At 73.2% G+C, this 114,168-nt stretch carries 102 protein-coding genes, 3 pseudogenes and 1 riboswitch (1 of these 106 only partly in view); of the genes and pseudogenes, 71 read left to right on the top strand and 34 right to left on the bottom strand.

The window, feature by feature from the left end; all coding sequences use genetic code 11:
- The 5 genes from SNR22_RS00530 to SNR22_RS00510 all read left to right on the top strand — a co-directional run.
- Positions 1-538, top strand: the final stretch of a protein-coding gene (locus SNR22_RS00530; RefSeq protein ID WP_320064200.1) for an ABC transporter ATP-binding protein. 1,265 nt of this gene lie to the left of the window's left edge; only the last 538 of its 1,803 coding nucleotides appear in the window; its start codon lies beyond the left edge, outside the window; its stop codon occupies positions 536-538.
- Between the two features lie 427 nt (positions 539-965).
- Positions 966-1,580 carry an SHOCT domain-containing protein gene (locus SNR22_RS00525; RefSeq protein WP_320064198.1) on the top strand — a complete coding sequence of 205 codons (615 nt, stop codon included), beginning with the start codon at positions 966-968 and terminating at the stop codon, positions 1,578-1,580.
- A gap of 208 nt (positions 1,581-1,788) precedes the next feature.
- Entirely contained in the window at positions 1,789-2,658 is an 870-nt protein-coding gene (locus SNR22_RS00520) for a hypothetical protein (protein WP_320064196.1), read from the top strand.
- Positions 2,659-3,101: 443 nt separating this feature from the next.
- Positions 3,102-4,775 carry a DUF262 domain-containing HNH endonuclease family protein gene (locus SNR22_RS00515; protein WP_320064195.1) on the top strand — a complete coding sequence of 558 codons (1,674 nt, stop codon included), beginning with the start codon at positions 3,102-3,104 and terminating at the stop codon, positions 4,773-4,775.
- 253 nt (positions 4,776-5,028) lie between these two features.
- On the top strand, positions 5,029-5,757 hold the full coding sequence (locus SNR22_RS00510) for a hypothetical protein (RefSeq protein ID WP_320064194.1): 729 nt from the start codon (positions 5,029-5,031) through the stop codon (positions 5,755-5,757).
- Between the two features lie 7 nt (positions 5,758-5,764).
- On the opposite strand, the pseudogene SNR22_RS00505 reads toward SNR22_RS00510, so the two are convergent.
- Both SNR22_RS00505 and SNR22_RS00500 read right to left on the bottom strand, forming a co-directional pair.
- Positions 5,765-5,977, bottom strand: a pseudogene (locus SNR22_RS00505) (hypothetical protein); the annotation flags it as partial.
- 2 nt (positions 5,978-5,979) lie between these two features.
- The gene (locus tag SNR22_RS00500; RefSeq protein WP_320064193.1) at positions 5,980-6,273 is read right to left on the bottom strand and encodes a DivIVA domain-containing protein; all 294 of its coding nucleotides are present in this window, start codon (positions 6,271-6,273) and stop codon (positions 5,980-5,982) included.
- A gap of 712 nt (positions 6,274-6,985) precedes the next feature.
- Between SNR22_RS00500 and SNR22_RS00495 the strand changes: the two genes are divergently transcribed.
- Positions 6,986-7,768: an AfsR/SARP family transcriptional regulator gene (locus SNR22_RS00495; RefSeq protein ID WP_320064191.1), complete on the top strand. Its 783-nt coding sequence runs from the start codon at positions 6,986-6,988 to the stop codon at positions 7,766-7,768.
- A gap of 13 nt (positions 7,769-7,781) precedes the next feature.
- On the opposite strand, the gene SNR22_RS00490 is transcribed toward SNR22_RS00495, so the two are convergent.
- Together SNR22_RS00490 and SNR22_RS00485 are read right to left on the bottom strand one after the other, a co-directional pair.
- Entirely contained in the window at positions 7,782-9,863 is a 2,082-nt protein-coding gene (locus SNR22_RS00490) for a tetratricopeptide repeat protein (protein ID WP_320064190.1), read from the bottom strand.
- A 14-nt stretch (positions 9,864-9,877) separates the two neighbouring features.
- Complete coding sequence (locus SNR22_RS00485) at positions 9,878-11,089, bottom strand: hypothetical protein (RefSeq protein WP_320064189.1); 1,212 nt, start codon at positions 11,087-11,089, stop codon at positions 9,878-9,880.
- A 476-nt stretch (positions 11,090-11,565) separates the two neighbouring features.
- Between SNR22_RS00485 and SNR22_RS00480 the strand changes: the two genes are divergently transcribed.
- From SNR22_RS00480 to SNR22_RS00460, 5 genes are all read left to right on the top strand, one after another.
- Entirely contained in the window at positions 11,566-13,755 is a 2,190-nt protein-coding gene (locus SNR22_RS00480; RefSeq protein WP_320064187.1) for an EAL domain-containing protein, read from the top strand.
- The gene (locus SNR22_RS00475; protein ID WP_320064186.1) at positions 13,752-13,883 is read left to right on the top strand and encodes a hypothetical protein; all 132 of its coding nucleotides are present in this window, start codon (positions 13,752-13,754) and stop codon (positions 13,881-13,883) included. Before SNR22_RS00480 ends, SNR22_RS00475 begins: the two co-directional genes overlap by 4 nt.
- 96 nt (positions 13,884-13,979) lie before the next feature.
- Positions 13,980-14,588 carry a hypothetical protein gene (locus tag SNR22_RS00470; protein WP_320064184.1) on the top strand — a complete coding sequence of 203 codons (609 nt, stop codon included), beginning with the start codon at positions 13,980-13,982 and terminating at the stop codon, positions 14,586-14,588.
- A 226-nt stretch (positions 14,589-14,814) separates the two neighbouring features.
- Positions 14,815-15,051 (top strand): ribonuclease domain-containing protein, encoded by a 237-nt coding sequence (locus SNR22_RS00465; protein ID WP_320064183.1) that lies wholly within the window; start codon positions 14,815-14,817, stop codon positions 15,049-15,051.
- Positions 15,048-15,467 carry a barstar family protein gene (locus tag SNR22_RS00460; protein WP_320064182.1) on the top strand — a complete coding sequence of 140 codons (420 nt, stop codon included), beginning with the start codon at positions 15,048-15,050 and terminating at the stop codon, positions 15,465-15,467. Before SNR22_RS00465 ends, SNR22_RS00460 begins: the two co-directional genes overlap by 4 nt.
- 83 nt (positions 15,468-15,550) lie before the next feature.
- On the opposite strand, the gene SNR22_RS00455 is transcribed toward SNR22_RS00460, so the two are convergent.
- Positions 15,551-16,312: an HD domain-containing protein gene (locus tag SNR22_RS00455; RefSeq protein WP_320064180.1), complete on the bottom strand. Its 762-nt coding sequence runs from the start codon at positions 16,310-16,312 to the stop codon at positions 15,551-15,553.
- A 182-nt stretch (positions 16,313-16,494) separates the two neighbouring features.
- On the opposite strand from SNR22_RS00455, the gene SNR22_RS00450 reads away from it, so the two are divergent.
- Positions 16,495-17,112 (top strand): DedA family protein, encoded by a 618-nt coding sequence (locus tag SNR22_RS00450; protein WP_320064178.1) that lies wholly within the window; start codon positions 16,495-16,497, stop codon positions 17,110-17,112.
- A gap of 23 nt (positions 17,113-17,135) precedes the next feature.
- Here SNR22_RS00450 and SNR22_RS00445 read toward each other — a convergent pair whose 3' ends face one another.
- The 6 genes from SNR22_RS00445 to SNR22_RS00420 all read right to left on the bottom strand — a co-directional run bounded on the left by SNR22_RS00445 (position 17,136) and on the right by SNR22_RS00420 (position 25,442).
- Entirely contained in the window at positions 17,136-18,488 is a 1,353-nt protein-coding gene (locus SNR22_RS00445; RefSeq protein ID WP_320064177.1) for a pectate lyase, read from the bottom strand.
- Between the two features lie 70 nt (positions 18,489-18,558).
- Complete coding sequence (locus tag SNR22_RS00440) at positions 18,559-19,800, bottom strand: Gfo/Idh/MocA family protein (protein ID WP_320064175.1); 1,242 nt, start codon at positions 19,798-19,800, stop codon at positions 18,559-18,561.
- Positions 19,797-21,287: a mannitol dehydrogenase family protein gene (locus SNR22_RS00435; protein WP_320064174.1), complete on the bottom strand. Its 1,491-nt coding sequence runs from the start codon at positions 21,285-21,287 to the stop codon at positions 19,797-19,799. Before SNR22_RS00435 ends, SNR22_RS00440 begins: the two co-directional genes overlap by 4 nt.
- Entirely contained in the window at positions 21,278-22,582 is a 1,305-nt protein-coding gene (locus SNR22_RS00430; protein ID WP_320064173.1) for an enolase C-terminal domain-like protein, read from the bottom strand. Before SNR22_RS00430 ends, SNR22_RS00435 begins: the two co-directional genes overlap by 10 nt.
- Complete coding sequence (uxaC, locus tag SNR22_RS00425; protein WP_320064172.1) at positions 22,579-24,009, bottom strand: glucuronate isomerase; 1,431 nt, start codon at positions 24,007-24,009, stop codon at positions 22,579-22,581. The genes SNR22_RS00430 and uxaC overlap by 4 nt, the downstream gene beginning before the upstream one ends.
- 104 nt (positions 24,010-24,113) lie before the next feature.
- Positions 24,114-25,442 (bottom strand): Gfo/Idh/MocA family oxidoreductase, encoded by a 1,329-nt coding sequence (locus tag SNR22_RS00420; RefSeq protein ID WP_320064171.1) that lies wholly within the window; start codon positions 25,440-25,442, stop codon positions 24,114-24,116.
- Between the two features lie 238 nt (positions 25,443-25,680).
- On the opposite strand from SNR22_RS00420, the gene SNR22_RS00415 reads away from it, so the two are divergent.
- The 8 genes from SNR22_RS00415 to SNR22_RS00380 are packed head-to-tail and all read left to right on the top strand — an operon-like array spanning position 25,681 to position 33,447.
- Positions 25,681-26,805, top strand: a complete 1,125-nt coding sequence (locus SNR22_RS00415; protein ID WP_320064170.1) for a LacI family DNA-binding transcriptional regulator — start codon at positions 25,681-25,683, stop codon at positions 26,803-26,805.
- 19 nt (positions 26,806-26,824) lie between these two features.
- Positions 26,825-28,165 (top strand): extracellular solute-binding protein, encoded by a 1,341-nt coding sequence (locus SNR22_RS00410; protein WP_320064168.1) that lies wholly within the window; start codon positions 26,825-26,827, stop codon positions 28,163-28,165.
- 32 nt (positions 28,166-28,197) lie between these two features.
- Positions 28,198-29,181: a sugar ABC transporter permease gene (locus tag SNR22_RS00405; RefSeq protein WP_320064167.1), complete on the top strand. Its 984-nt coding sequence runs from the start codon at positions 28,198-28,200 to the stop codon at positions 29,179-29,181.
- Complete coding sequence (locus tag SNR22_RS00400; RefSeq protein ID WP_413775563.1) at positions 29,178-30,068, top strand: carbohydrate ABC transporter permease; 891 nt, start codon at positions 29,178-29,180, stop codon at positions 30,066-30,068. Before SNR22_RS00405 ends, SNR22_RS00400 begins: the two co-directional genes overlap by 4 nt.
- A 4-nt stretch (positions 30,069-30,072) precedes the next feature.
- Positions 30,073-30,684 (top strand): hypothetical protein, encoded by a 612-nt coding sequence (locus SNR22_RS00395; RefSeq protein WP_320064166.1) that lies wholly within the window; start codon positions 30,073-30,075, stop codon positions 30,682-30,684.
- The gene (locus tag SNR22_RS00390) at positions 30,681-31,754 is read left to right on the top strand and encodes a PmoA family protein (protein ID WP_320064164.1); all 1,074 of its coding nucleotides are present in this window, start codon (positions 30,681-30,683) and stop codon (positions 31,752-31,754) included. Before SNR22_RS00395 ends, SNR22_RS00390 begins: the two co-directional genes overlap by 4 nt.
- Positions 31,751-32,821, top strand: a complete 1,071-nt coding sequence (locus tag SNR22_RS00385; protein ID WP_320064162.1) for a sugar kinase — start codon at positions 31,751-31,753, stop codon at positions 32,819-32,821. The genes SNR22_RS00390 and SNR22_RS00385 overlap by 4 nt, the downstream gene beginning before the upstream one ends.
- On the top strand, positions 32,818-33,447 hold the full coding sequence (locus SNR22_RS00380) for a bifunctional 4-hydroxy-2-oxoglutarate aldolase/2-dehydro-3-deoxy-phosphogluconate aldolase (RefSeq protein ID WP_320064161.1): 630 nt from the start codon (positions 32,818-32,820) through the stop codon (positions 33,445-33,447). Before SNR22_RS00385 ends, SNR22_RS00380 begins: the two co-directional genes overlap by 4 nt.
- Before the next feature lie 72 nt (positions 33,448-33,519).
- Here SNR22_RS00380 and SNR22_RS00375 read toward each other — a convergent pair whose 3' ends face one another.
- Complete coding sequence (locus tag SNR22_RS00375) at positions 33,520-34,536, bottom strand: LacI family DNA-binding transcriptional regulator (protein WP_320064159.1); 1,017 nt, start codon at positions 34,534-34,536, stop codon at positions 33,520-33,522.
- A 191-nt stretch (positions 34,537-34,727) separates the two neighbouring features.
- Here SNR22_RS00375 and SNR22_RS00370 point away from each other — a divergent pair, with 191 nt between their 5' ends.
- The 5 genes from SNR22_RS00370 to SNR22_RS00350 all read left to right on the top strand — a co-directional run bounded on the left by SNR22_RS00370 (position 34,728) and on the right by SNR22_RS00350 (position 40,629).
- The gene (locus SNR22_RS00370) at positions 34,728-35,879 is read left to right on the top strand and encodes a Gfo/Idh/MocA family oxidoreductase (RefSeq protein ID WP_320064158.1); all 1,152 of its coding nucleotides are present in this window, start codon (positions 34,728-34,730) and stop codon (positions 35,877-35,879) included.
- The gene (locus SNR22_RS00365; protein ID WP_320064157.1) at positions 35,876-37,027 is read left to right on the top strand and encodes a dihydrodipicolinate synthase family protein; all 1,152 of its coding nucleotides are present in this window, start codon (positions 35,876-35,878) and stop codon (positions 37,025-37,027) included. The genes SNR22_RS00370 and SNR22_RS00365 overlap by 4 nt, the downstream gene beginning before the upstream one ends.
- Positions 37,024-37,860 carry a sugar phosphate isomerase/epimerase family protein gene (locus tag SNR22_RS00360; protein WP_320064156.1) on the top strand — a complete coding sequence of 279 codons (837 nt, stop codon included), beginning with the start codon at positions 37,024-37,026 and terminating at the stop codon, positions 37,858-37,860. Before SNR22_RS00365 ends, SNR22_RS00360 begins: the two co-directional genes overlap by 4 nt.
- Before the next feature lie 189 nt (positions 37,861-38,049).
- The gene (locus SNR22_RS00355) at positions 38,050-39,171 is read left to right on the top strand and encodes an FUSC family protein (RefSeq protein WP_320064155.1); all 1,122 of its coding nucleotides are present in this window, start codon (positions 38,050-38,052) and stop codon (positions 39,169-39,171) included.
- Between the two features lie 249 nt (positions 39,172-39,420).
- Positions 39,421-40,629: an MFS transporter gene (locus SNR22_RS00350; protein ID WP_320064931.1), complete on the top strand. Its 1,209-nt coding sequence runs from the start codon at positions 39,421-39,423 to the stop codon at positions 40,627-40,629.
- Positions 40,630-40,661: 32 nt separating this feature from the next.
- Here the strand turns inward: SNR22_RS00350 and SNR22_RS00345 are convergent, their stop codons facing one another.
- The 3 genes from SNR22_RS00345 to SNR22_RS00335 form a co-directional block, all read right to left on the bottom strand.
- Positions 40,662-40,796, bottom strand: coding sequence for a hypothetical protein (locus tag SNR22_RS00345; RefSeq protein ID WP_320064953.1), 135 nt, complete (start codon positions 40,794-40,796; stop codon positions 40,662-40,664).
- Between the two features lie 177 nt (positions 40,797-40,973).
- On the bottom strand, positions 40,974-41,336 hold the full coding sequence (gene crcB / locus SNR22_RS00340; RefSeq protein WP_320064154.1) for a fluoride efflux transporter CrcB: 363 nt from the start codon (positions 41,334-41,336) through the stop codon (positions 40,974-40,976).
- Positions 41,333-41,908, bottom strand: coding sequence for a FluC/FEX family fluoride channel (locus SNR22_RS00335; RefSeq protein ID WP_413775562.1), 576 nt, complete (start codon positions 41,906-41,908; stop codon positions 41,333-41,335). The genes crcB (SNR22_RS00340) and SNR22_RS00335 overlap by 4 nt, the downstream gene beginning before the upstream one ends.
- A 205-nt stretch (positions 41,909-42,113) precedes the next feature.
- On the opposite strand from SNR22_RS00335, the gene SNR22_RS00330 reads away from it, so the two are divergent.
- Positions 42,114-43,085 (top strand): zinc-binding dehydrogenase, encoded by a 972-nt coding sequence (locus tag SNR22_RS00330; RefSeq protein ID WP_320064153.1) that lies wholly within the window; start codon positions 42,114-42,116, stop codon positions 43,083-43,085.
- A gap of 49 nt (positions 43,086-43,134) precedes the next feature.
- Here the strand turns inward: SNR22_RS00330 and SNR22_RS00325 are convergent, their stop codons facing one another.
- Positions 43,135-44,283, bottom strand: coding sequence for a hypothetical protein (locus SNR22_RS00325; protein WP_320064151.1), 1,149 nt, complete (start codon positions 44,281-44,283; stop codon positions 43,135-43,137).
- Between the two features lie 143 nt (positions 44,284-44,426).
- On the opposite strand from SNR22_RS00325, the gene SNR22_RS00320 reads away from it, so the two are divergent.
- Complete coding sequence (locus SNR22_RS00320; protein ID WP_320064149.1) at positions 44,427-44,990, top strand: dienelactone hydrolase family protein; 564 nt, start codon at positions 44,427-44,429, stop codon at positions 44,988-44,990.
- Between the two features lie 44 nt (positions 44,991-45,034).
- On the opposite strand, the gene SNR22_RS00315 is transcribed toward SNR22_RS00320, so the two are convergent.
- On the bottom strand, positions 45,035-47,578 hold the full coding sequence (locus SNR22_RS00315; protein WP_320064148.1) for an AAA family ATPase: 2,544 nt from the start codon (positions 47,576-47,578) through the stop codon (positions 45,035-45,037).
- Positions 47,579-47,775: 197 nt separating this feature from the next.
- Between SNR22_RS00315 and SNR22_RS00310 the strand changes: the two genes are divergently transcribed.
- Together SNR22_RS00310 and SNR22_RS00305 are read left to right on the top strand one after the other, a co-directional pair.
- Positions 47,776-50,700 (top strand): helix-turn-helix transcriptional regulator, encoded by a 2,925-nt coding sequence (locus SNR22_RS00310; protein WP_320064147.1) that lies wholly within the window; start codon positions 47,776-47,778, stop codon positions 50,698-50,700.
- A gap of 123 nt (positions 50,701-50,823) precedes the next feature.
- A complete protein-coding gene (locus SNR22_RS00305; protein WP_320064145.1) occupies positions 50,824-51,594 on the top strand; it encodes a DUF5995 family protein in 771 nt (256 codons plus the stop codon).
- A 718-nt stretch (positions 51,595-52,312) separates the two neighbouring features.
- Here the strand turns inward: SNR22_RS00305 and SNR22_RS00300 are convergent.
- From SNR22_RS00300 to SNR22_RS00280, 5 genes and pseudogenes are all read right to left on the bottom strand, one after another.
- Complete coding sequence (locus SNR22_RS00300) at positions 52,313-52,522, bottom strand: hypothetical protein (protein WP_320064144.1); 210 nt, start codon at positions 52,520-52,522, stop codon at positions 52,313-52,315.
- A gap of 438 nt (positions 52,523-52,960) precedes the next feature.
- Positions 52,961-53,212, bottom strand: a pseudogene (locus tag SNR22_RS00295) (helix-hairpin-helix domain-containing protein); the annotation flags it as partial.
- A 1,292-nt stretch (positions 53,213-54,504) separates the two neighbouring features.
- The gene (locus SNR22_RS00290) at positions 54,505-55,854 is read right to left on the bottom strand and encodes an NAD(P)/FAD-dependent oxidoreductase (RefSeq protein WP_320064142.1); all 1,350 of its coding nucleotides are present in this window, start codon (positions 55,852-55,854) and stop codon (positions 54,505-54,507) included.
- Positions 55,855-55,871: 17 nt separating this feature from the next.
- Complete coding sequence (locus tag SNR22_RS00285) at positions 55,872-56,222, bottom strand: TcmI family type II polyketide cyclase (protein ID WP_320064141.1); 351 nt, start codon at positions 56,220-56,222, stop codon at positions 55,872-55,874.
- 154 nt (positions 56,223-56,376) lie between these two features.
- Complete coding sequence (locus tag SNR22_RS00280; protein ID WP_320064140.1) at positions 56,377-57,189, bottom strand: AfsR/SARP family transcriptional regulator; 813 nt, start codon at positions 57,187-57,189, stop codon at positions 56,377-56,379.
- Positions 57,190-57,615: 426 nt separating this feature from the next.
- Here SNR22_RS00280 and SNR22_RS00275 point away from each other — a divergent pair, with 426 nt between their 5' ends.
- Genes SNR22_RS00275 through SNR22_RS00235 form a run of 9 tightly spaced genes read left to right on the top strand, consistent with a single transcriptional unit; the run spans position 57,616 to position 65,647 of the window.
- Positions 57,616-57,831 carry a hypothetical protein gene (locus tag SNR22_RS00275; protein WP_320064138.1) on the top strand — a complete coding sequence of 72 codons (216 nt, stop codon included), beginning with the start codon at positions 57,616-57,618 and terminating at the stop codon, positions 57,829-57,831.
- Complete coding sequence (locus SNR22_RS00270) at positions 57,828-59,627, top strand: acetyl-CoA carboxylase carboxyltransferase subunit alpha (protein WP_320064137.1); 1,800 nt, start codon at positions 57,828-57,830, stop codon at positions 59,625-59,627. The genes SNR22_RS00275 and SNR22_RS00270 overlap by 4 nt, the downstream gene beginning before the upstream one ends.
- Entirely contained in the window at positions 59,624-60,100 is a 477-nt protein-coding gene (gene accB, locus SNR22_RS00265) for an acetyl-CoA carboxylase biotin carboxyl carrier protein (protein WP_320064136.1), read from the top strand. Before SNR22_RS00270 ends, accB begins: the two co-directional genes overlap by 4 nt.
- A 12-nt stretch (positions 60,101-60,112) precedes the next feature.
- Positions 60,113-61,615 (top strand): acetyl-CoA carboxylase biotin carboxylase subunit, encoded by a 1,503-nt coding sequence (locus SNR22_RS00260; protein ID WP_320064135.1) that lies wholly within the window; start codon positions 60,113-60,115, stop codon positions 61,613-61,615.
- Entirely contained in the window at positions 61,615-62,343 is a 729-nt protein-coding gene (locus SNR22_RS00255; RefSeq protein WP_320064134.1) for an SRPBCC family protein, read from the top strand. The genes SNR22_RS00260 and SNR22_RS00255 overlap by 1 nt, the downstream gene beginning before the upstream one ends.
- Positions 62,336-62,773: a cupin domain-containing protein gene (locus SNR22_RS00250; RefSeq protein ID WP_320064133.1), complete on the top strand. Its 438-nt coding sequence runs from the start codon at positions 62,336-62,338 to the stop codon at positions 62,771-62,773. The genes SNR22_RS00255 and SNR22_RS00250 overlap by 8 nt, the downstream gene beginning before the upstream one ends.
- Positions 62,770-64,044: a beta-ketoacyl-[acyl-carrier-protein] synthase family protein gene (locus SNR22_RS00245; RefSeq protein ID WP_320064132.1), complete on the top strand. Its 1,275-nt coding sequence runs from the start codon at positions 62,770-62,772 to the stop codon at positions 64,042-64,044. Before SNR22_RS00250 ends, SNR22_RS00245 begins: the two co-directional genes overlap by 4 nt.
- Entirely contained in the window at positions 64,041-65,330 is a 1,290-nt protein-coding gene (locus tag SNR22_RS00240; protein ID WP_320064131.1) for a beta-ketoacyl synthase N-terminal-like domain-containing protein, read from the top strand. Before SNR22_RS00245 ends, SNR22_RS00240 begins: the two co-directional genes overlap by 4 nt.
- Complete coding sequence (locus SNR22_RS00235) at positions 65,327-65,647, top strand: antibiotic biosynthesis monooxygenase family protein (RefSeq protein ID WP_320064130.1); 321 nt, start codon at positions 65,327-65,329, stop codon at positions 65,645-65,647. The genes SNR22_RS00240 and SNR22_RS00235 overlap by 4 nt, the downstream gene beginning before the upstream one ends.
- Before the next feature lie 36 nt (positions 65,648-65,683).
- Here SNR22_RS00235 and SNR22_RS00230 read toward each other — a convergent pair whose 3' ends face one another.
- Positions 65,684-69,229, bottom strand: a complete 3,546-nt coding sequence (locus tag SNR22_RS00230; protein WP_320064129.1) for a trypsin-like peptidase domain-containing protein — start codon at positions 69,227-69,229, stop codon at positions 65,684-65,686.
- 632 nt (positions 69,230-69,861) lie between these two features.
- Here SNR22_RS00230 and SNR22_RS00225 point away from each other — a divergent pair.
- Positions 69,862-71,211 carry a class I adenylate-forming enzyme family protein gene (locus SNR22_RS00225; RefSeq protein ID WP_413775561.1) on the top strand — a complete coding sequence of 450 codons (1,350 nt, stop codon included), beginning with the start codon at positions 69,862-69,864 and terminating at the stop codon, positions 71,209-71,211.
- Between the two features lie 50 nt (positions 71,212-71,261).
- On the opposite strand, the gene SNR22_RS00220 is transcribed toward SNR22_RS00225, so the two are convergent.
- Positions 71,262-71,942 carry a 4'-phosphopantetheinyl transferase family protein gene (locus SNR22_RS00220; protein ID WP_320064127.1) on the bottom strand — a complete coding sequence of 227 codons (681 nt, stop codon included), beginning with the start codon at positions 71,940-71,942 and terminating at the stop codon, positions 71,262-71,264.
- 15 nt (positions 71,943-71,957) lie between these two features.
- On the opposite strand from SNR22_RS00220, the gene SNR22_RS00215 reads away from it, so the two are divergent.
- The 12 genes from SNR22_RS00215 (at position 71,958) to SNR22_RS00160 (ending at position 83,216) form a co-directional block, all read left to right on the top strand.
- The gene (locus SNR22_RS00215) at positions 71,958-72,224 is read left to right on the top strand and encodes an acyl carrier protein (RefSeq protein WP_320064126.1); all 267 of its coding nucleotides are present in this window, start codon (positions 71,958-71,960) and stop codon (positions 72,222-72,224) included.
- Complete coding sequence (locus tag SNR22_RS00210) at positions 72,224-72,469, top strand: acyl carrier protein (protein WP_320064124.1); 246 nt, start codon at positions 72,224-72,226, stop codon at positions 72,467-72,469. The genes SNR22_RS00215 and SNR22_RS00210 overlap by 1 nt, the downstream gene beginning before the upstream one ends.
- On the top strand, positions 72,462-73,556 hold the full coding sequence (locus tag SNR22_RS00205) for a beta-ketoacyl-[acyl-carrier-protein] synthase family protein (RefSeq protein WP_320064122.1): 1,095 nt from the start codon (positions 72,462-72,464) through the stop codon (positions 73,554-73,556). The genes SNR22_RS00210 and SNR22_RS00205 overlap by 8 nt, the downstream gene beginning before the upstream one ends.
- On the top strand, positions 73,553-74,143 hold the full coding sequence (locus SNR22_RS00200; protein ID WP_413775560.1) for a hypothetical protein: 591 nt from the start codon (positions 73,553-73,555) through the stop codon (positions 74,141-74,143). Before SNR22_RS00205 ends, SNR22_RS00200 begins: the two co-directional genes overlap by 4 nt.
- Positions 74,140-75,756 carry a class I adenylate-forming enzyme family protein gene (locus tag SNR22_RS00195; RefSeq protein WP_320064120.1) on the top strand — a complete coding sequence of 539 codons (1,617 nt, stop codon included), beginning with the start codon at positions 74,140-74,142 and terminating at the stop codon, positions 75,754-75,756. Before SNR22_RS00200 ends, SNR22_RS00195 begins: the two co-directional genes overlap by 4 nt.
- The gene (locus SNR22_RS00190) at positions 75,753-77,012 is read left to right on the top strand and encodes a beta-ketoacyl-[acyl-carrier-protein] synthase family protein (RefSeq protein ID WP_320064118.1); all 1,260 of its coding nucleotides are present in this window, start codon (positions 75,753-75,755) and stop codon (positions 77,010-77,012) included. The genes SNR22_RS00195 and SNR22_RS00190 overlap by 4 nt, the downstream gene beginning before the upstream one ends.
- Positions 77,013-77,079: 67 nt before the next feature.
- Positions 77,080-78,192 carry a 4-hydroxyphenylpyruvate dioxygenase gene (gene hppD / locus SNR22_RS00185; protein ID WP_320064117.1) on the top strand — a complete coding sequence of 371 codons (1,113 nt, stop codon included), beginning with the start codon at positions 77,080-77,082 and terminating at the stop codon, positions 78,190-78,192.
- Entirely contained in the window at positions 78,189-79,118 is a 930-nt protein-coding gene (locus tag SNR22_RS00180) for a phytanoyl-CoA dioxygenase family protein (RefSeq protein WP_320064116.1), read from the top strand. The genes hppD and SNR22_RS00180 overlap by 4 nt, the downstream gene beginning before the upstream one ends.
- 3 nt (positions 79,119-79,121) lie before the next feature.
- Positions 79,122-79,919, top strand: a complete 798-nt coding sequence (locus SNR22_RS00175; RefSeq protein ID WP_320064115.1) for a DUF3050 domain-containing protein — start codon at positions 79,122-79,124, stop codon at positions 79,917-79,919.
- The gene (locus SNR22_RS00170; RefSeq protein WP_320064114.1) at positions 79,916-80,887 is read left to right on the top strand and encodes a thiamine pyrophosphate-dependent dehydrogenase E1 component subunit alpha; all 972 of its coding nucleotides are present in this window, start codon (positions 79,916-79,918) and stop codon (positions 80,885-80,887) included. The genes SNR22_RS00175 and SNR22_RS00170 overlap by 4 nt, the downstream gene beginning before the upstream one ends.
- The gene (locus tag SNR22_RS00165; protein ID WP_320064113.1) at positions 80,887-81,858 is read left to right on the top strand and encodes an alpha-ketoacid dehydrogenase subunit beta; all 972 of its coding nucleotides are present in this window, start codon (positions 80,887-80,889) and stop codon (positions 81,856-81,858) included. Before SNR22_RS00170 ends, SNR22_RS00165 begins: the two co-directional genes overlap by 1 nt.
- The gene (locus tag SNR22_RS00160; protein ID WP_320064111.1) at positions 81,858-83,216 is read left to right on the top strand and encodes a hypothetical protein; all 1,359 of its coding nucleotides are present in this window, start codon (positions 81,858-81,860) and stop codon (positions 83,214-83,216) included. Before SNR22_RS00165 ends, SNR22_RS00160 begins: the two co-directional genes overlap by 1 nt.
- Positions 83,217-83,297: 81 nt before the next feature.
- Here SNR22_RS00160 and SNR22_RS00155 read toward each other — a convergent pair whose 3' ends face one another.
- A complete protein-coding gene (locus SNR22_RS00155; protein ID WP_320064110.1) occupies positions 83,298-83,987 on the bottom strand; it encodes an SGNH/GDSL hydrolase family protein in 690 nt (229 codons plus the stop codon).
- 208 nt (positions 83,988-84,195) lie between these two features.
- Between SNR22_RS00155 and crcB (SNR22_RS00150) the strand changes: the two genes are divergently transcribed.
- The 3 genes from crcB (SNR22_RS00150) (at position 84,196) to SNR22_RS00140 (ending at position 86,224) form a co-directional block, all read left to right on the top strand.
- Positions 84,196-84,594, top strand: coding sequence for a fluoride efflux transporter CrcB (gene crcB, locus SNR22_RS00150; protein ID WP_320064109.1), 399 nt, complete (start codon positions 84,196-84,198; stop codon positions 84,592-84,594).
- Positions 84,594-84,992: a fluoride efflux transporter FluC gene (locus SNR22_RS00145; RefSeq protein WP_320064108.1), complete on the top strand. Its 399-nt coding sequence runs from the start codon at positions 84,594-84,596 to the stop codon at positions 84,990-84,992. Before crcB (SNR22_RS00150) ends, SNR22_RS00145 begins: the two co-directional genes overlap by 1 nt.
- Positions 84,993-85,639: 647 nt before the next feature.
- Positions 85,640-86,224, top strand: coding sequence for a hypothetical protein (locus tag SNR22_RS00140; protein WP_320064107.1), 585 nt, complete (start codon positions 85,640-85,642; stop codon positions 86,222-86,224).
- Between the two features lie 83 nt (positions 86,225-86,307).
- Here SNR22_RS00140 and SNR22_RS00135 read toward each other — a convergent pair whose 3' ends face one another.
- Together SNR22_RS00135 and SNR22_RS00130 are read right to left on the bottom strand one after the other, a co-directional pair.
- Positions 86,308-87,531, bottom strand: a complete 1,224-nt coding sequence (locus tag SNR22_RS00135; RefSeq protein WP_320064929.1) for an MFS transporter — start codon at positions 87,529-87,531, stop codon at positions 86,308-86,310.
- Positions 87,532-87,581: 50 nt separating this feature from the next.
- Entirely contained in the window at positions 87,582-89,156 is a 1,575-nt protein-coding gene (locus SNR22_RS00130) for a class I adenylate-forming enzyme family protein (protein WP_320064106.1), read from the bottom strand.
- A 405-nt stretch (positions 89,157-89,561) separates the two neighbouring features.
- Between SNR22_RS00130 and SNR22_RS00125 the strand changes: the two genes are divergently transcribed.
- The 7 genes from SNR22_RS00125 to araB all read left to right on the top strand — a co-directional run bounded on the left by SNR22_RS00125 (position 89,562) and on the right by araB (position 97,637).
- A complete protein-coding gene (locus tag SNR22_RS00125; protein WP_320064928.1) occupies positions 89,562-90,833 on the top strand; it encodes an SGNH/GDSL hydrolase family protein in 1,272 nt (423 codons plus the stop codon).
- A 66-nt stretch (positions 90,834-90,899) separates the two neighbouring features.
- A complete protein-coding gene (locus SNR22_RS00120) occupies positions 90,900-92,117 on the top strand; it encodes a cytochrome P450 (protein WP_320064104.1) in 1,218 nt (405 codons plus the stop codon).
- A gap of 10 nt (positions 92,118-92,127) precedes the next feature.
- Entirely contained in the window at positions 92,128-93,099 is a 972-nt protein-coding gene (locus tag SNR22_RS00115) for an alpha/beta hydrolase (protein WP_320064103.1), read from the top strand.
- Entirely contained in the window at positions 93,092-94,222 is a 1,131-nt protein-coding gene (locus SNR22_RS00110) for an alpha-hydroxy acid oxidase (RefSeq protein ID WP_413775559.1), read from the top strand. Before SNR22_RS00115 ends, SNR22_RS00110 begins: the two co-directional genes overlap by 8 nt.
- Positions 94,171-95,574 (top strand): PLP-dependent aminotransferase family protein, encoded by a 1,404-nt coding sequence (locus tag SNR22_RS00105; RefSeq protein WP_413775558.1) that lies wholly within the window; start codon positions 94,171-94,173, stop codon positions 95,572-95,574. Before SNR22_RS00110 ends, SNR22_RS00105 begins: the two co-directional genes overlap by 52 nt.
- 61 nt (positions 95,575-95,635) lie before the next feature.
- Positions 95,636-95,896: a hypothetical protein gene (locus tag SNR22_RS00100; protein WP_320064102.1), complete on the top strand. Its 261-nt coding sequence runs from the start codon at positions 95,636-95,638 to the stop codon at positions 95,894-95,896.
- An 88-nt stretch (positions 95,897-95,984) separates the two neighbouring features.
- Positions 95,985-97,637, top strand: a complete 1,653-nt coding sequence (gene araB, locus SNR22_RS00095; RefSeq protein ID WP_320064101.1) for a ribulokinase — start codon at positions 95,985-95,987, stop codon at positions 97,635-97,637.
- A gap of 97 nt (positions 97,638-97,734) precedes the next feature.
- Here the strand turns inward: araB and SNR22_RS00090 are convergent, their stop codons facing one another.
- The gene (locus SNR22_RS00090) at positions 97,735-99,174 is read right to left on the bottom strand and encodes a glycine hydroxymethyltransferase (protein ID WP_320064100.1); all 1,440 of its coding nucleotides are present in this window, start codon (positions 99,172-99,174) and stop codon (positions 97,735-97,737) included.
- Between the two features lie 18 nt (positions 99,175-99,192).
- Positions 99,193-99,284, bottom strand: a riboswitch (ZMP/ZTP riboswitch).
- Between the two features lie 74 nt (positions 99,285-99,358).
- On the opposite strand from SNR22_RS00090, the gene SNR22_RS00085 reads away from it, so the two are divergent.
- The gene (locus SNR22_RS00085; protein ID WP_320064098.1) at positions 99,359-100,207 is read left to right on the top strand and encodes a metallophosphoesterase; all 849 of its coding nucleotides are present in this window, start codon (positions 99,359-99,361) and stop codon (positions 100,205-100,207) included.
- Between the two features lie 177 nt (positions 100,208-100,384).
- Here the strand turns inward: SNR22_RS00085 and SNR22_RS00080 are convergent, their stop codons facing one another.
- The 3 genes from SNR22_RS00080 to SNR22_RS00070 form a co-directional block, all read right to left on the bottom strand.
- Positions 100,385-100,870: a GNAT family N-acetyltransferase gene (locus SNR22_RS00080; RefSeq protein WP_320064097.1), complete on the bottom strand. Its 486-nt coding sequence runs from the start codon at positions 100,868-100,870 to the stop codon at positions 100,385-100,387.
- A 150-nt stretch (positions 100,871-101,020) separates the two neighbouring features.
- Positions 101,021-101,269, bottom strand: coding sequence for a hypothetical protein (locus tag SNR22_RS00075; protein WP_320064095.1), 249 nt, complete (start codon positions 101,267-101,269; stop codon positions 101,021-101,023).
- Positions 101,270-101,313: 44 nt separating this feature from the next.
- The gene (locus SNR22_RS00070; RefSeq protein WP_320064094.1) at positions 101,314-102,522 is read right to left on the bottom strand and encodes a hypothetical protein; all 1,209 of its coding nucleotides are present in this window, start codon (positions 102,520-102,522) and stop codon (positions 101,314-101,316) included.
- Positions 102,523-102,799: 277 nt separating this feature from the next.
- Here SNR22_RS00070 and SNR22_RS00065 point away from each other — a divergent pair, with 277 nt between their 5' ends.
- Positions 102,800-102,970, top strand: coding sequence for a hypothetical protein (locus tag SNR22_RS00065; protein ID WP_320064092.1), 171 nt, complete (start codon positions 102,800-102,802; stop codon positions 102,968-102,970).
- A complete protein-coding gene (locus SNR22_RS00060; protein WP_320064091.1) occupies positions 102,957-103,109 on the top strand; it encodes a hypothetical protein in 153 nt (50 codons plus the stop codon). The genes SNR22_RS00065 and SNR22_RS00060 overlap by 14 nt, the downstream gene beginning before the upstream one ends.
- An 86-nt stretch (positions 103,110-103,195) precedes the next feature.
- Here the strand turns inward: SNR22_RS00060 and SNR22_RS00055 are convergent, their stop codons facing one another.
- Positions 103,196-103,663, bottom strand: a complete 468-nt coding sequence (locus tag SNR22_RS00055) for a S8 family serine peptidase (RefSeq protein WP_320064090.1) — start codon at positions 103,661-103,663, stop codon at positions 103,196-103,198.
- 50 nt (positions 103,664-103,713) lie between these two features.
- Between SNR22_RS00055 and SNR22_RS00050 the strand changes: the two genes are divergently transcribed.
- On the top strand, positions 103,714-104,535 hold the full coding sequence (locus tag SNR22_RS00050) for an SAM-dependent methyltransferase (RefSeq protein ID WP_320064089.1): 822 nt from the start codon (positions 103,714-103,716) through the stop codon (positions 104,533-104,535).
- Between the two features lie 66 nt (positions 104,536-104,601).
- Here SNR22_RS00050 and SNR22_RS00045 read toward each other — a convergent pair whose 3' ends face one another.
- A complete protein-coding gene (locus SNR22_RS00045; RefSeq protein WP_320064088.1) occupies positions 104,602-105,108 on the bottom strand; it encodes an Lrp/AsnC family transcriptional regulator in 507 nt (168 codons plus the stop codon).
- Between the two features lie 72 nt (positions 105,109-105,180).
- Between SNR22_RS00045 and pdhA the strand changes: the two genes are divergently transcribed.
- From pdhA to SNR22_RS00015, 6 genes and pseudogenes are all read left to right on the top strand, one after another.
- Positions 105,181-106,410, top strand: coding sequence for a pyruvate dehydrogenase (acetyl-transferring) E1 component subunit alpha (gene pdhA, locus SNR22_RS00040; RefSeq protein ID WP_320064925.1), 1,230 nt, complete (start codon positions 105,181-105,183; stop codon positions 106,408-106,410).
- Complete coding sequence (locus tag SNR22_RS00035; protein WP_320064087.1) at positions 106,410-107,426, top strand: alpha-ketoacid dehydrogenase subunit beta; 1,017 nt, start codon at positions 106,410-106,412, stop codon at positions 107,424-107,426. Before pdhA ends, SNR22_RS00035 begins: the two co-directional genes overlap by 1 nt.
- Positions 107,423-108,808, top strand: coding sequence for a dihydrolipoamide acetyltransferase family protein (locus SNR22_RS00030; RefSeq protein ID WP_320064086.1), 1,386 nt, complete (start codon positions 107,423-107,425; stop codon positions 108,806-108,808). Before SNR22_RS00035 ends, SNR22_RS00030 begins: the two co-directional genes overlap by 4 nt.
- Positions 108,809-109,133: 325 nt before the next feature.
- Complete coding sequence (locus tag SNR22_RS00025; protein ID WP_320064084.1) at positions 109,134-110,816, top strand: right-handed parallel beta-helix repeat-containing protein; 1,683 nt, start codon at positions 109,134-109,136, stop codon at positions 110,814-110,816.
- A gap of 234 nt (positions 110,817-111,050) precedes the next feature.
- Positions 111,051-112,310 (top strand): L,D-transpeptidase, encoded by a 1,260-nt coding sequence (locus SNR22_RS00020; RefSeq protein ID WP_320064083.1) that lies wholly within the window; start codon positions 111,051-111,053, stop codon positions 112,308-112,310.
- 270 nt (positions 112,311-112,580) lie between these two features.
- Positions 112,581-112,895: pseudogene (locus SNR22_RS00015) on the top strand (STAS domain-containing protein); the annotation flags it as partial.
- Positions 112,896-113,389: 494 nt separating this feature from the next.
- Here SNR22_RS00015 and SNR22_RS00010 read toward each other — a convergent pair.
- Positions 113,390-113,758, bottom strand: coding sequence for an FKBP-type peptidyl-prolyl cis-trans isomerase (locus SNR22_RS00010; protein ID WP_320064082.1), 369 nt, complete (start codon positions 113,756-113,758; stop codon positions 113,390-113,392).
- Positions 113,759-114,168 lie beyond the last annotated feature (410 nt).

Raw genomic sequence — 114,168 nt, 5'->3', positions numbered from 1 at the left:
GATCACCATCGACGGCGTCGACCTGCGCGACCTGCGGCTGACCGACCTGGCCGCCGTCGTGGGCGTGGTCAGCCAGGAGACGTACCTGTTGCACACCACCGTGCGGGAGAACCTGCGGTACGCCCGGCCGGACGCCACCGACGCCGAGATCACCGACGCGGCCCGCGCCGCCCAGATCCACGATCTCATCGCCGCCCTGCCCGACGGGTACGACACCATGGTCGGCTCGCGGGGGCACCGGTTCTCCGGCGGGGAGAAGCAGCGCCTGGCCATCGCCCGCACCCTGCTGCGCGACCCCCGGGTGCTGGTCCTCGACGAGGCCACCAGCGCGCTGGACACCGAGACCGAGCGCGCCGTGCAGCGGGCGTTCGACGAGCTGTCCCGGGGACGTACCACGATCACGATCGCCCACCGGCTCTCCACCGTGCGCGACGCCGACCAGATCGCCGTGCTCGACCACGGCCGGATCGTTGAGTCCGGTACGCACGCCGGCCTGCTCGACCGCGCCGGCCGCTACGCCGCCCTCGCCACCGCGTGATGGTCCGCCGTTCCTCGGCGCGACACGCCCGGGAGCGGGCGCTGAGCAACGGACAAAAGATGCTTCGTCGTGCCAACCTGGCGCTACGGCTGGCCCAATGGCCGATAGGCTGACCAAGTCTCCGCAGATGGCTGAGATCGTCCCAAGTGCGGACGGAATAGCCTGGTCGTTCGGCGGAGGAGGTCCAGTGTGGACAGGGCTAGGCTCCAACGGTTACTTGTAGCGACAGGTGAGGTTGGTCAGCGTCATGACATGGCGGTTCAACGCTCCTCCTGGTTGGCCACCTGCCCCGGAAGGCTGGTTGCCGCCAGCTGGTTGGCAGCCGGATCCGTCCTGGCCAGCGCCACCCGCCGGGTGGCAGCTGTTCATCGAGGACATCGCTGTTCAACAGTCGGCGAATCTTCCAGCAGTGAGGCCGCCGGCAGCGGTGACCGTACCGCCGTCGCGACGCGAGTTCCTCGACCTGAAGCCCGCCAACGTCACGCCGCCGGCGCGACCATCCACCCCACCAGCAGCTACGGAACCTGGGGTGCTCTGGGCGGCGCAGGGACAGCCGATCACCGGTATCGGGGGTGGGCGCTACAAGCTCACGGCGACGATGCTCTACTTCGAGAAGGGCGTTCTTTCGACGAACGCCCAGCAGGTGCCGATCAACCTCATCGTTGACGTGGATCTCCGGCAGTCGATCACGCAGAAGGCCCGCAGTATCGGCAGTGTGTTCCTGAAAGTCCAGCGGATGAACGGTGCTGAGTTGGTGATCCTGGAGGACATCCCGGAGCCGCGAAAGGCTGTGTCAGTCATCAACGACACGGCCAACGCGGCAAGGCTTGCGGTTCAGCAGCGAATGAACACCCATCACTACGCGGGCCTGCCCACCAGCACTCTGCCTCCAGTGGTGTCCCCGTCGGCGGCGCCGTCAGTCGTGTCTGTGCCGACGGACCTGATCGCCCAACTCCGACAGCTCGGCGAGCTACGCGATGCGGGGATCCTGACGGAAGAGGAGTTTGTTGCCAAGAAGGCCGACATTCTGTCCCGGCTGTAGTCCGTCTGATCGCACTGCCAGCCGGCGCGGGTTCTGTAGCCCAAGAGTTGGGCCCTAGGATCTCCCGCACGCAGGAGGCCGGTGGACGACGGTTACCCCGTCGCAGTTCGCGCACGAGCGGGAGGCGCTGGCGTACGTCCAGGCGCTCCTGCTGGTCACCGCGCCCGGCGGGCTCTACCTGATCGAGATCAAAAGTCTGACCGGCCGGTTGGTCTCCAGTGGCTCGAACTGGATCCCGCGGCTGGAGCTGTACCCGCGCGACCTCGACCCGGTCCGTGCGCTGCGGCTCGCCCAGGCCGGCTTGGTGCCTCCCGCCGTCGCGCTCGACGAACGGCGGGGCCTGACCCCCGAGCAGGTGACCCAGCGGGTGCGCAGCCGCTTCCCGGAGCTGGACCCGCTGCTCGCCGAGGCCGGCCTCGATCTGCGTTGGGACCGCGACCGGTACGTCCCGCCGCCCCCGTGCAACGCCTCGTCGTCGGTGTCGGTCATGCAACGCCGCCTCTCGGCGACCACCGCACCGAGCCGGTGGACCGCCGAGTCGCCGGAGCTGGCAGCGGCGATGCGCGCCGAGGCGCGGCTGGCCGGCGCCAGGTCCGCCGGCGGGTTCCGGGCGCTGACGGTACGCCCTCGCCCGGGAGGAACTGGCCCGGCGCTTCGACGCCCGCCCGATCAGCATGGCCGCCGGCTTCCTGCGCCACCTGCACGCCTTGGTCGACGCCGCCCCGAACCCGCCCTGGGAGACCGTCCTTGGCACGGACGTCGCGCCACCGGAACTCGCGGGGGTGATCAGGCTCGCCGAGCACGTCTGGCAACTGGCCACCCCGAGTTGCGGACGGAGTTGCGCGTCAGCGCAGGGCTGGTGCTGCTGGCCCGCTACCGAGCGATGGACCGGCTCGCCGAACTGGCCGACGCGGCGCGGCAGGGCGGGGGGACGTGTCGGTGCTCAGCCCGATGGAGGACCCGGCGTGGCTGCCCAAGCTGGACGGCGAGGTGGTACGGGGTGGGTGACACCGAGTGGATCGCGCTGCCGGACGCCCTGGTCGTCGAAGCCCACCGCAGCGCATTTTCCACGTCCTGAGGTGCTGCCGCTGCCACGCGGGATTGGCGCCATCTCGCTGAGACAGAACTTGGCACAGCCTGTTCGCCTCACCTTGGCATCAGGCGATACTGATTGCCCTGGATCCCCCATCCAGTCGAATCATGATGTTCTGCGTGCAGGTCACGCGTCCTCGATACGCCTGCTCGCTTGAACGTCCGGCTCTTTACGAGCTGCCGCCTCGGCATGAAGATCAGCCTCCTTCGCATCGGGTCAGAATCGAGGGACCATCGTCCAAGGCGCCTTCGACTGTCCCTCCGATGTATCCCAGTTCGAGTCCGAGCCTGCCGCTTCTAGCGCTATCTGTCTGCCGCGTCGATCAGCGCCAGTATGAGATCGGCGTCAAGTGATCGGCGTTCGTGGCGGCTGCCGAACGACGATGCCCTGGCGTACCCTAGGGACTCGACCGGTGGCAAGATGGTTCGATGCAACAGCTTGAGGCTCACGAGGTTCCACTGCACCGGATCTTCTGTCAGGATTACGACTTCCGGATTCCGGATTACCAGCGACCGTACGCCTGGGGTAAGGAGCAGGCGGGACAGCTTCTGGATGACCTCGTCGAGGCGCTGGAGCGGAACTCTGACGAGCCCTACTTCCTCGGCTCGGTGGTGCTGGTCAAGCAAAAGGGGCAGGCCCCTGCTGAGGTCATCGACGGTCAGCAGCGGCTGACGACACTGACGATCCTGCTTGCCGTGCTGCGGGACCTGACCGGCGACCCAGGGCTGCGGACCGCGCTGGACACGATGATCGTCGAACCTGGAAACGCCATTCTCAAGTTGGCACCCAAGCCTCGGATGTCGCTGCGGAAGCGGGACGCCGCCTTTTTTGAAAAGCACGTACAGACCACGGGCGAGATCCCTGATCTCTTGACGATGAAGCGCGATGTCTTCAAGACTGACGCGCAGGTCGCGATCGGAGCGAACGCGCAGCTTTTGCACGAGAGGCTGTCCACCTGGTCGGAGGAGACGCGACTCCGCCTGCTGCAGATGCTGAGCAGTCAGACGTTCCTCGTCGTCGTTAGCACCCCGGACCTGCACAGCGCGCACCGGATCTTCAGTGTCATGAACGCCCGAGGCCTCGACCTGTCGCCGGCCGACATCTTCAAGTCGAAGATCATCGGAGCTATGGACGAGAGCGTCGCGGAGGATTACGCCTCCCGGTGGGAGGATGCGGAGCAGGCGCTCGGGCGGGACGACTTCGCTGAGCTCTTTCAGCATATCCGGATGATCTTCGTCAGGAAGCGGGCGGAACGAGAGTTGCTCAAGGAGTTTCCGGAGCAGGTTCTCGATTCGTACCTGCCTGCCAACGCTGTCGGCTTTGTGGACGATGTGCTCGAACCGTTCGCGGCGGCGTTCGCGCAGATCCGCGATCAGGGGTATAGCTCACACGCTGGCGCCGCGGCGGTCAACGCCTGGTTCCGCCGGCTGGCCCAACTCGACAACTACGACTGGCGACCTCCCGCCCTCTGGGCGCTGCGACACCACGGTGATGATCCCACGTGGCTCGACCAGTTCTTCCGCTCTCTGGAACGACTCGCGGCCAGCATGCTCGTTCGACGCGTCTACGCCACGCCGCGGGCACAGCGGTACGCGAGCTTGCTGCGCGACCTCGCTGATGGCCATGATCTCGCCGCGCCCTCCTTCGAGCTTTCCGGGGAGGAGCGGCAGGAGACGGTGGCCCGGCTCGACGGCGACCTCTACTCGGTGGGGAAGGCATGCCGGTACGTTCTCCTGCGCCTCGACGAGATTATCGGCCAGGCCCCCGGCGTCACCTACGACCAGCCTCGCATCACGATCGAGCATGTCCTGCCCCAACGGCCCAAGGAGGACGCGGAGTGGCGTGCGCTCTTTGGCGAGGATGAGTTGCTGCACTGGACCAACCGCCTCGGCAACCTCGTACTGCTCAACCGCACCAAGAACTCACAGGCCCAGAACTACGACTTCGCCAAGAAGAAGAACCTGTACTTCAAGAGCAAGGGCGGGGTCCCCACGTTCGCCTTGACGGTCCAGGTGCTGGTCGAGGACGAATGGACGCCCGCTGTAGTGCAGAAGCGGCAGGCTGACCTGCTCGAGGCCCTTCGCGCTGAGTGGACACTCTGACCGGTCGCCACGCCCATTCGTGTCGCCCGCCCACCCGACGGCAGCGCCGGCGGGCAACCATCGAGCAGATCGCTGCGGAGGGAGAATCCGTATGAAATCAACGGACGATAGGCGAGGCACCACGCATCCTCTGGCCAGCGATCCGGAGGCGACCCGTCGTCGAACTGACAAGCTGCGCCAGTACCTGACGGCGAACGTGCTCAGTGAGTCAGGCGACTGTGTCTGTGGCAGTCTCCAACGATGTCGGCGGAGCGTGCTCCGGGACCAGGCGGGAGCACCACGATCCGGTGTCATCTACTCTGCCGGCCAGCTCTCTCACGTCGGCCACCACTACGACCTGCGGCTCGACGGTAGGCCGCTGCGCGTCCTGGTCATCGCCATGGAGACCGGGCGTACGCGCGAGAGCGTTGATCTCGACGCGCGTCACGCCGAGGTGATGGATTCGGCGGCACTGGCCTTCACCGCGCGCAACTTGCACATGCGCGGCGTCGCCAGCGCGTTGCGGCTCGCGGTCGGGCGGGACCTGGGCGCGGACCGGGACGGCGAGCTGCTCCGGCTGGACGGCCTCCGGTCCGTGCACCTTTTCGACGCGTACGCCATGGCGAACCTGCGCCTCTGCTCGGCCACGCTGGAGGAAAGCACGAAGGGGCGGGGGAGCCCGACGATGAGCCGAAACTGTCTGCCGCACCTGTCGGCTACCGTCAAGATACTCCAACCGACGCTGTGCATCGTGCAGGGCGTCGAGGTCTACCGCACCGTCACCTCGGCCATGACCCACAGGCACCGGCTCGGGTCGCACCTCGAACGCGCCCGGATTGCGGGCGTGGACACCCTGGTGGCGGCTTTTACCCATCCGTCGGCGTTGCGGCTGACCGACCACTGGGGCCGGCTCACCTCCGCGCCGTACCTGCACGGGACAGTGGTGCCGACGCTCCGCGCGGCCCACCAGTTGCACTGCGCTTGCTGGCCTGGCCCGGTGTAGGCGGCAAGGCGGGGCGGAGGCCGGCGAGCTGGACGTAGATCTCGCGTTTGGCGGTGGCCAGGCCGCGATGGTCGAGCACGTAGCCGGTCAGCCAGATTCAGCCGTGGTACGTCGGCTGGTCGGAAACCGACACGACGCGGAGGGTGAGGGCCCGCTCCCCGGCGAACTGCGCCGAGGCCCGGCCGTCGATCGTCAGCAGATCGCCGGGGGAGGGGCGCATCGCTACCAGCGGCCCCGGTTGGGTGGCTGCTGCTCCGGCGGGCGGCACTCCTGGGCGTGCATGATCTGCCAGTCGCGCACCGCCCGTTTGAGCCGGTCGTTCTCCTGCACGAGCAGCCGCACCTCCTCGTACAGCTCGGTCAGCTCGTCGGCCAGCCGGGTCTGGAACTCGCGTACCTGATCGGCGTCGAGGCCGCGCCGACGCGGGTCGAACGTCCGGGTGCGCACCTCGTGCGGAGTTAACCGGGCCGGCTGGCCCGTCCCGTAGAGCTGGCCACCTCGATACACGTGGGCCATGACGGGTCCTTTCCGGGGCAGACGGAAGCGTGCAGGGTCCGTGCGGTGGGTCGGGAAGGGCGGGCCGTCCGCGCCGGCCACGGACGGCCCGCCCGCTCCGCCGCCGCAGCCCGGTTCGGCGGAACCGGCGATCTCGTCCACGCCGCCCTCCACCTCACCCACTTCGAATACCGCTGGCTACCGAATCCTTGTTGAGATCACTTCATTGATCAGACATTCGAGTGTTGATCGATCTCCGGTTATCATGCGAAAAGTGACATGCCACGATCAGCCGGTCATCTCCGTATCGCCGACCAGGTCGTTGTTGAGGTGTTGCCGGCGTCGGGTTACCACCCTTTGCGCGGAGGCACGGATTCTGTTGCGGTTGCCTGACAAATACCCGATTTGATACTGCTGTGGCGGGTTGTGTCGCGCCGGGCCGCTATCCCGCACTCTGTGGTGTTGCGCGGGGGCTTGATCGAAAACGGGCTTGCCATCTCGGGCGAATGTGCTGTTCAGGTGAGTGCTCCCGGTCCGGCACGTCGTCTCTCGCGGCGGATCGGGAGGCACATCGGTGCACACATCGGTCGATGGGCCAACGATTCCTGATTTGTGGCTAAAGGACCCGTCGAGGCGGTTGAGCGAGACCTCGTAGACGTTCGTTTCCGAATGGTGACCGGAATGGGCCGGTCAAATTTCGCCGCCGGTCTCAGGAAGCCGGTAACGTACTTTCATGCGTCAATATGTGAGAGTGGTCGGCGGGCTGGGTCACGCGGTGCGCTACCGGGTGCTGGACGCCGTCGCGGTACGGGGCACCGACGGCACCTGGCGCGAAGCGCCGACCGCCAAGCAGCGCACCCTGCTGGCGAGCCTGCTGTTGCGCGGCAACGAGTGGGTCGCCGTCGGCCGGCTGATAGAGATGGTCTGGGGCGGGCACCCGCCGCGCTCGGCGCCGGGGAACCTGAAGACCTACGTGTGGCGGCTGCGTTCCCTGTTGGTGCAGGCCGGACAGGGCGGTGACCGGCTGGAGAGCCGGCCCGGCGGGTATCGGCTGGTCGTTGAGCCCGGCGAGTTGGACCTGTACGTCTTCCAGGAACTGGCCGACCGGGGCCGACGGGCGCTGGCAGCCGGGGACGCGACCGAGGCCGGCCGACTGCTCACCACCGCGCTGTCGCTGTGGCCGGCCGAGTCGGTCGACACCAGCCCGGAGATGCTGCCCGAAACGGACAGGGATCACCTGCGTGAGCTGCTGCGCGGCACCCAGGCCGCCCTGGTCGAGGCGGAACTGGCGGCGGGCCGTCCGGACAGCACGATCACCCTGCTCCGGCGCCTCGTGGCCGACCAGCCACTGGTCGAGCAGTGGTGGGCGATGCTGATCCGGGCACTCGCCCTGGCCGGTCGGCGGGCCGAGGCGATCATCGCGTATCAGCGGGTGTGCCGGCTGCTCGACCGTGAGTTGGGACTGACCCCCGGAGCGCTGCTGCGCGACGCGTACGGGCGGGTCCTCGTCGGTTGACCGGGCGGGCCGATCACCGGCCACCGGCCCCCGCCAGGGCCCGGCCGCATTCGGCCCGCTCCCGGCGGATATCCGCGTCGGCCGGGTCCAGCTCGGCAGCCCGGGTCAGGTCGGCCAGTGCCTCGTCGTACCGGCCCAGCGCCCGGTACGCGGTGGCCCGGTTGTACCGCAGCGCCGCGTCGTCGCCAACGGTCAGCGCCCGGTCCAGGTGGTCGACGGCGGCCCGCAGATCCCCTGCGTCAAAGGCCAGGGCGGCCAGACCGGACCAGGCAGCGGTCACATCCGGGTCGGCCTCCAGCGCCCGGCGGTACGACTGCTCTGCCTCGGCGGCCCGGCCCTCCTCGGCCTGCACCTGACCGAGCAGGCACAACAGGTGCGGGTTGGCCCGGTCGAGGGCCAGACCGGCGGCCAGGTCGGCGCGCAGCGCCGGTGCGTCGTCCAGGGCGGCGTAGAGGCCGGCCCGATTGACCAGCGCATCCGCATTGGTCGGATCAAGCTCCAGCACGTAGCCCAGGTCGGCCAGCGCGGCGTCCAGGTCACCCAGGCCGGCCAGCACGTCGGCGCGGTTGTAGTGCGCCTCCGGGAACGGCGGGCTGAGCCGGATCGCTTCGGCGTAGCCGGCCAGTGCCTCGTCGTCGCGGCCCAGCCGGTGCAGCAGGTTCGCCCGGTCGAAGTGGTACTCCGGATAGTTGGGGTCGTCCGCGATCACCGCGGTGAAGTCGGCCAGTGCCTCGTCGAGCCGGCCCAGCGCGGCCAGCACCTGGGCCCGGTTGTGCAGCAGCACCGAGCGGTGCAGCCGGTGCTCGTCAGCGCCGAGTTCCCGGTCGAGATGGTCCAGGCCCTCGCAGACCAGGCGCAGTGCGCCCGGCAGGTTGCCCAGGTGCATCTCGATAAGGGCCAACCCGTTCTGCTGGAAGACCGTGGAGAAGCTGCGGTCGGCGCCCTCCGGCTGAAGGCTGGCGATCGCGATGGCCTGGTTGATCCAGGCCCGGGCGCGGACGTGATCGCGGTGTTCGCGCTCCCGGTGCCTGGTGTGGATCATCGCGGTGGCGTAAGCGGCCTGGCGGTGAATGATCGGATTGACACTCAGCGCGCGGGCCTCGTCGTACAGCGCCTCGGCCTCCTCGGGACGACCCAGTGCCGACAGCGACGTGGTCATCTTCGTGGTGAACGCCCACCACGGGCCCTCCTGGGCGGCCCGGTCGACCACCGCCCGGCCACGCCGGCCAAGGTCCAGGGTGGCATGGTAGAAACCCATGTCCACGCAGTAGTTCAGCGCCTCCAGCAGCGCCTTGGCCCCCGTCACCGCCGGGTCACCGGCGCGCTCCAGGTGGTGTGGCACCGCACCCAGCCGAGGCGAGCGCAGCCCCGTGTCGAGCAGTTCCTCGGCCCGTTGGGCGTGTAGTCGACACCGGGTGTCCGGGTCCAGCTCGGCATAGGCGGCTAGCAACGCCGGATCGTCGGTGCAGCAGTCGGAGGCGACGTACGCCCGGGCCGGATCAGCCGGGAGTCGGCCGGGGTGGGGCACCGGCGGCGCTTCGCGCCGCTGCGCGTACCGGTCGAGGCCGGCGGCCAGGTCCTCGTCGAGCGGCCCGCTGCCGGTGCCGACGACCACGGTGAGCAGCTCGGGGTCGAGCCGGCGCAGCAGGACCAAGACGAACTCGGCATCGGTCGGGTCGGCTTCGTCCAGGCGGTCCAGGACCAGGGTGCGGCGCGGGCCGCCCAGCGCGCGGACGTAGTCGCGGAGCAGCTCGGCGAGGCCGTGCGACAGCCGTAGCGTGCGGACCCGGGAGTAGAACCGGGTCCGTTCGGCCGGCACCGCCAAGGAGGTGAGCGTCTCCCGCGACGCGGGCACCAGCGGCCGCAGGTCCGGGGCGACCGACAGCACTTCGATGTCGTGCCTGCGCACCAGGTCCGGCATGGTCGCCAGCAGGTCCGGCATCAGCGCGGTGAAGAGCGTGTTCGTTGCGGTGTAGGGGCCGTACCGGCGCCGGTGGGCGTCGACCGGCTCCGCGAGCGGCACGCTCGTCAGGGCGCGGGCGGCCGCGAGGCGCTGGTGCGCGTGCTCGCCGGTGATCCACAGGTGCTGCGCCATCGTGTGCGCTCCTCTCACTGGGCCAGGTGACGGACGCCGGCAGCGGCGCGTCGTTGCCGGCGGTTACGCAGCATCAGCACGCCGACCAGGACGAACTGACCGACCGTGACGGTAAGGAAAATCAGCGAATCGGCGATCGCGGCGCCGCCGTGGCCGGCGTGCACCAGCCGGGTGCCGGCCATGCCGATGGTGCGCACCGTGGCCGGGATCACCGCTACCACCAGCACGCCGAGCGAGACCGCGTATCCGACCAGGAGGAGCCACGAGTACCAGCGGGCCACCTCGCGGTCGCGCGGATGCAGCCCGGACTCGTCGACCGGGGGGCGCCCGACCAGCCGACGCGTCCGGTTGGTGAGCACCCGACGGGCCGCTGCCTGCAGGTCGTGGCAGCCGAGCACGGTGGTCACCACCCCGTACAGGTCGGTGCGCAGGTAGAAGGCGAACTGCCAGGCGAAGCGGAGCACGGTCAGGAAGGCCAGCGCCAGGCAGAAACCGCCCAGCGGAGACGGCGTGCCGTCTGGGCGCAGGGTGGCCGCGGCGGCCAGCGTGAGCACCGAGAACAGCAGCAGATCGGCCAGCATGCCGGCGAGCATCGGCAGGTAGCGCTGCCGGCGCGGCACCACGACCAGACCGTCCAGGCTGGTCTCGAAGGTGAGGAAGTGTAGCCGGTGGCTGATCCGCAGGGTGGAGCGCAGGCCCAGCCGGCGCCCGGCCAGGGCGTGGAAGCTCTCGTGGACCAGGATCAGCGGTATCTGGCCGAGGAAGACGGTCAGCGCCAGGGCCGTGACGTAGTCCGTGTAGAACAGATTGTCGATGTGCGGTACCAGCCGCGGCCGGGTCGCCATCGCGGCCACCGCGCCGGCCAGCAGCAACGCGTACAGGATCCAGGCGGGCGGGGCGAACAGCCAGCGACCCAGCCGCTGCCAGCGCAACGGCGCGGCGGTGGCGGCCGGCTGGTCGTCGCCGACCAGGAAGTCCAGTTCCGACAGGACGCCCAGGAACTCGGCCAGGTCGACCTGTTCGCCGTAGGTCTCGGCGTACCAGTCCGCGGCCTCGGCCGGTGGCATTCCGTCGGCGATCCGGCGCAGCAGCTCGGCGCCGTCGGGCGGGAAGACCCCGAACGAGTCGACGTCGGTGCGCCCGACCACGACGTCGTCCCCGTCGGGCAGGTAGGTCAGCGGATGCACGCGCAGCGGCAGGAGCAGCGTGGATGGTACGGGCGACATGGCGGCCTTCCCCGGCGGTGGGGCCGGGGCCCGGACCGTTGTGTCGCCAACGGTCCAGGCCCCGGTGTGCGGTCCTGCCGGCTCAGAACGGCCAGCAGAGCGGGTTGTCGTAGAACGTGGCGGCGGTGGTCAGCCGGACGGTGCCAGGCTTGCGGACGACGATCTTCTTCACGGTTCCTCCTCCCGGGGGTGTCAGGTGGTTGCCGCAGAACCTGCCACCCGCTGGTCCATTCGCCGTCCACCGTCGGTGTTCCGGCCGGTCACCGTCGGTGCGGACGGCGGCCCGCGCACCGAGGTGGCGATGGGCGATCAGGGAATCCGCGTCGGCACGCGATTGCTGCCCGGCGGATTCCCAGAATGACGGGTATCTGACGCGGCGGTCGAATCAATGCCGCTGTAGGAGCCGTTAGCCTGGCCCGAGCGCTGCGCTGATTTCGTGACGTGATCGCGAGCGGATCATCGTATGGGGGTTCTGGATGGCGCCGAGCCGGCGGCGGGCGGTTCTGATCGGAGTCAACCAGGGCGGGAGCGATGTTCAATTGCCCGCCCTGCGATATGCGGAAAGCGATGTCGAGGCGATCCGAGCGGTGCTGCTCGACCGGAAGATCGGCACCTTCGAAGATGTGGACATCAGAACGTACGTCGGCGCGGAGGCGACCTGGCGTGAGATCAAGGCCGGGCTCCGCAAGATGACGTTGGACTCCGGCCCGGCCGACGTGCTGCTCGTGTACTTCGCCGGCCATGCCCTGGTGCCCGAGTGGAGCACCCAACTCGATGCCTACCTCGTCACGGCTGACCTCGATCCGGACGCCCTTCGCCTGGAGCCGGAGAACGGCCTGCGGATGGCCTTCCTCAAGCGGGACGTCTTCGAGTCCTTCGCCGGCACCTCCTTCCTCATCCTCGACTGCTGCCACACCAGGACCTATCCGGACGCCGATCTGCGCCACGCCGAGGCATTGCAGGCCTACCGCACCCGGGTCGACCGGCACAGCGCGCTGCTGGCCTACCGCAACGATGCGGCGGCCCGGGAAAACGAGGAGTACGGGCACGGCGTGCTGACCCACCACCTGCTCAGTGCTCTTCGCGGTGGGGCTGCGGACGACAGGGGTCGGGTGTCGTTCGGTCAGATGGCCGCGTTCGTGGCCGAGCAGGGGCTCGAACCACCGCCGGTCCAGCTCGTCCAGAGGTGGGGGCCGACCACCGTGCTGGTCCAACCGCCGACTTCGCGGCACGAGCGTCGGTTGCAGAGTTCACCCGCCAACCCCAGCACCACCCGGCCCTGCAAGAGCCCACTCGAGGACCAGTCGAGCTCGATCGTGCAGCTGCTCGGTCGGGTCTTCCGCTCCGAGACCCACCCGATGCGGGCGTCCCCGCAGCGCGGGCACGTCGAGCGGGTGGAGATCGTCCGGCACGCGCTGGCCGCCGGCTCCGTGGCCGTGGTGGAGTTCTCCGGCTCGGCCATCCGGGTGGCCGACTCCACCGCCCGCTTCGACAAGGAGGAGCTTCGGCCGCTGCTGGAACTGAGCGCCGCCGACGCGATCCGGCACCGCACGTCGATGCCCGGGCACATCGTTTCGAACGACGCCGGCCTGCGGATGCTCTGCGTTCCGCTCTCCTACGAGGACGATCGCATCCTCACGTTGACCGTCGTAGACCCCGCCGTTGCGCTGCTCGACATGGGCGAGCCGCTCGCCGTCATGCTCCGGGCCCTGTGGGACTCGGACCTTCTCGGCGATCCGCTGCAGGCCGAGATGCAGGTGGTAACCGCCCTGCGCGCCGCCTTCGGCCGGCTGCCACTGAACCTGTACGAGTACGCCTTCAGCCTCTACCAGAAGCTGGTCGACTCCATGATCATGGTGTTCCAGCCCGTGGTGGAGCTGGACCTGCGCCCGGCCGGAGTGAGCATCCACAGCTTCGAGGCCCTCGCGCGCCGCAGCGACAAGGAGCTTCGCGCGCCACTCGCCGCGCTGCAGATGGCGTACGTCTGGGGTGACCGCTTCATCGTCGAGCGTGACTCGCTGCTGCTCGCCAAGTCGATCCGCTCGTACGCCACCGCGGACGCGGACGCCCCGTGGCACGGCACCAAGCCACTGTCGGTGAACGTCGCGGTCCGCTCACTGCTCAGCGACTCGTACCTCAACCAGGTGAGCAGGGTGCTCACCGAGGCTGCCATGCATCCGCGAACGCTCACGCTGGAGATCTCCGAGCAGGACGCGATCGAGCCCGGCCCGGGTGAGCGCTGGTCGCAGGAACCGCTGCTCTACTTCCACCGGCGGCTCACCGAGCTGGCCCGGGAGCTTCGGATCAGCTTCGCCGTCGACGACTTCGGCGTCGGGTACGCCTCACTGGCCCGGATGGCGGAGCTGCCACTGACCCAGATCAAGGTCGACCGGGCGGTGCTGCACCATCCGATGGCGTTGGAGGAACTCGCGCTGGTGGCACGGGTGTCCCGGCACGCGAGCGACCTCGGGCACGCCCCCACGCCACGAGCCGTCATCGTGGAAGGGTTCGACGACATGGCACCGGTGACCCTCAAGCAGATCTACGACCTGGGAATCCACCACGTGCAGGGATTCTTCAGCGGTGCCGTCGCGTCGACGTCGCTGCAACCACTGAATCAGGCTGCCTGCGAGCGGATCGCGGGCCTGGTGAGAGGCGAGGAGTGACCATTGTCGAGTTGCTGCTGTCGGCCGAGGTCTGGGATACCTCCGGCGGCTCCTCGACGAGCAGGACTGACGCCTATTCGAGGTGCCGGATTGATCGGATCAAGATTCGCGGGGTCGTGCTGATTTGACCCGCCGCCGTTTGTCGGGAAAGCATTCTCGTCATCGACCGACGTCGGCGAAGACCGGCATTGGAGCCACCCAGACCCACCTCGACAGAGGAGCGCGTGGCGGAATCGGTACCGAGACCCCGTCAGGACGAGGGACGATTGCTGTCCCGGTCGTATCGCATCGTCAACGTGGGTCACGGCGGATACGCATTCACCGATCTTCGTGATACTGCGCTCGGCGGTGTGCAGAACCGGCAGTTTCGCCTTTTCACGCCGGTCAAACGAGAGTGGATGCGCCTGCCCACCTCCCTTCCGGAGTTCTTCGCCCTCCGGCATGTGGCCAACCTGTCGGACAGCCCGCTCACGGTCGCGGCCGAACTCGGCGGGCACTGGAATAAACACAACCTCGCCGCCATCACTCACGTCGCGGCCTGCAACTTCCGTTGTTCCTACTGCTACGTCGACTTCGGTCACCTCTCCGGCGCCGACAGTTTCGTCGCCACCGCTGCGGCCGTCGTGGACGAGTTCGAGCGTGTCATGCGTTTCGTCACCGTTCAATCACCGACAGGGCGGGTGCCCACCCACGACGTCGACGGCCAGTGGCTCAACCGCACCTGGCGTCCGCAGCTCACCGACCTGCGCCTGGGCTGGGAGAGCTACGGCGAGGGCTCGGACACCCTCTGGTTCGACGACGTCGCGGTCGGCCCCGGCCGAATCGGGTGTTGACGGATCGCGTGCCGTACCCGCGGTGGTGACCGGCGCGGGTCGGGCGGCCCCGGACGGGGGCGCCCGACCTGCCTCGTCCGATCCGCACCGAGCAGGATCTCGCCCGGGCATGCGGATCTGTTTCGTCCGCACCCCTGGCCAGAACGGGCTGTTGCGCCGACACTGTTCCCCAGTAGGGACTTCATTTGCATCGATATGTTTGGTGTGACCGTGATGGGGAGGAACCGTGACCGACCCGACGGTGCCGACCACGACGAGCGGCGGCCGCTCGGGATGGGCCGCCAAGGGTTTCCCGACCAGCCGGGCCTGGTACTCGTGGAGCGGCGGGCTCTCCAACTTCGCCGGCGGCCGGTTCTACAACTATGAGGGCCAGCTTCCCACCGGAGCCACCTACTACGAGTACGACGTCTACCCGCGGGCCTCCGGCGCTTCGCGCGACCCGCGCCGGGGGAGAACACCATGACCGACGGGCATCCGCCGCAGTTGCCGCCGTGGCTGGTCATCACGGCCGCGCCGGCCGCCGCCGCGACCCATAGCCCGGGGGAGGCGGTGCTCGCAGCGGGAGCCGCCCGCACCCGGGCCGCCCTGTTCGGGGCGCTGGTGCGGGTCCTCGGCCTGCCCGGGTACGTCGGGCGCAACTGGGACGCGCTCGCCGAGAGCCTCTGCGACCGGCTCGACTCCGGTCCGCTGACCCTGGTGGTCGATGACGCCATGCAGTTGCTCGCCGACGAGCCCGCAGGACACCTCGGCCTGCTGTTGACGCTGCTCGGCGACGCCGACGCCGACGCCCCGCACCCGCTGCGGGTGGTGCTGCGCGACGCTTCCGCCCGGGTGCCGGCCCTGCGCCGTCGGGCCGCCGGCGCGCTGCCCCGCCGCTGACCGCCCGACGTCAGCCGCCCGACGTCAGCCGCCCGGAGATAGTCACGGCAGGAGGCGGGTGGCAGGAGGCCTGCGGCGTGGTCTCAGGTGACGTTCACCGGCTCGTCGAGGATCGCGCTGAAGCGTTCCTCGGCGAGGTCGAGCTGGCTGAAGATGTGCGCCTTCACCGCCGGTGCGAGCGGGGTGTCGGGTCGGGCGATCAGCTCCCGGAGGACCGGCACGAGCGGACGGTACTTCGTCGCCGACGAGTACACCTTGGGGCCGACGGTGTGGATCACTCCGACCCCGTTGTCGGTGAAGTCGGAGACCTTGATGACCCGGGCCCACGGCTCCCGGTCCAGGCTGGCCGCAACGTGCTCCCGGTACTGCACGTGCCGGTCGCGGTCCGGATCGTACGTCGGGTTGGTGACTGCGGCGACCAGGCGCGCGACCCGCGGGCCGAACCGCGTGGCGAGCACCGCCAGCGCCGCGGAGGTGGGGTCGCCGACAGCCGTCGACGCCGGGTCGTCGCCCGTCGCCGACCAGGCCGGGCCCGCCAGCTCCGCCGGATGGTCCTCCACCGCGTCGTGCAGCAGGCCGGCGACGATCACGTCCACGTCGCGTACCTGGTAGTGGTGCATCATCCGGATCGCCACCCGCAGCAGATGGTTGAGGTACGGCTCGCGGACCCGCCGGTCGTCGCAGTGCAGCTCGGCGGCGAGGTCGAGGGCGGCGGTGAGTCGGGCCCGCGCGTCGGGGTCGAATGCGCGGATCTCCAACCGGAACCGCTCCCGCAGGCCGGGTTCGCCGTGGATCTCGGTGATCGCGTGCATCGGCATTGAGGCCAGGTACGGCGGGAAGTCCATGGGTCACTTATAGCTGATCTTCACCGTCCGTCGGGTCCCGTCGTCGGGGTTGTGACGGCAACGACGTGGATCAGGAACCGCCCGGCACCCCCTTGACCCGGTCCCCCTCCGAGGTGGCGGGCGCGGGCTGGTGGTCCACGGAACGGTGGTCGGTGCCGCCGGCAGCCGGGGACAATAGCCGGATGGACCGGGTGCTGGCACTGCTGGTGGCGTTGCCCCCCGCATTGGTGCTCACCCTGGTCTTTCTGCTGCCCGCGCTGGAGGCGTCCACCTTCCTCGGGCTGGTCGTGCCGGGGGAGGCCGCGGTGCTGATCGGTGGCGTGGTCGCGCACTCGGGGCGGCTGCCGTTGTGGGCGGTGGCGGCTGTGGCGGTGGCCGGCGCGGCGCTGGGTGACCAAGCCGGCTACCTGCTCGGCCGCCGGTACGGCCGCCGGCTGCTGTCCCGCGCGCCCCGCCGGCTGGTCCGCTCGGGGGAGCTGCGGCGCGCGCTGGACCTGGTCCGCCGCCGGGGCGCGGTGGCGGTGATACTCGGCCGCTGGGTGGCGGCGTTGCGTGCCCTCATCCCGGGGATCGCCGGGCTCAGCGGGATGCCGCGGGGCGTGTTCACCCTGGCCAACATCTGCGGCGGAGTGCTCTGGGCGGTGCTCGTGGCGGTGCTCGGCTACCTCGCGGGCGCTTCGTACCGGCTGCTGGAGCGCCGCCTCGGCCTCGGCGGGGAGGCGCTGCTGGCTGTGGTCGTGCTGCTGGTGGCGGCCCGGCTCTGGCGACATCGCCGGGCCGCCCGCCGGGACGCCGCATGACGATGCGGCAGGCCCGGACGTGTCTACAGCGGCAGGCGGTTCGCCCCGGCGAGCGCGCCGACCACGAGCGGGACCAGCGGCGCGGGTAGCACCGGCCCGCCGCGCAGGGCCGGCGTCCAGCCGGCGTCGGTGCCCAGGTCGGGATCGTGGGTCGCGTTGTACGCCGCCACCAGGTCGACCGGGCCGGCCCCGTCGCCATCGACGCGGACCCAGTTGCCGCGGGTGGTGACGGCGGTGCCGCCCCAGTCGTACAGCAGGTCGTCGGCGGCGATGCCGGCGCCGAGGGCGAAGTAGTTGTTCTCCACGTACCCGGCGGACTGCACCCCGACGCCGATGGCGTACTCGAAGTCCTCGCCGGCCAGCCGGTACCAGTTGTTGTAGACGTCGACCTGGCCGAACCGGATCCGGGGCAGCCGCTGCAGCACCCGGTCGAACAGGTTGTGGCGCAGGGTCACCCTGAGCCGACCGACGTCCGGCCCGACCGTGTTGGACGAGCCGATCAGCATCAGCTTGTCCCGCCCGACGAAGCGGTTGTACGAAGCGGTGACCAGGTCGGCGGTGTGGGTGACGTCCAGCGACCCGTCGTGCACCTGGTACGGCCGGCCGAAGTACGTCGGCTGGGCGCTGTCCGGATTGTCGCCGTCGGTGAAGGTGTTGTGGTCGATCCAGACGTGCTCGCTGCGCCGCACCGAGACCTGGTCGTACTGGGAGTTCCAGTTGCCGGCAGCCCCGTCCGTCGGCGACCACGCCGGGAAGCAGTCCCGGGCGTCGTCGAAGGTCAGGTTCCGCACGATGACGTTGTCGGCGGTGTCGATCATCATGGTCAGGCCGGTCAGCGTCGCCCCGCGCAGTCCGACGATGGTGGTGTTCGGGCCGACGTTGATCTGGGTCTGCCGGGTCTGGTTGGCCACCGAGCGCACCCGGGCGGCCTCCAGCGCACCGGTCGGCGGGACCATGCCCCAGCCGGCGGGGTCGTACGCGGCCAGGTAGGCCGGCAGGGAGTACTCCGGGTCGGCCAGGTCGGCGCAGCCCAGCAGGCCGCCGTCGGCGGTGGCGAACCCGTCGATGACACCGTCGACGACGATCACCTTGGGGGTGGCGTTGGTCCGGTTGGTGGCGTTGTCGCCGCCCAGGGCGCGGACCAGGTCGGCCCGGCTGCGGACCAGGTGGAGCTGGTCGGCGGCGGCTGTCGAGCCGCCGGTGGTGCCGGTGCCGTCGGCCGCCCAGCCGTCGCCGGACGGCAGGGCCTGGCGGGCGAACCGTTCGACGGGGCGGGGCACCGGGGCGGTGGCGTCGGGGGCGGCCGACGCCGCCGCGCCCGGTACGACCAGCAGGAAAAGGGCGACCAGGGCCGCCCCGAGAACACGGGGACTCATCAGGGACCCTCCGAAGTGATCCGTCGTCTGCGAGCGTGTTTTCTGTGGCCCGTTGACCGGGCAGGGAACCTCAACCGCCTTCCTCGTCTGTCAGGTCGGTGCGCACCGGCGGCACCGCCCACGGCACCGCCAGCTCCGAGGGCAGCGCGCCGGACTCGGCCGCCCGCCGCAGCGCCCCGTTGACGCCCTGGACGGTCAACACCCGGTCCGGCCCCTGACCAACCACGATCACCAGGTCGCCGCCGAGCAGCGTCGGCTCGGGCGCGGCCCCGATCGCCTCCAGCACGGCCGTGAACGGTGCGGTGCGCGCCAGTGGGACGATCAGCGGAGTACCGGCCGGGTCGGCGCGGTGATCCAGCAGGTTCTCCAGCAGGCCGCGCCGCCCCGGCACCGTGCGGGGCATGTCGTCGCCGGGCAGGAGCAGCCGGTCGGTCGGGTACTCCAGCACCGCCCGCCCGCCGGTGCCGGTCACGATCACCTCGCCGGGGATGAATTCCTCGCCGGCCAGGGTCACCGCGGCCACGATCGGCGGCCCGGCGCGCGGGACGACCCGCAGGGCCGCCGTGTCGTCCACCTCGATGGGGCGGACCCGGTAGCGCTCCAGCTCGATCGCCGCCGGTCGCACCGGCGTGCCGGCGACTGCCTCGGCCACCGCGAGGCACTGCATCACCGCGTGGGCGAGCGGGTTGGCCAGCGCCCCGTCGAGCACCGGTCGGCCGTTCAGGGTGTGCCGGCCGGCCCAGGGGGCCCGGGCGTAGTAGCCGTCCGAGCGCTGCCAGGCGGCGACCGTCGCGATGCCGGTGATCCGGCCGAGCCGCCCGCCCGTCACCGCCGCCGTCAGCGCGGCCAGCGCCGCCGAGCCGAGGGCCTGGAAGCCGACCTGGCAGGCCCGGCCGGTCCTGGTCAGCGCGGCGGCCAGCGTCCGGTGCTCGGCCGTGGAGAGCACCGGGGGCTTCTCCAGCAGCAGGTCCGCCCCGGTGGCCAGCACGTCCAGCGCGATCGGCAGGTGGGTGTGCGGCGGCGTGCAGACCACCACCACGTCCGGCCTGGTCTCGGCGAGCATCCGCGCGTGGTCGGTGAAGACCGCCGCGTCCGCCGGCAGCGGCGCGCCGGGTTCGTCCTCGAGCGGGCGTACGTCGACCAGGGCGACCAGGCGCACCCGGCCGGCGGCGTGCAGCGGCGCGATTGCCCGGCGGTGCCAGCGGCCGTGCCCGTTCGCCCCGATCAGCGCCACCCGGGGTGGGCCACCGGCCGCCGCGTCGCCGGACCGGGCCGCGTCGGCCGGGGAGGCACCGGGGCGCTCGTCGCTCATGCCGCACCGGCCAGCGTCGCGGCCACCCCGTGCCGGTCCAGGGCGGTCAGCCAGTCGGTGACGTCGGTGCGGACCTCGTCGTCGGCCGCCACCTCGGCGGGGAAGACCTCGCGCAGCCCGAACAGCGCGTCGACCGTCCCGGCCGGAGTGCCGCCGGCGGTGGCCAGCGCACCCCGGATCCGCTCGGCGAGGGGATCGACCAGCGGCAGCGCGCTGCCGTCGTCGGCGTGCCCGCCGGCGAACCTCGCCCACGCGGCGACCACCAGCGCCGACCAGCGGGCCGACCGGCCGGCCGCGCGCAGGTCGGCGATGGTGTGCAGGATTCGCTGGGGCAGCTTCTGCGAGCCGTCCATGGCGACCTGGAGGGTGCGGTGCCGGATCGCCGGGTTGGCGAAGCGGCCCAGCACCTCGTCGCCGTAGTCGACCACCGACACCCCGGCCGGCGGGGTGAAGCTGAGCGCCACCTCCTCGGCGACCAGCCGGCGCAGCGCCCCGCTCAGGCCGGGAATCCCCAGCGCGTCGGCGACGGTCTCCCGGCCGGCGAGGGCACCCAGGTAGGCAGTGGCCGAGTGCAGCCCGTTGAGGCCGCGCAGCTTCAGCCGCTCCCACGGTCCGGCGTCGTCGGTGAGCACCGCACCCGCCCGCTCCCACGCCGGCCGGCCGCCGGGGAAGGCGTCCTCGATCACCCACTGGGTGTACGGCTCGGCGGACACCGCGGCCAGGTCGACGCAGTTGAGCGCGTGGCGGGCCACGGCGAAGGTGTCCGCCGTGCTGGCCGGCACGATCCGGTCCACCATGGTCCCGGGAAAGGTGACGTTCGCGGCGACCCAGTCGAGCACCCGCCCCGACACGCCGGAGCGGGCCAGCGACTGCTCGACCAGGCCGCGCAGCCGGACCCCGTTCGATGGCAGGTTGTCGCAGCTGACCAGCGCGATCGACCCGGCGTCGGCCGCCGCGCGGGCGGTCAGCCCGCGGACCAGCATGCCGGGCACCGTGCCCGGCGGGCCGTCGCCGGCCAGGTCGGCGGCGAGCGCCAGGTCCGGGCGCAGCCGGCCGGTGACCGGGTCGAGTTGGTACGCCTTCTCCGTCACGGTCAGCGTGACCACCCGGATCGCCGGATCGGCGAGCAGCGCCACGATCCCCGCCGGGTCGCTCGCGGCGTGCCGGACCCCGGCCAGCGACCCGATCACCCGGGTGCTGTCGCCGGTGGCGGCCCGGGTGGTCACGCTGAACAGGTTGTCCTGCGCGGCGAGCGCCTCGACCAGTTCGGTGCTGCGCGGGGCGACCCCGATGATGCCCCAGTCCCCGCCCGCCGCACCGATCGCGACCTCGGTGTAGACGGCCTGGTGGGCGCGGTGGAACGCGCCCAACCCCAGGTGCGCGATCCCGGCCGGCACGGTGCCGGGGCGCAGCAGCGGCCGGCTGGCCTCGGGCAGCCGACGCAGCGCGGCCAGCCCGAGCCGGGACGCCTCCACGGTCACCGCCATGCCGGGCCGTCCGGGAAGCCGAACTCGGCGATCGACTCCGGACGCATGGTGGCGCTGTAGCCGGGGGCCTCGGGCAGCAGGTACCGCCCGCCCCGGGTGCGCACCGGGTCGACGAAGTGCTCGTGCAGGTGGTCGACGTACTCGACCATTCGGCCCTCCAGGCCGGTGCCGACCCGCAGGAAGTCGAAGATCGCCAGGTGTTGCACGTACTCGCAGAGGCCGACGCCGCCGGCGTGCGGGCAGATCGGCACCCCGAACTTCGCCGCCATGACGATCTCGGAGAGCACCTCGTTGACCCCGCCGACCCGGCAGGCGTCGATCTGCATCACCCCGATCGCCTCGGCCTGGAGCAGCTGTTTGAAGATGACCCGGTTGGCGGCGACCTCCCCGGTGGCGACCCGGCACCGCCCGCCGGTCAGCTCGGTCACCGCCCGGGCGATCCGGGCGTGGCCGAGAATGTCGTCGGCGTGCGTGGGCTCCTCGATCCAGTACGGGTCGGCGTCGGCCAGCGCGGTCATGTTCGTGATCGCCTCGTCGACGTCCCAGACCTGGTTGGCGTCCATCATCAGCAGCGCGTCCGGGCCGATCTCGGAGCGGATGATCCGCGCCCGGCGCAGGTCGTCCGCGGGCGGGCCGCCGACCTTCATCTTCATCGCCCGCCACCCCTGCGCGTACGCCTCGCGGGTCAGCGCCCGGACCTTGTCGTCGGGGTAGCCCAACCAGCCGACCGAGGTGGTGTACGACGGGAACCCGTCGCGCTCCAGCAGGGCGAGCCGGTCGGCCATCCCGTCGCGGCCCCGGTCCAGGATGGCGGCGGCCTCATCCGGGGTGAGCGCGTCGGTGATGTGGTGGAAGTCGATGCTTGCCACCAGCTCCTCGGTGGGCAGCTCGGCCAGGAACCGCCACATCGGCGTGCCGGCGAGCTTGGCCCGCAGGTCCCACACGGCGTTGACCAGCGCGCCGGTGGCCATGTGGATGACGCCCTTCTCCGGGCCCAGCCAGCGCAGCTGCGCGTCGGCGCTGAGCGAGCGCCAGAACGCCACCGGCTCGGCGACGATCTCCTCGACCGTCCTGCCCCGGACGTGGTGGGCCAGGGCGCGCACGGCCGCACAGGTGATCTCGTTGCCCCGGCCGTTGGTGAAGGTGAACCCGGCGCCCACCGTCGCGGCGTCGGTACCCAGCTCGACGTACGTCGCCGAGTAGTCGCCCCGGTTGATCGCGTCCGAGCCGTCGCCGGCCGCCGCGGTCGGGAATCGTACGTCGTGCACGTCGACGGAGGTGATGGTGACACTCATAGGGCTTCCCCGATCTTGAAGATCCGCTTCGGCAGGCGGTACGCGAGGTCGACGATGGTCTCGGCGGCCTCGTCCTCGGTCAGCCGGTGCTCGGCGACCAGTCGGGCGAGGAAGCCGGCGTCGACCCGGCGGGCCACGTCGTGGCGTACCGGGATGGAGCAGAACGCCCGGGTGTCGTCGACGAACCCGGCGGTGTTGTAGAACCCGGCGGTCTCGGTGACCGCCTCCCGGAACCGGCGCAGCACCTCGGGGGAGTCCAGGAACCACCAGGGCGCGCCGAGGTAGAGGGCCGGGTAGCCGCCCGCGAGGGGGGCCAACTCGCGGGTGAAGGTGTACTCGTCGAGGGTGTAGACCACCACCCGCAGCCGGGGGTCGTTGCCGTAGGCGTCGAGCAGCGGAGTGAGCGCGTGCAGGTACTCGGTGGCCTGCGGGATGTCCCCGCCGACGTCGCGGCCGTGCCTGGCGTACAGCCGGCGGTTGTGGTTGCGCACCGAGCCGGGGTGCAGCTGCATCACCAGGCCGTCGTCGAGCGACATTCTGGCGAACTCCAGCAGCATGTGCGCCCGGAATGCCTCCGCGTCGGCGGCATCGGCCTCCCCGCGCCGGCCTCGTTCGTACAGCGCCGCCGCCTCCGATTCGCTCAGGTTCAGGGTGCGGGCGGTCGGGTGGCCGTGGTCGGAGGAGGTGGCGCCGGCCGCGATGAACGCCTCCCGCCGCCGCCGCAGGGCGGCCAGGAACCCGGTGTACGAGCCGGTGTCCTCGCCGGATACCTCGGCGAGGCGCTCGACGTTGGTGGCCCAGTTGTCGAACTCCATGTCGACCACGTTGTCCGGCCGGAACGTGGTGACCACCTTGCCGCCGGGGCCGCCCCAGCCGTCGGCGGCCAGCTTGGCGTGCTGGGCCAGGTCGTCCAGGGGGGACTCGGTGGTGGCCAGCACCTCGATGCGGAACCGGTCGAACAGCGCCCGGGGCCGGAACTCCGGCTCAACGAGCCGGGCCGCCAGCTCGTCGTAGACGGCGTCGGCGGTGGCCGGGGAGAGCGGGGTCCGCACCCCGAAGACCTCGGTGAGGGTCTGCTCCAGCCACAGCCGGGACGGGGTGCCCCGGAACAGGTGCCAGCCGTCGACGAAGCGCCGCCAGATCGTCCGCCCGTCGGTCTCCACCGGGCTTCCGTCCACCGTCGGGACGCCCAGCTCCGCCGGGGGCACGCCCTGGCTGAGCAGCATCCGGGTCAGGTAGTGGTCGGGCACGATGATCAGCCGGGACGGGTCCGGGAAGGGCCGGTCCTCGGCCAGCAGCGCCGGGTCGATGTGCCCGTGCGGCGAGATGATCGGTTGCTCCGCCGCCTGCGCGTACAACTGCCGGGCCAGCGCGCGCAGGCCCGGGTCGGCGGGGAGGAGCAGGTCGGGTCGGGAGGTGGTCGGCACGTCGGACGGCTCCTCAGGTGCGGTCGGTGCGGCGGGGGTCGGACCGCCCGGGGTCGGCCGGTGCCGCCCGGCTCCGGCGGGGCGAGCGCCTCGGGCGCGGTCGGTCAGGGCAGGGGGAGCAGGTCGGCGACCCGGACGGCCTGGCCGGTTTCGAAGGACCGGTTGGCGGCCAGGCCGGTGAGCAGGGCGAGGGCGCCGTCGCGGGCGCCGGCGGCCCGGTGCAGCGGGTCCGCCGCACCGCCGAAGAGCACCTTCGTCATCCGGGCGTCCGCGCCGCCGTGGCCGTGCCGGGTGTACCCCTCGACCTCGACCTGCCGAGGCGGCGACCAGAACGGGCGCAGGGTGAGGGTGGCCGAGCCGCCCTCGGCGGCGGCCTCGTCGCCGTGCAGGGTGGCGCCCTTGAGCGCCCCGGCGGCCCGCGGGCTGACGAAGTCGCTCTCCACGACCTCCAGTTCGAGGCGGCCCCGACTGCCGTTGACCATCACCCGGTAGCCCTCCCAGGGTGCGTACGCGGTGAGGTGGTAGGTCATCGTCGCGCCGGTGGAGTAGCGGGCCAGCACCGCCATGTCGTCCTCGATGGTGACGCCGGGGGCGAAGACGTTGCGGTCGCGGTGGTAGCCGTCGGCGGCCTCGGCGTCGAGGTAGAGCTCGCGCAGCCGCGGGTGCTCGGCCATCCGCAGCGCGAACGGGTCGTCGTCGGCGGCCGGTGCGCCGTGCGCCCGGTCGTAGTCGCGGGCGTAGCCGTGCCGGCTGCCGGCGTCGCCGTAGAAGAAGAGCCGGCCGGCGGCGTAGACCTCGACGGGGGTGGCGTCGAGCCACCAGTTGACCAGGTCGAAGTGGTGGCTGGCCTTGTGCACCATCAGCCCGCCGGAGTTCGCCTTGTCCCGGTGCCAGCGGCGGAAGTAGTCCGCGCCGTGGCGCACGTCGAGCAGCCACTCGAAGTGCACCGAGCCGATCTCGCCCACCGCCCCGTCGGCGAGCAGCCGGCGTAGCTGTTCGTGCAGCGGGTTGTAGCGGTAGTTGAAGGCGACGGTGACGCTGCGGCCGGTCTCGGCGACGGCGTCCAGGATCCGCCGGCAGCGCGGCGCGTCGACGGTCATCGGCTTCTCCGACACCACGTCGCAGCCGGCCCGCAGCGCGGCGACGATGTACTCGTCGTGGGTGGCGTCGACGCTGGTGACGAGCACCGTGTCGACGTGTTCCTTGCCCAGCATGGCGGCGAACTCGTCGGCCCGGTACGTCGGCACGGCCCGGTGGCCGAGCTCGACCAGCCAGCGGTTGTGGGCGTCCATCCGGGCCTGGTTGACGTCGGCGAACGCGACCAGTTCGGCGGTGTCGGGGTGGTCGGTGACCAGGGACCGGACGAACATCTCGGCCCGGGCGCCGGTGCCGACCACCGCGTGCCGTGCCCGTGCACCGGATCTCGAAGACATCGCGTCGGCCTCCCCGCTTCACTGCAAACGTTTGCAGTGAAGAAACCACGATCGATCGCGATGAGTCAACGATGGAAACAAAAGGCGCGCGCTTCGTCCGGGTTTATATCTTCTTGAGCGCATGAAAGGTGCCTCCTCGACGCCTGGCCGTCATCTTTGAGCGTTGACAGTGGAGCAACCGTTTGCATTAATTGTCGGCACCCGCCGTGACCGCAGCCACACCGACGAGAGGGCCGCCGTGCCAGTCACCATCAGGGACGTCGCGCGGGCCTCGGGCGTGCACATCTCGACGGTCTCCCGCACGTTCTCGGCACCGCACCTGGTCAACCCGGAGACCCGGGTCCGGGTGCTGGCCTGCGCGGAGGACCTGGGCTATCGGCCCAACCGCGCCGCGCGGGCCCTGATCACCGGTCGCACCCACAACATCGGGCTGATCATCGCCGACATCGCCAACCCGTTCTTCCCGCCGCTGATCAAGGCGGCGGAGGGGCAGGCCCGGCAGCGCGACTACCACGTCTTCGTCGCCGACACCAACGAGGACCCGGTGGCCGAGGAGGAGCTGGTCCACGCCCTCGCCAAGCAGGTCGACGGGGTGCTGCTGTGCAGCCCCCGGATGAGCAACACCCTGATCGAGCAGCTCAGCCGCGAGGTCCCGCTGGTGGTGATCAACCGTCAGGTGGCCGGATTGCCCTGCGTGATGATGGACGTCGGGCAGGGTGCTCGCGCCGCGGTCGAGCACCTGGTCGGCCTCGGTCACACCGCAATCGCCCTACTCAGCGGGCCGCGCGGCTCCTGGACCAGCCGGGAGATCCGCCGCTCGGCAGCCGCCGCCGCCCGCGCCGGCGGGGCGGAGCTGACCGTGCTCGGCCCCAACCCGCCCACCGAGCACGGCGGCGGGGCGCTGGCCGAACAGGTCCAGCGCGCTGGAGCCACCGCCGTGCTCGCCTACAACGACCTGATGGCGATCGGGCTGATCGAGGGGCTCGACGCCCTCGGGGTCCGGGTGCCGCAGGACGTCAGCGTCGTCGGCATCGACGACATCGCCCTGAGCCGGCTCACCCGGCCCAAGTTGACGACGGTGGCCACGCCCACCGCGGCCGCCGGTCGGACGGCCGTCGACATGCTGCTGCAACTGGAGACCGACGCGCCGCGGGGACCGCGGGGCGCCGGTCGGGACGCGGCAGCCGGCGCTCGTCGCACCACCGCACAGGTAATGCTCCAGACCGAATTGGTCATCCGCGACTCCACCGGAGGAGTTCCGTCCTCCGGCAGCCCCGGTGCCGAACGTGTCGGCCCGGGCCCGCATCGCCTTGCGGACCCGGGCCGCCCGACCGCGGCCACCGGTGGCGCCGTCGCCTCCTAATGCCAAGGAGTGAGCGCACATGCACCCCGCCACGCCCCCCACCGCCGGCGCACCCGCCGGGCGTTCCCACCGTACCGCCCGCCGTAATCTGCTGCGCGGGCTCGTCGCCCTCGCCGTCGCTGCCCCGCTGGCCCTGGGCGCTGCCGCCTGCGGCAGCGACGACGCCAGCGACGCCCCGAACGCCCCCGTCAAGCTCTCCATCTTCTGGTGGGGCGGCGACGCGCGGGGCAAGCTGACCGAGGACGCCCTCGCCCTCTACAGCAAGAAGCACCCGAACGTCACATTCGAGAAGACCTGGCAGGCCAACCAGGGCTACTTCGACAAGCTCGCCACCCTCACCGCCGGGGGCAACCCGCCGGACATCTTCCAGATCGACGACAACGCCCTCGCCGAGTACGCGGCCCGCAACACCACCCTCGACCTGACCGGTTTCAAGGACTCCGGCAAGCTCGACGTGTCGAAGTTCCCCAAGAGCCTGTGGCAATACGGCGTGGTCGACGGCAAACTCGCCGGGCTGGCCGCCGGTGAGAACACCCAGGGCCTGGTCTACAACAAGACCCTGCTGACCTCCAACGGCCTTCCGGAGCCGACCAGCGGGATGAGCTGGGAGGAGCACATCGCCTGGGCCGAGCAGGTCGCGAAGAAGGCAGGGGTTCCCGGCACGATGGACCCCAGCGCCGACTACAAGGCGTTCTGGGTCTGGCTGCGCCAGCAGGGCAAGGACCTGTACAAGGGCAAGGAGATCGGCTTCACCGCCGAGGATGTCACCAGGTGGTTCGAGCTGTGGAAGGGCGCCCGGGACCGGGGCGCCACCCCGACCCCGGACGTGATCCACGAGGGCAACGCCACCGACATCACCAAGCAGTTGGTGGTCACCGGCAAGGCGGGCACCTCCTGGGTCTGGGTCAACCAGATGCCGGAGCTGAAGAAGAACACCAAGGATGAGCTGGGCGTCGTGGCGTACCCGGGTGACCCGAGCGCCCAGTGGGCCCGCGCCTCGATGTACTGGTCGGCGTTCAAGGGCACCAAGTACCGGGACGTCGCGGTCGACGTGCTCAACTTCCTGGTCAACGACCCGGAGGCAGCCAAGATCCTCGGTACCGACCGGGGCCTGCCGTCCAACCTGGACCTGCGCCGGGTGGTCAGCGACGACATCACCGATCCGGCGATGAAGCAGTCCATCGCCGTGGAGACCGAGCTGGCCCAGAAGTTCGGCGAGTCGCCGCAGGTGCCCATCAAGGGCCACAGCAAGGTCCGCGCCGAACTGATCAAGGCGGCGGAGAACGCCCAGTACGGCCGGGCCACCCCGGCCGAGGCAGCGGCGCAGTTCCTCGCCGCCTGCAAGTCCGCCATCGTCTGAGCCGCCGCACACGTTCGGAAAGGAGTCGGCTCGTGGCACTGACCACGGCGCCCGACCCGACCCGACGCGGCACCGGATCCGCCCGCGCCCACGCACCCCGGGGCGTGGCCGGGCGGATCCGGAACAGCGAAGGTCTGGCGGGGTACGTCTTCCTCTCGCCCTGGCTCATCGGACTGATGGCCGTCACGGCGATTCCCATGCTCCTGTCGCTCTACCTGAGCTTCACCGACTACGACATCCTCACCCCCTTCTCGGAGGTCGAGTGGGTGGGGTTCGCCAACTACGAGCGGATGTTCACCGCCGACCCCTCGTACTGGCACGCGGTGCGGGTCACCCTCACCTTCGCCCTGGTGGCGGTGCCGCTGAAGCTGGCCGCCGCGCTCGGTGTGGCGCTGCTGCTCAACCGGGCCTGGCGCGGGGTCGGGCTGTTCCGCAGCCTGTTCTACCTGCCGTCGCTGCTCGGCGGCAGCGTCGCCCTGGCGATCGTCTGGGTGAACATGTTCAACCGCGACGGCGCGTTCAACTCGCTGCTGGCCGTGTTCGGCATCGAGGGCAAGCCGTGGGTCAACGACCCGGACTGGGCGCTGGAGACCCTGATGGTGCTCGCTATCTGGCAGTTCGGCGCCCCGATGGTGATCTTCCTGGCCGGGCTCAAGCAGGTGCCGACCGAGCTCTACGAGGCCGCCTCGGTCGACGGGGCCAACAGGTGGCGGCAGTTCCGCGCCGTCACCCTGCCGATGCTCTCCCCGGTGATCTTCTTCAACCTGGTGCTGGAGACGATCAACGGCTTCCAGGGCTTCACCGCGGCCTTCGTGCTCAGCAACGGCACCGGCGGCCCGGTCGACTCCACGCTCATGTACACGCTGAACCTCTACATCAAGGGCTTCACCGATCTGGAGATGGGCTACGCCTCGGCGATGGCCTGGGTCTTCCTGCTCGCCATCGGCATCATCACGGCGATCCTCTTCAGCACCGGACGGTTCTGGGTGCACTACTCCGACGGGGAGGACCGGTGACGTCGACCGCACGCCCGGCGGTGAGCCGGCCCCGCCGCCCGCGTGCCAGTGGCGGTGGCGGTCAGGCCGTACGCCTGCTCGTCCTGATCGCGATCGTGGCGGTCGTGCTCTACCCGCTGTTCTGGATGATCGGCGCCTCGGTCAAGAGCCAGGAGGAGATCGTCAGCAACATCGGCCTGCTGCCGAGGGAGTTCACCCCCGGCAACTACGTCGACGGGTGGACCAACTTCGACCTCAGCTTCGGCCGGTTCTTCCTCAACAGCGCCATGGTCAGCCTGCTGACCGTGGTCGGCAACGCGATCTCCTGCCTGCTCGCCGCGTACGCCTTCGCCCGGCTGAAGTTCCGACTGCGCGGGATGTGGTTCGCCGTCATGATCGGCACCCTGCTGCTGCCCGGGCACGTCCTGATCGTGCCGCAGTACATCCTGTTCCGCACCCTCGGCCTGGTCGGCGGCGAGTGGCCCTACCTGCCGCTGCTGATCCCGCAGTTCCTGGCCACCGAGGCGTTCTTCGTCTTCCTGATGGTGCAGTTCATGCGGGGCATCCCGCGCGAGCTGGACGAGGCCGCGAAGATCGACGGGGCCAGCGCGTTCGGCATCTTCCGGCACGTCATTCTGCCGCTGAGCCGACCCGCGCTGGTCACCACCGCGATCTTCTCGTTCATCTGGACCTGGAACGACTTCTTTCGTCAACTGGTCTTCCTGTCCAGTCTGGAGGACTACACCGTGCCGGTGGCGCTGACCCTGTTCATCGACTCGACCAGCCAGAGCGCGGTCGGCCCGATGTTCGCCATGTCGGTGCTGTCGCTGCTGCCGGTGTTCCTGTTCTTCCTCGCCTTCCAGCGGATGCTCGTCGAGGGCATCAACACCAGCGGAATCAAGGGGTGACGCCGTGAGGCAGGAGGGACCGGCCCGCCGGGACTGGCGGGACGTGGTCGCCGACGCCGCCGACCTGGCGCTGGTCGGATTCCTGCTGGTGGCGGGCGCATTGCCGGTGTTGACCGCCGGCGCCGCGCTCGCCGCCGCCAGCGCCGCCGTGCACGACCGGGTGACCAACGGTGGCTGGCCGGACCTGCGGACCACGCTGCGCCGGTACGTCCGGGCGCTGCCGGCCGGTGTGCCGGTGACCCTCACCGGGCTGGCCGGCGCGGTGCTGCTCGGGGCCGACCTGGCCGCGCTGGCCACCGGCCGGGTCCCCGGCGGGGCACCCGCCCTACTGGTCACCGGCGTGGTCGCGGCGGCCCTCGCCGGGTACGCCGGGCTGGTCGTCGTCGAGGTCGGCCGGGCCGGCGGGCGGGGCTGGCGGGCCGCGGCCCGGGCCGCCGCCCGCGCCTGCCTCGCCCGGCCGGTCGGCTGGGCGGCGGCGAGCGGGGTGTGCTGCCTGGTCGGCGTCCTGACCGCGTTGGTCATTCCGGTCGCGCTGCCGATCCTCGCCGGGTACGCCCTCGCCGCCCTGCACGCGGTCGCCCGCCGCCGCCCGGCCGTCGCCGTGGAGCCGTCGTGACCGACCACACCCCCCACACCCAAGCCGGCCAGGCCGGTACCCAGCCTGGCCTCCGGATCGGGCCCGACCCGGCCCGAGAGCCCGACCTCCGGGCCGACGATCCCGGCGAGGATCCCCGACTGCTGGTCGGCGGCGTCGAGGTGGCCCGGTACGTCGTCGCCCAGGACCTCGACGTCACGCACGGCCCCCGCCCCTACCTGCACCCGGTGCGTACCCTCGCCGGCACAGTTGTCACCGACGCGCTGCCGGAGGACCACGTGTGGCACCTCGGCGCGTCCCTGGCAGTGCAGGACGTCGACGGCACCAACCTCTGGGGCGGGCGGACCTACGTCCGCGACGCCGGCTACACCTGGCGCGACGACCATGGCCGCATCGTCCACACCCGCTGGACCGAGCGCGCCGACGACGTGCTGGAACACCGGCTCCAGTGGCGCGATCCGTCCGGCGGGGTGCTGCTCACCGAGCACCGCAGGATCGCCGCCACCCCCGTCCCCGCCACCCCCGCTATCCCCGTCCCCGCCACCCCCGGGGCGTGGCGGCTGGACCTGCGGTACGCGCTGACCGCCCCTGCCGACCGGGACGTCCCCCTCGGCAGCCCTGCCACCAACGGCCGCCCCGGCGGCGCCGGTTACGGCGGATTCTTCTGGCGGGCCGTCGCGGCCGAGCCACCGCACGTCTTCACCGCGTCGGCCGACGGCGAGGAGGCGGTGAACGGCTGCGCCGCGCCGTGGGTCGCGCTGGCCGGCACCGGGCCGGACGGCGGGGCGTACACCCTGGTCTTCACCGGGCTCGGGCCGGGCGACCGGTGGTTCGTCCGGACGACGATGTACCCGGGGGTCTGTGTGGCCTTCGCCTTCGAGGCCCCGGCCGTGGTCCCGGCCGGCGGCAGTCGGCACGGCCGGCACACCGTCACGGTCGCCGACGGGATCCTCGACCGCGACACGGCCGCCGCCCTCGCCGCCGTCGCGGAGGCGAGCGCTCCGGCCGGCCCCGACTTGCCGGCTGGCCCCGGCGCTCCGGCCGGCCCCGACCTCCCGGCTGGTACCGACTCTCCGGCGGCGCGGGCATGACCGGGCCGGCCGGACCGGAGGTGGTCACCGTCGGCGAGACGATGGTGGTGCTGTCGCCGGCCGACGTGTCGCCGCTGGAACGCGCCGATACGGTCCGGCTCGGCGTCGGCGGGGCGGAGTCCAACCTGGCGGCCGGCCTGGCCGGCCTCGGCCACTGGGTCGCCTGGGTGAGCCGGGTCGGCGACGATCCGTTCGGCCGGAGGGTGGTGCGCGAGGTCGCTGCGGCCGGCGTCGACGTCGCCCACGTCACCGTCGACCCGGGTGCTCCCACCGGTGTCTACTTCAAGGACCCCCGCCCGGAGGCGACCAGGGTGCACTACTACCGGGCGGGCTCGGCCGCGTCCCGGCTCGGCCCGGAGGCGTTGGTCGATCCGCGCCTGGCCGGTGCGCGGCTGCTGCACCTGTCCGGGGTGACCCTGGCGCTGTCGGCGTCCTGCCGGGCGTTGGTCGAGCACGCGGTCACCGACCGGCCGCTCCCCGCCGCGCTGGTCAGCTTCGACGTCAACCACCGGCCCCGGCTCTGGCCGGCAACCCGGGCCGCCGACGTGCTGCGCGATGTCGCCGACCGGGCCGACGTGGTTTTCGTCGGGCTGGACGAGGCCGAGCGGCTGTGGGGGACCGGCGATCCGGGGGCGGTGCGTCGGCTGCTGTCCCGTCCGGAGGTGGTGGTGGTCAAGGACGGTGCGGTCGGCGCCACCGCGCTGCCGCGTACCGGGCCGGCGGTGTTCGTGCCGGCGCTGCGGGTGCCGGTGGTCGAGCCGGTGGGCGCCGGGGACGCGTTCGCCGCCGGCTACCTCTCCGCCCTGTTGCGCGGCCTCGACCCCACCGCCGCGCTGCGCTGCGGCCACCTCGTCGCGGTCCGGGCCCTCGTGGTGCCCGGGGACTGCGCACCGCCGCCCCGGCGGCGGGACCTCGACCACCTCGTCGCGCTGCCCGCCGACCGCTGGGCGGCGCTCGACCTGGTCGCTGCGGGTTTGCTGGACGGCGATTCAGGGGGCGGGGTGGCCGGCCCTGGCAATTCGGGGGCCGGGGTGGCCGGCCCCGAGAGCGAAGGGAGCGGCCCGTGACGTCGCACGACTTCGGCCCGATCTTCGGCGGCGCGCGGGTCATGGTGATCCTGCGGGACCTGCCGCCGCAGGAGACGGTCCGGCTCGCGAACCGGGCCTGGGACCTCGGTATCGACGTGGTGGAGGTGCCGGTGCGCACCCCCGAGGCGATGGACGCGCTGCGAGCCGCCGTGGTGGCCGGGCGAGAACGGAACCGGATCGTCGGTGCCGGCACCGTGTTCAGCCCGGCGCGGGTGCGACAGGCGGCCAGCGCGGGCGCGGCGTTCACCGTGGCGCCCGGGCTCGACCTGGCGGTGGCCGACGCCGCGTTGAGCTACGGGATTCCCCACCTGCCCGGGGTGGCCACCCCGACCGAGGCCCAGCGGGCCCGCGACCACGGGCTGATCTGGCTCAAGGCGTTCCCGGCGGTGAGTCTCGGGCCGCGGTGGTTCACGGCCGTCGTAGGGCCCCTGCCGGAGCTGCGTTTCGTCGCCACCGGCGGGATCGACGCGGGCAACGCCGCCGACTTCCTGGCCGCCGGGGTCAAGGTGGTAGCGGTCGGGTCCGCCCTGTCCGATCCCACCCAGATCGACCGCCTCGCCGAGCTGGCCAGGGGCGGCCGGGACACCGCCACCAGCAGGACCTGACCCGGTCTCGGCCCGGCTCGGGTGAGGGTGAGGGTGAGGGTGAGGCGGTGGACGTGGGGCGGAGGCCGTGGTTCAGGCCGAGGCGCGGCCGGTGCTGTCCCGGGAGACCAGCTCCGCCGGCAGTGTCTCGACGCGGGGGCGTCCGTCGGCCGGGTCGAGGGCCAGGCTCATCGCCCGGACCCCCAGCTCGACCAGGGGGAGCCGCACCGTGGTGAGTGCCGGGGTGACGTCGGCGGCGATCGGCATGTCGTCGAAGCCGACGACGGAGACGTCCCGGGGCACCAGGATGCCGCGCGAGCGCAGCAGGGCGAGGGCGCCGACCGCCATCGAGTCGTTGAGCGCCACGACGGCGGTGAGACCGGGGGACGCCTCCAGCAGGTCGGCCGTGGCCCTGGCCCCACCGTCGCGGCTGAAGTCGGCGTAGCGGACCCGCTCCTCGGGCAGCTCCCGGCCCTCCCCGGCCAGCGCCCGGCGCAGCCCCGTCAGCCGGTCGGTGATGGTGGTCAGGACGCGCGGCCCGGCGACCACCCCGATCTCCCGGTGCCCGAGCCGCAGCAGCTCCCGGCCGATCAGCTCGCCACCGGCCGCGTTCGCCGGCATCACCGCGTCACCGAAGTGGTCGTGCCGGCCGATCACCGCGACCCGCCCGCCCGTCGCCTCGTACGCGGCGAGCTTCTCGTTGAGCAGGGTGGTGAAGGCGGCGTCGTGGTAGCCCGAGCCGGCCAGCACGATCGCGGCGACCTGCTGGGCGCGCAGCAGCTCCACGTATTCCAGCTCGCGGACCGGGTCCCGGTAGCTGTTGCAGATGATCAGCAACCGGCCCCGCTGGGTGGCGACCCGTTGCAGCCCCCGGGTCACCTCGGCGAAGTACGGGTCGGAGACGTCGTGCACGATGACGCCGACCACGCTGCGCTGCGGCCTCGCCAGCAGTTGGGCGTGGGCGTTCGGGACGTACCGCAGGTCGGCGACGGCGCGCAGCACGCGGTCGCGCAGCTCCTCGGCGACCGGCTTGCTGCTGCCGTTGATCACCCGCGACGCGGTGGCGGGGGAGACCCCCGCCCGCCGTGCGACATCGGCCAGCGTCGCCATCCGCCGCCCCCTGATGGTTCTCCCGCGCGGTCCCGCCCCGCGCGGTCGGGCACAGGTTACCGCAGTCGCACCGGAAAGCCCTTGCCCGGCGGGCGGCCGGCCCCTACGCTCCCAGGAAAGCGCTTGCCTCGCGCGCCGGTCATCCCTGCCCGCCGGGCGGGCGCCGGCTGCCCGAGGAGAGGGAAGAGCACATGAGCCGCAGGCCGATCGGCATCATCGTCAACGGCGTCACCGGCCGGATGGGCTACCGTCAGCACCTCGTCCGTTCGCTGCTCGCCATCCGGGAGCAGGGCGGGGTGCCGTTGGCCGACGGCACCCGGATCTGGCCCGAGCTGATCCTGGTCGGACGCAACGAGCACCGGCTCCGCGACATCGCCGAGCGGCACGGGCTGACCGACTGGACCACCGACCTGACCGCCGCGCTGGCCCGCGACGACGTCGAGGTCTACTTCGACGCCCAGCTCACCCAGCAGCGGGAGAAGGCCGTCCGACAGGCGATCGACGCCGGCATGCACATCTACACCGAGAAGCCCCTCGCCGAGGCCAGCGCCGCCGCGGTGGAGCTGGCCCGGGCCGCCGACGCCGCGGGCGTACGCACCGGGGTGGTGCAGGACAAGCTCTTCCTGCCCGGCCTGCGCAAGCTCAAGCGACTGCTCGACGGCGGCTTCTTCGGCCGGATCCTCTCCGTGCGGGGCGAGTTCGGCTACTGGGTCTTCGAGGGCGACTGGCAGCCGGCCCAGCGCCCGTCCTGGAACTACCGCGCCGAGGACGGCGGCGGCATCGTGATGGACATGTTCCCGCACTGGCACTACCTGCTGGAGGAGCTCTTCGCCCCGGTCCGTGCGGTCACCTGCGTCACCGCCACCCACATTCCACGCCGCGTCGACGAGGCGGGCCGCCCCTATCCGGCCACCGCCGACGACGCCGCGTACGGCATCTTCGAACTCGACGGCGGGATCATCGCCCAGCTCAACTCCTCCTGGGTCGTCCGCGTCAACCGGGACGAACTGGTCGAGTTCCAGGTCGACGGCACCGAGGGCAGCGCGGTCGCCGGGCTGCGCACCTGCCGCGTCCAGCACCGGTCGGTCACCCCGAAGCCGGTCTGGAACCCGGATCTGCCCTCGGGCGAGAACTTCCGGTCCCAGTGGACCGAGGTGCCCGACAACGACGAGTTCGACAACGGCTTCAAGGTCCAGTGGGAGGCGTTCCTGCGGCACGTGGTGGCCGACGAGCCGTTCCCGTGGGACTTCCTGGCCGGCGCGCGCGGCGTGCAGCTCGCCGAGCTGGGCCTGCGCTCCGCCCGCGAGCACTGCCGCGTCGAGATACCGGAGCTGCCCCGATGACCGCCGAGGTCACCCTCCCCGACGGCACCCGGCACCGGCTCTCCGGCGCCGGCGGCTTTCCCCGCCCCGCCGCCCCGGCGACCTCCCGCATCGCGTACGCCGCCGCGCACGTCGTCGCCGACCCACGCGCCGAGAACGTCCCCGGGGCCCCGGCCGCCGTCGACTGGGAGCGCACCCTGGCCTTCCGTCACCACCTGTGGTCGTACGGGCTGGGGGTGGCCGAGGCGATGGACACCGCGCAGCGCGGGATGGGCCTGGACCACCCGGCCACCCGGGAACTGATCCGGCGCAGCGCTGCCGAGGCCCGGTCGGCCGGCGGGCGGATCGTCACCGGGGTCGCCACCGACCAGCTCCCCGCCGGCCCGGCGAGCCTCGAGCAGATCCGCGACGCGTACGCCGAGCAGCTCGCCGAGGTTCTGGCCGTCGGGGCCCGGCCGGTGCTGATGTGCAGCCGGCACCTGGCCGCCGCCGCCCGGGGCCCGGAGGACTACCAGCGGGTGTACGCGTACCTGCTGGCCGCCACCGACCAGCCGGTGGTGCTGCACTGGCTCGGCGAGATGTTCGACCCGGCGCTGACCGGTTACTGGGGATCGTCCGACCTGGACCTTGCCGCCGACGCCGTGCTGGAGCTGGTGAAGGAGCACGCGGAGAAGGTGGACGGGATCAAGGTGTCGCTGCTCGACGCCGACCGGGAGGTCGCCCTGCGCCGCCGGCTGCCCGCCGGGGTGCGCCTCTACACCGGCGACGACTTCCATTACCCGGAGTTGATCCGTGGCGACGAGGTCGGGCACTCCGACGCCCTGCTCGGGGTCTTCGCCGCGATCGCCCCGGCCGCCGCCGCCGCGCTGGCCGCCCTCGACGCCGGCGACCTCGCGACGTACGACGAGGTCTTCGCGCCGACGGTGCCGCTGGCCCGGCACCTCTTCGCGGCCCCGACCTGGCACTACAAGACCGGCATCGTCTTCCTCGCCTGGCTGACCGGCCACCAGGAGCACTTCACCATGGTCGGCGGTCAGCAGGCCGGCCGGTCGCCGGCGCACCTGGCCCGGCTGCTCACCCTCGCCGACGCCGCCGGGCTGCTGCCCGACGCCGAGCTGGCCGCCGCCCGGGCCCGCGCGTATTTCACCGTCGCCGGGGTGGCCCAGTGACCGCCGTGCGGGAGCCGGCGGTGGCCGCCGGCCGCCTCGCCCGGTTCTCGTTCAACCAGGCCACCGCCACCGGGTGGCCGCTGGAGGAACTGGTCGCCGGCTGCGTGGCCGGCGGAATCCCGGGCATCGGGCTGTGGCGGGAGCCGGTCCAGGAGTACGGCCTCGACCGGGCGGCCCGGCTGGTCCGGGACGCCGGGCTGACGGTCACCTCGCTCTGCCGGGGCGGGTTCTTCACCACGGACGGCTGGCGCGAGGCGAACCTGCGGGCGATCGAGGAGGCCGCCACCCTCGGCACCGGTGAGCTGGTGCTGGTCTCCGGCGGGCTGCCGGCCGGCAGCCGGGACGTCGACGGCGCCCGCGAGCGGGTCGCCGACGCCATCGCCGAGCTGGCCCCGCACGCCACGGCGGCCGGGGTGCGGTTGGCCATCGAGCCGCTGCACCCGATGTTCTGCGCCGACCGGTGCGTCATCTCCACCCTGGGTCAGGCCCTCGACATCGCCGAGCGCTTCGACCCGGGCACCGTCGGGGTGGTCGTCGACACGTACCACCTCTGGTGGGACGACACCGTGTACCGGCAGATCGCCCGCGCGGGCGACCGGATCGCCGCGTTCCAGGTGGCGGACTGGGTCACGCCGCTGCCCGAGGGAGTGCTGCTCGGTCGGGCCCTGCCGGGGGAGGGGTGCATCGACCTGCGCCGGTTCCGCGACGCGGTCGACGACGCCGGCTACCGGGGCGCGATCGAGGTGGAGGTTTTCCACGCCGACCTGTGGTCCCGGCCTGGCCCCGACATCCTCGCCGCCGCGATCACGGCCTACCTTGCCCACGTCGCCTGACCCGCCGGCGCGGCGCGACGGCCCAGGGTGGCGGGGTGATCGAGATCGCCGGCGTGCTGCTCGTCGACCGGGCTGACGCCTGACGCCGCCCGGCGATCCTTCGGCACCCAGCAGGTACCGGAAATGAATCGGACAAAGCACTACTATTGGTGTGGAACGCGCGCCCGCCAGGCGGTGGAGGAGGCGGCGATGGTCCGATGGGGCTGGTTCCGGCAGGCGGCCGGTCGGCTGCGGCGGAGCTGGACGGTGGTGGTGGAGGGCACCCTGGCGGCCACCGTGTCCTGGCTGCTGGCCACCTGGCTGCTGGGGCACTCGCGGCCGTTCTTCGCCCCAGCCGCCGCGCTGATCGTCCTCGGTCAGGCCCGGGGACACCGGACGCGCCGGGCGTTGGAGGTGTTGTTCGGTGTCGCCGCCGGGGTGTTCGTCGCCGACGTGCTGGTGCAGGCCCTCGGCCCCGGCAGAAGCTGGACGATCTTCATCGTCATCCTGATCACCTTCGTGCTGGCCGTGGCGTTCGGCGCGGGCAGCGTCACCGTGCAGCAGGCCGCCGTCTCGGCCCTCTACGTGGTGGTGGTCTCCCCGCCCACCGAGTCGCTGGTGCCGTTCCGATTCGTCGACGCGCTGATCGGCGGTGTGGTAGCCCTCGTCGTCAGTCAGATCGTCGGTGCCCGCCATCCGCTCGTCCCGTTGGCCGCTGAGTTCCGGCGGATCTTCGGCGACCTCGCCGGGCTGCTCGGCGAGGTCGCCGCCGCGCTCGAGGCCCACGACGAGGCCGCCGCCCGGGCCACCCTCGACCGGGCTCGGGGGATGGACGCGGGGGTGCAGCGGCTGCGCGCCGGGGTGCGCGCCGCCGGCGAGGCGTTGACCCTGCGGGTGCGCCGCCGATCGAGCATCAACCGGCTGCACTCGGTCGACGCGTCCATCGGGCAGATCGACAGCGTCGTACGCAACGTGCGGGCTCTGGCCCGGGCCGGGGTGATCCTCACCCGACTGCCCAGTCCCGCACCGGATGGCCTCGGCGCCGCGATCCGCTCCATGGCCGAGGCGGTGCACGCCGCCGGGGAGGCGTTGGCCGCCGACCTGGATGGCCGCAAGAACACCGCCGACGGGCACGCAGCCCGCGCCGAGACCGCCGCGCTGGAGGCGGTCCGGGGCGCCGGCCGGCTGCCCACCCCGGGCGGTACCGTGCCGCTGGCGATGATCGTCGGGCATCTGCGGACCACCGCCGTCGACCTGCTGCGCGGGATCGGGGTGGACGACGACGCCGCCCTCGGCCGGATCGATGAGGCGCTCGGCCTCCCGGCGGTGTGAACCCCCGGCGTCGACCCGGGTGGCTCGCGCCGGTTCCCGGTGCGGCGGAACGGTCCGTTCCCTGGTCCTCGCCGCCAGCCTGCCCGCCGCCTACGGCCGGTCCACCGGTTCGGCTGCTGGGTAAGGGGCAGGGCCGGTGGTAGGTGCTGTCGGATCGGGGTGTCCAATGGGGCGGACAACGTCGCCCGCCGGAGAGGAAGCCACCCCGTGAGCAGGACCGCCGACGCCCCGACCGACGACCGGGGAAAGATGCCGGCCGGCGTACCGCGCGCGGTCTTGGCCGCCCGCAACGGCGTGGCGGTCGTGTTCGCCCTCAACGGCCTGGCGGTTGCGTCCTGGTTCTCCCGGGTGCCGGCGGTCCGCGAGGCGCTGGACCTCAGCGCCGGTCGCCTCGGGCTGTTGCTGCTCGCCATGTCCGTCGGCGCGCTGCTGGCGATGCCGACCGCGGGACTGGTCACCCAGCGCCTCGGCGCGGCCCGCACGGTGGCGTTCACCGTCCTGCTGGTGGCGGGCGGCATGACGGTGGCCGGGCTGTCCGCCGGGCTTGCCGGGTCCCTGCCCGGCGTCGCCGTCGGCCTGTTCCTGTTCGGCTACGGCTCCGGTTCCTGCGACGTGGCGATGAACATCGAGGGGACGGCCGTCGAGCGGCGGCTGGGTCGGACGATCCTGCCCCGGTTCCACGCCGCGTGGAGCCTCGGCTCGGTGGCCGGCGCCGGACTCGGCGCGGCGGCGGCCCGGTTCGGGGTGCCGATCGCCGCGCACCTGACCGTGCTGGCGGCGGTCGTGCTCGCCGGCACGCTGCTCGGGGCCCGGTCCTTCCTGGCGGCCGGCGGGGCCGAACCGGGAACCGCCCACGACGCCGCCGCCGCGCGTCGCGGCTCGCTGCTCGCCGCCTGGCGGGAGCCGCGCACCCTGCTCATCGGCCTGTTGGTGCTGGTGATGGCGTTCACCGAGGGCAGTGCCAACGACTGGCTCGCGGTGGCGTTCGTCGACGGGTACGGGCTGAGCGAGGCCGCCGGCGCCGCCGTCTTCGGCGTCTTCGTGGTCGGCATGACCGTCGGCCGCACCGCCGGCACGGTGGCGCTGGACCGCTGGGGCCGGGTGCCGGTGCTGCTCGCCACAATCCTGTGCGCCGGCCTCGGCGCCGCTCTCGCGGTGCTGGCCGGTTCCGGGCCGGTCGCGATCGCCGGGGTCGCGCTGTGGGGGCTCGGCGCGTCGCTCGGCTTCCCGGTGGGGCTGAGCGCCGCCGCGGACGACGAGGACCACGCGCCGGCCCGGGTCAGCGTCGTCGGGGTGATCGGCTACACCGCGTTCCTCGGCGGCCCGCCGCTGCTCGGCCTGCTCGGCGACCACGTCGGCACGCTGCGCGCCCTGATCGTGGTGCCGCTCCTGCTGCTGCCCGCCCTTGCCCTGGTCCCGGTGACCCGACCGTTGGCCGGTTCCCGACCGGTTCGGTGACGGCCTGGCGGACCCCGCGCCGCCACCGCCGGTCACCGGGTGAGCGTGCGGCCGGCGCTCACCGTGGTCAGCTTCTTTTCACCCGGCACCCAGTAGGTGGCGATCGCCCACGACGGCGAGTGGATCCGGCGGCGGACCGGGTCGCTGCGAAGATTGCCCCACGGCACGCGGTGCCGCTCTACGAGGCGGCGCGCACCGGATATCCGGAACGGATGCGGGTCTGGAGTCGGGCCCACCCCGAGCGTCGGGCGCGCTGATCCCGATCCGGCCCGGTGGGCCGGTACCGCCCGCCGCGGGCCCCGGGTCGCTCGACCCCGGGTCGTGGCGCCACGTTCTCCCGCGGGTCACCCGGTCAGCGCGCGGGTCACCGCGTAGCCGAGCGACGCCGCGGCCAGCCCGGCGGCCACGCTGGTCAGCGTGTTGGCCAGGGCGGGCCACCGGGACCCGTCGCGGGCCAGCCGCAGCGTCTCGTAGCCGAAGGTCGAGTAGGTGGTGAGCGCGCCGCAGAAGCCGGTGCCGAGCAGCGCGGAGAGGGCCGGCCCGACCGGCGCGGCGACCAGGGCGCCGAGCAGCAGTGAGCCGAGCACGTTCACGGTCAGGGTGCCCCACGGGAACGACGAGCCGTACCGGGACTGCACGGCCCGGTCGGTGAGGTAGCGCAGCGGCGCCCCGACGGCCGCGCCGAGGGCGATCAGCAGGACCGTCACCGGGCCTCCCGATCCTCGTCGGCCCGGCCGGTCGGGGCCGACCCGTCCGTCGCCCGCAAACCGCTCGCGCCCGGCGGGCCGCCGCCCGCCACCACCGGGGAGGCGGGGGCCGTGCGGCGCAGGAACCGGCCGGCGGCGGCGTCGCCGAGCCACACCGCGATCAGCGCACCCACCAGGGTGGCGGCCAGGTACGTCAGCGCGGTGCCGGCCGCCCCGGCCGCCACCGCCAGTCGCACGTCGACCGCGTACGTGGAGAAGGTGGTGAAACCGCCCAGCACGCCGACGCCGAGGAAGGGCCGGGTGAGCGGCCGGGCCCGCCCGGCGGTGACCACCGCCATCAGCGCCCCGATCAGCAGGCATCCGGTCACGTTGACGGCGAACGTCGCCCACGGGAAGCCGGTGGGCCGGTGTGGGAAGGCGGCCTGGAGCCCCGCGCGGGCCAGCGCGCCGAGGACGCCCCCGGCCGCGATCACGCCGAGCACCGCCGCCGGGTGCGACCGCAGTTCGCCCCGGTCCCCGGGTACGCGCAGGTCGGCATCGGGGTCGACCCGGTGCGGGTCCGCTCCGGTCACCTCGTCCTCCCAGCAGCACGGCCGCCATCGGCGGGGACCGGACGGGGCGACTCGCGGCGCCACGGCGCTGCTCCTGTCGTGCCTCCGCCGGCCGGATGTTACCGCCGAAAGGCCCGTGACCCACGTCGTTCCCGCCGCCGGTTGACCTCAACGCCGCTTCATGTCCGAGTCTGGGCGGTGAGGGCGAGCCACATGGAGGTATGGCATGAGAGTGATCGAGGTGACCCGGTTCGGTGGACCGGAGGTGCTGGCGCTGACCGAGGTGCCGGACCCGTCGCCGGGCCCGGGCGAGGCGGTAATCGAGGTGGCCTATGCGAACGTGCTGTGGATCGACACGGCGATCCGTGCGGGCCGGGCCGGGACGTGGTTCCCGGACCGGCCTCCGTACCGGCCCGGTTCGGGGGTGGCCGGGACGGTCGCCATGGTGGGCGCCGGCGTCGATCCTGCCTGGGCCGGCCGGCGGGTGGTCACCCGGACCGGGCCGGGGGGCGGTTACCTGGACCGGGCACTGGTGCCGGTCGACGACCTCTTCGCCGTGCCCCCGACGGTGTCGCTGCGGGACGCTGCCGCCCTGTTGACCGACGGACTCACCGCGTTCGCCGTGCTCGACCTGGTCGGCGGCGTCCGGGCCGGCGATCGGGTGCTGATCACTGCCGCCGCCGGCGGATCGGGCGCGCTGTTGCTCCAGGCGGCACACGCCGCAGGCGCCCGGGTGGTCGGGGCGGCGCGCGGCGCGACCAAGCGGGACGCGCTGCGCAGGTTCGGCGCCGAGGAGATCGTGGACTACTCGGCCCCGGACTGGACCGAACGAGTACGCACCGTCCTCGGCGGCGTTGACATCCTCCTCGACGGCGCCGGCGGGGCGTACGGCCGGGCGGCGTTCGACCTGGTCGTGTCCGGCGGCCGGACGTGCGCGTACGGCGCTCCGGCCGGTGGTTTCGCCGTGCCGGACCCCGCGTCGGCCCTTGCCAGGGGCGTGGCGGTCAGCGGCATCGGGGACCTGCGGGCCCTCACGGCGCAGGCCCGACGACGCCACCTGCTGGCAGCACTGGACGCCGTCGCGGCCGGCCGGGTGGCGCCGCTGGTGGGGCAGACGTTCCCGCTCGACCGCGCCGCCGACGCGCACCGGGCCATCGAGGACCGGGAGACGGTCGGCAAGACGCTGCTGTCCGGCTGACCCGGACGGCCCCGGGCCAGCCGGGTCAGACGCCCCGGCCAGCCGCCGGTCAGCGGCCCGGGTCGGCCCGGGCCGGCGGGACGGGGTCGGCGACCACCGGGGCCGCACTGGCCGGCCCGGCCGGGGCCGGGATCCGGACCGGGACGGCCGGGGGTGGTGTCGGGGCGGGGCGGGCGGCCAGGCCGCCGAGCAGGGCGCCCAGGAGCGCGGCGAGGGTGACGACGCCGGTGGTCACCTCTGGCGTCCAGCGGATTCCGGCGGCCAGCGCGAGGCCCGCCAGGTGCCCGGCGACCACCAGCCCGGCGAGCAGGGCGCCGGCGACCGGCAGCCGCAGCACGGCGTCCCGCCCACGGATCGCGTCCAGCCGCAGCAGCAGCACGTCGGCGAGGCCGGCGCCGCAGACCGCCGCGAGGGCGGCCCACACCTGCGGCGTCGGGAACTCGTGCATCACCATGTCGAACAGCGCCACCCCGGCGACCAGGGCGGCACCCGCCCCCGGGGTCGCCCGCCTTCGGTGCACGAGCAGGAACGGCCCGACCAGCACCAGCGCGGTGATCAGGTACGCGTCGACGCCGAGGACCGCCGTCTGCTGCATCCCGGCGGCGCCGATCGCGCGGGTCGGCGCCAGGGTGAGAAACGCCGACGCGTAGGTGAGCAGGATCGACGGTGCCATCACGCCCAGGGCCAGCGACGCCACCCCCGTCGCCGATCGTCCCCCGCGTTCCCCGCTGGCCCACCAGGACCGCAGCGGGCTGGTCAGCAGCAGCACCGCCGACGCGTCCAGCAGCAGGTGGCTCGGGCTGAACTCGGCGTCCAGGCCCACCTCGACCCCGATGATCTCGTGCCAGGCCAGGTCGGCCAGGCCGGCGAGCAGGAAGGCCACCGCGCCGATCGCCCCGACCCGGTAACCGGCCGGGAAGGCGTCGCGCCACCACCGGGGCGCCACGTCGCGCCGCTGGTACGCCAGCCAGAACGTCCACGCCGCGGTGGCGGTGAAGCCCGCGTAGAGCAGGCCGTGCCACGGGGTGAAAAACCCCTCGATGGTCTCGACGATGTTGCTGTGCGCCCAACCGTCGGACATCGCCCCGGCCACCAGACACGCGCCGAGTACGACGGTGACCAGGTCCTCCCGGCGGGTGGCCGGCGGCACCCGGGGGGAGCGCGGGGGTGCCTCCCGGTGAACTTCGCTGCTTGTCATCGGTGGTCCTCCTGGGGGCTGGCAACTGCGCGTCATTGTGCAACCGCACCGCGTGATGAGGTGGGACCGGCGGGTGTCCACGCCGGGCGGGTCGCACCGCCGTCCGCCTGGTGGAACAGGGACCCCTGGACCAGGATGGCGACATGAGCGATGTCGCGCTGTTCCACTCCGTCTACGGCCTGCGCCCGGCCGTGCTGGCCGCCGCCGACCGGCTGCGTGCCGCCGGGCACCGGGTCGTCACCCCCGACCTGTACGGTGAGCCCGCCGTCGACACCGTCGAGGCAGGGTTCGCCCTGCTGGACAAGGTCGGCAAGCAGACCACGCTGGATCGGGCCCGAGCGGCGGTGGCGGGCCTGCCGCCCGACACGGTCATGGCCGGTTTCTCCTTCGGCGTGTGGGTGGCCGCAGAACTGCTCGCCGAGCGACCCGCCGCCGCCCTGCTCCTGTTGCACGGCATCGCCGGCACACCGGGCGCGGTCCGACCGGGCCTGCCGGTGCAGTTGCACCTCGCTGACCCCGACGAGTACGAGCCGCAGGACGAGGTCGAGGCGTGGCAGCGGGCGATGACCGCTGCGGGAGCCGACCTGTCGGTCTACCGCTATCCCGGCCCGGGTCACCTCTTCACCGACCCGGGCGTCCCCGACTATGACGCGGCCGCCTCCGAGCTGACCTGGGAGCGTGTGCTCACCTTTCTCGACGGTCGCTGACGGCGGACGCCGGGCGGCCGACGGCCGGGTACGTGGCCTTCTCCTCAGGCCGCCACGGCCAGGAGCCCGTTTCCCGTGCCCGGTCGGTCCGTCCGCCTCGGGCCCATCGCCCCGGCCGCCGTGGTCGAGCCGGCCGCCGTGGTCGCCCCGGCCGCCGTGGTCGAGCCGGCCGCCGTCGCACCGACGGCTATCCTGCCGACCGTCGTACGCCTCGACGCCGCCGGTGCGCCGATCGCCGCACGCGACGGCGACGTCCGGGTGCCCGATCCGGCCCCGATTCCGACGGAGTTGCGGTCCGGGTCGACCGGATTGCCGGGCACCGCCGGCGACGGGGCGCCTTCGCGAAGGCTGACGAGTCGGGCCAGGGGGGCGTTTTCGCGAAGGCTGACGAGTCGCGCCAGGGTGGGGCCGGCGGCGCCGGGCCGGTCGGGCCCGGCCGGGCGGAGGTCCCCCGGCGCACCTGCGTCGGCCGGGGGCGCGGGCGAACCGGTTATCGCGAGGCGAGGGCTCCGGGCCGGCTCGTGCGCCGCGCTGACCACGGCACGTGACCACACCGTGGGGTTGAGCGCGGCGGTGTACGCGACGGCGGCGGGGCGTGGGCTGGGGGTCGGGGCCGACGCGGCGACGGCCTGGTCGACGGTGGGGCGTGGGCCGAGGGGCGGGGCGAACGCGGCGGCCGTGGGACGTGGCCAGCCGGGCGTGCCGGCGAGCGCGAGCGCGGGGCGTGCGCACACGGCCGGACCGGTTGGCGCGGCGGAGGCCGGCCCCATGATCGCCGGCGTGCCGAACGAGTGGGCCGGAGCCGCGTCGTCCGGTCGCGCCATGTCGTAGAGCCGAGTTGTCCCGACGGCTCCGCCCGCCCCGGTCGGGGTCGTCAGGTCGGTCCGACGGGCGACGTCGGCCCGTACCGATCTCGGCAGCCGGTCGTGCGCGACCCTGCGCAGCGCCGGGTCCGCGACGTGGTATCCATCCATGGTGGCGCGGCGCAGCAGGCCGCGCCCGGCGAGCCGGAGCAGGACCGGCTCGGCCCGACCCGGCGCCCAGCCGAGGGCCTGGTCCACCCGCGCGGCGGAGACCGCAGGCCCCAGCGTGGCGACCACCATCGTCACGGCCCGTTCCGGGCCGGCGCAGGTGTCCAGCCGGGCACCGGCCGCCGCGCGCACCCGATCCGGCAGCTCCGCCGCCGGTTCCGCCCCGTCGACGAACCGCCGCACGTACGCCTCGGCATGCCCGGGTAGGCCGCCGACCAGGGGCAGCAGCCGCGCCGTCAGCGCCGTCGGCCGGCCGGCTCGGGCGAGCAGCCGGCGCAGCAGCCGCCCGGTCTCCACCCCGGACAGCGGGGGCAGTGGCACCTCGGTGCGCCGGTCGCCCGGCCCGGGATCGGTGTGTGCCCACTCCGGACGGTGGGTGGTCACCACAGCCAGCGGCAGCCCCCGGGTGACGGCCGCCGAGAACAGCGTCCGCAGGAACCGGGTCACCGCCGGGGCAGCGCGGTCCAGGTCGTCCACCGCCACCACCACAGGCTGGGTGGCGGCCCGGTGCAGCAGCAGCCGCTGCCAGACCGCCGCGCCGGCCGGGAACGAACCGTCGAGCAGCCCCTCCAACGCTGCCACCGTGGAGAGCGCCCGAACCGGCGGCACCAGGCCGTCCAGCGCCGCGAGCAACCGCCGGCGGACGATGGCCGGGGTGTCCTCGGCGCGTACGCCGGCGAACGCGCGCAGTAGGTCGGCCACGGGTTCCAGGGGCCGCTCCGGGTACGGCGGGCAGGCCGCCACGTACCAGGGCACCGGCGTCGTGCCGACGGCGTCGACGGCGCGGCGCAGCTCGTGCAGCACCCGGCTGCGCCCGCTGCCGGCCGGGCCGACCAGTGACACCCAACGCGGGCTGCGCTCGTGTACCGCCCGCAGCACCTGGTCCCGCGCGCACGCCAGCTGGCGGCGACGGCCGACCAACCGGCCGTGATGCCCGGCCGGCTCGCGGCGGGCCACCCCGGCAGCGAGCGCGACGTCCATCGGCAACGGCTTGCCGGCGACGGTCAGCGGGGGGAGCGCGCCGTGGTCGATCAGGCCGGCGGTGGCGCGGCGGGTGGCCGCGCAGACGATGACTGCGCCGGGCGGGGCGTACTCCTGGAGGCGGGCGGCTGCGGTGATGACCGCGCCGCTGGCCGTGCCGTGCGCACCGTCGCGCAACGCCGCGACATCCACCAGCGCCTCGCCGGTGGCGACACCGACCCGGGTGCGCAGGGCCGCCGCGCCGGGCAGCGCCCGCCCGTCCAGCGCGCGCTGGATCTCCAACCCGGCCCGCACCGCGCGGTACGCGTCGAAGCCGTCGGACTCCCGGGCCCCGAACAGGGCCATCACCGCGTCGCCGACGTACTTCTCGACCACCCCGCCCCACCGGCCCAGCACCCCGGCGACGGTGTCGAAGTATGCGCGTTGCAGGGCCCGCACCTCCTCCGGGTCGAGCCGGTCGACCAGCGCGGTCGAGCCGACGATGTCGGCGAAGAGCACCGAGACCGTCCGCCGTTCCTCCGGCACCGGCCACTCCGCCGGTGCTGTGACCAGTGCTTTCGCGACGATCGTGGACATTGGCAGCGCACCGTCCTTTCCCCCCGTTTTGGTGCCTGATGACTCCAGGAGACTCCCACCGTCGGCACTTCCGGGGATCGGCAGAACGACGTATGTCGGGCCCCCCGCAACCTTTAGTCGCAATGTCGACGCGAGGCGTACGAATGGCGGCGCGGACCCGTAGAACGGTTCGGGGACCTGTGACTAGGCTGCGAGCCATGGCCAGCGATGTGGACACCGCACCGCTCGTCGGCCGTGCCGACCAGATGGCGACGCTGCGGTCGGCGCTGCTCGACGACGTCGGGCCGGGGCAGACCGCGGCGGTCTTCCTCACGGGCGAGAGCGGGGTGGGCAAGACCCGGCTGCTGCGCGAGGTGGCCGACCGGCTGCGCGCGGCCGGCGCGTTGGTGCTCACCGGCGCATGCCTCGACATCGGCGACGCCTCCCCGCTACACCCCCTGTTGCAGGCGTTGCGCCGGTTCGACGCCGACCTGACGGCCGCACACGCCCGTACCTCGTCGGCGGTGCGGGGGCTGCTGAAGACGTTCGCCGAGGAGACCGGCGGCCCGGACGGGGCGGGCACCCTGCTGGAGCGGGTGTCCCGGGGGCTGCACCTGGTGGCCCAGGACCGCCCGCTGGTGCTGGTGCTCGACGACCTGCAGTGGGTGGACCGCAGCACCCGGGAGTTGCTGCTCTATCTTCTCGCCGGCCTGGGCGACCTGCAACTGTCGGTGCTCGCGGCCGTGCGGGCCGAGTCGTTACAGGGCGCGCATCCGCTGCGTCGGGTGCTGACCGAGCTGCGGCGACTGCGGTCGGTGCGGGTGCTCGACCTGGCCCCGCTGGACCGGGCGGACACCGAGCGGTTGGCGACGGAGATCGTGGGCCGGCCGCTGGGCGGGGAGGCAGCGGAGTCGGTGTGGCAACGCAGCGGGGGCAACCCGTTCGTGGTCGAGGAGCTGGCCCGGGACCTGCGCGACGGCCGGGACGGGCTGTCGGACACGCTGCGGGAGATCTTCCTGGCCCGGGTGGACGCGCTGCCCGAACCCGCGCACGCGGTGGTGCACGCGGTGGCCGTCGGGGTGGAGCCGGTGGCGCACTGGCTGTTGGCCGAGGCGACCCGGTTGCCGGAGGAGGAGCTGATCGACGCGGTCCGCGCGGCCGTGGCGCACCGGCTGCTGGTCGTCGACGACGACGGGTACCGGCTGCGGCACCGGTTGGTCGCGGAGGTCCTCGCCCACGAGTTGCTGCCCGCCGAACGCGCGGTCCTGCACCGCCGGTATGCCGAGGCACTGACCGCGGTCCCGGCGGAGCTGCACCAGGCCCGGCTGGCGCACCACTGGCGGCTGGCCGGCGAGCCGGGTCGGGCCCTGCCGGCGGCGGTGGCCGCCGCCCGGGAGGCCGAGCGACTACACGGCTTCGCCGAGGCGCACCGGCACTGGTCGGCGGCCCTCCAACTGGCCGACGTCCCGGTCAGCGGGGCGTCCCCGGCCGACCGCTTGATCGACGTCGACCGCGCGGAGTTGCTGCGGCACGCCGCCGAGACGGCCCACCACTGTGGCGAGCACGCCCGGGCGTTGGCCCTGCTGGAGGAGTTGGCCGCCGTCGGGGGTGCGACCCCGGCGTGCGCACTGCACATCCGGCGGGCCCGTTACCTGGCCGCCGCCGGCCGGTCGGCCCCGGCGGAGGCGGAGTACCGGCGGGCCCTCGCTGTCGCCGACTGCACCCCCCGGGAGCGGGCCGTCGCCGCCGCGCACCTGGCCGAGCTGCTGCTGTACCTGGGCCGGTATGCCGACGCCGGAGACCGGGCCCGGGAGGCTCTGGAGTTGGCCGCCGAGGTAGAGGGATCCGTCTCCGAAGTCGTGCTGGCCAGCATGGCGCTCGGGTTCAGCGAGGCTTACCTGGAGGACCCGGACGCCGGGTTGGCGGTCATGCGGGAGGCCCTGGACACCGCCGAGCGGGCGGGTCGGCCCGAGGACGTGGCCTGCGCGTACCTGCACCTGGCGGAGCTGCTCACCGGGCCGCTGAACATCCTGGAGGAGGGCGTCGTGGTCGCCCGCCGGGGCGCCGAGCGGGTCGCCGAGTTGGGGCTGGGGCGCACGTACGAGACCCGGCTGTTGGCCATCGCCACGAACGGCCTGTTCCGGGTCGGGCAGTGGGCCGAGGCGGAGAAGGTTATCGCGGCGGCGCTGCGCCACCGGCCCTCCGGGGCGGACGCCGTCGAGTTGCTGCTGGCCCGTTGCCGGCTCTCCGTCGGCTACGGCGACATCGACGCCGCCGACCGGGACCTGGAGGCCGTGGCGACCGTGCTGGCCGGCGGGGGCGCCCGGCACGTCATCCCGCTGCTGACCCTGCGCGCCGGGCTGGCGATGTGGCAGGGGCGGCACGACCTGGCCCGGCAGGCGGTGCAGCGGGGCGTGACCGAGAGCCGCTCCGACGACATGGGCATCCTCGCCGCCCTGGTCTGGCACGGGCTGCGCGCCGAGGCCGAGGCCCACGCGTCCCGCACGGTGCCGGTCGACGCCACGGCCGTGCGTCGGCTGCGCGAGGTGACCGAGCGGGTGGCCCGCAAGAGCGAGCACGCCGCCCGCCCGGTGCGCGATGTCGTCGACGGATTCCTGGCGCTGTGTGACGCCGAGCTCAGCCGCCTCGACGGCAGCGACCCGGCGCTGTGGGCCCGATCGGTGGCCCAGTGGGACCGCCGGCACCACCCCTACCCTGCGGCGTACTCCCGGCTGCGGCAGGCCGAGGCGCTGCTGGCCCGGCGCAGCCGCACCGCGACCGCCGGCAAGCTGCTGCGCCAGGCCTACCAGGTGGCCCAGGCGCTGGGCGCCGTGCCGCTGAGCACCGAGATCCGCACCCTGGCAGGTCGGGCCCGGGTGCGGTTGGAGGAGCACGGCATGTCGGTCGAGGGGCGGTCCGCGGCCGGGGACGAGTCGGCCAGCGACGAACTGGCGGTGCTCACCGCCCGGGAGCGCGAGGTGCTCACCGCGGTGGCCGAGGGGCTGACCAACAAGGAGATCGGCCAGCGGTTGTTCATCAGCGAGCGGACCATCGGCGTGCACGTCTCGCACATCTTCGACAAACTCCAGGTCCGCACCCGGGTGCAGGCCAGCGCGATCTTCCTGCGTAATCGTCCCGGGTAGGCCCGACGTACGTGGGTCGGCTACATATACGTCGTTCTACTGATCCGTCACACCGGCGAGGGCTGAGAGGCTGTGCTCCGATGTCGACGGCACGGGGGTGCCTCGGACCACAGTGGAGGAAAAATGGGCGAGCCGGTCTGGGGCCCGGTGCACCAGGACATCGTCGGACTGCTGGCCGACCACCCGGCGGACGTGCCGGCGGTGGTGGACCACCTCACCAAGCTCCAGGACCTGCTGGTCCGGCTGCCTCCGCTGGAGCGCAGCTGCCCCCTCGCGGATTTCAACGAGCTCTACCTGACCATCACGACCAGCGTGCTCGACGGCCTGTACGGCGATCGATTCGCCGATCCGGTCTTCCTGGCCCGGCTCGACGTGGAGTTCGCCGCCCGCTACTTCGACGCGCTGCGATACTGGACCGAGTCGAGCCCGAGCACGCCGCGGGCCTGGGCGTGCCTGTTCAAGCGGATGCGGGGCCCCGACGCTCGGCCGCTGCCCTCAGCCGCGGCCGGGGTGAACGCGCACATCAACTACGACCTGCCGTTCGCGCTGGTGACCACGCTCGACAGCCTGGAGTCCGAGCCGGTCGACGGCAGCGACCAGCACCGCGACTACCTGCAGATCAATCATATCTTCGCCGAGCGGATCCCGGAGCTGCGCCGCGGTTACCTGGACAACTGGCAGCTCATGATCGACATGCTCAACGGTGACATCGACGACTGGTACCAGGGCGAGTTGGTGGAGTACACCCGGAACGTGGCCTGGCGCAACGCGCAGAAGATCTGGCGCTGCCGGCACGATCCGGAGGCCCGCGAGTGTGAGCGTGAGCGGCTGGACGACAATGCCGCCACGCTCGGCCGGCTGCTGCTGTCGCCCCTCGGGGCGTTCCTGCAGTAGCCGGGACGGGGGGTCCCCGCGCTACCGGGGGGGAAGCGCGGGGACACCCCCTGCCCAGACCGTGCCGACCGGCCGTCCTGGGCCGCCAGGTGGGGGGCGACCCGGGCACGGACACCGCCACGACCCTGTTCGACATCGACACCACGCTCGACCAGGTCGCGGTGCGGTCACCGGCCAGCACCGGGCAGTTGTCCGCCACCGGCAGCTCGGCGTCGCCGCCGGCCGCGCGGCCGGCGTCGACATCTACAGCGTTGTGCGTGACGGCCGGGCGGTGCAGGCGAAGGGCTTCGAGGGCCGGGCCGGACGCTAGAGGGCTGCCCGAATGGACGGGGCAGGGCATCGAGGCCGGCAGGGCGGGCCGGACGCATCGGATAAAAGCAGGGACGGCCGGACGCACGTACGGCAAGAAGGCAGCGGCGGGCCAGACGCGTACCACCGAGCGAAGGCAGGCACCGGCCACGCCCTGCGGCACGAGGGGCGGGGCGAGGTGGGCGCGCAGACGGGGCAGCTCCCTAGGGAACGCGATGGTATGCCCATCCCGCCCCGAACTCCGAGGACATACCCCCGGGAACTGGACACCTGGGACGTGGCCGGGAAGCCGTCTAGTTCGAAAAAGAGAACCAGCCTCCTAGGATGCCACGGGCGGTGTGACGGGGTCGATCGGGCAATGCCACGGCCCGCGTCCCCGGGTGGGGGCGCGGGCCGGAGACCGGTGGACCTACTTGGACGGCTCGGGAAGTTCGCAGTCGATCTTCGGGTTGGCGCCGATGTAGTTCAGCGGTCCGGCCACGATGGTCACCAGAATCGTGCCCGCCTCGGCGCAGTTCGTGTCGTCGCCTTTGTAGTAGCCACGCTGGCCTGCGGCGATGGCGCCGATAACGAGCCAGATGACAAGGATGATTCCCAAAATCGACGGGCCACGCCGCATGGCTTCCTCCCGGGTTGTGGTGGGTCGAGCTGAGCCCGTTGTACCCAGACGTGAGGATCGGCTAAACGGCGCCCGGGGTCCGAGCCAGTGCGACGGTTGTCCGAGTTCGGTCAGTGCAGCGCTGCGGGAAGCGTGGTCGACCGGCTACGGGTGTGCCCGGGGCAGTGAGGGCACGCTGGTGCTTGGCGTCCCACCACGAGGCGGGGAACCGGGTGGATCGCCGCCGGGTGTCGATGCCGGTGGCTGCGGCAACCGGAGCGGTCCGCGTCCGAGCTGGATCACGACGTACCCGTTGGCGTACCCCGGGATGGGCGTTGTCCCGACGCGTTGGCGGGGGCGGCGTCCGCCAACAGAATGGCCGCCCGGGCCGGTGACCCCCTGTTCGGGGCCACCGGCCCGGGCGGCGCGGTCAGGACGTCCGTCGGGCGTCAGCGCCAATCAGGACGGGCTGTCGCCGGCCGGCACCGGGAAAGTCCGCTCGGCCTCGGCCGGAGCCCCGGCGAGCACCCTGGCCTGCTGAGGCCAGGTGGCCAGGCTCGGGGCCGCCCGGAGGCCGGCGGTCCGGATGGTGTCGCGCAGGGCGGCCTCGTCCAGGTCGGCCAGCTGCCGGTAGGTACGAATTCCGGCGTTCTGGAGCGCGGTGGCCATCTTGGGTCCGATGCCCTGGATCCGCCGGAAGTCGTCGGCGGCCGCTGCCCCGCCCCCGTCCACTACTCCCGCTTCGGCTTCAGTCGACCCGGGCGTCGGCGTCGTGACGGGGGACGCGGTCGGCGTTGACGGGGCCTGCTCGTTCACGCCGACCGGCGCGTCGGTCGCCGGCGGCTCGGCGTCGTCGGCGGCGACGCGGGGGGCGGGGATGGCCGGTACCGGGGCTGCCGGGGTCGAGACAGGAGCATCCTCGGCCACAGCGGCCCGGGTGGAGGCGTCACCGTCGGCGGGGGCGTCCTCGGTCGGAGTGGCTTCGGCGGAAACGGCCTCAGCGGAAACCGGCTGGACGGGAACGGCCCCGGCGCGGGTCGGCGTCGTTTCCCCGGTCGGCTCGGACGCGGTCAGGGGCTCGACCTCGGGCTGGGACGCGGTCGCCGGGGCGACGGGTGACTCCGGCGTGAAGGTCGGTTCCGCCTCCGACACCGGAGTGGTCCGCGATTCCGTTCCGGTCGTCGGCTCGTCGGTACGAGCGGGGTCGTGCTCGTCAGCCGACGGCTCCTCCGGCCGGTGGATCACCGGCGGGGTGTCCTCGGCGGGATCGGTGAGGGCCGGGGTGGCCGCCTCGATCGGGCTGGCGGCGTCGGCCGAGGAGGAGACGGCCGAGGAGGAGACGGCCGGGTCGCTCGCGGCATCGGCCAAGCCGCCGGGGGTGAAGACGGCCGGATCGCTGTCGTGCAGGACCGCGCCCGGGGGAGTCGCCTCGGCGGTCTCGGGAGCGGGGCGGTCGACGACGGCGATCGTTTCGGCCGCCGGGGCGATGGTGGCCTCTGGCCGCTTCGTGTCGACGGTGGCCTCGGCGGCCGGGGCGGACATCACGGCCACCCCGGCGACGGGATCGCCCTCCACGATGGGCGTACCGGTGGCCGGAGCGCCCCGCCGGCCGCGTAGCACCCATCCGGCCGCCGTACCCAGCAGAATAGCCAGGATCACGATCAGCCATTGCCCGAAAGTCGACGGCACGGCGAACCTCCCTCTTGTGAGTGTGTTGGTGAAAAGTCGCGAGAAAAATCCGTCGCAGCTTCGCACACGCGTCGTGCCGGCGACAGACAGGTCTGTGGGCCTGCGGCACTGGCGGGGACGCTCAACACCTCTTGTGGCGGCGCAATGACCGAGCGTGCAACGGTCGCATTCCGTGCTTCGTCCCGTCGTGGTCTTCCGCGGACGGCATATGGGCGGCACCCGCGCGCGTGATGGGCGGCATCCGCCGAGCCTGGAGGACACCTGGACGGCACGCGGCCCGGCACCGTGGGGAGGTGCCGGGCCGCGTGGACGGTTCAGTCGGACTCGCTGCGATAGCTGTAGAAGTCGTCAACGAACTTCCGGCGCAGCGCGGGGACCCGGCTGGTGACGCCGAAGTGGCTTCGCGCGCCGAGTAGCGCGAGCCGGCCGATCACCGGCCGGTACATGGCGTCGCCGCCGCTGGTGCCGCTACTGCGCAACGAGTCGGCGACCCGGGCGAAGCCGTACGGGATCATCTCTGCCTCGTAGTCGGCGACGGCCTGCACCAGGGGCTTGTCGCCGGCGGCGGCGAGTCTGATCTGTCGGCAGAGCAGCGCGGCGTCGCGCAGGGCGGTATTCGCGCCGACGCCGCGGCCCGGTGTCATGCTGTGGATCGCGTCGCCGAGAAGAGTGACGGTGCTGCTCTTCCACGGCGCGACCGGGTCGGAGGTGGCCACCTTTACCGGCAGGGCGCTGCCGGGGTCACAGCGGGCCAGCAGTTCGCGCAGTCGTGGATGCCAGTTGCGGGTCAGGTCCAGGGCGACCTGGACGAGTTCTCCGCCCCGGCGTTTCATGATGTTTGCGGGGAACCGGCGGGCTGTGCTCCACATGATGAGATTGATGTTGTCGCGGGTGGGGTCGTGCCGCAGGCCCGGCCAGCGGCGCAACAGCGCGGCGTCGGTGTCGCGCACCCAGGGCTTGACGTCACCATGGCGGTCCCACTTGAACTCCATCACGTGCAGCACGCCCATCATCCCGCCGCCGCCGAAGATGAGCGAGATGCCCTGCTGGAGCCGCTCCGGGATCAGCTCTCGGGTGTAGTCGGTCAGCGGGATCCGGGTGGCGATGTTGATGGTGCCCGCGTCCCGGCTGGTGGCGTGTGGCAGGTATTGGCGGCGGACCGCGGAGTGCGTCCCGTCCGCGGCGACCAACAACTCGCCGGTGGCGCTGCTGCCGTCGGCGAAGTGCGCGGTGACGGTGCCGTCGTCGCGTTGCTCGTACCGGGTGAAGGTCCTGCCGAAGTGGACGACGTCCTCCAGGCCGGTGAGCAGCACCTGGCGCAGGGTCATCCGGGCGACGGACCGTTCGGTGTCGACCGTGCCGGTGTCCGGTCGCAGTTCGAACGACGCGGTCTGGCGTAGCCGCTCGGTGATGACGTTGAAGTACCGGGGGGAGCGGGCGCAGGTGACGACGAAGGTGTCGAACAGTTCCTGCGGGAGGCACTCCCGCAGGGCCCTGCTGCCGGTGGGGCTGATGCCGACCCGGTAGCCGAGCAGCCCGTCGGAGCGGTCGGTGACGCGTTCGTGGACCGAGACGTCGAGGCCGGCCCGGCGTAGCCCCTGGGCCAGGCACAGGCCGCCGGTGCCGGCACCGATGATCAGGATGTGTGGGGCCTTGGCTGACATGTGGGTCGGCCGCCGGCTCAGCCGGCCGTGCCGGTGGTGCTGACCGACGATGTGGCGTCCCAGCTGTAGAAGCAACCGGCCATGGCGTCGCGCGGGGAGCGCCATGTCGGCAGGTACGGCGAGGTGTGTGCGGAGAGGCGCTCGTTGACCTGGAGAAAGAGCGGGTGGTTGCGCGCCGCGGCGAAGCTGCTGGGGTCTACGTCCTCGGTCTCCATCAGGTGTACGCACAGATCGTGCAGGCAGTACAGGGAGCGGTGCCGGACCCCGGTGAGGCCCGGCAGATCCGTCACGTCGGACTCGGCGAAGATCTGCGCCACCCGGCCTTCCGCGCCGGGGATGATCCGGCTGACGATCAGTAGACGACTCATGGGACCCCTCCCGCTGGTGGTGCCCCTCCGATGGTGGTCGGGTGACCACGGGCACCGCTGCGGCCCACCCTTCCCGACGGTCTGTCACGTCACCGTCACCAGCAGTGTGGTGGTGGTGACGGTTCGGTTGGGCCTGCCTGGGGCGGGACGCGGGTCAGCGCGGGCGGGGGCTGGTGCGGGGGGCCGGTTCGCGGCGCGGGTCGGGGGCGACCGGTCGGGTGGCCCGCCGGATCGGCGCCAGCGTGTCCTGGAGCAGGGCGGACATCGCCGGGGACGGTTCCAGGCGCAGCTCCCGCAGGAGCATGTCGCGGTAGGCGTAGAAGGCGTGCACGGCCTCGAAGACATTGCCCTCGGCGAGGTGGATGCGCACCACCAGCCGGTGCGGCGTCTCACGCAGCGGTTCCGCCGCCATCGCCTCCAGCGCGGCCTCCAACGCCTCACCGTGACGGCCCGCCGCGATGTGGTTGCGGGCGACCTGTTCCAGCATGTGCAGCCGTAGCTGGCGCAACCGTTCCCGGTCCAGCAGCACCCAGTCGTCGTACCAGCCGGGCAGCAGGTCGTGCCGGCCGGCGCTGAGGGCGGCGCTGGTGGTGCCCGGGTCGTCGCCGTCGCGTACCCGGGTGGCGGTGGCGGTGAGGTCATCGACGTCGAGCCGGACGCTGGGGTGCAGACATGCGGTGTCGCCGGTGGTGACCAGGGGGCAGCACGGGTCCTGGCGCAGCCGCCACAGCGCGGTCCGCAGGGAGGACAGGGCGCGCTCCTCGGGTGCCTCGGGCCAGAGCAGGCCGGCGAGGTGGCTGCGGGTGGCGCCGGGTCGCAGCCCGATCAGTGCCAGGACGCGTTGCAGACCCCGGGGTACGACGACCGGTTTCCCGTTGTGCAGCAGGCGGAAGCCCCCGAGCAGGTGCAGCGACACCTCCGGGGTCGCGTCGTGCCTTGTCGTCGGCGTGAGCCTGTCAGCGGTCACGGCGGCACCCCCTGCACCGGACCTGGTCCGGACTGTCATGTGTCCCGGCGCGCGGGGTGTGCCCGGGGCGCCACTGCTGTCGGTGGCTCCACGCGGCCGGACCGAGTACCGCGACGGCCGGGCTGACCCGATTGAAGATTAACAACCGCGATTACGGTGAGTCAACCCGCTGTCTGCTGTGGTAATTGCTCTGTCGTCAGCATGACACGTCTTCAACTGCGAAAACTTGTCGCCATCAGTATGTGATTCACAGGCGCGGCACGGATTATTCACAGGTTCCATCAACGCAGCGTCACTATGAGTCGTGTCCGGTGGGTAGCCGACGGTGACGCCGTCGTGACGGCGGTACGCGCACCGTGGCGGCAGTCGTCCCGCGTGACGGACGGGCCACGCCACGCCCGTCGCGGGTCCTAGAGAGGCACGTTCATGGATCGTTCGCTGATTGTCGCCGACGTGGTGCCCACCGCCGAGGAACAGGCCGTCGGGGTTGTCGCCGAGCCGGGCGCGGCGGAGCCGCCGCACCCGGCCGGGGTCCGGCGCCGGCCGTACGACCTGCCCGTCCATCCGCTGGAGATCGGGCGGGCGGGGCGGGACTCGTTCTCCTGCCGTCGTCGGGATTCGGCGATCGGGCGGCGGTCGTGACCGCCACGGTCGGTCGAGACGAGCAGCTCTGGTCGCGTTGCGGCGGGTGCGCCGCCCTGCTCTACCGCAAGCGGCTGCGACGCAACCTGGATGTCTGCCCGGAGTGCGGCGCGCACGCCCGGCTCGGCGCGCCGGAGCGGCTGCGTCAGCTCGTCGATCCGTCCTCCTTCGTCGCCCTGCCGGACTGTCCGGACGACGTGGACCCGATCGGCTTCGTCGACGTGCTGCCGTACCCGCACCGGCTCACCGCAGCCCGCGCCGGCACCGGCCTGGCGGAGGCCGTCGTCTGCGGTACGGCCACGATCGGAGGCCACCCGGTGGCGCTGGCGGTGATGGACTTCCGGTTCCTCGGCGGCAGCCTCGGCTGCGTGGTCGGCGAGCTGATCACCTGTACCGCCGAGCGGGCTCTGACCGACGGCGTGCCGCTGGTGCTGGTCACCGCGTCGGGTGGGGCGCGCATGCAGGAGGGCGCCCTGTCGCTGATGCAGATGGCCACTGTGAGTCAGGCGGTCGGGGCGTTGCGCGAGGCGGGGCTGCTGACGGTGAGCGTGCTGACCGATCCGACGTACGGGGGTGTGGCCGCGTCGTTTGCCACCAACACCGACGTGCTGCTGGCCGAGAGCGGCGCCCGGATGGGCTTCGCCGGCCCCCGGGTGATCCGGCAGGTCACCGGCCGGGCGCTGCCTGAGGGGTTCCAGACTGCCGAGTTCCTGCTGCGCCACGGTCAGGTCGACATGGTGGTGCAGCGCCGGGCCCTGCGGGGGCGGCTGGTGGCGCTGATCGCCGCTGCCCGGTCGGGCCGGCGGGCCGTGCGCCGGACGGAGACCGGGCAGCTCGTCCCGCGCCAGTGCGCCGCCGCGCCGGCCGGGCCGGGCCGCACCGTGACCGGCACCCCGGACGGCCGCACCGTGACCGGCACCCCGGACGGCCGCACCGTGACCGGCACCCCGGACGGTGCCGGTGCCGGCGACCCGTGGGACACGGTGCGGATGGCCCGCCATCCGGGCCGGCCGACCACCCTGGACTATCTCGACAGCGCGTTCGACGGCTTCATCGAGCTGCACGGCGACCGGCTCGGCGCCGACTGCCCGGCCGTGGTCGGCGGGCTGGCCCGCCTCGGCGACCGGCACCTGATGGTCATCGGTCACCAGAAGGGGCACCACACCGCGGAGCTTGTCGCCCGCAACTTCGGCATGGCCAGCCCGGCCGGGCACCGCAAGGCGCTGCGGTTGATGCGGCTCGCCGCCCGGCTGGGCCTGCCGGTCGTCACGCTCGTCGACACCCCGGGGGCCGACCCCGGGGTGCGCGCCGAGGAGCAGGGACAGGCGGCGGCGATCGCGGAGAGCATCCTCACCCTGAGCAGCCTGCCGGTCCCGGTGGTCGCGGTGGTCACCGGCGAGGGTGGCAGCGGCGGGGCGCTGGCCCTCGCGGTCGCCGACCGGGTTCTGATGCTCCAGCACGCTGTCTACTCGGTGATCAGTCCCGAGGGATGCGCCGCGATCCTCTGGCCGGACAGCTCCGCGGCACCGCAGGCGGCCCGGGCGCTGCGGTTGACCGCGCCGGACCTGTGCGCGCTCGGCATCGCCGACGACATCGTGGCGGAGCCGGTGCCGGGGGCCCACGCGGACCCGGAGGCCGCCGGTGAGCTGCTGCGCCGGGCGGTGCTGGCGAACCTGGCCCCGCTGCTCGACGTGCCGCCCGCGATCCTGGTCCGCCGGCGCCGGCAGCGGTTCCGCCGGTACGGCGCGGCGCGGACCACCGGCGGCGTCGGCGCGCCGACGGAGGTCGTGCGGTGACCGCCGGGGGGACGTCCGACGAGGCCGTGCTGGCCGAGCCCGACGACGCCGTGCTGACCGGGTTGCGCCGCCACGCCCGGGACCTCGTGGCCGAGCTGGCCGGCCCGGTCCGCCGGGTGCGGCTGAGCAGCGGGCAGACCGTGTTGGAGGTGGAGTGGCACGGGGTGGCGCAGCCGACGTCCGCCCCGTCCGTTGCGGCCGTCGCGCCGACGCCGGCCCCGGCGGGCAGCGACCAGATCGTCGTGCGGTCACCGGTCGTCGGCACCTTCTACCGCGCGCCGGAGCCCGGGGCCGCGCCGTTCGTCGCGGTCGGCGACCTGGTCCGCTCCGGCCAGGTGGTGGGGATCGTCGAGGCGATGAAGCTGATGAACGAGGTCACGGCCGAGAGTGCCGGCCGGGTGGTGGCGGTCCTCGCCGTCGACGCGGCGCCGGTGGAGTACGACCAGCCACTGCTCGCGCTGGAACCGGCCTAGGGCGGGGTGGGCATGTTCGAGAAGGTACTGATCGCGAACCGGGGCGAGATCGCGCTGCGGGTCCTGCGCGCCTGCCGGGAGCTGGGGGTGCGGACGGTCGCCGTCTACTCCAGCGCCGACGCGGACTCCGCGGTGGTGCGGCTGGCCGACGAGGCGGTCCGGATCGGGCCGGCGGAGGCCCGGCGCAGCTACCTCAACGCGGCGGCGATCATCGAGGCGGCCCGGCTCACCGGCGCGCAGGCTGTGCACCCCGGCTACGGGTTCCTCTCCGAGGACGCCGACTTCGCCGAGATCTGCGCCGAGAACGGGTTGACGTTCGTCGGCCCGTCCCCGCAGGTGATGTCCGCGCTGTCGGACAAGGCCACCGCCCGGGCGTGGATGCGTCGGGCCGGGCTGCCGCTGCCCCCGGGCAGCGTGGAGACCCTGCCGACGGTGCAGCAGGCCGCCGAGGTCGCCGCCGAGGTCGGCTATCCGGTGATCGTGAAGGCCGCCGCCGGCGGCGGCGGGCGGGGTATGAGCGTGGTACGCGCGCCGGCCGACCTGCCCCGGGCGTACGCGCGGACCCGGGCCGCCGCCCAGGCCGCCTTCGGCGACGACCGGGTGTACGTCGAGCGGTACCTGACCGACGCGCGGCACGTCGAGGTGCAGGTGCTCTGCGACGGCGACGGCAACGGCGTGCACCTGGGCACCCGGGACTGCTCGGTGCAGCGGCGACATCAGAAGCTGGTGGAGGAGGCGCCCGCCCCGTCGTTGTCGGCGGCGACCGCGCGGGCCATCGCGCAGGCCGCGCTGCGAGGGGTGCTGGCGGTCGGCTTCACCGGTGCGGGCACGGTGGAGTTCCTGGTGGACGACGCCGAGCAATTCCACTTCTTGGAGATCAACTGTCGGATCCAGGTGGAACACCCGGTGACCGAGATGATCACCGGCGTCGACCTGGTGCACGAGCAGCTGCACATCGCCGCGGGGGTGCCGCTGCGGCTGCGGCAGTCCGACGTCCGCCTGCACGGGGTCGCGGTGGAGTGTCGGGTAAACGTGGAGGACCCGGACCGCGGCTTCGCGCCCACCCCCGGCCGGCTCGACCGGTTCCACCCGCCCGGGGGGCCCTTCACCCGGGTGGACACCCACGGCCACCCCGGCTACGTGGTGGGCCCCCACTACGACTCCCTGTTGGCCAAGGTCGTCGTCTGGGCCCCGGAACGGGAGTTGGCGCTGAATCGCCTGGAACGGGCGCTCGACGAGTTCGACATCGCAGGCCCGGGCGTGCGGACCACCATCCCCTTCGTCCGGCGGGTGCTCGACGACCCTGCCTTCCGCAAGGGCCGCTACTCCACCGGCCTGGTCGACCGGCTGCTCGGCGGGACCGACCCGCCCACCGCGACGACAGCCGTACCCGCCACCCCCACCGCGACGACAGCCACCGCCGCCGCCACCGCCACCACCAGCACCGCCACCACCACCACCGTCGCCGTCGCCGACGGCCCTGCGCCGTCCCGCCCCGACCAGAGGAGGAAATGATGACCGTCACCCACGGCCGACCGTTGACCGCCGAGATCACCGACATCCTGGTGGCGCACTGCGGCCTGGACGCCGAGGCCGCGGCCCGGGCGCCCGACGCGTCTCTGGAGGAGCTCGGCATGGATTCGCTCGCCCTGCTGGAGCTCTCCGCCGTGCTCGCCGACCGCTACCGGGTGCGCATTCCCGAGGAGGCCGGGCAGCTGAGCATCGGCGCCGTCGCCGACCTGGTCGGCCAGGAGACCGACCCGCCGGGGCACACCGAGAACGGCATCGTCATCGCCGCGCCCCTGCGGCTGGTCTGGGAGCTGACCAACGACGTGGCGAACTGGTCGGACCTGTTCACCGAGTACGCGGCGGTGGAGATCCTCGAACGCGACGGCCGCACCGTGCGGTTCCGGCTGACCATGCACCCCGACGAGAACGGGGCGGTGTGGAGTTGGGTGAGCGAACGCACCACCGACTGGGAGAACCGGCAGGTGCGGGCGCACCGGGTCGAGACCGGCCCGTTCGAGTACATGAACATCCACTGGCGCTATCACACCGAGCCCGACGGCACCCGGATGACCTGGACGCAGGACTTCGCGATGCGCCCGCAGGCGCCGCTGGACAACGCGGGGATGACCGCGCGGATCAACGCCAACAGCCGCGTCCAGCTCGCGGTGATCAAGGAACGGATCGAGTTGGCGGCCCGCACCCGGCCCGCCACCACAGGAGGCGACGATGAGTGAGACGACCGACCAGCGGACGGCGGCCGGCGGGCCGGCCCATCGGGGGACTGTCGCCGGCCGGGACGTGCCGGCCGACCGGCGCCGCGGCGGTGAGCTGCGCGTGCTGCTCGGCCCGAAGACCGTCGGCAGCACCTCCGGGTTCATGGGGGTGGCGGTCCTGGCCCCGGGCGAGCGGATCGCCGAGCACTACCACCCCTACAGCGAGGAGTTCTTGTACGTCACGCGCGGGGCGCTCACCGTCGACCTGGACGACCACCCCGTGCCGCTGGCCGCCGGGGCGGCCCTCTTCGTGCCCGTCAACGTCCGGCACCGGCTGCGCAACACCGGCGTCGAGCCGGTCGAGGTGGTGTTCCACCTGGGCCCGCTCGCGCCCCGCCCGGAGCTCGGGCACGTCGACACCGAACTGGCCGAACAGCGGGGCACGTCGTGACCGCGCGCCGCACGGTGGTGACCGGCATCGGGGTGGTCGCCCCGGGCGGCGTGACCCGGGACCGGTTCTGGAAGACGATCACCGAAGGGCGGACGGCGACCCGGCGGATCACCTTCTTCGACCCGTCGCCGTTTCGCTCCCGGATCGCCGCCGAGTGCGACTTCGACCCGGTCGCCGCCGGGCTCACCGAGGCCGAGCGGCGCCGCGCCGACCGGTACGTCCAGTTCGCCCTCGCGTGCTCGATCGAGGCGGTCGCCGACAGCGGGCTGGAGCTGACCGACGCCGAGCGGGACCGCGCCGGGGTGGTGCTCGGCACCGCCGTCGGCGGCACCATGGCCCTGGAGCAGGAGTACGTCACCGTCAGCGACTCCGGCAGCCGCTGGCTGGTCGACCACGCGCGCGGCGGACCGTACCTGTACCAGGCGCTCATCCCCAGCAGTCTGGCCGCCGACGTGGCCTGCCGGCACGGGCTGCACGGCCCCGCGCAGGTGATCTCCACCGGCTGCACCTCCGGCATCGACGCCATCGGGTACGCCCACCAGCTCATCGCCGACGGCGAGGCCGACATCGTGCTGGCCGGGGCGGCCGACACCCCGATCTCCCCGGTCACCGTCGCCTCCTTCGACGCGATCAAGGCGACCAGTCCGGACAACGACGATCCGGCGCACGCCTCGCGGCCGTTCGACGCCGACCGGCACGGGTTCGTCCTCGCCGAGGGAGCGGCGGTGCTGGTGTTGGAGGAGTACGGCCACGCCCGCCGCCGGGGCGCGCACATCTACTGCGAGGTCGCCGGGTACGCCAGCCGCAGCAACGGCTACCACATGACCGGGCTGCGCCCGGACGGGCTGGAGATGGGGTTGGCCATCTCGGCCACCCTGAAGCAGGCTCGGCTGATCCCCGAGCAGGTCTCCTACATCAGCGCGCACGGCTCCGGCACCCGGCAGAACGACCGGCACGAGACAGCAGCGTTCAAACGTGCCCTCGGCGACGCCGCCCGCCGGGTGCCGATCAGCTCCATCAAGTCCATGGTGGGGCACTCGCTCGGCGCGATCGGCTCCATCGAGATGGCGGCCTGCGCCCTGGCCGCCGAGTTCGGGGTGGTGCCGCCGACGGCCAACTGGGCGACCCGCGACCCCGAGTGCGACCTGGACTACGTGCCGAACGAGGCGCGGGAGGTGCCGGTGGACGTGGCGCTCTCGGTGGGCAGCGGCTTCGGCGGCTTCCAGTCGGCGATGGTGTTCCGCCGGCTCTCCCCGGCGGTCGCGGCGTGAGCACCCGGGCGGTGATCACCGGCATCGGGGTGGTCGCCCCGAGCGGGATCGGCCTCGACGCACACTGGTCCACGGTGTCCACCCGGACCCGGCGCACCGGCCCGATCACCCTGTTCGACCCGGCCTCCTACCCGACCCGCCTCGCCGGCGAGGTGCCCGGCTTCGCGGCGCCGACCTGGGCGGACAACCGTCGGCTGGTGCAGACCGACCGGTGGACCCACCTGGGGTTCGCGGCGACCCGGCTGGCGCTGGCCGACGCCGGGCTGCCCGAGACCGCCCCCGACCCGTACGGGTACGCGGTCACCCTCGCCAGTTCCTCCGGCGGGAACCTGTTCGGCCAGCGGGAGCTGCAACGGCTCTGGGGCGGCCCGTCGCGCACCGTCGGGGCGTACCAGTCGATTGCCTGGTTCTATGCGGCCAGCGTCGGGCAACTCTCCATCCACCACCAGTTCAAGGGCCCGTGCGGGGTGCTGGTCAGCGAGGCCGCCGGCGGGCTGGACAGCCTCGCGCACGCGGTGCGCACCGTGCGCCGGGGCACCCCGGTGGTGATCGCCGGGGCCACCGAGTGCCCGCTGAGCCCGTACGCGCTGGCCTGTCAGCTCGCCTCCGGGCTGCTCAGCGCGGAGGCCGACCCGCAGCGGGCGTACCGGCCCTTCGACGCCGACGCCGCCGGGTACGTCCCGGCGGAGGGCGGGGCGGTGTTCGTGGTGGAGGAGTTGGGGCACGCCCTGGCCCGGGGCGCCCGGGTCTACGGGGAGGTCACCGGTTGGGGGGCCACCCACGACGCCGTCCACACCAGCCCCGACTCGGCGGCCGACCCCGCCCAGTACGCCCGGGCGATGCGGCTGGCCCTGGACCGGGCCGGGGTCACCCCGGACGACGTCGACGTGGTGCTGCCCGATGCGCTGGGCGCCCCGCGTCAGGACCGGGCCGAGGCTGACGCGCTGCGCGCGGTGTTCGGGGTCCGGCCCGTCCCGGTGACCACCCAGAAACCGCTGACCGGCCGGGCCCACCAGGGCGGGTCGGCGCTGGACGTGGCGACGGCGCTGCTGGCCTTCGCGCACGACACGCTGCCCGCCTCCGCCGGCCCGGACCGTCCCGCCGACGGTTGCGAGCTGGACTTCCTGCGTGAGCCACGCCGGCCCGCCTCTCGGGTGGCGTTGGTCTGCGCTCGCGGCTTCGACGGTTTCAACAGTGCGTTGGTGCTGCGCGGCGCGGCGGCCCGCCCGGCGCCGCAGCCCCGTCGGGCGGCCGAGCCCGGCGCGACGAGAGGAGCGGACGGATGATCGAACAGCGGGCCCGGGTGGTGTTCCTGGTTCGGGTGCCGGACGAGCGCACGGGGGACTTCCTCCGCGCGTACCAGTCGATCCGGCATTTGGTCGCCGAGGGAACGCCGGGGCACCTGGTGGACCAGGTGTGCCGCTCGGCGACCAACCCGGAGCAGTGGCTGATCACCAGTGAGTGGGTGAACCTGGCCGCGTTCGAGGCGTGGGAGCGCAGCGCCCAGCACCGGGACCTGGTCCAGCCGTTGCGCGAGTGTTTCAGCGAGGAGGAGTTGTCGCTGCGCTTCCTGGTCTACGCGCAGACCCCCGCGCTGGCGTGATCGGAGCCGCAGGGCGCAGGCGGGGCCGGCCACGCCTCAGCCCGGGCACAGCTCGCCCTGGTAGGCGTCGTCCGGCACGAGGGCGCGTACGGCGTTGTCGGTGTTCGGGTCGGCCAACAGCCCACAGAGCCGGTCCATCACGTCGTCGACGGAATGGCGGTGGGTGTCGGAGGTCTCCGCCAGCCGGTGCAGCGGCGGCGGCTTCCCGGCCGCCGGGAGGGCGACGCCGATCGTGCTGTTGTCCAACACCGCCACCGGTCCGTCCGGGCCCCGGCCCAGCGGCACCACCGTCCCCCACTCGGCGGAGTGGGTGCGACGCTCACCGGAGCGCACCCCGTCGGGCAGCGACCACACGCTCACCTCGGGGGTGGAGTTGGTGGACAGCTCTCCGATGTTGCTGACGGTGGCGCTGAGCAGGTCGCGCCGCCAGGACAGCATCAGGGTCGACCCGGTCGCGTCCAGGGCGATGGCTCCGCTTCGTTCCTCCGGCCGCAGGTCGATCACCGGGGCCTTCGGGCGCAGTGCGGCGGTGTCCAGAATGCTCACCCGGGCGTTGTCGCCGGTCCGGTCCCGCGTGGCGACGGCGACCGTGCTCCAGTCCGCGCTCATCGCCACGTCGCTGATCCCGTCGACCAGGACCCGCCGGGCGGTCGCCCCGGTCAGGTCCGCGGCGGACAGGGCGATCCGCCGGCCGAGCGTGCCGCCCTCGCCCGAGGGCAACTCGACCAGCAGCGCGCTGCGCCCGCCGGGGCCAAGCCAGAGCTTGGCGACCGTGCTGCGCCAGGCCAGGGTGACCCGGCTGCGTTCCGCCCCGGTGCGCAGGTCGTACAGGACGACGGTGTTCAGGTCCGCGCCGGGGTCGCCGAGCTTTCTGCTGGCCGGCGTCACGAGGGCGAGCACCTCCCCGGTGGGGTCGATGCTCATGGCCCGGACCCGCAGGCCGGCCGTCATTCCGTCCAGCGGCACCGCGTGGCTCACCCGCCGCGCCCCGGTGTCGTAGACCACGAGGCAGCTCAACGTCGCGAGCAGCGAGGCGGGCCGGCAGGTGGGGTAGTCGTCGGGGTCGGGCTTCGGCAGCCCGCTGTCGTCCACCGGTGCCCCCATCCGCAGGACCGGCGCGACCGACTGGACGAACGCCACCCGATCGCCGGAGCGGCTGACGACTGGCCGGCCGGTGCCGACGCTCGATCGGGCCAGCCAGGTCAGGGTGGTGTCCCGGCTGACCGGGTCGGTCAGGTGCCACAGTGCGGGGCGGAGCGCCGCGTCCTGCGTGACCAGGCGGGTGCCGTCGGCGCTGAGCTGCTGCGACAGGTCGCTGCGGAACCACTCGCCCGGGGGCGGCTCGCCGGACGTGCCGCTGGGGGCGGGTTCCGCCCCGCTGCTCCGCGCGCCCGCGTAGTGCGGCAGCAGCGCGTCCACCCCCTCGTACCAGTCCGGGGCGGATGTGAACGACACGTCGGGGTCGGTGCGCCAGGCGCGCAGCGCGAGCTGGTTCGCCCCATAGCTGTCCCCCCTCGCCTGATTGCCGGCGTTCCTGACGAGGTCGGCGGCGGCGATCTTGGCGCGCTGTTCGGCGGTGGTCCGCCACGCGCCCCCCACCGCCCCCACGATGACCAGCAGGACGAGGCAAGCCGCGAGGACCCGCCGGTTGCGCCGGCGCAGGCTGTCGGCGATGAAGGCGTGTTCGGCCGGGGTGAACTGGTCGCCGTGCGTGCCGGCCCAGCGCCGGGCGTCGTGCAGGTCCGCCCCGGTGAGCCACCGCCGCCCCGCGCCGCCGGCCGTCCGTAACCGCAGCATCTCCTGCCAGGTGCGGAACTCGCGGTACTGGTCGGTAAGCGTGCGCAGCCGGTCCCATCGGGTCACCAGCGACTCGTGGGCCAGCTCCACCCCGGGCGTCGCGCCGACGGTCCGTAGCACCAGCAGCCGGGTGGTGGCCAGCCGCTGGGCGACCGCCAGTTGCGCGTCGTCCAGGTCGGCCAGGGCGGCGGTACGGCGCACCGACAGCTCGGGCAGCGGCCGGGTGAGCTGCGCGAGCAGTCGCTGCGCCGCCTCCCGGGCCACCGGGTCCAGGGTGCCCCACACCCGCTCGGCGTAACCGGCCAGCGCGCCCCGCACCCCACCCAACTCGTCGTACGCCCGGTGGGTGAGCAGGCCGGCGTGTCGGCGTTGCCACAGCTCGGTCAGGGTGAACTGCATCAGGGGCAGCGGGTTCGGCGCGTCCCGCACGTCGTCGACGATCCGGTCGATCAGCCCGGCCTCCGGCGTCACCGTGCCGGTCCGGGCCAGCGGCCCGGTGACCACCTCGCGCAGCTGGGACGGGGTGAGCTCGGCGACGGTGGCCAGCAGCCAGCGGCTGGTCAGCTCCGCCATCGCCGGCTCGCGCAGGCACGCCCCGAGGAAGGTGTCCCGCAGGGCGAGCAGGACCGACACCCGCGCCCCCGGGCGCAGCGTCACAGCCAGCACGTCGGCCAGGGCTCGGCGGGTCGCCTCCGGCTGGGCGAGCACCTCCTCGAACTGGTCCACCACGAGGACCAACCGGTCGGCGCCGGTGGCGGCGAGCACGACCGCCAGCACGTCGGCGCCGCCCCCGTCGGCCAGCCGACCGGCCAGAGCGGCCACCCGGTCCACCTGGTCGGCCGGGGTGGACTGGTCCGCCGGGGCCCGGTCGGGGGTGGCCAGCCGGTCGAGCGCCAGCGCGAGGGCGTGCAGCGCGGTGGCCCCGTCCGACGGGCGCAGGACGGCGACGGCGAGGTGCGGCGTGCGGCGCAGCCGGGCGAGCACCCCGGCGTGCAAGAGCGAGGTCTTGCCGACCCCCGACGGCCCGACCAGGCAGAGCACCGGCACGGACAGCGCCTGCCGGGCGAGCTGCTCCGCCTGCTCGGCGCGGCCGAAGAAGCACGCCTCGTCCTGCTCGCCGAAGGCCCGCAACCCCCGGAACGGGGATTCGCCCTCGGCGACCCGGGCCAGCTCCGGCCAGACCGGCAGCAGCCGGTCGGTGGGGAGCAGATAGCCGATCCGGGGCGGGGCGCCGAGGGCCTTCTGCACCACCATGCCGATCACGGCGTCGAGCTCGGTGTCCCACACGGGTGACCCGGAGAAGCCCTTCTCCAGGGTGGACGGCCGGCGGCCGTCGCTGAGGATCTCCACCCAGCCGGTGGCGACCGCGCCGCCGGTGCGGCCGTACACCCAGCTGCCCATCGTCAGGGCGGCGGGGAAGCCCACCATGACCAGTTGGGCGTCGGAGAGGCTGCGGTGCCGGGCGAAGGTGAGCGCCCGCGCCCCGGGCGGGGGCGGGGAGAGTAGGCGCAGCCCGGCGACGTCGCCGGTGTGTTCGGGGGCGACCGGCTGCCAGGCGACCACCTCGGCGGTCAGCCGCCGACCCGGGTCCAGCAGCGGGAAGTCCACCTCGACCACGCCGGCGGGCGGGTCGCCGTCGGCCGGGCAACCCAGCGCGGTAGCCACCACGTGGGCCGCGGTGAGCAGGTGGCTCGGCCCGGCGAGGAAGCCGGCGCCGGCCGGGGTGCCGCCCTTCCAGAGGCGGACCAGCGCGGCCTCGATCGGGATGCGGCGCGCTCCGTCCATCGTCCACCCGTTTCCCGTCGGTCGATCGGCGGTGTCGGGCCGTCGGCGGGCCCGCCGACCATCATGCCGGGTCCGTGTCGTCACGGACCCGACCCGGGCCGGGACGTCTCACCCGCACGTCGTCGGTCGATGAGGGCTCGCCCGATTTATACAGACGAATCGCACATCGTCCACCGATCAGGCATTGTCGACCGGCTAATCGTCGACAGTCATGGATGACCGACCGGCCGTCGCCGACCGACCAGCCGCCGCGGTCGGCGGACCGGCCGGCCGCCGTCCCGCCGGAGCCGCTTCCCGGAGGGCCGACGCCCGTGCGCCGCATCGGGCAGGCTGCCGCATCGGAGAACGTTTGTGCAGGTGGGCATGCTTATGCCTGGCTGCGGCGACGTTTCCCATGGCCTCGTGGCCTCCGATACTGCACCCCGGATCGGCTGACCGGCAATCGGGCCGGCCGACCTTTTTGATCTAGCCATTTGCATCTGGTAATGGTTCCGGAACTTGCCGTAGTGTGCCGTCAACGCCCCGAAAGACGCACCACATTGGGCGAATTCGCCCTCTCCGATGCTGGACGGTAAACCACAGTGAGCTTTGACCCCTCGGCAGCGAGATCCGCAGCGGACAGTCCTGGTTGGGTGGACGAGATCCTGCTGGCCGGTCCGGCGGCCGACGTGTGCCTCCGGCTGCCCGACCCCGTCGACCGGGGCACCCTGCGCCGGCTGGTCGGCGAGGCGCAGGCCCGGCTCGCCGGGGCCGGGCTGCGTCCCGGTGGCGCCGTCGCGCTGCGTCTGCCGCCGTCGCTGGCGTATGTGGTGAACCTGCTGGCCGCCTGGCGCAGCGGGGCGCAGGCCATCCTCCTTGACCACCGGCTCACCGACCACGAGGTGGAACTCGCACTCGTTCGGCTCACCCCGCAGGTCGTGGTCTTCCCGGTGCGTCGCGGCGCCGGCGCGCTGAAGATCTTCGTGGACGTGACCGAGGGCGTCAGCGCCTACTCCGACCAACCGGCGGGCAGCCCGCATGCGGTGATCCAGCTCAGCTCCGGCTCCACCGGCCCGGCCAAGGTGATCGGTCGCAGCGCCGCCTCGCTCGTCGCCGAGGTGCGGCGCTACACCCGCATCGACGGGGTCGCGCTGCCCGGCGAACGGATCATCCTGCTGCCGTCCATGGTGCACGTGCTGGGCCTCGTTGGTGGCCTGCTCTACGGCCTGCACGCGGGGGTGACGCTGGTGCCGCCGGATCGCCTCAGCGGCGACGCGGTGCTCGCCGCCATCGCCGCCGACGACAGTCCCGCCACCGTGCTCGGCGTGCCCTTCCACATCGGACTGGTCGCCTCTACCCGGTGGGCCGGCCCGCTGCCGCAGTTCACCCGGATGACCACCGGCGGGGAACTGGTCCCGGCGGCCGTCGTCGCGGCGTTCACCGACCGCTTCGGCGTGCCGCTGGGCAACATGTACGGGATGACCGAGGTCGGCGTCATCGGCACAGATCTGCACGGACGGCACCGCCCGTCGATCGACCCCGCCCCCGGCATCGAGGTGCGCGAGTCCGCCACCGGGGAGCTCTGGGTGAGCTGCCCGGAGTCGCCCTACGTCGGGTTCTCCGACCCGGACCGCTGGTCCGACGGCTGGCTGCGCACCCGCGACGCCGGCACCGTCGACCCGGACACCGGCCTGGTCACCGTGCGTGGCCGGCTCGACTCCCAGGTGTCGGTCGGCGGGATGAAGGTCGACCTCACCGAGGTCGAGGCGACCCTCGCCGGGCTGCCCGGGGTCGCCGCCGCCGTGGTGGTCTACGACGGCGGAATCATCGCGTACGTGCAGCCGGACCAGCCCGTGTCGGAGGAACTGCTGGAGGAGCTGCTCGCCGAGCGGCTGGCCGGCTACAAGCGGCCCCGCACCCTGCACCTGCTCGACCGGCTGCCCCGGACCACCACCGGCAAGCTGGTCCGCTCGACCGACGCGCTGCGGGCGGCCACGCCGTGACCGGCCCGCTCCAGTGCCCTGTCGGCCTGCCCGCGATCCTGACTGATCAATCAGTCGGCGACGAGCTCGACCCCGTCGACCGTCCCGTCGACCGCCACGGCCAGCACCAGAGCGCCGAGCGGCAGCGAATCGCCGGCCAGCACCAGAGCGCCGAGCGGCAGCCGGGTGCCGGGCGAGAGCGGGTCGTCGCCGAGCCGGGGGTGCCCGACCCGCAGGCCGTCCGGCCCGGGCACCGGGCGCAGCAGCCCACCCGGCCCGTCGGGCACCGGCATCCGCCGGCCCAGGCCACCGTCGCGCAGGCCGCGACCGAGAACCTTGCCGACCGCCTCCTTGGCGGTCCAGAGCAGCAGGAACGCCTCGGCACGCCGGTCTGCGGGCCGATCGGCCAGCCAGACGGCCTCCTCCGGGGCGTACCAGCGGCGGGCCAACGCCACGGCGGGAAGCTCCCGGCGCGCCTCCACGTCGACCCCGACCGGGCCGGCGCGGCGGGCCGCGACCACGACGGTGCCGCCGGCGTGACTCACGCTGACCGGCAGCCCGGCCGCGTCACCGGCGCGGACGAACGGCCGTCCGGTCGCGTCGCGGCCCACAATGATCTCCGCCTCCGCTCGGCCGAGCAGCGTGCCACCCGCGCGCCGCAGCAGCCGCCGGGCCGTCTCCGGCCGACCGCCGGTGCTCCGGCCGACCCACACGTACACGGTGTCCCGACCGGGCACCGCTGACTGGCTCACGGAAAGAGGTTAACCATGCGCGACGAAATTCGTGCCTTCGTCATCGAGCAGCTCACCGACATGAACTACGACATCGACGACATCGACGACGACAGCACGCTCGGCCCCGCCGGCGTCGACCTGGAGTCGCTGGCCCTGGCCGACCTGGCCGTCCGGGTCGAGGACCGCTACGGCCTGAAGTTCGACGACGACGAGTCCGAGAAGCTGGCCCTGATGACGGTCGGCGAGTTCACCACGATGATCGCCGACCGCGTCGCCGCGACGGCCGACGGCAACTCCTGATGTCCGGTCAGCCCGACCTGGGGCGAGCTGACCTGCTGACCATGCTCGCGGAGATGACCGGGAAACCGGTCGAGAAGGTGTCCGACCGGGTGGGGTCGATGGAGCTCGCCTGGCTGGTCCACCTGGTCGAGCAGCGTTACGACACCCGGCTCGACCTCACCGACGACCAGCTCGCGGGCATCCGGACCGTCGATGATGCCCTGACGGTGTTCCACACCTGCCTGACCGCTCCCGCAGATGGCTGAGCGGCCCGGCGCACAGATCACCGGCGTCCACGCGATCAGCGCCCTCGGCAGGGGAGCCGAGGCGCAGCTCGCCGGGGTGCTCGCCGGCACCCCGGCGTTCCGGCCGGTCGGCCGCTTCGACACCGCGGCCCGCAGGGTCGCCGTGGCGGCCACCCTGCCGGAGACCGGCGCCCTGGCCGACGAACTGGCCGATGCGGTGGACGTCGCCTGCGCGGCGGCCCGCCTCGACCCGGGCGACCGGGCCGGCGCGCCGCTACTGCTCGCCGCGCACGGCGGCGCGGGCGTGCCGGCGCTGGCCCGGGAACTGGCCCGCCGCTGCGGATTGGCCGGAGCCTTTCGGGTCTACACCAGCGCCTGCGTGTCGGCGTCCACGGCGGTGGCCGACGCCGCCGCGCTGATCGGTCGCGGCGACGTCGACCGGATCGTGGTCGCCGCCGGTTACCTGGTCGAACCCGACCAGTACGCGCTCTTCGACGCGGGCCGGGCCCTCGCGACCGACGGGGCGGTACGCCCGTTCAGCGCCGGACGGCGAGGCCTGCTACTCGGCGACGGGGTGGCCGCAGTGGTGCTGGAGTCCGCCGAGGCGGCCCGGCGACGGGACGCGCCGAGGCTGGCCTCGGTGCTCGGCTGGGGCCGGGCCGGCGACGGCCACCACCCCTGCCAGCCCGACCCGCAGGGGCGAGGGCTGGCCCGGGCGGTCGGCGCGGCCCTGCGCCGGGCCGGGATCGCCCCCGAGGAGATCGGGTACGTCAACGCCAACGCCACCGGCACCGGGTTCAGCGACGCCGCCGAGGCGGCGGCCCTGCGGCTGGCCTGGGGCGAGCACGCCGGCCGGGTGCCGGTCAGCTCCACCAAGGCGCTGCACGGGCACGCGTTGGAGGCGTCCGGGCTGCTGGAGCTGGTGGTGACCGTGCTCGCGGTGCGGCACGGGAAGCTGCCGGTCAACGCCGGCTGGCTCGGCCCGGACGAGGCGTGCCCGCTGGACGTCATCCTCGATGCGCCCCGCCGGGCCGCCACCGGATACGCGCTGAGCCTCAACTCCGCCTTCGGCGGCGCGAACACGGCCCTGCTGGTGGGTGCGGCGTGACCGGGGAGCCCGACCGGGCCGGCGCGGGAACGTCCGCCGACGGCCTGCGGGTGCTTGCCGAGGCGCGCTGGCCCGAGCCGGGCGACGACGCCCCGCCGACCCTGCCGGGCTTCGTGCACTCGACGTTCAGCCCGGTCGTGGCGGCCGTCGCCGAGCGGTGCCTGACCCGACGGCACGGCGAGCGGCCGGCCCCGCAGCCGGTCGGCGTCCGGACCGCGGTGGTGCTGGTCAGCGCCGCCGGGGACCGGTCCGGCGCCGACCACGTGCACGCCACGGTCGCGCGGGGCGGGCGACCCGGGCCGCTGTTCTTCTTCCAGTCGGTGCCCAACAGCGTCGCCGGGCACGTCGCCGCGCGCTGGGGGCTGGGCGGGCCGGTGGTCTGCGTCGCCCCGATCGGAGATCCGCTGGCCGAGGGCATGGCCCAGGCGGGCCTGCTGCGCTACGACGGCGACGCCGACGAAACCTTGTTGATCATGATCGAGCAGGTACCCGAGGACGCCGGTGCGGGCGTCACGGCTGGGACACCGGGCGACGCGCCCGGCACCCGGGCCCTCGCGGTGCTGCTGGGGGGAGGAGACACACGATGAGGACCAGGGGACTGCGCGGCGTGCTGGCCGCCGACACCGAACTGGGCGCCGGCAACGTGCTGGCCCGGATGCTGGCGCACGGCGCCGACCCGGACGGCCCGGGGTTGACCTTCGACACGCCCGTCGACGGGCACCCGGCCGAGCACCCGCTCACGCTGGGACAGCTCGACGAGCGGGTCGCCGCCCGGGCGGCCTGGCTGCACACGCGCGGCGTGAAGCCACGCGACCCGGTCGCCGTCTGGGCCACCGCCGCCGCCGACATGGTGCTCAGCTTCCTGGCGTTGACCCGCCTCGGCGCGATCCCGGCGCTGATGAACGGCCGGTTGCGCCCCGAGATCGCCGCCGAGTACATCCGCCGGCTGCGCGGCGCGGGCGTGCTCGCCGACGCCGCGCACACCGAACTGCTGGCCGGGCACGACCTCGGCGCGCCGCTGATCGGCACCCCCGCCGAGGCGGGCGCGGGCGACCCGGCCGCCGCCCCGGCCCACTACCGGCACCACCCCGACGACCCGATCGTCATCACCCACACCTCCGGCACCACCGGGGTGCCGAAGGCGGTGCTGCACTCGCACGCGAGCCTCTTCGCCGCCACCCGGCACCTGCTGTCCATGCCGCAGGCGCAGGGCACCCGCCGGATCCTCAACGCGCTGCCCGCCCCGCACACCGCGACCGTGCTGATGGTCAACCAGGCGCTGGGCAACCGGGCGGAGATGTTCCTCCTCTCCGAGCAGGGCGGGGAGCGGGTGCTCGACGCGATCCAGCGGTGGCGGCCGGACGGGGTGTTCGGGTTCTCCGTGACCTGGGCGGAACTGGCCCGCTTCGACCTGTCCGGTTACGACCTGGACTCGGTGCGGCTGTGGTTCAACACCGGCGACTGCTCCCACGAGCCGCACGTGCGCCGCCTCGTCGCGGTCGGCTCGCGGGACACCGTCACCCGGCAGGGGTTGGTCCGGGTGCCCGGGTCCGTCTTCATCGACGGGCTGGGCTCCAGCGAGATGGGCCACTCGATGTTCCACATCACCCACACCGCCGAGACGTTGCGGTACGGCCGCTGCGTGGGCCGCCCGTACCGGTTCGCCAGGGTCGCGGTGCTCGACGCCGAGGGCAACGAACTGCCCACCGGTGAGGTCGGCTTCCTCGGTGTCGACTCACCGACGCTGTTCCGCGGCTACTGGAACGACTCGGTAACCACGTACCGGTTCCGGCTACGTGGCTGGTACCTCACCGGCGACCTGGTGTACGCCGACGACGAGGGCCGGTACTACCACATGGACCGGGCCGTGGACTCCGTCGAGGTGGGCGACGGCAGGCGGTTCTACACCGCCCTGTCCGAGGAGCGGATCCTCGCCGCCTGCCCCGACGTCACCGACTGCACCGTGGTGATCGTCTCCGAGGGCGGCACCGTCGGCACCGACGTGCTGCTGGAACTGGCCGCCGGCGCCGATCCGGCCACCGACCGCACCGAGGCGGTGCGCGCGGCGCTCGGCGCGGACGTCGGGGCGACCCTGCGCCGGGTGGTGCCGGTGCGCTCGGAGGACATCCCGGTCACCGTCACCGGCAAGGTGCGCAAGGTGGCGCTGCGGGAGCGCTACCTGACCGAGTCGCCGTCATGACCGCCGTCATCACCGGGATGGGCCTGTTCACCCCGGTTGGCCGGGGCGTCGCCGAGACCTTCGACGCCCTGCTCACCGGCCGGTCCGGGCTGACCCGCCCGGCCGACGACCACCCCGCCCGGGAATCGCTGGAGGTGGCCGGGCTGCTGCCGAAGATCGACCCGCGCACCGTCGCCTCCGGCCCGGAGACCCGGGTGCTCGACCGGATCGTGGTGCTCGCCCTGCTCGCCGCCGCCGACGCGCTCGCCGACGCCGGCATCGAGGTGGGCCGCGACGTCGACCCCGAGCGGATCGGGGTGATCGTCGGCGGGGTCGGCGGAATGTCCACCCTGGAGAGTCAGGTGCTGGCCCGCGCCGCCCGGGGCCGGGCGGCGGTCAGCCCGTACCTGCTCACCGGCATCCTGCCGAACATGCCGGCGGCGCGGATCGCCATCGCCCACGGCATCCGGGGCTACAGCTCGTCGGTCGGCACCGCCTGCGCCTCCGGCGCGCAGTCCGTCGCCGACGCGGTCCGGCTGATCAGGGCCGGCGAGGCCGACGTGGTGGTCTGCGGGGCCAGTGAGGCCCCGCTCTTCCCTACCTTCGCCGACACCTTCGGCAACGCCCGGGCCCTGGCCCGGGGCTGGGCCGACCCGACCGAGGCGAGCCGGCCGTTCGACATCCGACGAAACGGATTCGTCCTCGCCGAGGGGGCGGCGCTGCTGGTGCTGGAACGCGCCGAGCACGCCGCCGCCCGGGGCGTCACCGGGTACGCCGAGGTGGCCGGCTACGGGGCGAACACCGACGCGTACCACCCGACCGCGCCGCGGCCGGACGGGACGGGGGCGGCGCAGTGCATGCGCCGGGCCCTGGCCGGCGGGGGCGTGACGGCCGACGACGTCGGCTACGTCAACGCCCACGGCACCGCCACGAAGCTGGGCGACATCGCCGAGACCACCGCGCTGACCGCGGTCTTCGGTGCCGGCGGGGTGCCGGTCAGCTCCACCAAGGCGCTCACCGGGCACCTGCTCGGTGCGTCCGGGGTGCTGGAGGCGGCGGCCACGGCGCTGGCGCTCGGCCGGGGGCTGCTGCCGCCGACCTGGAACCTCGACGACCCGGACCCGGCCTGCCCCGCCGACCACATCCGCTCCGCGCCGAGGGCCGCGACCGTGGAACACGCGCTGACGAACTCGTTCGGGTTCGGCGGCCAGAACGTCAGCCTGCTGCTGCGGCGCACCACCGGTGTGGGTGCGCGCGTCGCCGGAGCGGGGAGGTGATCGCTCGTTCGACCCCGGGCGGCGCGCCCGGCTGGCAGTCACGGGGGGACATGGGAAGGGCTGGTAAATGGACATCCGTTCTATAGATCACATCGAACTCTACGTAGGGGACGCCCGGCAGGCCGCCTTCTACTTCGGCACCGCCGTCGGGTTCCGGCTCTGCGGGCAGGGCGGGCCGGAGACCGGGCTGACCGGGCAGCGCTCGCTGCTGCTGTGTCAGGCCGACGTCCGGATGGTGCTCACCTCGGGGCTGACCGCGCAGCACCCGGCGTCGACGTACGTGCAGCGCCACGGCGACGGCATCGCCGTGGTGGCGCTGGAGGTCGACGACGCCGCCGGGGCGTACGCGGAACTGCTGGCCCGCGGTGCGACGCCGGTGAGCGCGCCGACCACCTTCACCGGCGCGGACGCCGAGGTGGTGACCGCCGAGGTGAGCGGCTTCGGTGACGTGCTGCACCGGCTGGTGGAGCGCCGGGGCGACCGGCGCGAGTTCCTGCCCGGGGCCATCGAGATGGACTCACCGGCCGGCGGCGACGACGGCCTGCTCGCCGAGATCGACCACCTGGCCATCTGCGTGCCGCCGGGGCAGCTCGACGAGACCGTCGCCCACTACGAGCGGGTCTTCGGCTTCGCGCAGATCTTCACCGAGCACGTCGAGGTCGCCGGGCAGGCGATGAACTCCACCGTGGTGCAGAGCCCGTCCGGGCGGGTCACCCTGGTGCTGCTGGAGCCCGACCGCAGCCGCCGGCCGGGGCAGATCGACGCGTTCCTCACCGAGCACGCCGGGGCCGGGGTGCAGCACCTGGGGCTGCGCACCGACGACATCGTCACCGCCGTCGGCGCGCTGCGCCGCCGGGGGGTCCGCTTCGCCGGCGGCACCCCCGGCACCTACTACGACGATCTGGAACGGCGCGTCGGCCCGGTCGACGCGCCGCTGGACCGGCTGCGCGAGCTGAGCATCCTGGTCGACCGCGACCACGGTGGCCAGCTGTTGCAGATCTTCACCGAGTCGATGCACGTGCGCCGCACCCTCTTCCTCGAACTGATCGAGCGGCGCGGGGCGCTCACCTTCGGCAGCGGCAACATCAAGGCCCTCTACGAGGCCAAGGAACGGGAGCTGGCCGCGGCGGGGGCGACCCCCGCCGTCGCGGTCGGCACGGCACAAGGGGTTGGGGCATGACCACCACACAGTTCCGTCCGACACTGACCGCCGAGGAGGAGGCGCTGCTGCCCTCCGAGTCCGACGTGCGGTTCTACGCCGAGCACGGCTGGTACCTGTCGAAGAAGCTCTTCACCGACGAGGAGGTGGACGCCCTCGAGGCGGCCACCGACCGCTACTACGACGGCGAGCGGGACCGGACCCTGCCGGTGCGCCCGCCGAAGCTGGCCTACTGGGACCCGTCGAAGGGCCCGGTGCAGCGGCACAACGACTACGTCCACCACGAGCACGACGGCATCGCCGCGATCCTGCGCAAGCCGCTGCTCGGTGCGGTCGCCGCCCGGCTCGCCCGGACGAACGAGATCCGGGTGTTCCAGTCCACGCTGATCTACAAGCCGCCGATCTCCGGCGAGCCGTCGAACATCGTGCCCTGGCACTTCGACAAGCACTACTGGTCGTCGTCGACCTCGGAGAACATGCTCACCGCGTTCATCCCCTTCCATGACTGCGGCGAGGAGATGGGCACCATCACCATGGTCGACGGGTCGCACCGGTGGTCCGAGATCGGCGCGAACGACACCGTCGTGCGGCACTTCGCCGAGCGCGACCGCAGCCAGCTCGAGGAGATGCTGGCCGAGAACGCCGCCCACAACGGCGCGGAAATCCGCAAGATTCCCATGGTGATCCCCAAGGGACACGTGAGCTTCCACCACTGCCGCACCTACCACGGCAGCGGCGCCAACGTCAGCGGCCGTCCCCGCCGGGCGGTCTCGCTGCACCTGCAGGACGGGGCGAACGCCTGGCGGGAGTTCCCGCTCTCCGACGGCACCGTTGCCGCGTACAACCACGACGTGCTGGTGCGCCGCACCGACGACGGGCGGCCGGACTACGCGGACCCCGAATACTGCCCGGTCATCTGGCACGACCGAGCCCAGCAGGAAGGCTGACACATGTCACGGTACGACTGGGGTAGGACCCACCCGGGTATCGAGCGGTTGGAGCAGGCGGTGAACGACCGTCGCGAGGTGGTGGTCAAGCACCCGCTCTACGCCAACCTGGACACCCACGACGCGCTGGTCACCTTCATGGAGCATCACGTCTTCGCGGTCTGGGACTTCATGTCCCTGCTGAAGTCGTTGCAGCGCCAGCTCACCTGCGTGACGGTGCCGTGGATTCCCACCGGCCCGACCGGCAGCCGCCGGCTGATCAACGACATCGTCATGGTGGAGGAGAGCGACGAGCTCGGCGAGGGCTACATCAGCCACTTCGAGCTGTACGTGCAGGGCATGGCCGAGGCCGGCGCCTCCACCGCCGCCGTGGACGTGTTGATCGACCTGCTGCGGGCCGGCACGCCGGTGGCCGAGGCGCTGGTGAAAGCCGGCGTGCCCGGCCCGTCCGCGGCGTTCGCCGCCACCACCTGGAAGATCATCGAGTCGACCCCGGTGCACTGCCAGGCGGCGGCGTTCGCCTTCGGCCGCGAGGACCTGATCCCCGACATGTTCACCCAGGTCGTCGCGGTCAACGAGCGCAGCCAGAGGCTGCACAAGTTCGTCGACTACCTGGAGCGGCACATCGAGGTCGACGGGGAGCAGCACACCCCGATGGCCATGCAGATGCTCGCCGACCTGTGCGGCGACGATGACACCAAGTGGCAGGAGTGCGCCGACACGGTCAACATGGCGCTCGCCGCCCGGGTGCAGCTCTGGGACGACATCCTCGCCGCGATCAAGGAGGGACGCCCGGCGTGACCGGATGCGATTCCGTCCGGCTGTACCGGACGGTACGGCTGATCCGCCGGTTCGAGGAGCGGGCGCTCGACCTGGTCCGCTCCGGGGCGATCGTCGGCGGCATCCATCCGTACCTCGGTCAGGAGGGGATCGCCGCCGGGGTCTGTGCGGCGCTGCGCGCCGACGACCTGGTCACCGGCACCCACCGCGGGCACGGCCACGTGCTCGCCAAGGGCGCCGATCCGGCCCGGATGCTCGCCGAGCTGCTGGGCCGGGTCACCGGCCTCAACCGGGGCCGGGGCGGGTCCATGCACGCTGCCGACTTCGGCGTCGGGGTACTCGGCGCCAACGCCATCGTCGGCGCCGCCGGGGCGATCCTCACCGGGGCGGTGTGGGCCCGGCGGCGCCGCGGCGACGACGTGGTCGGGGCGACGTTCTTCGGCGACGGCGCGGTCAACGAGGGGATGTTGCTGGAGGCGTTCAACCTGGCTGCGCTCTGGCGGGTGCCGGTGCTGTTCGTCTGCGAGAACAACGGCTACGCCACCACCATGCCCGTCGACGGCGCGGTGGCCGGCACGATTCCTGGCCGGGCCGCGGCGTTCGGCATGCCGGCCACCGTCGTCGACGGCCAGGACCCCGAGACGGTACGCGCCGCCACGGCCGCCGCCGTGGACCGGATGCGCGCCGGGGGCGGGCCGGAGCTGATCGAGGCCCGCACCTACCGCTTCGATGCCCACCACACCTTCGAGCACGCGGTACGCCTCGACTACCGCGCGCCCGAGGAGGTGGCCCGGGGCCGGTCCCGGGACCCGGTCGAGATCGCCGGTGGGCGGTTGTCCGACGCCGCCCGGGCCGCCGTCGACGCCGAGGTCGAGGCCACCCTCGACGCGGCGGTGCAGTTCGCCCTGACCAGCCCCGAGCCCGACCCGGCCGGCGCGCTGGAGTACCTGTATGCCAGCGGGCTCATCGCCCGGACGGGAGGTGGCTGATGCCACGGCTGTCGTACCGCAAGGCGCTCACCCGGGCGTTGGCCGACGAGATGGCCCGCGACGAGTCGGTCTTCCTGCTCGGCGAGGACATCCGGGTAGCCGCCTCGAACGTCACCGCCGGGCTGCTGAAGAGGTTCGGGCCGGAGCGGGTGCTGGACACCCCGCTGTCGGAGCAGGCGTTCACCAGCTTCGCCACCGGCGCGGCCCTGGCCGGGTTGCGCCCGGTGGTGGAGTTCCAGATCCCGTCGCTGCTGTTCCTGGTCTTCGAGCAGATCGTCAACCACGCGCACAAGTTCCCGCTGATGACCGGCGGGCAGTGCGCGGTGCCGGTGACCTACCTGGTGCCGGGCTCCGGCTCGCGGACCGGGTGGGCGGGGCAGCACTCCGACCACCCGTACAGCCTCTTCGCCCACGTCGGGGTGACCACGCTGGTCCCGGCCACCCCGGCCGACGCGTACGGGCTGCTGGTCTCGGCGATCCGGCACGTCGACCCGGTGGTGCTCTTCGCCCCGGCCGGGGCGATGGACGTCCGGGCCGACGTGGATCTGGCAGCCCTGGCCCCGGTGCCGATCGGCAAGGGGCGGGTGCACCGCTGCGGCGACGACGTCACCGTGGTCGCGGTCGGCCACCTGGTGCACGACGCCCTCGCCGTCGCCGAGGAGTTGGCCGACCAGGTCTCGGTGGAGGTCTTCGACCCCCGCACGCTCTACCCGTTCGACTGGGACGGCCTGACCGAGTCCGTGGCCCGCACCGGGCGGCTGGTCGTCATTGACGACTCCAACCGGTCCTGCGGCATCGCTGGGGAGATCATCGCGACCGTGGTGGAGCGGGTGCGGCTACTCGCGCCGCCCCGGCGGGTCACCCGCCCCGACGGCGCGGTGTTGCCCTTCGCCCCGGCGCTGGACCGGGCTGTGCAGCCCGGCCGCGAGCAGCTCACCGCCGCCATCCAACTCACCCTGAAGGACGCCTGATGATCGACCCGAACTACCACTGGCCCGAGGCCGACGAGGCGTGGCAGGCCCTGCCGGAGTCGACCCGTACGGCGATGGTGGCCGCCGGGGCCGCCGCCTGGAAGGAGGTCTTCTACGGCTGCGCTACGTACAACCAGACGTGGCGGCTGGCCCGCCCGCCGGTCATGCCGGCGGACGCGTTCCGCGAGCTCAACGAGGTCTGCGACCGGCTCGCCCAGCTCATCCTGGAGTCCTGCCAGCGGCGCGCTCGCACCGCCGGGGAGCTGACCCGACTGCTCGGCGTGCCGGCGGCTCAGACGAGGCTGCTCGACGAGGACGAGGAGCTGTCGGAGGCGCTGCTCGCCGCGTACCGGCCGGACGTGCTGATCTCCGGCGGGGTGCCGAAGTTCGTCGAGTACAACATCGACAGCAGCCTCGGCGGCGGCTTCGACGCCGACACGGTGGTCTACCGGTACGCGAAGATCTACGCCGACCAGGGCATCCTCGACGGTCTGCCGGTGCGCCCCGCCCCGTCCCTGCTGGACCAGCGGTTCGTGGCCATCCGGGACGAGCTGGGGCTGTCCGACGGGGCCCGGGTGGCGCTGCTGCTGGACTTCGACGCCGACTATCCCGGCCTGGAGACCCCGGACGACTTCATCAGGATCCTGTCCCCGCTGGCCGACCGGGCCCGGCACTTCGGCATCGACCTGGTCATCGCCCAGCTCAAGTTGTCGACCCTGGACGAGCAGGGCCGGCTCGTCGTCAACGGCGCCCCGGTGGACGGCCTGTTCCGGCTCTTCGTGCCCAACCGGGTGCACGCCAGCGCCGGCCTGGACGCGGTGGCCGGCGCGCTGGCAGCCGGCACCCTGCCGATGTTCGTCAGCTCCGCCGCCTGGCTGCTCGGCAACAAGATCAACTTTGCCTGGCTCTGGGAGGATCTCGACGCCCTGGCCGAGGCCGACCAGGCGCTGGTGCGCCGGTACGTCCCGCGCACCAGCGCCCTCACCGCCGCCGAGCTGCCCCGGGCCCTGGCCGACCAGCACGACCTGGTCGCCAAGCCCGCCGACGGCTCCGCCGGCCTCGGCGTGCTGCTCGGCCGGGAGACCAGCGCCCAGGCGTGGGAGGCCGGCTTGCGCGCCGCCCTCGACGAGGGCGGCTTCATCCTCCAGGAGTACATGGAGGCCGACCGGGTGCCGATGGACTTCGTGCGGATGGAGACCGGGGAGACGGTCACCGCCGACGTCCCGTACAGCCTCGCCCCCTACCTGTTCGGCCGGCAGGGCTCCGGCGCCCTGGCCCGGGTCGGCTTCCCCGGCTGCGAGAGCGTGCTCAACCTCGCCCGCGGTGTCCTGCTCACCGGCATCCTGCTCACCGACTGACCCCGCGGCGTCGCCTTGGGGGGGGGGGGGGGGGGGGGGGGGGGGGGGGGCCACAACAACCCCCCCCCGAAGCGGCCGTCCTCAGCGCGGGGCGGGCGAGGCGAGGTGGGCGCCGAGGCGGCGGATCGTCTCGGCGGCGGCGATGGCGTCGCTGCGGGCGCTGCCGTGCCGGCCGTCGCCGCTGTACAGGCCCGCCTCGGCCACCGCCGGGTGGTCGGTCAGGTGCACGTGCAGGGTGCCCAGCCGTTCGCCCAGCGCCCGGGTGCGCGCCGACAGCCGACGCATCCGTTCGCCGAGGCTCTCCCGCAGCCGCTCGGGCACCGCCGGGCTCTGCGACACGTCGAACATGCCCACCGTGATCACGTCCGCCCCGGTCGCCTGGAGGGCGGTGACGATGGCGGCCAGCTCGGCGTCGACCGCGTCCGCGTCGTACGCCTGGCGGAACGCGTCGTTGCCACCGCAGACCACCAGCGCGAGGTCGGGCCCGAACTCCACCGCCGGGCCGAGCTGCGCCGCGCGCACCTCGTGCGCCCGCAGCCCGCGCAGCCCCAGGTTCCGGTACGCCAACCCGGGGTGGGCCGCTTCCAACTCGGCGGCGATCCGGTCGGCCCACTGCACGTCCGGGTACCCGTCGACCGGCTCGCAGAGCCCTTCGGCGACGCTGTCGCCCAGCACCACGAACCGTCGCCACGGGTGGCCGGTCAGCAGCCGCGCGCTCTCCCCGGCGCGCAGGCAGTGCGGATCGGTTGCTTCGGTCAGGCTCGACGACATGATCGGCACGCTAGCCGACCCCCGGGCGGGCGTCGACAGCACGATCGGTCGAGGCCCTGCCGAGCGGCAGGGAGCCGCAGCCGCGTGCGGCCGTCCGGCCGCCGGCCCGTGCCGCTGCACCGCACCCGTTCGGCGGGGCCGTAGCCGTACGGGTGGAACATGTCCGAACTGGGGCGGTGACGGAGGACGCCGGTGCGTTAATGGGTGCGTGACAGTCCTGGCGATCATCCTTGGCGGCGGTATCGGCGCCACGCTGCGCTACGTCCTGGGGCTGAATTTCGCCCCGGCCACGCCGCCGGACTTCCCCTGGGTCACCTTTGTGATCAACATCGTGGGTGCCTTCGCCCTCGGTGCCGTGATGACGTTGCTCGCGGCGCACCGGCTGCCGGGGCCCTGGGGCAAGCCGTTCCTCTCGACCGGTCTCATCGGCGGCTTCACGACCTGGTCGCACTTCATCGTCGAGGCCGATCAACTCATCGGGGCGCGGCGTACCGGGGTGGGCATCATCTACCTCGTCGTGAGCATTGTCGGCGGAGTGATCGCCGCGGCGCTCGGCGCGCGCCTCGCGGAACTGCGGGTGGGGCGGCCGACGGGCAGGGGTGCGTGATGTGGGTGGGCATCGGGGTGTTCCTGGCCGGCGGGCTCGGGGCGCTCAGCCGCGCCGGGGTCGACGCGCTGGTGAAGCCCTGGTGGAAGGCGCGGGTCAGCGGGGCCAGCCGGGCCTTTCCGGCGAGCACCTTTCTGATCAACGTCTCCGGCGCCTTCGTGCTCGGCATCGTCACCGGCTATGCCGCGAAGAACGTCGCCGCCGGGGCGCAGGACTTCACCACGATCGTCGGGGTCGGCTTCATCGCCGCCTACACCACCTTCTCCACGGAGGAGTGGCACACCCTCGGACTGTTGCGCAAGAACGCCGCCGTCGAGGCCTTCAACGTGCTCGGCAGCCTCTGCGCGAGCCTGGTGCTCGCCGCGTTCGGCCTCTGGCTCGGCAGCCTGCTCGGCTGAGGCCTGTGTCGCAGTGGGTGGCGGGGCCTGAGCCGGCTCTTTCACCTCGCAGGCCTCGTGGACACCCTGACGGTTGCTGAAAGAGGCCGGCCGCGCTGTCCGCTGTTTCGCAGTGCCCCGCTGACCGCCCGGTGATGTCTCCCCGCCCCTTTGCTCTGCTGCCGTCACCGCAACACCGGCACCACGCGGCCGCTTCACGTCACCGGCCAGCACGAACGCAGGGCAGAAAACGCCGCGAACCCGCGCGCGTTGCACCGGGGGCAGCAGAGCAAAGGGGCCGGTACAGGTGTCACCCGCAGACCGGCAACAACGCCGGTGCCTGCGTCGAGATCAACACCACCACTCCCGCCCAACGCCACCGTCCCCGGTCACCGGCGTGCGTAGGCCACCGGTCGTACGGTGCGCACCGAAGTTGCACCAGGGCGATCGCTGCCCCGCCCGTGCAGTCACACCGGCGGCGGCAGCACGCCCCGCGACGGCGGGCCGGAGTCGGCAGGATCGATCGAACGCGGCATCGGCCGATCCACGCACAACCCCGCCACCACGACCCACCCCAACAGGTCGACAGGTCGGCCGTGCCACTCCCGGTCGCCCCTCCGGTGGTGCCACCCGTTTGCCGCCGGGCGGAACCGGTAATCAATGAGGCCATGAATGCCGCAGAGGCACCGGGGGAGGTGCGGTTCCGGCGGTCCCGTCGCAGGACGCTGTTGTACGCCGCCGGAGGAGTTCCGGTCGCCACGGCGACTGCCTGGCTGACGGTCCGCCTCCTCTTCGGCACGGCTGCGGCCGACCCGTTCCCAAACCTGTTGATCTTTCTGCTCACGGCGGTCGGCGGGTACGTCCAAGCGCAGCGGCAGATCGGCCTCCCGCTGCTGCTGACCGGGAACCAGATCGTGCTGACCTGTCCCGGTGGCGGGTCGCTCGCCATCGGCTGGGACAACCTGGCGGTCGCCGAGGTACGCGGCCGGATCGCGCCGATCCTGGTGCTGGAGCCGGCCGACCCGGGCCGCACCCGGCCGGTGCTGAGCCGCTGGGAGTGGGGCCGAAACGGCCTGTGGAACCAGTCCCGAGCCCAGCGGCCGCACGAGATCCGGGTGCCCCTGTACGGCCTCACCCCCGGGGCTGGTCGGCTGCGCGCCGAGCTGGCCGGCCGACGGCGTTCCGCCACCGCGTCGGGCGTCCAGGAGGCGAACCCGGCCGGTCCGCCGGCCCCACCGGGCCCGGGCCGGTAGAGCCGCCCCACCGGGCCCGGGCCGGTAGAGCCGCCCCACCGGGCCCGGGCCGGTAGAGCCGGATCTGCCGTCCAGGCCGGCGCTCAGCCCGCCGGGGCCGGCCGGGGCCGCGACCGGCCCGCCCGCAGCGGGCCGGCGAGCAGCGGCCCCACGGTCAGCACCGCGCAGACCACCGCCATCACCAGCAGCGCCCGCTCGAGGCCCAGCGCCGCCACCGACCAGCCGCCCACCAGGCCACCGACGGGCAACCCGACGAACGCCAGCGAGCCGGCGATGCCCAGTACCCGGGTCTGCAACGCGTCCGGCACCCGCTCGTAGAGCGCCGCCCCGAGCAGCGGGTTGACCGCGGCGATGCCGATCCCGGACAGGAACGTCACCACCAGCACCACCACGAGGTGGTCGGTGAGCGCCATGGTCAACAGCCGGGGGGCACCGCTCATCGCGGCGCCGACGGCGAAGACGAGCGTGCGGGGCAACCGGGGGCCGATCGCCGTGAAGACCAGGTTGCCCAGCAGCGCCCCGGCCCCGAACACGCCCAGCACCAGGCCGAAGCCGGCCGGGTCGCCGAGCACGTCACGGATCCAGAGCGGCACCCAGACGGCCGTGTTGGCGGCGGCCATCATGTTCAGCGCGGAGACCACCAGCAGCATGGCCAGCAGCACCCGGTCGGTGCGCAGGTAGGCGAAGCCGGTGCGCAGCGCCTGGAAGTAGGGCTCCCGGGGTGCGGCCGGCGTGTCGGCGGCCGGCGGGCGCACCAGCATCCCGACCAGCAGCGCGCAGACCGCGAAGCTGGCCGCGTCGATCCAGATGGCCCAGGTGACCCCCACCCAGCCGATGAGCAGACCGCCGACCACCGCACCGAACAGGGTCACCCCCCGGGCCAGCCCGTCGTAGGCGGAGGTGAGCCGGATCAGCTTCACTCCGGCCCGCTGCGCGGCCGGCCGGAACATCACGTGCTTGACCCGGTCGCCGATGCCGCGCATCCCGCCGGCGACGGCGACGAGGGCGACCAGCGCCCAGAAGCCGAGCCACGGGGTCATCGCCACCACGGCCATGGCCACCGCGCTCGCGGCGTCCACCACGATGGACGTACGCCGCACGCCGAACCTGTCGGCCCACGGCGTGGCCAGGGAGCTGGAGAGCATGTACGGCAGGAACTCCGCCGCCGCCACGATGCCCATCTTCGCCGGGCTGCCGGTGGTGGTCAGCACCAGCCAGGGGATGGCGATGACCGAGATGCGGCTGCCCAGGTTGGAGATCAGGTCGGCGGTGACGAGGGTGACCAGCTCCCGCCGGGCGGCGGCCACGCCGGGCGGCCGGGCGGCCTTCGCCACGGGCTCGGTTCCGGCGTCGGTCGTCACGCGGGGCTGCCGACCGGGTCGGCGCGACCGCCGGCGGCGTACTGGTCGCGCAGCGCCCGCTTGTCCACCTTCGCCGACCGGTTCAGCGGCAGTGAGTCGACGAACTCCACCGCCCCCGGCGCCCACGTCGCGCTCAGCTCGGTGGTGACCAGGTCGATCAGTTCCGCCCCGGTCACCGTGGCCCCCGGCACCGGCACCACGTACGCGTGCGGCACCTCGCCGGCCACCTCGTCGGGCACCCCGATCACGGCGGCGGCGCGCACCTGCGGGTGACCCGCGAGCACGTCCTCGATCGGCCTGGAGTAGATCGGCCAGCTCCGCTGCCGGGTGAGAATGCGGTCCTGGAGCCGGTCGACGAGGTAGAGGTACCCGTCGGCGTCGAGGTGACCGATGTCGCGGGTGCGCACCCAGCCGTCGACCAGGGTGTCGGCGGTCAGCTCGGGCTGACCGTGGTAGCCGACGAAGCTGAGCTTCGTGCGTACCCACACCTCGCCGTCGGCGCCGACGGGCAGCACCGCGTTGTCCGCGTCCCGGATCTCCACGGCCACGTCCCCGTAGGGCTTTCCGCAGGAGCGCAGCCGTTCCGGATGCGTGGGGTCCTCGGTCAGCCCCGGCTGCGCGGTGATCACGACGGCCTCGCTGAGGCCGTAGACGATGCGCAGGACCGGGCCGAAGCGGGCGATCGCCTGCCGCAGCCGGGCGGGCGCGGCGGGCCCGGCACCCACGTTGAACATGAACATGGCGGAGAAGTCCGCGCCGTCCAGGGCCGGGTGGTCGAGCACCTCGTAGAGCATCGGCGGGGTGACGAACGTCGAGTTGACCCGCTCCCGTTCCACGGTGGCGATGAACGCCGCCGGATCCCACTGCTCGCGCAGGAACAGCACGCCGCCGCTGAACAGGTTGACCAGCGTGGTGATCTGCCCGCTGGCCAGCCACATCGGGGAGTGGGACAGGTGCCGCAGCAGCGGGATCGCACCGGACCGGAAGCCTGCGGCCAGGGTGAGGATCTGGCAGTAGAAGCTCTCCCGGTGGTGCACCAGCTTCGGGGTTCCGGTGGTGCCGCTGGTCTGGAGGAACGACTCCGGCTCCGGCACGTCGGCGGGCAGGTCGGCCACCTCGGCCCGGTCGGCCGCGGTGAGGTCGGGGCCCGCGCCGTCCGGGCCGAGGCAGAGCACCGGTACGCCGGGCAGCCCGGCAGCGATCTCCGCGCCCAACCCGTCGCCGGTGCGCGCGTCATAGACGAACGCCGCCGGGCGGGACAGACGGACGAAGTCGTCCACCTCCCGGCGGGAGGTGACCGGGGCGACCCACATCGTCCGGCAGCCCAGCAGGTGCAGGGCGAGCTGGAGCAGTGGCCCCTCCACCGCGTTGCCGAGCATCACCAGCACGGGGGCGCCCGGCCGGACCCCGCCCCGGGCGAGCGCGCCGGCCATGCCGCGCACCTCGTGGCCGACGTCCACATAGGTGTACCGGCGTCCGTTGCCCACCAGTGCCTCCCGGTCGCCGAAGCCGGCGAACAGTTCGAGCGCCTCGTGCACGTAGGTGATCGGTCGGTCGGACCCGTCAGTCATCGCCAGCCCCCATCAGCTTCTCGGCGGCGGTCGGCGGCGACCCGGCCAGGGTGCCCGCGACGACCGGCTACGAGCGAGGTCCGGGCAGCTCAGGGCCAGGACACGGCGACGGCGGGACGCCCTCGGCGACCGCACCGCCGCCGACTCCGAGCCTAGGCCGCGCGGCCCGGCGGGGCACAGGGCCGATCGGTGTCCCGGCGTACCGCGATCGGTGCTTCAACGCACCTCGACGTCATTTGACCTTGTCGATCAGGTTGATTGACGCACCTCAGGGCCGGGGCTAGGTTTTTGCACCATCGTCCGGCCCGCTGTCGTCTGTGGACGACCCTGGGTTGCCAATATGGAGGTTCGATGTCGGCCCCGAAGAAGTGGCATGTGATAACCGCTCCGAAGAGATGGCAGATGGTGGCCGCCGCGGCTGCGGCGCTGGTGGTGGGGGCACCGGCTGTGGTCGCGACCGCCGGCCCGGACACCGGGGAGCGCCGTGGTGCCCCCGTCTGGGCGGGCAGTTGGGCCGCGGCGGTGACCCGGGGCAACACGGTCGGCCTGACCAACACCGGTCTGAACAACCAGAGCATCCGGATGATCGTGCACACCACCGTGGGCGGTTCCCGGTTGCGTGTGCGGCTGAGCAACATCTACGGCGAGCAGGCGGTGCAGGTGGGCCGGGCCACCATCGCCCGACCGGACGCGTCGACCCCGACGGACCTGTCGGACGTCACCGCGCCGAGCGTGCGGGAGCTGAGGTTCAACGGCTCCGCCTCGGTGACCATGAACCGGGGCGCCGAGCTGCTCAGCGACCCGATCGACTTCCCGATCGGCGACCAGCAGGACCTGGTCGTCACGCTGTACTTCCCGGTGCTGACCGGCCCGGTCACCTTCCACGGCCAGTCCCGGCAGACCACCTTCATCGGCGCCACGGACCTCACCGGCGCGGCTGCGGGCACCGGGTTCACCACCCGCCCCGACTGCTGCTGGATGTTCCTGTCCGGGGTGGACGTGCAGCGGCGGCAGAGCCCCGGCTCGGTGGTGGTGCTCGGTGACTCGATCGCCGACGGCAACGGCAGCTCGGTCAACGCCAACAAGCGCTGGCCGGACCTGCTCGCCGACCGGCTGATCGACGGCCGCCCGGAGGTACGCACCCCGGGCGTGCTCAACCTCAGCCTCGCCGGCAACCGGCTCAACCACGAGGGCACCGAGCCCGGCACGGGCGGCTTCCCCGGCTACTACGAGCTGGGCCCGAACGGCCTGGCCCGGCTCAACGAGGACGTCTTCCCGCAGACCGGCGTGCAGACCGTCGTCACCCACCTGGGCATCAACGACATCTGGATGTCGGGCGACTCCGCCGAGAACATCATCGCGTCGCTGCGGCAGATCAACCAGCAGGTCAAGGCGCGCGGCCTGACCAGCCTGGTGGCCACGCTGACGCCGTACGAGGGGCACGGCAACCCGGGGGTGTGGACGCCGGAGAAGGAGGCCACCCGCCAGGCGGTCAACGCGTACCTGCGGGGCAGCCAGGAGTTCGACGGGGTCCTCGACTTCGACCAGGTGCTCCGCGACCCGGCCCAGCCGAGCCGGCTGCTCCCGGCCTACGACTCGGGTGACCACATCCACCCGAATGACCTGGGCAACCAGGCGATGGCCAACGCGGTGCCGCTGCGCCTGCTCGGCCTGTGACACCGGCGGGGCGGCGGGGATCCTCCCGCCGTCCCGTCATCTGATTCCTGGGGAGGAAGCACCACCGTGGACGTCCGAGAGTTGCTCGCCGGCCTGTACAGCGAACAGGGCCGGCAGAACCCGTACCCCTTCTACGCGGCCCTGCACGAGTGGGGGCCGATTCGCGAGATTCCGAACCGTGCCGCGCAGAGCACCGTCACCGCCGTCGCCGGCGGGTACGACCTCATCGACCAGGTGCTGCGCGACCCCGAGTGGTCCAAGCAGTCCCCGCCGGGCTGGGAACAGCACGAGATCCTGCGTACCTTCGAGTCCTCGATGATGTTCGTCAACCCGCCCGACCACACCCGGATGCGGGCCGTGTTCGCCAAGGCGTTCACCCCGCGCCGGCTGGGTGCCCTGGAGCCGGTGATCGACCGGATCACCGACCGACAGCTGGACCGGATGGCCGAGGCCGGCGCGGGCGGCACGGAGGTCGACTTCGTCGCCGACTTCGCGTATGCGATCCCGGCGCTGGTGATGGCCGAGTTCATCGGCCTGCCGGAGGCCGACCTGGCCTGGTACCGGGAGCGGGTCGAGCGGATCGACGAGTTCCTGGACATCGCCGGGGCGACCCCGGAGCGGCTGGCCCGGGCCGACACCGCCGCCACCGAGTTGCGCGAGTACTACCGCGAGCTGATCGCCGACCGCCGTCGCGCCCCCGGGGACGCCCTGATCAGCGCCCTGATCGAGGCGCTGGACTCCGGCGACGTGGACCTCACCGAGGATGAGTTGATCAGCAACCTGATCGTCCTCTTCAACGCCAGCTTCGTCACCACCGTCTACCTGTTCAGCAACGGGCTGCCGTTGCTGCTCGACCACCCCGACGTGACCGCGGCACTGCCCGGCGACGACGAACTGACCCGGGGCTGCGTCGACGAGGTGCTGCGGATGCAGAACCCCGTACACTTCCTGGCCCGGGCGGCGCCGCGGGACACCGTCCTGCACGGCGTGCCGGTGGCCGAGGGTGAGAACGTGATGCTGCTGATCGCCGCCGCGAACCGGGACCCGTCCCGCTTTCCCGATCCCGACCGCTTCGACCCGCGTCGCTCCGGCCCGCCGTCGCTGGCCTTCGGCGTCGGCCTGCATTTCTGCCTCGGCGCGGCGGTCTCCCGCCTGGAGGGCAGGCTCGCCCTGCCCCGGCTCTTCGCCCGCTTCCCCGAGTTGCGCATCACCCGGACGCCGGTCTACAGCGGCAGCCTGTTCCTGCGCGGCATCGACAAACTGTTCGTCACGACCGGCGGATGAGGAGACCGGCATGCCGCTCGACCCGCAGGTGATCGCGTACCGGGCCGCCCGTGCGGCAGCCGGCGTCGCACCGCTGTACACCCGGGACCTCGCCGAGGCCCGCGCCGCTGACCTGGCGGCGATCCGGGCCGGCGGCGGCGACGTCGAGCCGGTGCACGACGTACGCGACACGACCGTTCCCGGCCCCGCCGGTGACCTGCCGGTGCGGATCCACCGGCCGGCCGGCGTGGGCCGGCTGCCCACCCTGGTCTACTTCTTCGGGGGCGGCTGGACCCTCGGCAGCGTCGACACCGCCGACGGGATCTGCCGCCGGCTGGCCAACGCCACGGGATGCCAGGTGGTGACCGTCGGCTACCGGCTCGCCCCCGAGAACCCCTTCCCGGCGGCCGTGCACGACTGCCACGCCGCCGTGCGTTGGCTGGCCGGGCACGCCGACGAGTTCGGGGTGGACCCGAGCCGGCTGGCCGTCGGCGGGGACAGCGCCGGCGGCAACCTCGCCGCCGCCGTGACCCTGCTGGCCCGGGACTCGGGCGGGCCGCCGCTCGCCGCGCAGCTGCTGATCTATCCGAACACCGACCAGCGGGAGCTCGCCGCGTCGGCCGGCGACCAGGATCCGTTGCTGTTCAACCGGCACTCGGTGGCCTGGTATCGGGGGCACTACCTGCCGGATCCGGCCGACGCGGAGAATCCGCTCGCCTCGCCGCTGCTCGCCGAGGACCTGACCGGCCTGCCGCCGGCCCTGGTCGTCACCGCCGAGTACGACCCGCTGCGCGACGAGGGGGAGCGGTACGCCGAACGGCTGCGCGCCGCCGGGGTGCCCGTCGAGCTGGTCCGCTACGACGGCATGATCCACGGGTTCTTCGCCATGCCGGGGGTGTTCGACGCCGGCCGGCGGGCCCAGGACCGGGCCGCCGGGTTCCTGCGCGACCGGCTCGGCGCAGCCGGGGCGGTCCCGGCCGACGCGGAGGCCGTCGGTGGTTGAGCCGGCCGCGCCGCGCACCGCGCCCGCCGTCCCCGCCGACGCGCCGTTCGCGGCGAGCCTCGCCGACTACGCCGCGCTGGCCCGCGACGTCCTCCCGCCCGAGGTGTACGACTTCGTCGCCGGCGGCAGCGGCACCGAGACCGCCCTCGCGGCGAACCGGGCCGCCCTGGACCGCATCGCCGTGCTGCCCCGGATGCTGCGCGGCGTCGACCGGCCCCGCACCGACGCCCCGCTGCTCGGCCGACGCCACGCCCTGCCGGTGGCGGTGGCGCCGATGGCGTACCAGCGGTTGGTGCACCCCGACGGCGAGCCGGCGCTGGCGGCGGCGGCGGGCGCGGCCGGGGTGCCGTACGTGGCGAGCACGCTGAGCAGCGCCACCGTCGAGGAGATCGCGGCGGCCGGTGGGCCGGTGTGGTTCCAGCTGTACTGGCTGCGCGACCGGGGGATGGTGCGGGACCTGGTGGATCGGGCGCACGCGGCCGGCTGCACCGCCCTCATGGTCACCGTCGACGTGCCGACCCTCGGCCCCCGGCTGCGTGACGTGCGCAACGGCTTCGCCCTGCCGCCCGAGGTGGCCGCGGCCAACCTGCCCGGCAGTCGGGGCGACCTCGCGCACGCCGGCACGCCCGGCACCTCCGCCGTCGCGCGGCACACCAGCGCCGAGTTCGCCTCCGGCCTCACCTGGTCCGACATCGGCTGGCTGCGCGGGCAGACCGACCTGCCGCTGGTGGTCAAGGGCGTCCTCGATCCCCGCGACGCGGTCCTCGCCGCCGACTCGGGCGCGGATGCGGTGGTGGTGTCCAACCACGGCGGACGGCAGCTCGACGCCGCCCCGGCCGGCGTCACCCTGCTGCCGGAGGTGCTGACCGCCGTCGCCGACCGGTGCGAGGTGCTCGTCGACGGCGGGATCAGCGGCGGCGTCGACGTGCTGCGCGCCCTGGCGCTCGGCGCCAGCGGGGTGCTGGTCGGCCGGCCGCTGCTCTGGGCGCTGGCCGTCGGCGGGCGGGCCGGCGCGGACGCCGCGTTCGCGCTGCTCGCCGCCGAGCTGCGCGACGCGCTCTTACTCGCCGGGTGCGCCGACCCGGCCGAGGCACGCGACCTGCGTACGATCAGGGGAGGCTGAACGTGGAGGCTGGACGACCGGTGGACGTGGTCACGGATGTGGACCTGGACGTCGCCGACCTGCATCCGGCGGTGGACGACCCGGCGCTGAACTCGATGAACTTCCTCAACGAGGTGGCCCAGCGCTACCCGGCGGCGGTGTCGCTGGCGGCGGGCCGGCCGTACGAGGAGTTCTTCGACGTCGACGACCTGCACCGGCACCTGGAGACCTTCCGGGCGTACCTGGCCGACGACCTCGGGCAGAGCCCGGAGCAGGTGCGCCGCACGCTGTTGCAGTACGGCCGGACCAAGGGGATCATCCACGACCTCGTCGCCCGCAACCTGGCCGTCGACGAGCAGATCACCGTGGACCCGGAGTCGATCGTGGTGACTGTCGGCTGCCAGGAGGCGATGCTGCTGGTGCTGCGGGCGCTGCGCGCCGGCCCCCGGGACGTGCTGCTGGCTCTCGCCCCGACGTACGTGGGGCTGACCGGAGCGGCCCGGCTGGTGGACCTGCCGGTGCGGCCGGTGGCCGCCGGCCCGGGCGGAATCGACCTGGCTGATCTGCGCGCGCAGATCCGCCAGGCCCGGGACGAGGGGCTGCGCCCCCGCGCCTGCTACGTGATGCCCGACTTCGCCAACCCGTCGGGGACCAGCATCGGCCTGGCCGACCGGCGGCGGCTGCTCGACCTCGCCGCCGCCGAGGACCTGCTGCTGATCGAGGACAACCCGTACGGGCTCTTCCCCGTCGACGACGCGGAGCGGGTACCGACGCTCAAGGCGCTGGACACCGGGCGTCGGGTGGTCTATCTCGGTTCGTTCGCCAAGACGGTGCTGCCCGGGGCCCGGGTCGGCTACGTGCTGGCCGACCAGCGGGTGCGTGACTCCGACGGGACGGTGGGTCCGCTCGCCGACCAGCTTGCCAAGATCAAGAGCATGATCACGGTGAACACCTCGGCGATCGCCCAGGCCGTGGTCGGCGGGGCGCTGCTCGCCCACGGGTGCAGCCTGGTCGCGGCGAACACCCGGCAGCGGGCCGCGTACGCCCGCAACCTGCGGCACCTGGTGGCCGGCCTCCAGCGCCGATTCCCGGCCCCGTCCCCGGTGCGCTGGAGTGTCCCGGCCGGCGGCTTCTTCGCGGTGCTGACCGTACCGTTCCCCGTCGACGACGCGGTGCTGCGCCGCTCGGCGCAGGAGTACGGCGTGCTCTGGACCCCGATGGCGCACTTCTACGACGACACCGCGCCGGTCGCCGCCCTGCGCCTGTCGATCAGTGCCGTCACCTGCGAGCAGATCGACGTCGGTCTGGACCGGCTCGCCGCGCTGATCGCTGACGAGTCGGTCCGGGCATCGGCCCCGGCTGCGCTGGCCTGACCCCGCACTGTCGTCGTTACGCCACCCCCCGTGCGCCCGCCGCCGGAACGTATTGGCCATAATGGACCGCATGGTCGCATGGGAGTACGCGCTGCTGGTCCGTCGCTACCAGGGGCAGGGGCGCAATTTCACCGTCTCGTTCGTCTGGTACGGCCCGGACGGGTCCCGCACCGACATCACCGCCTACGGCGACACGGCGATCGCGCACCTCAACCGGGCCGGCCGGGAGGGCTGGGAGTTGGTCTCCGCCGCCGAGGACGTGAACAACGTCCAGGGCAGCACCGAGGTGCACCGCTACCACCTCAAGCGCCCGCTCGCCTGAGCCCGCCCTCCCGCCCGACGGCACTGCGCCCCGGTAGCGTTTCCTCCCGCCCGCCGGCGCCCGTCCGGCGACGGTGGGAGGAGCAGTGATGGGTGACCGACCCCGGTACGTCGTCGGTGTCGACTTCGGCACCCTCTCCGGCCGCGCCGTGGTGGTGGACGTCGCCGACGGCCGGGAGGCCGGCTGCGCCGTTCACCCGTACCGCCACGGGGTGCTCACCCAGCGGCTGCCCGACGGCCCGCCGCTGCCCCCGGACTGGGCGCTGCAACACCCCGCCGACCACCTCGACGTGCTGCGGGTCGCGGTGCCCGCCGCACTGGCCGACGCCGGCGTCGACCCGGCCGACGTCGTCGGCATCGCCGTGGACGCCACCTCCTGCACCCTGCTGCCGACCCTCGCCGACGGGACCCCGCTCTGCGACCTGCCGGAGTTGCGCGACCGGCCGCACGCGTGGCCGAAGCTGTGGAAGCACCACGCCGCGCAGCGGCAGGCCGACCGGATCAACGCCCTGGCCGTGGCGCGCGGCGAGGCGTGGCTGCCCCGCTACGGCGGCCGGGTCTCCGCCGAGTGGCAGCTCGCGAAGGCCCTCCAGGTGCTGGAGGAGGACCCGGCGGTCTTCGACCGCGCCGCCCGCTTTGTCGAGGCGGCCGACTGGATCGTCCGGCGGCTCTGCGGCCGGGAGACCCGCAACGCCTCCGCCGCCGGCTACAAAGGGTTGCGCCAGGACGGCCGGTACCCGTCGGCGGAGTTCCTCCGCGCCCTGCATCCCCGCCTCGACGGCCTGCTGGCCCGCCTCGACGGCCCGCTCGTCCCGGTCGGCGGGCGGGCCGGCGGGCTCACCGTCGAGGCGGCCGGCTGGACCGGCCTGCGCCCCGGCACTGCCGTCGGGGTGGGCGCCATTGACGCCCACGTCACCGCCGCGGCGGCCCGCTCGGTCGCGCCGGGCCGGATGCTCGCCGTCCTCGGCACCTCCACCTGCCTGATCGTCAACGCCGAGGACTACCGGGACGTGCCGGGGGTGTGCGGGGCGGTCGACGGCGGGGTGACCGCCGGCCTGTGGGGCTACGAGGCCGGGCAGAGCGGGGTCGGCGACATCTTCGCCTGGTACGTCGACAACGCCCTGCCCGCCGGGTACGCCGACCGGGCCCGCCGCCTCGACACCAGCCCGTACGACCTGCTGGACTCCCTCGCCGCCGACCAGCCCGTCGGCGCGCACGGTCTGCTCGCCCTGGACTGGCACAGCGGCAACCGGTCGGTGTTGGCCGACCACGAGCTGAGCGGGGTGTTGCTCGGGCTGACCCTGGCGACCCGGCCGGAGGACATCTGGCGGGCGCTGCTGGAGGCGACGGCCTTCGGCGCGCGGACCGTCGTCGACGCGTTCGCCGACGCCGGCATCCGGGTCGACGAGCTGACCGCCGCCGGTGGGCTCACCCGCAACCGGCTGCTCATGCGGATCTACGCCGACGTGCTCGGCCGGCCGCTGCACGTGGTCGACTCCGTCCAGCCGGCCGCGCTCGGGGCGGCCATTCACGCGGCAGTGGCTGCCGGGGCGTATCCGGACGTGCCCACGGCGTCGGACGCGATGGGCGCCGCCCGCCGGGAGACGTACCAACCGGACCCGGCCCGCCGCATCGCCTACGACGCCCTCTACGCCGAGTACCGCGCCCTGCACGATCACTTCGGCCGCGGCGGCACCGAGGTCCTGCACCGCCTCCGCGCCCTCCGCTCCGGCCCCCGCTGAGCCCCGACGACCATGGAGGCGTGCTGGGAAACGAACCGGTGGGAACCGGTTGCTCCGGGCACCACGCCGCCATGATCGGCGCGCCCGCGGGCGGGGGTCAGGCCAGGTCGACCGAGGGGTAGAGCGGGAAGGCCGACAGCAGGTCGGTGGCCTGGCGGCTGACCTTGTCGGCCAGGGCCGGGTCGAGGACGTACTTGGCCTTCGAGGCGGTGCCGTCGGCGTTGGAGCCGGTGGTGGTCTGGCTGAGCACGGTGTGGATCAGCTCGGCGGTGGCGTCCATCTCGGCGACGCCGAGGCCCCGGGTGGTCAGCGCCGGGGTGCCGATCCGGATGCCCGAGGTGTACCAGGCGCCGTTGCGGTCCTGCGGGACGGAGTTGCGGTTGGTGACGATGCCCGAGTCCAGCAGCGCCTGCTCGGCCTGCCGGCCGGTCAGCCCGTACCCGGAGACGTCGATGAGCACCAGGTGGTTGTCGGTGCCGCCGGTGACCAGCGTCGCGCCGCGGCTCAGCAGCCCTTCCGCGAGGGCCTGGGCGTTGTCGACGATGCGCTGGGCGTAGCCGGCGAAGTCGGGGCGGCGGGCCTCGGCCAGCGCGACCGCCTTCGCGGCCATCACGTGCGGCAGCGGACCGCCGAGCACCATCGGGCAGCCCCGGTCCACCTGGTCGGCCAGCTCGGGGCCGCAGAGCACCATGCCGCCGCGCGGGCCGCGCAGCGACTTGTGGGTGGTGGTGGTGACGATGTGCGCGTGCGGCACCGGGTCGAAGTCCCCGGTGAAGACCTTGCCGGCGACCAGGCCGGCGAAGTGTGCCATGTCGACCATGAACGTCGCGCCGACCGAGTCGGCGATCTCCCGCATGATCCGGAAGTTCACCTTCCGCGGGTACGCCGAGTAGCCGGCGACCAGGATCATCGGCTTGAACTCGCGGGCCGCCTCGGCGACCTTGTCGTAGTCGATCAGCCCGGTCACCGGGTCGGTGCCGTAGCTGCGCTGGTCGAACATCTTGCCGGAGATGTTCGGGCGGAAGCCGTGGGTGAGGTGGCCGCCCGCGTCCAGGGACATGCCGAGCATCCGCTGGTTGCCCAGCTCCCGGCGCAGCGTGAACCAGTCCTCCTCGGTCAGGTCGTTGACCTGCCGCACCTGCGCCTTCCTCAGCGCCGGCACCTCGACCCGGTCGGCCAGCACCGCCCAGAACGCCACCAGGTTGGCGTCGATGCCGGAGTGCGGCTGCACGTACGCGTGGGTGGCGCCGAAGAGCTCCTTGGCGTGCTCGGCGGCGAGCGCCTCGACGGTGTCGACGTTCTGGCAACCGGCGTAGAAGCGACGGCCGACGGTGCCCTCGGCGTACTTGTCGCTGAACCAGTTGCCCATCGCCAGCAACGTGGCGGGGGAGGCGTAGTTCTCGCTGGCGATCAGCTTCAGCGACTCGCGCTGGTCGGTCAGCTCCGCGGTGATCGCGTCGGCGACCCGGGGCTCCACGGCGCGGATAACCTCAAGGGCACTGCGGAAGGCGGTGGACTCGGCATTCGGCGACGGCATGCGACCTCCTGGTGACGTGCGGAAGGCCCAGGCGCTCGGCAGACGTCCTCATGACGGGACCGCTTCCCGATGGTTTTTTCCATCCCCACGCGCCAGTCACGGCCCGGTCCGATCCTACCTGGTCAGCCCCTGCCGGCCCGCGCCGGCGTGTCGCCCGCGCCGGCAGGTCCCGTAGGATCAACTGATGGGGGAGGAACACGGCGCGCTGCTCGCCATCAGCGACCTGCACGTGGGGCACGCGGAGAACCGCGCGGTCGTCGAGGGGCTGCGGCCCGAGTCGCCGGCCGACTGGCTGCTGGTCGCAGGCGACGTGGGCGACACCGTGGCCGACGTCGAGTGGGCGCTCGGCCTGCTCAGCCGCCGCTTCGCGAAGGTGGTCTGGGCGCCCGGCAACCACGAGCTGTGGACGCCCCGGGTCGACCCGGTCACCCTGCGCGGCCAGGCCCGCTACCGCCACCTGGTCCAGCTCTGCCGGAGCCTGGGCGTGGTCACCCCCGAGGACCCGTACCCGGTGTGGCGGGGTGCCGGCGGGCCGGCACTCGTGGCGCCGTTGTTCCTCCTGTACGACTACAGCTGGCGGCCCGAGGGGCTGGACACCCGCGAGGCGGCGCTCGCCGAGGCGTACGCGACGGGGATCGTGTGCACCGACGAGTTCATGCTGCATCCCGACCCGTACCCGAGCCGGCAGGCCTGGTGCGCGGCCCGGGTGGCCGCGACCGCCCGGCGGCTCGACGAGCGCGACCCGGCGCTGCCGACGGTGCTGGTCAGCCACTGGCCGCTGGTGCGCGAGCCGACCCGGGTGCTGCGCTACCCGATCTTCGCCCAGTGGTGTGGCACGGACGCCACCGCCGACTGGCACCTGCGCTACGGCGCCGTGGCGGCCGTCTACGGCCACCTGCACATTCCCCGCACCACCTGGTACGACGGGGTGCGCTTCGAGGAGGTGTCGGTGGGCTACCCCCGGGAGTGGCGCCCCCGCGCCACCCCACCCGGCCAGCTCCGCCAGATCCTCCCCCCGCCCCCCACCACCTGACCCGCCCCACCACCTGACCCGCCCCACCACCTGACCCGCCCCACCACCTGACCCGCCCCACCGGCGGGCCCGGCCCCCGGCCGGGCCCCGGGTCGGGGTCGGGCGCGCTTAGGCGGTGACCGCGTCGACGGCCTGGCGAACTGGCCCCGGGCGGGCGACGCGGGCGTGGGCTCCGCCTCAGGCCCCCAGCTCCCGGACGTGCCGCAGCCCGGGGCGCCCGTCGAGCAGCACCTCGCCGGCCGGGACGAAACCGGTGCGCCGGAGCACCCCGAGTGACCCGGCGTTGTCCAGTGCGGCCGACGCGACCAGCCGACGCAGCCCGTACCCGGCGCGGGCCAGCTCGACCACGCGGCGCACGCCGTCCGTCGCCACGCCCCGCCCGGCCGCCCGCTCGGCCACCCGGAAGCCCAGCTCCGCGCCGCCGTCGGCAACATCGACCAGGTTGAACCGGCCCAGCACGGCCCCGTCGCCGTCGACCAGGACGTGGAAGTGGCACAGGCCGGCGGCCTGCTCCGCGAGCAGCCCCGCGTGCCGCGCGGCGAAGCCGGCGAAGTAGTCGTCGCCCCGGTCCGGCACGAACCGGGCGAAGTACGCCCGGTTCTCCCGCTCGAAGCGGAGCAGCGCGGCGACGTGCCGGACGTCGAGCCGCTGGAGTTCGATCACCCGCGCGACCCTAGCAACCCGCGGTCCGGGCCGGCTGCCGCGACCCGGGACGGGCTGGGCCGGGCGAACCTCCGCCCCGGACGGTACGGCCCTGGGCTCAGAGCGGCCCGCGGACCGCCACGCTGGTGGTGGAGAGGTCGATGATCGCATCTATCCCACCCGGTCCGGGGTCTTCGTCGCGAAGTCCGGTGCGACGACACCGAACCGGTCCTCACCACGCGCGACGAGCATGAACGGCGCCCACCCCGCTCGTACGCTGAACCCGTCCCGCAGCTCGTCGGCGTAGGCGGCGACGATGTCCAGCAGCGCATCGGCCTGCGTCCCGAGATGCTCCACGGCGTCGACCGTGACGGTCGCAGAGCCGATCCGGCGGGAGAACTCGCGGAGCGGGAGCGTCATCGCCCCGCCTCCCACCCGCCCGGGCGCGGATCCTCCTGCGGGCGTCATCCCACGAACTTCTCGGCGGGCGTGCGCTGGCCGGACCGGAACAGTTCGAGCGCCTGGTGCGGCGGCACGGCGGACGCCGCGAACAGCACGCTCCCGTCGTACGCGACGTAGATCGAGCCGCCGCCCCTGACCGGGCGGACGACGAGCACCGCGTCGTCCTCCGGCAGTAGGTGGTGGACGAGTTCGGCGCCCGGCGCGATCCGGCCGAACAGTTCGGTGCCCCGCTCGATCAGGCGCTGAGGCAGCTGCGCACGCCCCTGCCTCAGGCGCTGGCGCAGCCACGGCGGCTGGTGCGTCTCCTTGCGGGGAAAGCACCGCTGCTCCGCCACGTAGGAGGTGGGGTCGACGGGTTCCGACCACCACACCGGCTCGTCGTCACGGTCGAACCGCATCGTCACGTCGCCCGTTGACGTCACGGTCAGCTCCAGGCCGAACCACGTACCCAGGCCCGGTCGGTAGGAGGCCCGCCGCGACGCGTGGAGCGCGTCGCGGAGCGCGGGGTCGTCCGGGCGGCGAATCTCCTCGCGCCGCTCGCCCCACGCCGCCCACCACCGGCAGGAGTCGATCGTCGCCAGGACGCCGGCGCGCATCGTGAGGCGGTCCGCTCCCGCCGGCAGTTCGCGGCGCACCAACCGCACGATCTCCCGGACCGCCGCCCGCTGCTCCTCGGTGTCGGTGTCGGTGTCGGAAGGGGCGGTGGTGCCGGGCGGCAACGCGTCCGGCGTCGCCCCGCCGCCGACGAACTGCCGCACGATCGATTCCTCCGACAGGTCGGCGTACCTGGCGAATCGCGCGGCCCTGCCGCGCCACGGGCCGGGCGGGAAGCGGACCGACAGCTCACCGGACGCCTCGCGCCAGGACAGCACGAGCCCCGAGGGCCCGAGATCGGTCAACGTGAACCCGTCCCGAAGCGGCTCGTCCGGGGACGGCCCTCGCGGTCCCCGTTCCACGAAGGCCCGCACCCAGCCGCCGATCTCCCCGATCACGTACCGACGCGCGACCGTCAGCGACCCGGCGGACATCTGAGGGCGCCATCCCCCGCCGCGGTCCCGCTTCTCCACCACGAAACCGCCGTCCCGCTCGACGATCCTGAGCAGGGTCTCCGCATCACCGACCTGAAGCAACGCCTCGCGCGCGGGCCATACCGTGACCCGCGCCGGATTGCCGAAGGCGCGTAGCCGGTCGTCGTCGAGGTGGCCGATCATGGCGCAACCCTTCCCCGGCCACCGAGGGCTGTCAACGGGCGTTGTCATCGCCCGTGCCGTCCACGCCTCGGCAGGGGGTGATCTGAGTGCCCCCGCAACGGGGTAGTCGCACAACGGGTGACGATTTCCGGGTAATAGCTGCCCTACCTTCCGTAGTGGGCGCGGTGTGCACCTCTGTGGAAGTAGGGGATCGGTCGCCGTCGCGCCCGTCGTCCGGGCGCGGCGGTGACGGTCCTTCCACGAGCTTGCCGCCGCGCCCCTGCCAGTGGAGGTGGGGATGCAGGTGCACGGTGACGATCCGGTGTCGAGCCGGGGTGAGCAGGCCGAGGCCGCCGAGCGGGAGGCGGCGAGGCAACGCCTGTTGGCGCAGGCCGAGGCGGACCGGATTCCGGTGGACGACACCACCCGGGCGGTGCCCGACCGGCGGTGGCGTCGTGACCACCTATGACCTGCCGACAGGCCGCCGGGTCGCGCGGTGGCGGTCGACGCTGCGCGGGCGTACCTGCCCGTCGGTGACCTGCTGCGGGCAGGCCGCGCCCTGGTCGACGCCGACCGGACCGCGCCGGCCGGCGTGGCGCGCCTGGTGATGGTGGTCGGACTGGCCACGGTGACCGCACGGGTGGGGCCCGACGCGTGCGCGCCGGGCCCCACCACTGGTCGGGCGGTCAGCCGGTCACTTCACCACGTTGTACGCGTTGACCATGCCCGCGCCGTAGAACCCGTTGTAGTCCTTCACGCCGGAGCACTTCGCGTCGTAGGCGTTCGGGCCGGCCGGGATCAGCGGCACCGGGTTGTACACCGCGCCCGCCGGGCACGCCTGCGCCACCGCCGTGAGCTGCAGGAACACCGTCAGCTGCAGCGGCCCCATCCTCGGGTGGGCCGACAGCGCCAGGGCGGCGACGCCGGTCGCGTGCGGGGACGACATCGAGGTGCCCTGCTTGTAGCCCCAACCGTTGGTCCGGGTCGCCGTGTTGAAGGTGGTGGAGAGGATGCTGTCGGCAGGGGTCGACTGTGCACCCTGGGTGCGGAACCGCGTACGACGCGGTGGTGCCCGCCGTCGATGTGGACTGCACCGTCGTGACAGGACAGGATGGGGGCCACGCCGACGGCCAGCGGGGTCGGGCCGTGCCGCAGCGGCCACGATTGGCTCGGCTACGCTGACTGGATATCAGCGCCAGCCGAGGAGTTTTTGTGTCACAGACGGGCGATGTCGAAGTCCGCGACGGGGAACGGGCCGAGCGCCTTGACACTTCGGTGGCGCACAACGCCCGGGTCTGGAACTACTGGCTCGGGGGCAAGGACAACTTCGAGCCGGACCGCCGGGTCGGCGACCACGTCCGCGCGACGTTTCCGGTCATCGAGGAGGTCGCCCGCGCCGACCGGCGCTTCCTCGCCCGCGCGGTGCGGCACCTGGCCGGCGAGGAGGGCGTGCGGCAGTTCCTCGACATCGGCACCGGCCTGCCGAGCGCCGACAACACCCACCAGGTCGCCCAGGCCGTCGCCCCCGACTCCCGGATCGTCTACGTCGACAACGATCCGATGGTGCTCGTGCACGCCCGCGCCCTGCTGACCAGCTCCGTCGAGGGGGCCACCGACTACCTGGAGGCCGACATCCACGACCCGGGGTCGATCCTGGCCGGGGCCGCCCGGACGCTGGACCTCGACCGCCCGGTGGCGGTGATGATGCTGGGCATTCTCAACTTCGTGCACGACACCGACGAGGCCGTGGCGATAGTCCGCCGGCTGATGGACGTGATGCCGTCGGGCAGCTTCCTGGCGCTCACCCACCCCACCGTCGAGTTGGGCGGCACGGCGAACGTGCCGGCCATGAAGTTCTGGAACGAGAACGCGACCCCGCCGATCCGTTCCCGCACCGGGGCGGAGATCGCCCGGTTTTTCGAGGGCCTGGAGCTGCTCGACCCCGGGCTGGTGTCGTGCGCGCGGTGGCGGCCGGACGACGGGCAGGAGCCGGTCACCGTCCCGCAGTACGGCTGCGTGGCCCGCAGGCCCTGACCGGTGGGGGCCCGCAGGCCACTGGACGTCCCGCCGGAACGCTGCACCATCCCGGCCGGGTGGGATTCACTCCCAGGGGCTCTGCGCGCCGTCGAACTCCTCGAAGACCAGCCAGGTCCGGGTGGAGAGCACCCCGGCGATGCTCTGCACCCGCGCCAGCACCACCGTCCGCAGGGTGGCGTTGTCGGGGGCCCGGACCAGGGCGAGGACGTCATGCTCGCCACCGAGCAGGGCCGCGTGCTCGATGTAGCGCACCCGGGCCAGTTCCGCCGACACCTCCCGCCAGGTGTTCTGCTGAATCGTCAGCGCGATGTACGCCGAGGTGCCCAGGCCGGCCGGCTCCGGCGCGACCTGGGCCCGGAAACCGGCGATCACGCCGTCGCGCAGCAGCCGCTCCACCCGCGCGTACGCGTTGGTCCGGGAGACGTGCACCCGCTCGGCGAGGGTGCGGATCGAGATCCGGCCGTCGCGGACCAGCTCGGCGAGGATCCGCCGGTCGACCTCGTCCAGCGTCCCGGCCGAACGTCCCACCCCGCCCGTCCCGGCCGGCTCCGGATTGGTCTCCTGGCTCATATTCACCCCGATCCGGTGCCGTTCGTCCCACGTTCATCATGAATCTTGAGTCAATCATCCAACAGCAGGAGCATAGGGCCACCACACGTCCAGGAGGTCCCCGCCGTGACGACCACACCCCAGGCGGCCCGTAGGGCATCCCCGCGCACCCGCCCGCCGGCCAAGAAACCCACCAAGGCCGCCCGCGCGCAGGCCGCGAACGACCCGTCCGCCGCCCTGCTGCCGCAGACCGAGCCGGTGCGGCTGCTCGACCCCGACGGCGCCCTCCGTCCGGCCCACCCCGACTACGCCGAGCCGCCCGTCGAGGCGCTGCGTGAGCTGTACCGGCGGATGGTGATCGGCCGCCGGTTCGACACCCAGGCGACGGCGCTGACCAAGCAGGGCCGGCTCGCCGTCTACCCGTCGTCCCGGGGCCAGGAGGCCTGCCAGGTGGGCGCGATCCTCGCCGTGCGGGACACCGACTGGGTCTTCCCCACCTACCGCGAGTCGATGGCGCTGATCTCCCGGGGCATCGACCCCGTCGAGGCGCTCACCCTGCTGCGCGGCGACCAGCACTGCGGGTACGACCCCGTGCAGCGCCACACCGCCCCGCAGTGCACTCCGCTGGCGACCCAGTGCGTGCACGCCGCCGGCCTCGCCTACGGGGAGGCCCACCAGGGGCGCGACACCGTGGCGCTGGCCTTCATCGGCGACGGTGCCACCAGCGAGGGCGACTTCCACGAGGGGATCAACTTCGCCGCCGTGTTCAAGGCACCCGTCGTCTTCTTCGTGCAGAACAACAAGTACGCCATCAGCGTCCCGCTGTCGCGGCAGACCGCCGCGCCGTCGCTGGCGTACAAGGGCGTCGGCTACGGCGTGCCCAGCGAGCAGGTCGACGGCAACGACCCCGTCGCCGTGCTCGCCGTGCTGACCCACGCGGTCGAGCACGCCCGCGCCGGCCACGGCCCGTTCCTGGTCGAGGCGCACACCTACCGGATGGAGGCGCACACCAACGCCGACGACGCCTCCCGTTACCGCGACGGCGCCGAGGTCGACACCTGGCGCGACCGCGACCCGGTCGCCCGCCTGGAGACGTACCTGCGCACCCGTGGCGCCCTCGACGACGACGCCGTCGCCGCCATTGCCGAGCAGGCCGAGGCGTACGCGGCCGACCTGCGCGAGCGGATGCACACCACACCGGAACTCGACCCGCTCAGCCTCTTCGACCACGTCTACGCCGAGCCGACCCCGCAACTGGTAGAGCAGCGCGAGATGGTCCGCGCCGAGTTGGCCGCCGTGGCGGACGAGGAGGGCGGGCGCTGATGGCCACCACCACCATGGCGAAGGCGCTCAACGCCGCGCTCGCCGACGCGCTGGCCGCCGACGAGCGGGTGCTCGTCTTCGGTGAGGACGTGGGCAAGCTCGGGGGCGTCTTCCGGATCACCGACGGGCTCCAGGCCCGGTTCGGCGACAAGCGCTGCTTCGACACCCCGCTCGCCGAGGCCGGCATCGTCGGCTTCGCCGTCGGGCTGGCCATGTCCGGGCTGCGGCCGGTCGTGGAGATGCAGTTCGACGCGTTCGCGTACCCGGCGTTCGAGCAGATCGCCTCGCACGTGGCGAAGCTGCGCAACCGCACCCGGGGGGCGCTCAGCGTCCCCATCGTCATCCGGGTCCCGTACGCCGGCGGCATCGGCGGGGTGGAGCACCACTGCGACTCGTCCGAGGCGTACTACGCGCACACCCCCGGCCTGAAGGTGGTCACCCCGGCGACGGTCGACGACGCGTACTCGCTGCTGCGCGAGGCGATCGCCGACCCCGACCCGGTGGTGTTCATGGAGCCGAAGAAGCTCTACTTCTCCAGCGCCGAGGCCGAGCTGCCGACCCGCACCGAGCCGTTCGGCCGGGCGGTCGTGCGTCGCGCCGGCCGCGACGCCACCCTCGTCGCGTACGGGCCGGCGGTCCCGGTCGCCCTGGAGGCCGCCGAGGCCGCCCGCGAGGAGGGCTGGGACCTGGAGGTGGTGGACGTACGCACCATCGTCCCCCTCGACGACGCCACCATCGCCGCCTCCGTCCGGAAGACCGGCCGGTGCGTGGTGATCCAGGAGGCGCAGGGCTTCGCCGGGGTCGGTGCGGAGATCGCCGCCCGGGTGCAGGAGCGGTGCTTCCACGCCCTGCACGCCCCGGTGCTGCGGGTCAGCGGGCTGGACATCCCGTACCCGGCGCCGATGCTGGAGCACACCCACCTGCCCGGGGTGGACCGGGTGCTCGACACAGTGGCCCGGCTCCAGTGGGACGACCGGCCCGACCCACGCTGGCTGACCCAGGGCAGCGCGGCATGACCACCGTCGGGCGCACCCAGGTCTTCCTCCTGCCGGACCTGGGCGAAGGGCTGGCCGAGGCGGAGATCGTGCAGTGGCGGGTTGCCGTCGGCGACACCGTCACCGTGGACCAGACCGTCGTCGAGGTGGAGACCGCCAAGGCGGTCGTGGACGTGCCCTGCCCGTACGCCGGCCTGGTCGTCGCCCTGCACGGCGTGGCGGGCGAGACGCGCCCGGTCGGCCAGCCGCTGATCACCATCGCGCCCCCCGACGGCACGGGCGGCGGCGAGCCCGCCGGGCACGCCACCTACCGGGAGGAGGAGCGCGCCGGCAGCGGCAACGTCCTCATCGGGTACGGCACCGGGCACGGCGGGACGGGCCAGCGGCGCCGCCGGCCCCGCCTCGCGGTCGCCCCCGAGCCGCCGACCGGCCCTTCGGCTCCGGCCGTGTCGCCCGTTTCCACCGTGTCGGCCGGGTCGTCCTGGGCCGCGCCGGTGGGGTCGGCGGCCTCGCCGGCGCTGGTGATCTCGCCGATCGTCCGGAGGCTGGCCCGTGAGCACGGCATCGACCCGGCCACCCTGCGCGGCACCGGCCTGGGCGGCGTGGTCCGCCGGGCCGACGTCGAGGCGGCCCTCACCGCCCCAGCACCCCGGCTGGCCCCGGTGCCGGACCGGCCCGAGCCCGCACCGACCGCCCGGCCGGCCGGCGACGAGGACCTCGTCATCCCGCTCACCGGCATCCGGAAGGTGATCGCCGACAAACTCTCCCGCAGCCGGCGGGAGATCCCCGAGGTGACCATCTGGGTCGACGCGGACGCCACCGCGCTGATGGAGACCCGGCGGGCGATCAACGCCGCGACTCCGGAGGAGCCGGTGAGCGTGCTGGCACTGCTGGCCCGGATCTGCCTCAGCGGGCTGCGCCGGTTCCCGCAGCTCAACGCGCGCGTCGACACCGAGGGGCAGCGGATCATCCAGTCCCGAGGGGTGCACCTGGGCATCGCCGCGCAGACCGATCGGGGCCTGGTCGTCCCGGTGCTGCGCGACGCCCAACTGCTCACCACCCGGGAGCTCTCCGTGGCCCTCGCCGAGACCACCACCGCGGCCCGGGCCGGCGCGCTGCCCCCGGCCCGGCTCACCGGCGGCACCTTCACCCTCAACAACTACGGGGTGTTCGGCGTCGACGGCTCCACCCCGATCATCAACCACCCGGAGGCGGCGCTGCTCGGCGTGGGGCGGATCGTGGATAAGCCGTGGGTCGTCGACGGGCAGCTCGCCGTGCGTAAGGTTGCCCAGCTCAGCCTCACCTTCGACCACCGGGTCTGCGACGGCGGGGTGGCCGGTGGTTTCCTGCGGCACGTCGCCGACTCCGTCGAGCAGCCCGCCCTGCTGGTCGCGAACGTCTGACCGCCGGTCCGGGACACCGGATCGGTCCGTTCGCATCCGACCACCGACCCCGACCGGCACACGGCCCGACAATTCCGCCAATCTGTCAGGACGGGGAATATCGTGCCTGATCCGGCAGATGGTGGCGCGCGGGTGCGATGAGGGAATTGTTTCCCAGATCGGGCGTAATCCTGCCCGAGACGTCGGGGACAGCGGCAGCGAAACCATTCCGTTTCCCGGCGAGCCTGCCGGGAAATCGGCGGCATCGACGGCTCTCCCGGCCGTCTGTGACGGTCCGCGGTGCGCGCCGCGCCGCCCGTCGTTCGCCGTCCGAGAGGAGAGCGGAGTGCCATTCCAGGGACTGCCCGTCGCCGTCCGGGACCACCGTCCCGCCGTCGCCGGAGCGCCGCTGCATTGTGACGCCACCGAGTACGGGCTGCGCGGTGACGGGGTGGCCAACGACCAGCCCGCACTGGCCGCGCTGGTGGACCGCCTCGGCGACGGGTACGCCGCCGACGGCCGGGCCCGGGTGATCTACTGCCCGCCCGGCATCTACTCCATCCGGGACGCGGGCACGGTGTGGCGCAGCGGAGTGTCGCTGATCGGGGCGGGGCCGGGCGCGACCCGGTTCCTGCTGAGCAACGAGGGCAACCGTGCCGAGCCGACCCCACTGGCCTTCTGGACGACGCTCCAGCACGGCGCGGACCGCGACCGGCACATCGCCGACTGCACCTTCGCCGACTTCGAGATCGACGGTTCCGGCGTGGCCATGGCCCAGTACAACTACCTGGCCAAGGGCCTTGGCCTCCAGTACATGGTGCGCGGAATCTTCCGCAACCTCTACATCCACCACACCGCCGCGACGGGGCTCGGCTGCGACTTCCTCCAGGACAGCCTGATCGAGGGGGTGGTGGTGGTCGGCTGCGGCCGACTGGACAACGGCGAGGAGATGGGTGGCGCCGGGATCGGCGTCGGCATCGGTGGTTGGGGGACCGTGGAGCGGCTCACCATCGCCAACTGCACCACCCTCGCCAACGGCACCAACGGCATCTTCCTCGAGCTGCAGAAGCCCTACTGGTCGCCGCCGCGCGGCTACCGGATCATCGGCTGCCACAGTCAGGGCAACCGGTTCGGCATCTCCGACTGGGGCGCCGACGGGCTGGTCATCTCCGCCTGCACCCTGATCGGCAACCTGGAGGCCGGGTTCGACGTCTCCGCCGAGGGGACGTCCGGGATCGCCGGCCGGGGCGGCCTGCTGACCGACAGCGTCATCGACGGCAACATCCGCGACGGCGTCAGCATGGGCAACACCTGCGGGCCGTACACGATCCGGGGCAACCGGATCAGCGGAAACGGAGCGTACGGGTACCACGAGCACGACCTGGGCCACGGCTATCGGGGGACGGCCGTGGACGTGGTCGTCGAGAGCAACGACATCTGGGGCAACGGCCTGGACGGCATCCGGATCGACCGCCCGATGATCGACGCCGTGCTGCTCAACAACCGGATCCGCAACAACGGCCGGCAGTGCGCCGACGAGTACCGGGGCGGCGGGGAGTCCGTCCGCTACAACAACCGGTCGCTGGTCGACCGGACGGCGGACTGGCCGCACGACGGGCACCGGGGCAAGATGCTCCGGGTGGGCAGGCGGGTCGCCGTGGTCGCCGCCAACGACGGCAAGGAGATCACCCTCGCCCCGGTCCGCCCCGACGCCTACAGCGGATGGAGCGGCGACACCCCACTGCCCGGCGCGCCCTACGAGCTGCCGGCCACGCCGGAGTGCCGGGCCGGGATCACGATCAACGCGGCGTTCGACTCCGCCACCGTCCGGGGCAACCGGATCTGGGACAACCACGAGCGGCGGACGCAGACCCACGGGCTGTGGATCACCGAGCGGGGCAGTTGCGTCGCCTGCCGGGTGGAGGACAACGACCTGGCCGGCAACGCGGTGTCCGCCACCCGGCTGGACACCCCGCCCGTCGGCGGCCGGTGGGACCGCAACCACGGTGACCAGGACTGGGACTGCTGACACCGGGTGGCGCGCAGCCGTCCGGGGGCGGGGCACGGCAGGGCGAACCGGTCGTCCGGGTTGGGCCGGCCGAACCGTGACACCGGGTCCTGCCGGGGCAGCGGGAACAGTTTCGCCGCAGCGTCGCCGAAACTGCCGGCAATTGCTTCCACGTAATTCCCCGAAAGCTGCGCCGCGCCTCCCATTGCGCCGTACAGAATGGGGACAAGGGGAGAATGGAATGGGGTGCGGGAGATGAACGTGAGGCGGCGACTGACGCTATTGGCGGTAACCATCGCAGCCACACCGCTGGCCTTGGGCGGGTGCACCGCTGAGCGGAAGACGGCCGGGGGAACGGCTCCACCGCCCGCGGTCGAGCTGACGCCCGGTGACCGCGCCCGGGGCGTGCCGGTGAGCGCCGAGGTCGGCATCAGCGTGAAGAACGGGTCGGTCAGCGCCGTCCGACTCACGGACGACAAGGGCCGGCAGGTGGGTGGCGAGCCCCGGGAGGACGGGTCGAGCTGGGTGCCCAGCGAGACCCTGGCGAACGGGCGCACGTACACCGCCGAGGTGACGGTGACCGGTGACCAGGGGCGGACCACCACCCGGAAGAGCATCTTCACCACGGCGCCGAAACCGACCCGGCCGGGGATCACCAGCACCCTCTACTTTGCGGGCAACCAGACGTATGGCACCGCGATGCCGGTGACGGTGGCCTTCGAACCGGTTGTGCCGAAGGAGGCGCGGGCGGCGGTGCAGAAACGGCTGTTCGTCAGGACCAACCCGCCGCAGCCCGGCACCTGGTCGTGGCTGGAGGACGGAAGTCAGGCGTACTACCGGGCACCCGACTTCTGGCGGCCGGGCACCACGGTCAGCGTCCGATCGGCCCTGGAGGGCCTGCCGATCGGCAAGGAGTTGGTGGGCGACGCCGACCGCAGGGCCACCTCGAAGATCGGGCCGCAGGTCGCCCTCGACATCGACAACGCCACGAAGCAGATGTCGGTGTTCCAGGACGGCAAGCTGGTCCGCCGGATTCCGGTCAGCCTCGGCAAGCCGAGCACGCCCAGCTCCAGCGGCAAAATGGTGATCATGGAGAAGCACGAGCGGACGACGTTCGACACCCGGGGCGAGCCCAACGGCGGGTACGTGGTCGACGTCGACGACGCGCAGCGGCTTACCTGGGGCGGTGAGTTCATCCACTCGGCCCCGTGGTCCGAGGGCGACCAGGGGGCCACCAACGTCTCGCACGGCTGCGCCAACGTCTCCGCCTCGGCGGCCGACTGGCTGATGGGGCTCACCCGCGTCGGCGACCTGGTGACGGTCAAGGGCACCGAGGTGCCGCTGGCGGCCGGCAACGGCTGGACGGCCTGGAACGTCAGCTGGGACGAGTTCGCCAAGGGCAGCGCGCTGCCCGTCCCGACCGGGCTGCGGCCCAGCCCGACCGTGGCGCCGCACCCGGGGGCGGTGGCCGGCGGCGGCTCGCCCGCGCCGACCCCCTCGGCCAGCGGCGGCTGAACAGGGCCGATCGGGGGAGGAACGACCGGCGGCCGGCCCGTCACCGCAGGGTGGCGGGCCGGCCGCTGTCCGGCCGGGATCCGCCGGTCTCGCTCGGTCGGGGCCGGCTCGACGCCGTCGGGGGAGTAGCGTCCGCTCGTCACTGCTCCCGCCCGGCCCCTGCCCCGCTCAGGGAGACCCGGGGGGCCGCTCAGGGTCAAACCCCGGATGTACCCCGACTCACTCTCCGGCAGGGCGGAATTGTCGGTGGGTGGGGCTAGATTCGGGGTTATGCAGCAGCGCAGCGATCGGTTCCACGTGCAGGTCAGCGTGGGTGACGACGTGGTGGAGATGTGGGCGACCGGTGAAATCGACGTCGCCACCGTCGGCGTGCTGCGTGCGGCGCTGTGGGCGGCACCGGGCCGACGGCTGCTGCGGCTCGACCTCTCCGGCGTTCGGCTGCTCTCCGCCGCGGGGGTGCGGGCGCTGATCGCGGGGCACCGCCGGGCCCGGGCCTGCGGCGGTGAGCTGGTGCTTGTCGATCCGGCCCCGATGGTCGCCAGGGTGCTGCACGTCACCGGCTTGGACCGCGTCATCCCGGTCCGGGAGAGCGTCGCCGCCGGCTCGCCCGCCCTGGCCCCGTTGGTCTCCGCGTCCCGTGTCGTGGTCCCGCTCGTTGCCGCGTCCGGCGCCGGGGGCCCGGTCGCTCCTGTCCCGGCAGTCCGGGTCCTGACGCGGATTGCGCCCGTCGCGGCGGTTCACGCGTCGTCGCTGATCGGGCACGACGCGTTCGGGGTCCGGCGGGCCGTCACCGCGCCGGGGGTCACCGAGCCACTCGAGGGCCCCGAGCTGCCGTACACACCGGCGTCGTTGGTCGGACCGGAGTCGACGGTGACATCGCCGGAGCCGACCGTGCCCGAGCCGCTGGGCCGCGCCCTGGGGTCGCTCGTGCCGGTGGCGGAGGCGTCCTCCACCCCGATGCTGGCCTGCGCCTGACGACCCTTGCCTCCGACGTCCCGGCCCGGGTCCCGTGGCCTGTGCCCGGCGGTCCACCCGTCGTCGGGTCGGGGGGGCCGGGGGGGGCCGGCGACCCCGCCGGGTCAGCGGACGCCGAGCAGATCGACGACGAAGACCAGGGTCTCGCCCGGCTTGATCAGGCCGCCGGCGCCCTGGTTGCCGTACCCGAGGTGCGGCGGGATGGTGAGCTTGCGCCGGCCGCCGATGCGCATCCCGACCACGCCCTGGTCCCAGCCGGCGATGACCCGTCCCCCGCCCAGCGGGAACTCGAACGGCTCGCCGTGGTTCCAGGACGCGTCGAACTCGCGGCCGGTGGAGTGGGCCACCCCCACGTAGTGCACGGTGGCCCGCTGGCCGGCCTGGGCCTCCGGGCCCTCGCCGACGGTGAGGTCCTCGATGACGAGATCGGCGGGCGGCGCGCCCTCGATCGGGCCAACCTCGGGCTTGTCCATGGTGTACGCCTCCTGCTCACTGCTGCGGATGCTGCGGTCGCCGTCGATCCTGCCGGATCGTGATTCACCGATGCCCGGCGGTCCCGCCCCGGCCGGGCGAAAACGGCGGGGGGGGGGCCCCCGCGGGGGGGCGCCCCCCCCCGCGGGGGGGGGGGGGGGGGCGCGCCCGGGGCCCCGGGGGCGGGGCGCGCGGGGGCGCCGCCGGGCGGGCGAGGGGGGGGGGGGCTGCGCCGGGGGGGGGGGGGGGCGGGGGGGGTGGGGGGGGGGGGGGGGGGGGGGGGGGGGGGGGGGGGGGGGGGGGGCGGGGTGGTGCCGTCGAGGCCGAAGAAGCGGACGGCCTGGGCCGCGTCCACGGGCAGGTTGTGCGACACGCCCTGCATGCTGATCGCCTCGATCGGCGCGGTCGGGCC

The sequence above is a fragment of the Micromonospora sp. RTGN7 genome, from assembly GCF_033804645.1.
Classification (GTDB): Bacteria; Actinomycetota; Actinomycetes; order Mycobacteriales; family Micromonosporaceae; genus Micromonospora.
Note: the sequence above shows the minus strand (reverse complement) of the source record. Positions and strands in the feature narration are given on the sequence as shown.

Bases quoted from the DNA above. Each gene is read 5' to 3' on its own strand.
- SNR22_RS00480 (WP_320064187.1), top strand. From the start codon at position 11,566: ATGGCGCCGAGCCGGCGGCGGGCGGTTCTGATCGGAGTCAACCAGGGC.
- SNR22_RS00430 (WP_320064173.1), bottom strand. From the start codon at position 22,582: ATGAGTGTCACCATCACCTCCGTCGACGTGCACGACGTACGATTCCCG.
- SNR22_RS00410 (WP_320064168.1), top strand. From the start codon at position 26,825: ATGCACCCCGCCACGCCCCCCACCGCCGGCGCACCCGCCGGGCGTTCC.
- SNR22_RS00445 (WP_320064177.1), bottom strand. From the start codon at position 18,488: ATGAGTCCCCGTGTTCTCGGGGCGGCCCTGGTCGCCCTTTTCCTGCTG.
- SNR22_RS00350 (WP_320064931.1), top strand. From the start codon at position 39,421: ATGCCGGCCGGCGTACCGCGCGCGGTCTTGGCCGCCCGCAACGGCGTG.
- SNR22_RS00065 (WP_320064092.1), top strand. From the start codon at position 102,800: ATGCAGGTGCACGGTGACGATCCGGTGTCGAGCCGGGGTGAGCAGGCC.
- SNR22_RS00320 (WP_320064149.1), top strand. From the start codon at position 44,427: ATGAGCGATGTCGCGCTGTTCCACTCCGTCTACGGCCTGCGCCCGGCC.
- SNR22_RS00260 (WP_320064135.1), top strand. From the start codon at position 60,113: ATGTTCGAGAAGGTACTGATCGCGAACCGGGGCGAGATCGCGCTGCGG.
- SNR22_RS00310 (WP_320064147.1), top strand. From the start codon at position 47,776: ATGGCCAGCGATGTGGACACCGCACCGCTCGTCGGCCGTGCCGACCAG.
- SNR22_RS00435 (WP_320064174.1), bottom strand. From the start codon at position 21,287: ATGGCGGTGACCGTGGAGGCGTCCCGGCTCGGGCTGGCCGCGCTGCGT.
- SNR22_RS00075 (WP_320064095.1), bottom strand. From the start codon at position 101,269: ATGACGCTCCCGCTCCGCGAGTTCTCCCGCCGGATCGGCTCTGCGACC.
- SNR22_RS00195 (WP_320064120.1), top strand. From the start codon at position 74,140: ATGAGGACCAGGGGACTGCGCGGCGTGCTGGCCGCCGACACCGAACTG.
- SNR22_RS00215 (WP_320064126.1), top strand. From the start codon at position 71,958: ATGCGCGACGAAATTCGTGCCTTCGTCATCGAGCAGCTCACCGACATG.
- SNR22_RS00190 (WP_320064118.1), top strand. From the start codon at position 75,753: ATGACCGCCGTCATCACCGGGATGGGCCTGTTCACCCCGGTTGGCCGG.
- SNR22_RS00140 (WP_320064107.1), top strand. From the start codon at position 85,640: ATGAATGCCGCAGAGGCACCGGGGGAGGTGCGGTTCCGGCGGTCCCGT.
- SNR22_RS00010 (WP_320064082.1), bottom strand. From the start codon at position 113,758: ATGGACAAGCCCGAGGTTGGCCCGATCGAGGGCGCGCCGCCCGCCGAT.
- SNR22_RS00330 (WP_320064153.1), top strand. From the start codon at position 42,114: ATGAGAGTGATCGAGGTGACCCGGTTCGGTGGACCGGAGGTGCTGGCG.
- SNR22_RS00450 (WP_320064178.1), top strand. From the start codon at position 16,495: ATGGACCGGGTGCTGGCACTGCTGGTGGCGTTGCCCCCCGCATTGGTG.
- SNR22_RS00020 (WP_320064083.1), top strand. From the start codon at position 111,051: ATGAACGTGAGGCGGCGACTGACGCTATTGGCGGTAACCATCGCAGCC.
- SNR22_RS00370 (WP_320064158.1), top strand. From the start codon at position 34,728: ATGAGCCGCAGGCCGATCGGCATCATCGTCAACGGCGTCACCGGCCGG.
- SNR22_RS00070 (WP_320064094.1), bottom strand. From the start codon at position 102,522: ATGATCGGCCACCTCGACGACGACCGGCTACGCGCCTTCGGCAATCCG.
- SNR22_RS00375 (WP_320064159.1), bottom strand. From the start codon at position 34,536: ATGGCGACGCTGGCCGATGTCGCACGGCGGGCGGGGGTCTCCCCCGCC.
- SNR22_RS00250 (WP_320064133.1), top strand. From the start codon at position 62,336: ATGAGTGAGACGACCGACCAGCGGACGGCGGCCGGCGGGCCGGCCCAT.
- SNR22_RS00255 (WP_320064134.1), top strand. From the start codon at position 61,615: ATGACCGTCACCCACGGCCGACCGTTGACCGCCGAGATCACCGACATC.
- SNR22_RS00045 (WP_320064088.1), bottom strand. From the start codon at position 105,108: ATGAGCCAGGAGACCAATCCGGAGCCGGCCGGGACGGGCGGGGTGGGA.
- SNR22_RS00440 (WP_320064175.1), bottom strand. From the start codon at position 19,800: ATGAGCGACGAGCGCCCCGGTGCCTCCCCGGCCGACGCGGCCCGGTCC.
- SNR22_RS00230 (WP_320064129.1), bottom strand. From the start codon at position 69,229: ATGGACGGAGCGCGCCGCATCCCGATCGAGGCCGCGCTGGTCCGCCTC.
- SNR22_RS00145 (WP_320064108.1), top strand. From the start codon at position 84,594: ATGTGGGTGGGCATCGGGGTGTTCCTGGCCGGCGGGCTCGGGGCGCTC.
- SNR22_RS00455 (WP_320064180.1), bottom strand. From the start codon at position 16,312: ATGGACTTCCCGCCGTACCTGGCCTCAATGCCGATGCACGCGATCACC.
- SNR22_RS00315 (WP_320064148.1), bottom strand. From the start codon at position 47,578: ATGTCCACGATCGTCGCGAAAGCACTGGTCACAGCACCGGCGGAGTGG.
- SNR22_RS00180 (WP_320064116.1), top strand. From the start codon at position 78,189: ATGACCACCACACAGTTCCGTCCGACACTGACCGCCGAGGAGGAGGCG.
- SNR22_RS00285 (WP_320064141.1), bottom strand. From the start codon at position 56,222: ATGAGTCGTCTACTGATCGTCAGCCGGATCATCCCCGGCGCGGAAGGC.
- SNR22_RS00325 (WP_320064151.1), bottom strand. From the start codon at position 44,283: ATGACAAGCAGCGAAGTTCACCGGGAGGCACCCCCGCGCTCCCCCCGG.
- SNR22_RS00490 (WP_320064190.1), bottom strand. From the start codon at position 9,863: ATGGCGCAGCACCTGTGGATCACCGGCGAGCACGCGCACCAGCGCCTC.
- SNR22_RS00090 (WP_320064100.1), bottom strand. From the start codon at position 99,174: ATGCCGTCGCCGAATGCCGAGTCCACCGCCTTCCGCAGTGCCCTTGAG.
- araB (WP_320064101.1), top strand. From the start codon at position 95,985: ATGGGTGACCGACCCCGGTACGTCGTCGGTGTCGACTTCGGCACCCTC.
- SNR22_RS00035 (WP_320064087.1), top strand. From the start codon at position 106,410: ATGGCCACCACCACCATGGCGAAGGCGCTCAACGCCGCGCTCGCCGAC.
- SNR22_RS00305 (WP_320064145.1), top strand. From the start codon at position 50,824: ATGGGCGAGCCGGTCTGGGGCCCGGTGCACCAGGACATCGTCGGACTG.
- SNR22_RS00030 (WP_320064086.1), top strand. From the start codon at position 107,423: ATGACCACCGTCGGGCGCACCCAGGTCTTCCTCCTGCCGGACCTGGGC.
- SNR22_RS00420 (WP_320064171.1), bottom strand. From the start codon at position 25,442: ATGTCTTCGAGATCCGGTGCACGGGCACGGCACGCGGTGGTCGGCACC.
- hppD (WP_320064117.1), top strand. From the start codon at position 77,080: ATGGACATCCGTTCTATAGATCACATCGAACTCTACGTAGGGGACGCC.
- SNR22_RS00100 (WP_320064102.1), top strand. From the start codon at position 95,636: ATGGACCGCATGGTCGCATGGGAGTACGCGCTGCTGGTCCGTCGCTAC.
- SNR22_RS00515 (WP_320064195.1), top strand. From the start codon at position 3,102: ATGCAACAGCTTGAGGCTCACGAGGTTCCACTGCACCGGATCTTCTGT.
- SNR22_RS00205 (WP_320064122.1), top strand. From the start codon at position 72,462: ATGGCTGAGCGGCCCGGCGCACAGATCACCGGCGTCCACGCGATCAGC.
- SNR22_RS00210 (WP_320064124.1), top strand. From the start codon at position 72,224: ATGTCCGGTCAGCCCGACCTGGGGCGAGCTGACCTGCTGACCATGCTC.
- SNR22_RS00130 (WP_320064106.1), bottom strand. From the start codon at position 89,156: ATGACTGACGGGTCCGACCGACCGATCACCTACGTGCACGAGGCGCTC.
- SNR22_RS00485 (WP_320064189.1), bottom strand. From the start codon at position 11,089: ATGTCGCCCGTACCATCCACGCTGCTCCTGCCGCTGCGCGTGCATCCG.
- SNR22_RS00165 (WP_320064113.1), top strand. From the start codon at position 80,887: ATGCCACGGCTGTCGTACCGCAAGGCGCTCACCCGGGCGTTGGCCGAC.
- SNR22_RS00275 (WP_320064138.1), top strand. From the start codon at position 57,616: ATGGATCGTTCGCTGATTGTCGCCGACGTGGTGCCCACCGCCGAGGAA.
- SNR22_RS00160 (WP_320064111.1), top strand. From the start codon at position 81,858: ATGATCGACCCGAACTACCACTGGCCCGAGGCCGACGAGGCGTGGCAG.
- SNR22_RS00300 (WP_320064144.1), bottom strand. From the start codon at position 52,522: ATGCGGCGTGGCCCGTCGATTTTGGGAATCATCCTTGTCATCTGGCTC.
- SNR22_RS00115 (WP_320064103.1), top strand. From the start codon at position 92,128: ATGCCGCTCGACCCGCAGGTGATCGCGTACCGGGCCGCCCGTGCGGCA.
- SNR22_RS00385 (WP_320064162.1), top strand. From the start codon at position 31,751: ATGACCGGGCCGGCCGGACCGGAGGTGGTCACCGTCGGCGAGACGATG.
- SNR22_RS00290 (WP_320064142.1), bottom strand. From the start codon at position 55,854: ATGTCAGCCAAGGCCCCACACATCCTGATCATCGGTGCCGGCACCGGC.
- SNR22_RS00355 (WP_320064155.1), top strand. From the start codon at position 38,050: ATGGTCCGATGGGGCTGGTTCCGGCAGGCGGCCGGTCGGCTGCGGCGG.
- SNR22_RS00235 (WP_320064130.1), top strand. From the start codon at position 65,327: ATGATCGAACAGCGGGCCCGGGTGGTGTTCCTGGTTCGGGTGCCGGAC.
- SNR22_RS00155 (WP_320064110.1), bottom strand. From the start codon at position 83,987: ATGTCGTCGAGCCTGACCGAAGCAACCGATCCGCACTGCCTGCGCGCC.
- SNR22_RS00500 (WP_320064193.1), bottom strand. From the start codon at position 6,273: ATGGCCCACGTGTATCGAGGTGGCCAGCTCTACGGGACGGGCCAGCCG.
- SNR22_RS00085 (WP_320064098.1), top strand. From the start codon at position 99,359: ATGGGGGAGGAACACGGCGCGCTGCTCGCCATCAGCGACCTGCACGTG.
- SNR22_RS00175 (WP_320064115.1), top strand. From the start codon at position 79,122: ATGTCACGGTACGACTGGGGTAGGACCCACCCGGGTATCGAGCGGTTG.
- SNR22_RS00460 (WP_320064182.1), top strand. From the start codon at position 15,048: ATGACCGACGGGCATCCGCCGCAGTTGCCGCCGTGGCTGGTCATCACG.
- SNR22_RS00495 (WP_320064191.1), top strand. From the start codon at position 6,986: ATGCGTCAATATGTGAGAGTGGTCGGCGGGCTGGGTCACGCGGTGCGC.
- SNR22_RS00365 (WP_320064157.1), top strand. From the start codon at position 35,876: ATGACCGCCGAGGTCACCCTCCCCGACGGCACCCGGCACCGGCTCTCC.